Here is a 92,546-nt window from a genome sequence, read left to right as displayed (position 1 = left end):
TGTGGCCGAGCGAATCCGACAGCGCGAAGATCTCCTCCGCCGACATGTCGTCGCGCTTGTTCAGGCTGGTCCAGTAGAAACAGTGTTCGCACTTCATGTTGCAAATACTGTTGATGAACAGGACCAGGAACGGCGGCGACGGGAGATCGCGATAGGAGTAGCTCGTCAGTCGCGCGTGTCTCGCCAGTCGGGAAATCGGGTTCATGCCGCGTCTCGGGAAGTGGGGGGAGGAGCCGACGGGGGAGATTCGCCTCGGCAACTCGTGATTGGCCTACCCGTGCAATCCATGTGCCTTGGGTCCCCTTTCTTGACGGCAGAAAGCGGCCGGAGTCACTCGTCGACGACGCGCCCCAACTCCTCGCCGCTGCGAACGGGCCCCGCCAGGTACCCCATCGCCTCGCCTGCAGACCAGGCGTAGAGAAAGGCGAGGGTGAGCGGGAGGGCCCGCAGAAACGCCCCCCGATCCTCACCGGCGGCCGCACGGCCAATGCGGGTGAGGAGGAGGAGGGGGAGAAAGGGGGTCATGGCGACCAGCGGGAGGCGCGAGCGCCGAGGGTTCTCGGTGAGGCGCGCCCGGGCGTAGTCCCAGCCGTGGTCGTAGCGATTCCGAATGAAGTCGGCGAAGCGGTAGGCGTGATCGTGGATGACGCGCGCCTCCGGGGCAAAGGCGAGCGTTCGCCCCTCCGCGGCAAGGCGATCGTGAACCACGTTCTCCCACGCTCCCTGACTGCACCACACGGCAATGCGCGGGACGTCGCGCCGGCGATAGGCCAGGTTGGCCATGGTGAGCAGGGGAACGGCCGCCGCGATGGCGGGGCGCGCGTAGCTGTAGAAGCCGTAGTCGGAGAGGTAGGCCGCCCAGGCCACCGCGCCGCTCCCCGCCCGGTTCTGCATTCCCCCGCCAACGATGTCGACGCCGCTTCCCAGTGGGGCGAATAGCTGTTGGAGCCAGCGCTCACCCGCCACCAGGTGGTCCTCGGTGATCGCGACCGGATCGCCGAGTGCCGCCGCGAGCCCAAGCCCGCGCAGCCGCGGAATCCCCGCCCCTGGTTGTGCCCAGACGACTGTTGCCTGCGGCAACCGTTCACGCACCACTCGCTCCTCGTCCGCGGGGGCCGAGCGCGCGATCACGAGCTGGGCGCCGGTGCGGGAAAGTTCTGGCTCGAGCGCGGCCACGGCACGCCACAGGCGCTCGAGGGGCCCCGCCGACGCGACGACGACGGAGGGGCGCACGGTGCGATCGAGTCCTTCCGATGGAGTGAGGCTCACGAGGGGGGCGGAGGGTCGGGCGCGCCGTGCCTTCGGGCGGAGGTGGAAGGTAGTCGTACGGCATCGCTTGGCGCTTAACTTGCCTGCCGACGCACGTGAGCACGAGCGTTGCCGGGCGCCCTCGCGAAGGGCAATGCCGTTGTTCGAGTTGCACCACGGCCTCCTCCCCGACCCCACGCGCCCCCGCGATGCCCCCTGCCGACCCGTCGATCGACCACATCGCGTTCTCCACTCCATCCGACGGCGCGAGGGGGGGCCCGGTGCGAGGAGGGGGCGATGCCATCGACGTGTTGTCGCTGTCCGTGGCTGGCGGGATCGTGGCGGGGGTGCTGGACGTCCTGTCGCTCGAGGCGCGTCGCCTGTGGGTCGAGCCCATCGTCTTCATCGGGCACCACACACCATGGACGGCGCCGTTGGCCACGGTCGCATTGTTCGTCCCGGTGGCGATCGGCATCCTGGTGCTCTCCCGCCTCATCCGTCAGCCGCAACTCGCCTGGGCCGCGACGCTGTGGTCGTGCACCTTTCTCGGCACGTTCGGGGCGCTGTACACCTTTCCGCAGATCCAGCGCCTGGCGGCGCTGATCCTCAGCGCCGGCATCGCGACGGTGGTGACGCGCCGCTGGAGCCATCCCGGCAACGCTGGGCGCCGCGGCATTCGACGCGCAGCGCTTGCCACGAGCGGGCTGCTGGTGATCGCTGGCGCGCTCTTCGTCTGGCGCGACGTGCGGCGCGAGCAACGGTCGGTGGGCGACACGGCACCGGAAGGGGCGCCTAACGTGCTGCTCCTCGTCCTCGACACGGTGCGCGCGATCTCGATGAGCCTGTACGGATACGAGCGCGAGACCACACCCCAACTCGCGGCATGGGGCAAGCGCGGCGTGGTCTTCGAGCAGGCGTACTCCACGGCGCCCTGGACGCTGCCGAGCCACGCCTCGATGATGACCGGTCGCTGGATGCACGAACTGTCGACCGACTGGATGGTCCCGCTGGATGCCCGCGACGCGACGCTGGCGGAAGTGCTGTCGCGCGCCGGCTATCGCACGGGGGGATTCGTGGCCAACACCGACTACACGTCGGCAGAGGTCGGGCTCGATCGCGGGTTCGGGCACTTCGAGGACTACACGCTCAATGCCTCGCAGCTCTTGCGCAGTTCGTCGCTGTGGCGCGCCCTCGCGCGCATCGAGGTCCTGCGGCGCGTGATCGGGAACCACGACAACCTCGGGCGACGCACGGCCCCGGACATCACGCACGCCTTTCGCGCCTGGGCCGCGCGCGACACCACGCGTCCATACTTCGCCTTCCTCAACTACTACGACGCGCACCGGCCGTACTTCCCGCCAGGTGCATGGGCGGCGAAGTTCCAGACGCCGGGCACCCCGCTCAACACGCGCTATCGCAAGGAGAACGGACAGGTCCCGAACCCGACGCCGGCGCAGGTCCAGGGCGCGATCGATGCCTACGACGGCGCGATCGCATACCTCGACGACCAGCTGGGGGCGCTGCTTCGCGAACTCGAATCGAGCGGGGAGCTGCGCCGGACCATCGTCGTCATCACCGCCGACCACGGCGAGGAGTTCTTCGAGCACAGGCTCTGGGACCATGGCAACTCGCTGTACGCACCGAGTGTGCACGTCCCGCTGATCGTGCTCGCTCCGGGGCGCGTCCCCGAAGGGGTGCGCGTGCCATCGCCGGTCTCGGCGCGCTCGATCCCGGCGACCATCATGGACCTCCTCCCCTTCCGCCCGGCGACGACCTTTCCCGGTCGCTCGCTCCAGGCGGTGTGGCGTGACTCCACGGTGCAGGATTCCATCTTCCTCGGCGTCCGTGAGGTGCAACGGCAACCCGAGCGATACCCGGTCTCGGTGGGCAACCTGGGTGGCGTGGTGGCCGGCACGGCGCAGTACATCCGCAACTTCGGCAACGACGCCGAGGAACTGTACGACGGGGCACGCGACCCGTGGCAGCATGAGGACCTATCGAGACGGTCGGAGTGGGCGGAGGCGCGGTTGCGCCTGCGCGCGCTCAGCGACTCGATCTTTCCCGCCAGGCGCCGGTGAGCCGGCACGCACTCTCACGCGGAAGCGACCGTGCCTGACGTGACGCCAACGCCCCAGGGGCACGACGCGCACCAGTCGGTGTCGCGGTCGTTCCTGTCACTGGGGGCAGGCGAGGCAGCGGCGCGCCTGTTCGCCTTTGCGGTGACGGCATACGCCACACGTGTGCTCGGGGCCGAGGGGTTCGGCGTGGTGGCGTTCGCGACCGCGGCGGTGCTGTACCTGTCGCGCATCGTCGACGCCGGGATCGACTTCGGCCTCGGCGTGCACGAAGTCGCCGCCAACCCGGAGCGACTCCCCGTCACGGTCCCGTCGATCCTCACGCTTCGGCTGTCGCTCGCCATTGCCTGCATCGGGTTGTTTGGGATGGGTGCATGGGCCGTGCTTCCGTCGCCCGAGGGCGGGATGGTGGCGCTCTACAGCCTGACGCTCATTCCGCTCGCCCTCGGGACGCGCTGGGTGCTGATCGGGTACCAGCGCGCGGCCCCGGTTGCCGTCGTTCGGGCGGCGGGCGAACTGCTGGCGCTCGTCATCGTCCTGCTCACGGTGCATGGCGTGGCCGACGCGCACCGGATGCCGCTGGCGCAGCTGGCGGGCGACACGTTGGCATGCGTCGGCTTCGCGTGGCTCCTGCGCACCGTCGGCCTTCGCTTCGGGATGGGGTGGGCAGGCTCGGAGGTGCGCCGGCTCCTGCGACGGGCGTTGCCGCTGGTGGGGAGCACGGTGCTGGGGCTGGTGGTGTTCAACGTCGACGTCTTCTTCATCCGACTGTATCACAACGCCGAGCTGGTGGGGCTGTACGCGGCGGCCTATACGGCGATCAGCTTCATCCTCAACCTTGGCGTCACGTACTCCATGAGCCTCCTCCCCTCGCTGACGCGGCTGGCGTCGGCGCCGGAGCGGGAGCGGGCGCTGTACCTCGCATCATACGGGAAGGTCTTCGCCCTGGCGCTCCCCATTGCGGCTGGCGGCTCGGCGCTGGCGCGGCCGCTGATGGTCACCATGTTCGGCGCACCGTTCGCCTCGGCGGGACCGGTCCTCGCCGTGCTCCTGGGCTCGATGGTGGTTTCCGTCGTGCGCGATGTCTCGGTTGTCGCGTTGATGGCGCGCCGGCGCGAGGACCTCTTGCTGCACACTGTTTGGGTGTCGGCCGCCGCGAGCGTCGTCCTCAACATCCTGCTCGTCCCCTCGCTGGGGATGATGGGGGCCGCGCTGGCCACGGTCCTCACCGAGGGGGTGCGCGGCGTGCTCGCCGTGACCTTCGCTCGCCGGCTCGGTTTCCCGCTGCCGCCCATGGTGCGCGCCTGGCGACCGGTGGTGGCGTCGCTGGCAATGGTCGCCGTGCTCAGCGTGCTGCCGACGTCATCGCCATGGCTCGCCGTCCCCGCGGGAGGAGCTGCCTACGCGCTCGCGCTCGCCCTCGTCGGAGGGCTGCGCGTGGGACGCGGTCACGGCGTGCAGCTGGTGGTATGACGCTGGGGTGGCGTTCGCGCCGGTTGAGGCATGACGTCGCGGCGGGCGCGAGTGTAGCGCCGTGCGAGGGCGGTCAGCGGAATGCAATCCGGTTGTAGACCAGGCCAATGACGCGCCCCAGCGCATAGCCCAGCACGAAGGCGTACACGAAACCGATCAGCGACCCGACGTAGGAGACGCTGTAGCCCGGGAAGAACACCGAGAGCAGGCTGAGGTGCTGTCCCGGGTTCTGCCCGCCGCGCACCACGAGAAAGAGCGTGGCGAAGAACAACCCGCCGCCAAGGACGAGCCCGAAGGCGATCCCCCACGCACGCGCATTCAGGGCAATGACCGAGCGCTGGACGTCCTGCTCCGGAGTGGTAGCCGTTGTCGGCACAGTGGATTGGGCTGGGGAGGACGAGAAGAGCCTAGATGTGGTCCAGGAACTCGCGCGTCTGGTCGAGCTCCGCGCGCGTGCGGATCGAGAACGCCGTCACCGCCAGCGCCATGTTGCGGCAGAAGGCGACAAACCATCCGGAGACGAATCCGACGAGGAAGCCCCACGCGCCGCCAATCAGCGCCCCCGTCCAGCTCACCTCATAGCCGGAGAAGTAGGTCGCCATGAGCTCGAGCGGAAAGTCCTGCGCGCGCGGGACCACGAGCACGTACACGGTGACCAGCATCATCCCGAGTGCCCCCGCGACACCGGTCGCGACACCGAATGCTGCCTTGTGCAGCGGCGCAAAGGCGAGCTCCAACGCCGGAAGGAGTCGCTCCTCCGCGGTGGTGCGCGCCGACTGCGCGGCCACGACTTGCAGGTGTGTCTTCCGCTCGCCGCTGTTGATCGGCATGGGCTCCTCGCGAGTCCTGACTATTACTCGGCGTCTCGTGTCCACGAGCTGTTACGATGCCTGGTTGGAACAGGGGGCCAGCGCTGGACACCGATCTCGGCGTATGCCTGGACGGTGGGGTTCGGAAGCGGCGGCCCCACCATCTGGTGCAGGAAGAGGCCGACCACGAACGAGATCCCGTTCAAAATGTAGTACAGGAGGTGCATCGGGATCACGCGCAGGGCGAAGATCGGACCGCGCGAGCGCAGGAAGAAGCCGAACAGGTCGTGGTTGATGATCAGGACCGCGAGCGGGCCAAGCAGTGCAATCCCCGCGATGAGCGCCGAGCGCTCCCACGCCGCCAGCAGCAGCCCCAGCAGGCCTAACCAGATGAGGGCGGTGGAGACCTTCTCCGTCCAGCGAAGGCTCAGGGCCCCGGTCGAGAGCACCGTCTTCTGGTGCGCCAGCAGCCGCGCCCACGGTATACCGCGGTCGCGCAGATCCGTTCGCACGACGCCGCCGAACGTCCAATGCTTGAGGTGGGTGACCTGGATCGTCGGCTCGAGCAGGATGCGCAGCCCCAGGCGGCGAATGCGGCCACCCAGCTCGATGTCCTCGATCTGCGGGCGAGCGAAATGCCACTCATCGTACATCCCAGCCTCGTCGAACACCGAACGGCGCACCGCGCCCGCCCCCGCCCAGAACGTCTCCGCGTCGCCGGCATTGCGCTGGTGCACGTAGTGGTGCAACAGATTCCGGTATTGCGAGACGAATCCCTCGGCCGCGGGCACCAGGTCGTACGACCCGAAGACGGCGCCAACGTCGGGCGCAGCATGCAGCACTTCGACAAGGCGGCGCACGGTATCGGGGTGCACCACCACGTCGGAGTCGAAGAACATCACGATCTCGCCGCGCGAGACCTCGAAGCCGCGGTTGCGCGCGTACGCCGGCCCGTGCGGACGCCCCGGGATCTTGACGACGGTGTCCGCATAACGAGCCGCCACGCTCGGCGTGTCGTCACCGCTGGCATCGTCGACGACGATCAGCTCCCACTGTTCCCGGGGATAGTCGCTCGCCGTCAGCGCGTCGAGGACACGCGGCAGGAGGTGCGAGGCGCGGTGCGCCGGCATGACGACGGAGACGAAGGGCTGGTGGCCACTCATGCGGCCCTCCCTGCACCCTGCACCAGTCGGCGCACGCGACGCGCCTGCGCACGCAACCACAAGCGCCCGCGAAAGGCAGCCGTCCCCCAGGCCTCGAGCTGCCCGGGGTCGCGGAAGTAATACATGTCGAGTCTCGGAAGGAGCGCGCGATCGTCGTGCGGGTGGAGCGCGCGCAATTCAGTCGTGCAGGCAAGCGCAAAGACGTCGCGCACCACCGAGGCGGAGGTGTCATCCACCGCGCCGTACGGATAGGCGAATGTGGTGGGGCGCTTTCCGGTTTCGGCGGCGATGCGCTCCACGCACCCGGCCACCTCATCCTCCAGCGCCGCCCCACGCGCGCGCGTCAGGTCACGATGCCGGCGCGTATGCGCGCCGAGCGTGACTCCGTTGCGAGCCACCCGTGCGAGGGTGGACCAGGACATGAGCGGGAGTGTCGGGATCCCGGGCGCATCGCTCCCGCCCCACGCATTTGTCCCCCCGGCGTGCTCCGAGACGACGAACACCGTCGATGGGAGCCCGTGCTCGGCGAGCAAAGCCGCCCCTTCGGTCGCGAAGTTCTCGAAGCCGTCATCGAACGAGATGGCCACCGCGTCATCGCTGTCGTCGGTCGCCACGAGTTGTTCCAGCGGGAGTACGCGCACCGCACCAGAGGCCAGCCACCGCACGTGCGCGCGAAAGGCCGCGGGGCTCACCGAGATCGGGGAGCCACTCGGGTCGATCGAGTGATACGTGAGGATGGCGCGCATCAGGTCAGGATGGTCAGGATGCCCCGACGCCCGGGCGAGCCGGCGTGTACGCCGAAAGGCGCGCGCGCTGGTCGGCAACGACGTCACGGATGATCACTTCAAGAGACGTGCTCGGACGAAAGCCGGTCACGCGCTCCAGCTTTGTGACGTCGGGCACGCGCCGCATCATGTCCTCGAAGCCGGCGGCGTACGCCTCGCCATAGGGAACGAGCCGGATCTCGGAGCGGGAACCGGCCGCGTCGCGCACCTGCTCGGCCAGGGCGCGGATCGAGATCTCCTGCGTGGCTCCGACGTTGAAGACCTCGCCGATGGCAGAAGGCGAGGCGATGAGGCGTAGCAGCGCCTCCACCGCGTCGTTCACATGGCCAAAGCAGCGCGACTGATCGCCGGAGCCGTACACCGTGATGGGTTCATTACGCAGCGCCTGGGCGGCGAAGCTGGGGAGCACCATTCCGTACTGCCCTGTCTGGCGCGGCCCCACCGTGTTGAAGAAGCGCGTCACGATGACGGGGACGCCCTTCTCGCGCAGGTAGGCCAGTGCGAGCCATTCGTCGAGCGCCTTGGAACAGGCATAGGCCCAGCGCGAATGCGTCGTGGGGCCGAGTTGCAGGTCCTGGTCTTCGCGGAAGGGGAACGAGGTCGACTTGCCATAGACCTCCGACGTGGAGGCGACGACGACGAGCTTCCGCTTTCGCGACGCCGCTCCCAGGACCACCTCGGTGGCGCGCACGTTGGTCTCGATCGTGTGCACCGGCTTCTCGACGATCAGCTTGACGCCGACGGCGGCCGCCAGGTGCACGGTGATGTCGGCGCCGTCGACGAGTTCGGCGACGAGCGGGACATCGAGCGCTGAGCCGATGCGATAGGCAAAGCCGGGACGCGCGATGAGGTGCTCGATGTTGTCCATGCTGCCGGTGGACAGGTCGTCCAGCACCTGCACCCGGTCGCCGCGATCGAGGAGGCGTTCCGCGAGATGGGAACCGATGAACCCGCACCCACCGGTGATGAGGACCTTCACACGACCTCCAGCTGTGCTAACGCGTCCAGGACGCGGCGGTTGGTCCGGCGCGCGGCCGCGCGCCGGACGATGTCGAGATACTGCGGAATCACCACGCGCTCCGACCAGTGCTCGGCGTAGGCGCGATAGCCGGCGCGCGAGCGTTGCGCGCGATACGACGCGTCCTGCTGCAGGCGGCGCATGGCGCCCAGCAACTCGTCCTGCGACTCGAACAGCTCGCCCCCTCCCGAGCGCTCGACGATCTCCGGGAATGGCCCCAGGCGGCGGGCGATGACCGGCGTCCCCTGGCGGAACGACTCGATGAGGACGATGCCGAACGTCTCGAAGCAGAGCGACGGGACGACGAGGGCGAGCGCGTGTTGATAGTACTGGCGCAGTGCCTCGGGCGCGACCCGCCCGAGGAACTTCACGTTAGGCATCCCGTCCGCGAGCTCGCGCAGCGTCGCCATGTAGTTCCCGTCGCCGGCAATGAGCAGGTCGGCGTCGGGAAAGCGACGGAAGACGGGGATCACGTCCTGCAATCCCTTGATGATCTCGAGCCGCCCGACAAAGAAGAAGTACGGCCGGTCGTGCGGCGCCGCCCCCGCCGGGCGCGGGGCCTCCTCCTGTTCGGGATCGGGGAGAAAGTACGGCAGGACCTCCATCTCGCGCGCGAAGCCGAACTCGGCATGCTTGCGCCGCGAGAACTCGCTCATCGCGATGATGGCGTCGACGCGCTCCAACTCTCGTTCGAGGTAGCCGGTGCCGCGCCAGAACTGCGGCGGGCGGCCATAGGCCAGCGTGCACCGCACGCACTCGCGCCCCGTGCACAGCTCGCGATTGTGGCGCCAGAGGACGTGCATGGGACAAACGAGCCAATGCTCATGCGCCATGTACAGCGTCACGGCATCGCCCCCGTATTGCAGCACGCCGGGGCCGCCAAGCAGCGAGATGTTGTGGAAGTTCACGACGTCGAACCGCCCGTCGCCCACGATGCGCGCGAGCCGCCCGCCATTCACCACCGGGCGCCCCAGCTGCTGCGTGAGCACCGCCGACAGCAAGGGGACGGACGACTTGAGCCGGATGACCTCGACCCCTTCGTCGTCGTCGCGCAGCGGCGCGACGGGCTCCGGCGTGGCGCGCAGCAGGTTGTAGGCGTCGGCGTCGTGCACCACGGTCACATGATGCCCACGCTTCACGAGTCCGCGCGACAGGCGCTGGATCCCGATCCCGTCCCCTCCGAAGTTGTAGGGCGGGTAGAACGTGGTGAGCATGAGGAATCGAAGCGCGCTCACGCGGCCGCCTCCTCCAGGGCGCCGAGTGCGGCACGCGCCCCCGACTCCCAGGTCAGGCGCCGCGTCTGCGCCAGCGCCGCCGCCCCTAACGAGTCGCGCAGGGCGCGGTCGGTGGCCAGGCGTCGCATCGCGACGGTGAGCGCCGCCAGGTCGCCCGGCGCGACAAAGATCCCTCCCCCCGCCAGCAGCTCGGGGAGCGGACTCTCCGTAGTGGCAATGACGGGGGCGCCGCACGCCGCCGCCTCGACGGCCGGCAGCCCGAACCCCTCGCACTCCGACGGGAGGAGCGCCGCGATGGCCCCGGCGTGCAGCTGCCGGAGGCGCTCATCGGGGACGAAGCCGGTCCAGTGCACCAGCGCCTCCGTCCCGCACTCGGCCACGATCCCCCGCAACCTCCCGGACTCGCCATGAAAGACGTCGCCCGTGAGCGTCCCCACCAGCAGGAGGTGCGGCGGATGCTCGAGCTCGCGCGCCAGCGCGGCATGCGCGCGCAGAATGAGGTCGAGCCGCTTGTGCGGGTTGAAGCCCCCCACGTAGGTGAACCACCCCGACTCGTCAGGCACCCCTGCCTCGCGCGCCGCGGCACGGCTCTCGTCAGGCGCAACGGGGTGATACGCCCCCGCCGGCGCCTCCACCGCCACGCGCAGGCGCGACGGCGCGATCCCGAGGACGCGCTCGAGGTCGCGGCGGGCGTAGTCCGACACCGTGAGGACCAGCCGGCTCTGGGCGATGGCCAGCTTCACCTTGAGCTTCCAGAACAGGCGCGCGCGCGCCGTGGGGAGCGTGAGGTGCGGGAATCGCTCGGCGATGGCGTCGTGGATCGTCACCACGGCGCGCAGGCCCGGCGGGAGCGGGAAGTAGGTGTAGACCGAGGGGGAGAAGAACACGTCGGGCCGCGCCGCGCGCACCGCGCGCGTGAGCCGCAGCATGTCGGCCACGCTGCGCGCACCATCGGCCGCCGCGGCCAGCGTCGGCGACGCATCGAGCGCGACTTCCACGCGCTCCACGTTCGGCGCGTCGAGCGGGAAGGCGTCGAACGCCCGCCGGTCGCCCACACAAACGAATCGATGCTGCGGCGCCAGTGTGACCATGGCTTGCATCAGCTCGCGCGCGAACCGTCCGTACCCGCGCGCGTTGGCCCAGCACGTGGCATCGACCCCGATCCGCACCTCGCGTTCACGCGACGCCGGCGCGAGGCATCGGCGCCGACGCGGGAGGTGCCCCCTTCGAGACATCGGGCTCGAGCTTCTGCTCCTCGTGGTACTCGTAGTCCGTGTTGACCGCCCACACATCGTGCTGCGCACCGCGCATGTTGGCAATCGCCATCATCGCCGTGAGCATCGAGTGATCGGCGTTGTTGTACTTGTGCATGCCATTGCGCCCGACGGTGTGCAGGTTGGGGATGGCGTCGATGTACGTGCGCACCGTCTTGAGGTGATCGGCATAGACCGAGTCGTAGACGGGATACGCCTTCTGCTGCCGCACCACGCAGCCGTCGAAGATCTTCGACGGGTCGGCGAGCCCGAGCTGTCCCAGCTCCTGGCGCGCAAGGTCGATGAGATCCTCGTCCTTCGAGGTCCAGAGCCCGTCGCCCTCGAAGCAGAAGTACTCGAGCCCGAGGCAGGTCGTCCCCGGGCGCGGCACCATCGCCTTGCTCCAGTTGTTGAAGTTCTGGATGCGGCCGACCTTGACCCCCGGTGTATGGATGTAGATCCAGTTGTCCGGGAACAGGTCCTCCTGGTCCACCATCACCGCGACGGTGAGGAAATCGCGATAGTTGAGGCCATCGCCCCCGTGCATGATGTCGGCGGGCGGCCGCGGGTCGAACGAGCGCACGAGGTGCTTGATGGGCATCGTGCTGATGAAGTGCTGCGCCTCGATGCGGCGCTCCCCCACCGGCGACTGGGCGCGAATGGCGACCACCTCGCCGTCCTTCATCTCGAGCGCCGTCACCTCGTGCTTCATCAGGACCTGCCCGCCCATCTCCTCGATGCGCTGGGCTGCGGTCTCCCACATCTGCCCCGGGCCAAAGCGCGGGTACTGGAACTCGTTGATGAGCGTCTTGATCGATTCACCGCGACGCTGGAGCGAAGCCGCGTTGAGGATCGCCTTGGCCAGCGACAGCCCCTGGATACGCTGTGCCGCCCACTCCGCGCGAATCTCGTGACAGGGAATGCCCCAGACTTTCTCTGTGTAGGTCTTGAAGAAGATCTCGAACAACCGCTTCCCGAAGCGGTTGGTGACCCACTGTTCCAGGTTCTCCTCGACGGGATAGGGCTGGAAATGCCACTTCACGTAGCTGGCCACGCAGCGAACCGTCTCCCAGATCCCAAGGCCGAACAACGCATTCTTCGCCTTGAGCGGATAGTCGAAGTACTTGCCGATGTAGTGAATGCGCGAGAGGCGCGGCACGGAGATGAACTCCGATCCCAGGATCTCCTTCCAGAGCTCCTCGACCGGCGCAATCTTCGTGAAGAACCGGTGTCCCCCGATGTCGAAGCGATAGCCGTTGTAGCGCGCCGTGCGCGAGATGCCGCCGACGATGTCATCCGACTCCAGCACCGTTACCGCGACGCCATCCTTCGCCAGCAGGTACGCGGCCGTGAGCCCGGCCGGGCCGCCGCCAATGACGACGACACGATCCCCGTGCTTAAGCTGCGCTACGCGACGTGGTGTACTGTCTGCTGTCCCGCTCAAGCTATCGCACCTTTGAGAGAGAGTCCCCTGCCCCGGCCAGCGTCCCGACCGCTTCTCCCGCCGCCCAAGCGACGACGAAGTACGTGAGGAGTGGCAACGACTTCACGAGCTGCCCGACGTGTCGCCCCTTCCGTAGCACTCCGGACACGATGCGCCAGAGCAGCACGGGTGGCAGGGCGAATGCCGACGCTGCAAGTACAACCCTCCTTGCAAGGGTCGCGCCTTCATCCCGGATTCCCGCGTACGAGCGGGAGTACAGATACCGCTGCGACGCGTACGACCCAACCGTGAAGTGCATTTTGTGCTTCACCACGATCTCCGGACGCAGCGTGAGCGGGATGCCGTCCCGCCGCATCGCTTCATGCAGGCGATTCTCCCACCCCCCCGACGCCACGACCGACCGATAGCGCTCGAGCAACGCTCGAGGGTAGACGATGTTGTTTCCCGGGAGCCACCGCGAGGGACCCGCGGGAAGCGGAGGCATACAGGCGCTGTACTCGCAGAGGAATGCCGCCCAGTCGACCAGCGTCGAGGTGGCGCCGTTCTCCAACCCCCCCCCCACCACAGGTGTCAGCTCTCCCTGCGCTTCGAGGAGCGCACGGGCCCACCCCGGGAAGACGATGACGTGGTCCTCGATGACGGCCACCGACGGCGCAGTTGCCTCGCCGAACGCAAGCGCTCGCATCTGGGGAATGGAGGTCGTGCCGGGAACGTCCAGGACGCGAGTGTGCGGGAAGGCACGCAAGACAGCGTCGCGAACCGGGGCTCCCAGTCGATTGACGAGCAGGATCTCGAGGACGACCTGCGAACGCTCGCGCTCGAGGGCTTCGAGCGATTCGAGGATGATCTCGATCTCGTTGACAGCGGGGACGACGACCGACAGCTCGGCCGCGGGCACCTACATCTCGCGAACGTGCGCCAGGAGTGCGTCGGCGGCAGTCGTGGACATCGGTCGGTCGCGGCGCGCCGCCGCGGGGACGGCAGGGCGTCCGGTCCGCGAGCGCTTGCGTTCCGCGGAATCGTCTGCTCGAACAGGGGCCGGCGTCGCATCGCGATCAAGCATCGGTGCGTCGTCGCTCGTCACCACCACGCGCTCGAAGGGACGGAGCCACGACGAATCACCCACCTCTCCGTCGATCTTCACCGCAACGATGTCGCCCGAGGCTCGGCTGATCCCAAGTTCACGCCGCTCCGAGAGCGTCGAGCTGGCGTCCACATCGATGAAGTGAACCCCGGGATAGGCCGCATCGAGCGTGCGTTTCTGGTCGGGACAGTCCACGCGAACCACGAGGATCTCGGCGGAAAGGCGGCGGCACGGCGATGCAATGCACGTCAGGGCGCGCTCCAGCGCCGAGGCATCTCCGTCGGACAGAAGCACCACGGAGAGTGATGCACCGGGCACGCGGCGACTGCCCGACTCGACTCGCTCCATTCCGGCCCCTTCGGCGACGCGTTCCACAGATGGACTCCATCCAGCGAGGGTGCTCGCATTGAGGGGAGCGAGCGAATCCCGTCGTACCTGGCCGATCAGGAAGCGATCAGCTGCCTGTTTGCTGGTGCAAGGGTGCTGCCGGAGCAGCCTCGTGGGAACCGGCGCGGGAGTGAACCAACCAACCCATTGTGATACAACACCTTAGAAGATCTCGACGCGTCGCGGAGGCCCGTTGATTCGGGAACCGATCCGCCCGCCGATGTGGAGGTATCGCCACAAGCCTTTGCATCATGTTGGACCTCTGCCACGCGGCGGCGAGAAATGCCGGCCCCATCCGTGCCGTCAGGCGAGCAGCTCGGCGATCCGCACGGCGTTCGCCATGAGCGAGAAGGTGATGTTCTTGGCCGGCAACCAGGGGAAGCCCGCCCCATCCACGACGTGCAATCCGGGGAGCCCTCGCACCTCGCCATCGGGGCGGCAGGTATGCTCCTGCTCCAGATGGGTCATGGGAATCGTCCCCGCGTAATGCACGCTCGACCCGCGCTCGAGCACCTGCACCATGCCGCGGGGGGCGATGCAGCCAAGAGCGCCGAGCGCTCGCCGCGTGGTAGCGATGGCGCGCTCGGTCGCCGGGAGGTCGCTCGAATCGTCGCCGTACTCCAGCACGAGTTGCGGAGGGGCGGCGTCGCGCTGCTGGATGCGCGCCCGATTCACGTCACGCCTCGTATCCGCCAGCCAGATGTTCGCCACCCCGAGCGCTGCGCGCATGCGCTGGAAGACGCGACGCGACGTTGCGAGGTCGAACGGGAGCGGCGCGACAATGGGGTGCACCGCGGCCGCCTTGAGCGCCGTCACCTGGCCGTGCACGTCGTGCCGCCAGTCGCCCGTGTCGATCGCCATGGCGAGCATGTGGAACTGGTAGGAATCCAGCTCCACCTTGGCCCCCAGGCGCGCGAGGTTGACGAACGGGACCATCACGTGACGGTTGTCCATCAACCCGGCGAGTGACGGGTCGGTCTCGCCGCGAGCAAGGCGAGTTTCCAGGTAGATGAGCGACGTGGCCAGCGCACCGGCGGCGAGGATGACACGGTCGGCGCGCACCTCGAACTCGCTGCCGCCACCCAGCGGCATGGCGACGACGCCTGCGGCGCGACCGTCGGCCGCAACGAGGACGCGCCGCACCTGCACGCCGGGCCGGTACACAAAGCGCGCATGTTGCTGGAGGTCGGCGAGCGTGAGGCTGGGGCGGTACAGCGCCCCCCGCGGGCACCCCCACAGGCATCGCCCTAACTCTCCGCAGGCGCGTCGCGACCCGTGATCGCGCGACAGCACGGCCACGCGCGAGCGCCCGAGGTGGACGCCGAGCGCGTTGACACGCTCGCGACGCTGCGCATAACGAGCGGCGATCCAGGCCGAGTGTGCGTCGGGCTCGAGCGGTGGCAGGTACGGTGCCGTGAGTGGCGAGAAACGCTGGAGGTCGTCGGGGGCGGCGGTCACGCCGATGCGTCGCGCAACGGTGGCGTAGTGCGGCCGCATGTCGCCCGCACGGAACGGGAAGTCCACGAATTCCTCGTCCCGCAGTTCATACGAACCACCGGTCCACGCCTCGGCCAGTCCACCGCGTGCGTACGACAGCATGGGGTGGAATCCCCGCTCGACCACGCCCTCGCCGGCCGGGCGACGAAAGACGTATTCCTTGCTTGGGGGGAAACCGTACGGCTTGGCATGCGCTGAGGGATACACCACCGCCTCGCCACGTGGGCCGAGGAAGTACGCGCCGTCGTCGTCCAACGCGTCCTTGAGCGCCATGAACGCCGAGTCGGGGTGCGGAGGCTCCGGGCGCTCGAATCCCACGTCGAGCAGCGTGACATCGTGACCGCGCTCGAGCATCGTCTGCGCGAAGTGCACACCGGTGGCGCCGGAACCAACCACCAGGAATTCAGCCATGGCCGGTCGACGCGCGCGCTCCGCGCAGCGAGAGGAGGAAGTGCACGGGGAGGAGCACGACGACGGCGGCGACCGTGCACGCCACCCAGCGCACCCCTAACGCCACGAGGGCGAGCCACGACGCCGTGGCCGAGGCATGACGCGCGGTGTCGTAACGTGCGTGCGTCGCGGGCATGGACTCGAGCACCGCGAGCGCCAGCACGAGCTTGCGCCGCAACAGGCCGAACGGGCGCACGCGCCGCGCGTAGCAGTCGGACAGCGTACAGGCAACCGTTCCACTGCGCCCCCACTGGAACAACCACGCGTCGAGCCCATCGCTTGCGCCTGGCGGGAGCGACTGGTGCGCCCGCACGTATGCAGCGGCCAGCCGTTCATCGACCGACACGGTGCCGAGGTAGCGCGCAAAGACGGAGAACTCGTGCGCCAGCGCCGCCGGATCGGCGCGCTCGGCGGCGCCTGACGAGTGGCCGGCGAGAGGCGGCGCACCGGCTTCCGCCACGAGCATTGCATCGACGCCGCGTGGCGCGGGAAGCAAGCGGGCTACCAGCGGGTTGGGCACCGCCGCCGAATCGTTCACGAACGACGCCAGCTGTCCGGCCGTGATCGGGAGCGCGGTTCCGACAACTCGCTCGGCGGCGCCAAGCATCGCTCGAAGGAGGGCGAGCGGAACGCCCACGGGGCTTCGGGGCTTTAGGCCAGACGCGGCTCGCACGCGTGCGAGCAGCGCGCGCATCGTCAGGCGCTCTCCGCCGCCAACTTCCATCGGCGTCGTGCCGGAGGGATCGTCGCCGGCGAGGGCGACCAGGAAGGCAGCGAGGTCGTCGACGTGGATGGGCTGGACGAGCACCTCGCCGCTTCCCAGCACGATGGGGGCACCGCCGTTCGCCAGCCCGGTGAGCGCCGCCTGGATCGGCGACCCATCGCCGAAGATCATCGTGGGGCGAACGATCGAGCAGGGGACGCCGCTCGAAGCAACGATCGATTCGGCTTCGAGCTTGGCGTGCGCGTAGTGGTACCACCGCTGGTCGCGAAACGAGGCCGCGATCGACGAGACGAAGATGAGGTGAGCTGCCCCGCCGGCGCGCGCCGCGTCGACGACTCGGCGCGTCCCCTCGACGTTGACCGCTCGCATGGCCTCGGGGGTGGCCTTGCCGGTGGCGGCCGCCAGGTGCAGGACGACGCTCCCCGCCGTGACGACGTCGTCGGGAAGCGGGGAAGCCGCGAGGTCGCAGTCAACGGCAGTCCAGCCAGGACGCCACTGCGGTCCGCGCGCCAGCGCCGTGGCGCGACGGGCCACGACCCGCACCGATGGTGCGCCGCGCTGCGCCAGGAGGTGCAACACGCGTTGACCGAGAAAGCCGGTCGCCCCCGTGAGGACGACCGGCGGAAAGGAGCCAGCCTTCATGGCCAGACCAGGAGTGAGGACTGCCGTGAGGCGCTGCGGCTCAGGGGCGCTTGAGCGCCCGCGCGGGAGCGGCGCTCGGCGACAGCAGGTCGCGCCAGAGCTTGAGGCGAATGCGGAAGACGCCCTTGATGTCGTCCCACGCAGTCTTCACGATCTTCACGCGGCTGTCGTCGTCCTCGATCCATTCCACCGGGATGTCAGCGATCTGGTATCCCTTCTTCTCCGCCAGCACCAGGAGCTCGGTGTCGAAGAACCAGGCTTGATCATGCACCTGCGGGATCAGGTCGGCCATCGCGGCGCGCGAAATGGCCTTGAAGCCGCACTGCGCATCCGAGAACGAGGTCCAGAGGACTGCCTTGATGAAGAGGTTGTACGAGCGTGAGATGAACTCGCGCTTGACCGAGCGAGTGGTGCGCGACTGCGGAAGGAGGCGCGAGCCGGTAGCCAGGTCGAAGCCGTCGACGACAATCGAGTGCACCATCTTGGGGAGTGCAGCCAACTCGGTCGAGAGGTCGACGTCGGTATAGCACATCACGTCCGCGTCGCTCTGGCTCCAGGCCTGGCGCAGCGCGCGCCCGCGGCCGCGTTGCGGGAGTTGGAGGAAGCGTACGTCGTCGTACTGCGCCGCGAGTTCCTTCGCGACCCGGTCGGTTCCGTCGGTGGAGCCGTTGTCGACGACGATCACCCGCCAGCGACAGGGGAGCGCCTTGGAGAGGAACTGCCGCACGGTCGCAACGCTCTTCCCGAGAACGTGGGCCTCGTTCAACACTGGAATCACGACATCGACCATGATCCTCGGGTCCCAGCCGCTGACCTCCTCAATCTGGTAGACCGCCATCAGTCCGATCTCCTTGTGGTGCGTTCCGACGCTGTCTCGTGCGAGCGTACCGCGGTCGCCAGAACCATGCGTGTCGTGGTTGACCACCCCGGAAGAGCAAATGCCCGGCCAAGGTAGGGAAGCCGTCACGATCGACGGGTGGCGAACGGATGCATGGCGAAATCCGGGCCGCCCTGTCGCCGGGGGCGGGAACGGCCGGGGCAGGTGGGGCGGGAGGGGGCGGCGAGCCACACATCCTATTGATGCGCCAGGCGCGCGCTGACTCGCACTTCGCGCGGCGCCGCGCGATCCGGAGCAAGTGATCGGCGAGCCGTCGGGCGCCGTTCGATGTCGCGGGCGCGCCACACACAGATTGTTTACGGCAACTTCCACCGGGCCGTCCCTGAACGCATCGGGCGACTCCCTCGACGGTGAGGCGCATTCGGGAACGTGAGACCCACCATTTCCGGCACCGGCCTTGCTGACATCGGTACCCACCGAAATCCAACAATGGAAAGTCGAAGGCGCCAGGCGCTGGCGCGTAGCTCCAGTCGCTCTTTCTGCTCCCCCCGTTTCCACCGCTCCCCCTGCCCCGAAATGTCCTGCTCACCCCTCGCGACACCGATGCCTCGCCGCACCTCGTCGAGCGCCTCGGGGCGCCAACTCATTGGACGGCGGTGCACCCACCGCCATGCGAGCAAGGGAGCATGAGCGCACCGTCCCCCAGGACCTCGACGCCGGAGCAAGGCACATCGCGCTGGCAGGCAACGGACGGCCGCGGCACGAGCGTACACCACCTGCGCACCACCTGCCGAGCCTGCACGCAGGCAACGCTGCACCGCGTCCTGCAACTCGGGAATCAGCCGCTCGCCAACGCCTTCCTGCGCTCGAGCGACGACGCGCGGCATGAGAGCCGGTTCCCGCTCGAGCTGTACTTCTGCACGACGTGCTCGCTGGTCCAGCTGGCCGACGTGATCGACCCCGAGGTCCTGTTTGGCGAGTACATCTACGTCACGGGGACGTCGTCGACCATGGCGTTGCACAATCAGGAGTATGCGCGCACCGTGCGCGACCGCCTGACGCTGGGACCCGGCGACCTGGTGGTGGAGGTCGCGAGCAACGACGGGTCGCTGCTGGGGTGCTTCAAGGAGTTTGGCGGGCGCATCCTCGGCGTCGAGCCGGCGCGCAACATCGCCGCCCTGGCGGCGTCGCGGGGGATTCCGACGGTGAACCGCTTCTTCGACGAGGGAGCGGGCCACGAGTTGCGATCGACGCATGGCGCCGCGCGCGCCGTGATTGGCAACAACGTGCTGGCGCACGTGGACGACACGCAGGGCTTCCTGCGCGGGGCGGCAGCGCTCATCGCCGACGACGGCGCGGTCATCGTCGAGGTGCCGTACGCGCGCGAGATGCTGCTCAACTGCGAGTACGACACGATCTACCACGAGCACCTGTGCTACTTCTCCGTCACCGCGCTGGCCCACCTGGCGCAGCGCGTGGGGCTGGCGGTGGACGACGTGCAGGAGCGTGAGGTGCACGGCGGGACGATTCGGGTGTGGATGCGCAAGCAGCCGGCGCACGGCGCGCGCGCGCGCGAGATGATGGCGACCGAGGCGGCGAACGGACTGTCGACGCTGGCAGCGTGGGAGGAGTTTGCCCGTCGCGCCGCGGAGCATCGCCGCTCGTTGCGCCTGATGCTGGAGGAGCTGCACGGTCGCGGCAAGGTGGTGGCCGGGTACGGCGCGCCGGCGAAGGGAAACACGATGCTGAACTACTGCGGCATCGACCCGACGCTCGTCCCGTACACCGTCGACCGCAACCCGCTCAAGGTGGGGACGTACACGCCGGGAATGCATATTCCGGTGCTGGACGTGAAGACGCTCCTCGATCGCGCCCCCGACTTCGTCCTGATCCTCGCCTGGAACTTCGCCGACGAGATCATGGAGCAGCAGCAGGCGTATCGCGACCGCGGCGGGCGCTTCATCATCCCCATTCCCTCTCCCCGGATCGCCTAGCCCCATGCGCGTCGTGATTCTGGCCGGTGGCAAGGGGACGCGGCTGTCCGAGGAGACGACGGCGCGTCCCAAGCCGATGGTGGAGATCGGGGGGCGCCCGATCCTCTGGCACCTGATGCACTACTTCGCCGCAGCAGGACACAAGGACTTCCTGGTGGCGTGCGGCTACAAGGGCGAGTTCATCAAGCAGTACTTCCGCGACTTCGCGCTGCGCGAGAGCGACTTCTTCGTCGACCTCTCGAACGGGTCCGTCGACGTCGTGAACGGATCGCGCCTGGACTGGAAGGTCGGGTTGGTCGACACGGGGCTGGAGACGATGACCGGCGGGCGACTCAAGCGCCTGCACCGTTTCCTGGACGGCGAGCGCTTCTTCTGCACATACGGCGACGGTTTGTCCAACGTCGACGTGCGCCAGCTCCTGGCCTTTCACCAGTCGCATGGCAAACTGGCAACAGTGACGGCGGTGCGTCCGCCGGCGCGCTTTGGCGGGCTCTCGCTCGACGGCGACCGGGTGCATGCCTTCACGGAGAAGCCGCAGGCCGAGGGCGGGTGGATCAACGGCGGCTTCTTTGTCCTCGAGCCGAGGGTCCTGGACTACCTGGTGGACGACGAGACGGTGCTCGAACGCGAACCGCTGGAGCGGCTCGCCGAGGACGGTCAGCTCATGGCGTTCAAGCACGGGGGCTTCTTCCAGCCGATGGATACCGTGCGGGAGCGCGACCTGCTGGAATCACTGTGGGCGAGCGGACAGGCGCCCTGGAAGAACTGGACATGACTTTCTGGAACGAGCGCCGTGTGCTGGTGACCGGAGCCACGGGGTTGCTGGGCTCGCACCTGGTGAGCGAGCTGCTGCGTCGCAGGGCGTCGGTGGTGTGCCTGGTGCGCGACTGGGTGGCCGACAGCGAGGCGGTGACGTCAGGAACGCTCGGCAAGTGCCGCGTGGTGCGCGGCGAGCTCGAGGACTACGAGACGGTGTTGCGCGCCCTCAACGAGTACGAGGTCGATTCCGTCTTTCACCTCGGGGCGCAGACGATCGTTGGAACGGCGTCGCGCTCGCCGCTGTCCACGTTCGAGGCGAACATCAAGGGGACGTGGGTCCTGCTCGAGGCGGCGCGGCAGCTGGCGGGGCGCGTGCAGCGCATCGTGGTGGCGTCGAGCGACAAGGCGTACGGCGAGCACCCCACCCTGCCCTACACCGAGGATGCGCCGCTCATCGGGCGCTTCCCGTACGACGTCTCCAAGTCGTGCGCCGACCTCATCACGCTGTCGTACTTCCACTCGTACCGCCTTCCCGTGGCGGTGACGCGGTGCGGCAACCTGTACGGCGGCGGTGACCTCAACTGGAACCGCCTGGTGCCCGGGACGATCCGCGCCGCGCTCAAGGGCGAGTCGCCGGTGATTCGCAGCGACGGGACGTTCGTGCGCGACTACTTCTTCGTGCGCGACGCGGTGGAGGCGTACCTGCAGCTGGCCGAGCGCGTCCCGGAGGAGGGTTTCATCGGCGAGGCCTTCAACTTCGGGACGGAGACGCCGCTCTCGGTCACGCAGATGGCGGGGGAGATCCTGCGCGTGATGGGGCGCGAGGACTTGCCGCTGACGATCCTGAACCAGGCCACCAACGAGATCTCGCGCCAGTACCTGGACTGCGCCAAGGCGCGCGCGCGCATGCAGTGGGCGCCGCACTGGACGCTGGACGCGGCGCTGCGCGAGACGGTCGCCTGGTACGGCGACTACGTCGAGCGTCGCGAGTCGTGACGCTCACCCCGGCGCCGCGGCGACTGTCGGCCGGCTGGTGGGTGCTCGCAGCCGCAACGCTCCTCGCGCTCGTCTCCCCGACGACACTGGCCGGCCTGGCGCCGGAACCAACCCCCCAGCAGCTGCAACTCGGCGCCTGGGTGCTCAAGGGAGCGCTGCTGCTGTTCGGCGTGGGAGCGGTCGTGCTCGACCGACTGTGCGCGCGCGACGGCGAACGCCACCCGCAAACCGCGCGCGACGAGGCGCCATGGCCACGTGCGGAGCGACTGGCACTCGGCGGGCTCCTCATCGTGGCGCTCGCGCTGCGCCTGGTGCGACTCGATGGCGGCCTCTGGATCGACGAGATCTCGACGCTGCTCACGTATGTCCGCCGCCCGATGGTGGAGACGTTCGTGGTGTACGACTCGCAGAACCAGCACCCGCTGTACACCCTCCTGGCCCAAATGTCGATTGCGGTGTTCGGCGACTCGCCGAGCGCGTTGCGGCTGCCGGCCGTGCTGCTGGGGGTGGCGAGCGTTGCCGCCTTGTATGTGCTGGCCCGGCGCGTGGCGTCGCGCGCGGAGGCTTTCCTGGGGGCCGCGCTCCTCGCCGCCTCGATGCACCATGTCTGGTTCTCGCAGAACGCGCGCGGCTACACCGGGCTGCTCGCCCTCTCGCTCGTCGCCACGCTCGCGCTGTGGCGACTGGTGCGCCGCGAGGGGAGCGTGCGACGCTGGGCGTGGGTGTACGCCATCAGCATGGGACTGGCCACGTGGGTCCACCTTACCGGGGCGCTGATCGCCCTGGGGCACGCCGTCATCCTCCTCGGCGCGCTCGCGGCGCCGAGGATGCTGGGACTGGAACGCGGCGCCGCGACGCGCGACGTGGTGGTCCCCGCCCTGGGGGCGATCGCGCTTGCCGGGCTCTGCTCCATCCTGCTGTACGCCCCCGTCCTGCCGCAGCTCCCGGACGTGATCCTCCATGCCGCGCCGACCGTTCCCGTGGCGCCAGGGCGTGCTCCCGCGTCCATCGCATGGAAGAATCCGCTCTGGTTCGTGACCGAGATGGTGGCGCGACTCGCGGCCGGGATCCCGGGGGGTGTGGTGGCGGTCGTACTCGCCGCGGGCGTTCTGGCTGCCGGGGTTTGGTCGTACCTGCGGGACCAGCGGTTGCTGCTGGCCCTGATCGTCATGCCGATGGTCACGACGATCGGGGTGATGATGGCCACGCGGCACAACCTGTGGCCACGCTTCTTCTTCTTTGCCGCCGGCTTTGCCGTGATGCTGGGCATGCGTGGCGGCTTTGCATTGGTGGAGTGGATCGGTGCGAAGGTGTGGCGATGGGACGCGCCCACGGCCCGCCGGATGGCGGCCGTGGGGGCGTCGCTCGTGGTGGTGGCCAGCGCGCTCACCGTGCCACGCGCGTGGGGGCCCAAGCAGGATTTCGTTGCGGCCGCCAACTTCCTGCGCTCGTCGCGGGGGGAGCGGGACGCGGTCGTCACGTTAGGCGTGACGGATGAACCGATCCGCAAGTACCTCGGCGTCGCCGCCGATTCGCTGGACCGGCTGGACGAATTGCAGCAAGTGGAGGCCGCGCACGCGCGCACCTGGGTGGTCGTCACCTTCCCGGTGCTGTTCGAGGCGCGCCAACCCGACGTGGCCGACTGGCTGCGCGGCCGCTATGACACGGCGGCCGTCTTTTCGGGGAGTGTGGGCGGTGGAGACATCGTCGTTCTCGTGCGGAACAAGTCACGTGCCTGATCACGCCTTGCAGGAAACCACCAGTCCCACGCATCGGCCGCCGTCGCCGAGCCCCACCGCGACGGTCGGGGCACACGGATCCGTGGTCGAGATCGTCGACACCTCGTTCCCCGCCGCCGCGCGCCAGGTCTCGGTCGTGATCCCGGCGTACAACGAGGGGCCGCACGTCGCGCAGCAGATACGCGACGTCGACGAGGTGATGAAGGACACCGGGTGGACCTACGAGATCATCGTCGTCGACGACGGCTCGAAGGACGACACGTCGCAGAACGCGGCCACGACGTCGGCGCGCGTGCTGCGCCGGGTGCGCAACCAGGGGTACGGCGCGGCGCTCAAGCTCGGGATCCGTCACGCGCAGTACGACTGGATCCTCATCACCGACGCCGATGGGACGTATCCGGTCGCGGCGATCCCGGGGATCCTGGCGCGCGCCGAGGCCAACGACATGGTGGTCGGCGCACGGGTGGGTGCCGAGGTGAGCATTCCGTGGGAGCGCCGTCCGGCCAAGTGGTTCCTCAAGAAGCTGGCGAGCTACCTGGCAGAGCGCGACCTGGTCGACATCAACTCGGGATTGCGCCTCATGCGCAAGAAGCTGGTGGAGAAGTACGAGTTCCTCCTTCCGCAGGGCTTCTCGTTCACGACGACCATCACGCTCTCGTGTGCCTGCAACGGGCACGCGATGGAGTATGTCCCGATCGACTACGCGGCGCGGCTCGGCAACTCGAAAATCAGGGCGCGCCATGCGTACGACTTCACGCTGCTGATCGTGCGCACGATCGTCTACTTCAACCCGCTCAAGGTCTTCCTGCCCGTGGGGGCGGCGATGTTCGTGGCGGGGCTGGGCAAGCTGGCCTACGACATCTACAAGGACAATCTCTCGGAGAGCGCGGTCCTCGCGTTCCTGGGGGCAATGCTGGTCTGGGCGGTGGGGCTCCTCGCGGACCAGAACCAGCGCATGTCGCAGAAGCGATGACGGGGCGGACCAAGGCCATCGTCAGCGTCGGGCTCCTCGCGCTTCTCTTCTGGATCCTGCCGTGGTCACAGCTCGAGGAGGCGTTTCGTCGCCTCTCGCTGCGCACCTGGCTGGGGCTCCTGGCCGGCTTCGTGGGAGGGCACCTGCTTGGCGTGGTGAAGTGGCGCACGGTGGTGAACGCCGGACGGGCGCGCCTGGGCTTCCGCGACGCGATCATGTGCTACGGTGCGGGGCTGTTCACCAACCTGTGCCTGCCCACGATCGTTGGCGGCGACATCTTGCGCCTGACGATGGCGTCCCGCATCACGCGCAACCCGGCGGCCGTGACGTTAGGCGGGGTGACCGATCGCCTCTCCGACATCCTGGCGCTGGGGATCCTCCTCGCGCTGGGGCTCCTCCTGTCGACCGACCAGCTCCCGGGGCTGTGGGGGCAGGTGATTACCGTCGTGGTCGTCGTGGGTGCGGTCCTCGCGATGGCCGGGCTCCCCTTTGTCCTGCAGCGCCCGCTCGCGCGATGGCCGAAGAAGTTCCGCCGCCCCATCGGGCGCCTGCTCGTGGCGCTACGACACTCATGGAAGACGCCGTCGGCGCTGGCCACGGCGCTCGCGCTGTCGCTCGTCATCCAGGGAGGCTTCGTCCTGCTCAACGTGGCGCTCGGGCGCTCCATCGGGATCGGGGTCGACCTCTCGGTCTGGCTCATCGCCTGGCCGGCGGCCAAGGTGGCGGGACTCCTCCCCATCTCGCTGGGGGGGCTGGCGGTGCGAGAGGCATCGCTCGGTGCCCTGCTGCTCCCCTTTGGGGTCCCGATGGCGACTGGAGTGGCCGCCTCGCTCATCTGGCAAACGGTGCTCATTGGCGGCGGGCTGATTGGCGGGGCCACGTGGGTGATGCTGCGCCCGTCCAATGGCGGTTCCGACTCGGTGGCCGCGAACGCAGAGATCTCTCCCACCAATGCCTGACACTCGCCCGGTGACCGCCCCGCGCGTCCTGATCCTCGGCGCCGGCCCCGCCGGGCTGGGGGCGGCGCTACAGCTGCAACGCCAGGGGCGAGGCTCGGCGACCGTGCTGGAGCAGCATGCCGTTCCCGGGGGGAACGCGGGGAGCTTCGACTTTGGCGGCCAGCGCCTCGACTTCGGGTCGCACCGCCTGCACCCGGCGAGCGACCCCGACATCCTCGCCGACATCAAGGCGCTGGTGGGTGAGGACCTGCTGGTGCGCCCGCGGCACGGGCGCATCCGCCTGCGCGGGCGGTGGATCCACTTCCCGCTCAAGCCCGCCGACCTCCTGCTCCGCCTCGACAAGGGCTTCGCGATCTCGTCCAGCGTCGACATGGCGCGCAAGGCTTTGCACCTGACGGGAGCGCCAGCCGACCACTTTGCCGGCGTGCTCTGGAACTCGTTAGGCCCGACGATCTGTCGCGACTTCTATTTCCCGTATGCGCGCAAGATCTGGGGGCTCGATCCCGAGCAACTGTCGTCCGTGCAGGCGCGCCGCCGCGTGAAGGCCTCGTCGTTCGGCGGGTTGATGCGGAAGGTCTTCGGGGCGCTCCCCGGACTCAGGCAACCCATGACGGGGAAGTTCTACTATCCGCGCCAGGGGTTCGGGCAGATCTGCGAGGCCTACGCAACCGCTGCCGCCGCGAGCGGGGCATCGGTCCGCTACCAGCACCGTGTGGAGCAGGTGATCCCGCCCGCCACCGAGCGCGCCCCCTGGACGGTGCTCGCCCGCGACGACCGCGGGACCGAGCAGCTGCAAGCCGACTACCTCTGGTCGACCATCCCGATCACGGCGGTGGCGCGGGCGTACCAGGGGGAGATCCCCGCGTCGGTCCCGGCGGCCGCCGCGTCGATCCGGTACCGGGCGATGATCCTGGTCTACCTGCAGCTCGACGTGGAGCAGTTCACGGAGTACGACGCGCACTACCTCCCCGAGTCGGCGGTGCGCATCACGCGACTCTCGGAACCGAAGAACTACCGCGATGCCGTGCCGCCCACGGGGAGGACGGTGCTGTGCGCCGAGTTGCCGTGCGAGGCAGACGACGACGTGTGGCAGATGGACGATGCGTCGTTAGGCGAGCTGGTGGCCGCCGACCTCGGGACGGTCGGGCTGCCGCTGGCGCGGCCGCCGATCGCCGTCTTCACCCGCCGCCTGCGCCAGGCCTACCCGATCTACCTCACCGGATACGAGACGCACTTTGGCGCACTCGACCGCTGGGCCGACTCGCTCCCTCGCTTCCTCACCTTCGGGCGCCAGGGACTCTTTGCACACGACAACACGCATCACGCCCTGCGCATGGGCTATGCGGCCGCCGAGTGCCTGCGCCCCGACGGATTCGATACGGTAGCCTGGCGCGCCTGGCGCAGGGAGTTCGAGACGCATGTCGTCGAGGACTGACGCGACGGCCGGCGCCGAGTCGCGCGCCGTCCCGTTGCGCGGCCGTCCATCGCGCGGCCGCCCGTCGCGCGCGCTGCAGTGGCGCGTCTTCTTCACCTGCTGGGTCCTCTTCTCGCTGCACTTCGCCACCGACTTCGTCCGCGAGCACTTCCTCGTCACCAGCATGGTCGACGACCGCTCCTTCGACCTGGGGAAGTACTACGGGATGCACCCGGACATCTTCAGGAACCCGCCCGAGGCGCCGCACGGCGGGGTCCACCATGGCGCGAACCCCGGCATCTCGATGATCGCCGCGGTGCCGTACCTCCTGCTCAAGCCGGTGGTGGACCGCGTGGTCGAGCGTGACCTCGCCAGGCGCAAGGCGAGCGGCGCCGACACCGCCGCCTACCGCGACCCCCGCCAGATGCGCATCGCGTTCTACCAGCGCGCGCGCGCACTCGGCGTCGACCTGCGCTTCGGTCTCATCGGGCTCATCACGCAGGTCCTGTGCATGGCACCGCTCTCGGCGTTTAGTGTCGTGATAGTCCTGCGACTCCTGCTGGGGATGGGGATCCGCGAACGATCGGCGACGTGGCTCTCGCTCGCCTACGCCTTCTGCACCCCCGTCCTCTTTCGCACCGCGTACCTGAACCAGAACCTGGCGATCGGGATCTTCGCCCTCCTGGGCTTCGCGGTGCTGTGGGATCCGCTCCGGCGCGCGACGAGTCGTTGGGGGTGGAACGCCCGCCTCTTCGGTGCCGGGCTCATGGGCGGGACGTGCTTCCTCAACGACTACAGCGGCGCGCTGGCCACCGGGCTGCTCGGCGTGTACGCACTCTGGCTGGCGTGGGACGATCGTGGCGCGCGCGCGGTGATCCCCGCCGGCGCGGTGTACACGCTCGGCGCGCTGGGGCCCATCCTGGTGCTCTGGTACTACCAGTGGGCCGCGTTCGGGAACTTCATCCTCCCGCCGCAGAACTGGATGGCCCCCGTCACGTGGATCGAGGTGGGCTACAAGGGGGTCGGCGGACCGCAGCCCGACCTCCTCTGGATGCTCCTCGCCGAGCCGCGCTACGGACTGTTCACCTCTGCGCCGCTCCTGCTCCTCGCGCTGGCGTGGCCGTACTATCACGCCAGGCGCGCCACACTCCTGCCACTGCGCGAGGCGCTCGTCTGCCTTGCCATGTCGCTGGCCTTCGTCGTCTTCTTCAGCGCGGTGCAGTACACGCGCCTGCAGTGGGTGACGGGGATCCGCTACCTGATGCCGGTGATCCCCTTCCTCTTTCTCCTCACGGCCGACGTGCTGCGCCTGGTGCCGCGCGCCGTTTCGGCAGTGGCGCTCCTTGCCGGCTTCGCCGTCGACTGGGCGCTGGCCATGACGCGGAGCCAGGCGGGGGTCGTGCAGGCTATCGAGAGCGTGCTGCGCGACGGCGTGTCGCTCCCGGTGGTGACCACGCTGTCCAAGATGACGACGCAGTACCTCCCGTGGGGGGACGGTCGTCTTACCGCCACCCCCCTGTTTGTCCTGGCGGCGCTGCTGGTGGCGGCCATCTGGCTCGTCCCCCTGCCCCGCAGGGCTCGCGGAGCGGAGGCGGCGCAGCCGGCCTGACGACAGGCGGCGGCATCGGTCTTGCTTGTCGACGGGGCGGCACGCCTAACGCCTCGCCCCGTTTCTCAGAGTATTCCTTGCGCACTGTCATGGCGACAACCGCACCAGGCGCCCCGCGCGGCGACGGAGTGAAGGCGGGGGCGTTGCACCAGACGATGAACCGGTACGAGGTCAAATACCTCGTGGCGACGAAGGACGTCCCGGGGCTGATGGCGGACCTGGCGCCATACACGCGCCCCGACCCGCATTCGCCGGAGTGGGGGTACTCCATCAGCTCGGTGTACTGGGATACCCCCGACCTGGCGCTGTTCTGGGAGAAGATCGAGGGAGTGAAGTTCCGCCGGAAGCTGCGCTTTCGCCGGTATGGCAACGCCCCGGACGTCTTTCTCGAGATCAAGGGTCGTGAGGACCGCACGCTGCACAAGCGGCGCATCCAGTGGCCGGTGGAACGGGTGCAGGCGGTGTTTGGCGAGGGCGATGTGCGCGTGGACTGGTCGCAGGTGCAAGGCGACGAGGTGGCGACCGAGGTGGCGCTGATGGTCCAGCGACTGCGCCTCGAGCCTCGGATGGCGATCCGCTATCGCCGGCGCGCCCTGTTTGGCCGTTTCGACCCCGAGCTGCGCATCACGTTCGACGGTCGCATCCTCTACCATCCCCGCGACTTCTCGCTCGTGCGCCCCTTCGAGGAAGGGCGGTCGGTGATCGACCCGCGCGTGACCGTCCTCGAGATCAAGTACGACCATCGCGCCCCCATCTGGCTCACCAAGGCAATCTGCGAGCGCGGACTGCAGGTGGTGCGCATGTCCAAGTACTGCACGGCCGTCGACAAGCACTACTTTGGCGGCGCGAATACCTGACGCAGCCCAGACCCCACATCCGGAGAACGACAGTGGACGAGTTCCTTCGCCAGGGCGCCCCATCGGGCAACACCTTCGGCCTCATCGAAGTCTTCGTGGCGCTCGGCCTGAGCTTCGTGCTCTGCCTGATGCTGGCGTATTTCTATCGCCAGTCGCACCGCGGCCTCTCCTACTCGGTGTCGCTCGTGCACGCCATGGTGCTGCTGGGCGTCACCGTGTCGGTGATCATGCTGATCATCGGGAGCAACATCGCGCGGGCGTTCACGCTGGTAGGGGCGCTCTCGATCATCCGCTTCCGCAACCCCGTCAAGGATTCGCGAGACGTCGCCTTCATCTTCATGGCGATGGCAATCGGCATGGCGGTGGGGACCGGTTTCTACACGACGGCGGTGGTCTACACCTTCTTTGCCTGCGGCGCGGCCTACGCCATGGCGCGCTTCGGCATCGGGAGCTCGACGCGTCGCGAGCAGCTGCTCAAGGTCCACGTGCCGGCGTCGCTCGACTACGCCAACGCCTTCAGCGAGCTGTTCTACCGATCGCTGCGCGAGTACTCGCTGCTGAGCGTGGAGACGCTGCGCGACGGGAGCCTGGTTGAGCTGGTGTACTCGGTCGAGTTCAAGCCGGGAACGGCGGACGCGGCCTTCGTGGATGAGCTGCGCCGGCTCACCAACGGCGCTCAGGTCGCCCTCCTGACTGGGCGGGAGAACATCGACGTCTGATGACGGTGCGGAGCGAGCCGGTCCAGGCGCCAACGCTGGTCGCCGCCTTCCGCCGCCACGAGCGGCGGCTCGCGGCGTTGTGGCTGGCGGGCACGGCGCTGCTCTGCCTCATCACGCTGGTGCGGCCGGCGCGCCAGGCCGTGCTCACGCTGCTGGGGCGCGCCGTCGATCGCTACGAATGGCGATGGAACGAGCGGCTGGGCGACGGGGTGGCGCTCTACCAGCGCGGTGACTTCGCGGGGGCCGCGGCGTATCTCGAGCGACTCGACGGCATCTACCCGGCGCGCTCCAATCGCTTTGCCCGCGACCGGGAACGCGAGTACCTGCTGCGCATTCTCGCCCTGAGCCACGAGAAGGCGGGAAAGAGCGGCGCCGCGATGCGCACGTGGGAGCGGCTGGTCGCCTTCGACTCGCTGAACTTCCAGAACCACGTGGGTTACGCCCAGGCTGCGCAGCGGCTGCTGAGCGGTTGGGCCATGGCCGAGGAGGCGAAGGACGGCTACGCCGCCGCCCTGCGCAAGTTCCCGGCGCACCTGCCATCGGTGCGCGGCTATATGTCGTACTACATGGACCGCGGCGAGTTCGAGCCCGTGGTGACGGCGTGGGAGGCGTACCTTGGCAGCTACTTCCCGCAGCGCGTGACGGTCGCGTTAGGCGATTCCAGCGTCACCGTCCTTGTGCCCACCGACGGGGAGGCGCACGACGTGGAGTTCGCCTTCACGCAGCCGGCCCCGGCTGGCGAGCTGCACGTTCGCACCGGGGGGTTCGCGGTAGCGCTCGACTCGGCGGCGGTGGTCACGGCCTTGCGCGCCGGCGACGCCGCGGGGCGTGCGCGGGTGCCCCTCGACCTGTCCACGCTTCGCGCCGCTGACATGGCGCGCGACACCATCGCCTGGCTTCCCAAGGACACCACGTCGGCGCTGGTCGTTCCCGTGCCCGGCGTGGGTGCGCCGATTGCGCGCGTGCAGCTGCGCCTGCGGTTGTTCAAGCCCGCCGACCAGGGGACGTGGGCCATGGTGCGCAAGAGCTACCGCAACCTGCTGCGGTGGGACGCGCTGGCGCATGCGCGCCTGCTGACCGCGACCTTTGTCGACGCCGCCGACGCCGACCGGCTCTATGCGCAGGTTCGCTGGCTTCCACCCGGCGTCAGGGGAGACGCGCCATGACGACGCCGCGCACCAGCGCCGGTGCTCCCGCTGCGGCCGTCACGGAGCGCGGCAGACCAAACGTGCTGCAGCGCCTCTGGGCCGGGCTGCGCTTCCGCGATGCCCTCCTCGTCTCGATGCTCCCGCTGGCGGCGCTGACGTTCCTGTACGGGGCGGCGGCGCGCGACTACGCGCATGCGCGGGAGTACGACGACTACTTCTCGAAGGCGCGGTCGATCCAGTCGCTGTTCAGCGCGCGCGTCGACGGCGTGCGCTCGCTCCCGCGCGGGTTGCAGCTGCGGGAGTCGCTGTCCCCCGAGGACACGGCGCCGGGCATCGTCCAGCTCAGCCTTCCCGCGGTGCGCTGGGACTCGATGGAGATCGATCGCGAGAACGAGTGGGGCGCCTGGCTCGACGCCGACCTCAAGTACGGCAAGTCGGCCATCAAGGTGCGGGTGCGCAAGCGCGGCGACAACAGCGTGCACTGGCTCACCGAGAAGCGGTCCATGACGGTGCGCACGCCGCGCGACGACTTCTTCAAGCGCTTTCGCCAGTTTGGCTTGTCGGGGAAGGATGTCGTCCCCTCGTTCCTCGCCAACCGCATGTCGCAGGAGTACGGGCTCCTGGCGCCGTCCACCGACATCGTCGCCGTGTACCTGAACAACCGCTTCTACGGCACGTTCCGGTTCGTCGAGGTCGTGGACGAGTCGTTCCTGCGCCCCTTCGACCGCATGCCCGGGAACATCTTCCGCGGCGACGCGGCGGAGCGCGGTTCCTACTACAAGGGGCAGAACCGCAACCTGTTCGAGAACCTCGTCCCGTGGGATCGCGCGTCGGCCAACGACCGCGTGACCTCGGCGGGGACGGGTCAGCTCCGCCTCCTGCTGCAGGACATTGCCGGGACGACATTTGCCGACCATGAGCGCCTGATGCGGCGTGTGTACCGCGGCGAGTTCGCGCGCCTGCTCTCCTACCTGTTGCTTGCCGGCGACCCGTACCACGACGACGCGGTCCACAACCAGCTCATCTACGAGGACCCGTCCACACAGCTGCTGCATCCCATTCCGTGGGATACGCGGCTCATGGACCTGGCTGTCCCGCAGCAGCCGGTGAACCCGTGGTACCAGGCGATGATGCGCGACCCGTTCGTGGTCGACTCGGCGGTGGCCGACCTTGCCTCGCGCCTCAAGGACGACGCCTTCCTCGCGCGGCTCGACTCCATCGTGCGCGGCGTCGAGCATCGCTACGCGAATTACCTGGCCTACGATCGCCTGCGAGGCGCCCTGATTCCCGACGTGGGGACGGGCGACGAGGCGATGGCATTGATCCGCCGGAATGCGCGGCTGCTTCGCCAGCGGCTGTCGGACGACACCGTGGCCATCAACGCCACGCCGGCCGCGGGGGTGACGATCGTCGACCTGGAAACGCGCGGCTGGGTTGGTGCGGAGCTGCAGGGCTTCACGACCACCGCGGCGCCCGCGGGGGCGGTCACCGTACGGCTGGATCGCAACCTCAACGGCGTGCTCGACGAGGCGGACCCCGCGGTGGCCACGTCGGTGACGCGCGACGCGGGCGGTGCCGCGCAGTTGCAACTGGCGACACCGGTCGTGCTCTACTCGGGATGGGACGCGACCGGCCCCGAGATCCGTCGCGGGCACGTCCCGTACCGCCTGTTCGTCACGGGGCTGCCGTCAGCCACAACGCTCGCCCCGCGCCTCACCAACCGTGTCACGGGGGCGCCGGCGGCTGGCGTGTCGTGGGAGGCGGGGGGCGCGGTGCGTGAGGGGACCGGGTGGCACCCGTGGCGCTTCGCCGAGTCGCGCGGATCGGTCCATCGCCTCGCTGGCGACGTGCGCCTCGAGCAGACGCTCGTGATCGCCGCCAAGGACACGCTGGTGATCGAACCCGGCACGACCATCCGCCTCGCGCCCGACCAGTCGCTCGTCTCCTATGGTCGCGTGCTCGCGCTGGGCACCCGTGAGCGCCCGATCCGCGTCCTGCCGCTCACCGAGGGCGTGCCGTGGGGGACCTTCTCCATCCAGGGGCATGGCGCGGACAGCAGCATCTTCCAGTTTGTCGAGGTGGCGCAGGGGGGCGGCGCGATCGTCAACCGCGTGGAGTACATCGGCATGTTCAACATCCACCGCGCCGACGGCGTGGTGGTGGAGCACTCGATCTTCCGCGACAACCTGCGGAGCGACGACACCTTCCACGCCCTGCACACGCGCTTCTACCTGCGCCACTCCTCCGTCATCCGCGGCAACTCCGACGCGATCGACCTCGACATCGCCAGCGGTGAGCTCATCGACAACACGATCGTCGACGCCGGTGGTGACGGCATCGACCTCATGACATCGACGCCGCGCATCATCGGCAACCGCGTCAGCGGCTCGGGCGACAAGGGGATTTCCATTGGCGAGGCGAGCACGCCATTCGTCTTCAACAACGACATCTTCAAGTGCAACATCGGGATCGAGGTGAAGGACCGCTCCGACCCGATCCTGCTGCACAACCGCGTGGTGGACAACAAGACGGGGTTGCGCGAGCGCCGGAAGAACTGGCGTTACGGCGGCGGAGGCTGGGCGACGGTGGCACAAACGATCTTCAGCGGTAACCGGACGCCGCGCGTGCGCGACGAGTTCTCGCGCCTCACGCTTGCCGGCGTGGCGGGGCTCGACTCGGCGGGGTCGGCGGTGGTGGTAGAGCCCTCGGACCTTGCGTGGCTGTACCGCATGGAGGGGATCGCCGTGCCGCCAGGCGCAAGCCCGGGGCTGGTGGCTGGGTGGCGCGAGGTGGCGCCCACCTCACCCGTCGACGTCCAGAGCTTCACCGACGACTTTGCCGACGTATCGGGTGGATGGGTGGCGAGCGGCGGGATGACACGCCTCGAGAAGCGTCGCGACGCGCTGGTGCTCGAAGTCTCGCGACATGCGGGACGCGCCGCCCGCGCCGTGAGATGGTCGCTGCCGGCGGGCGGCTCGCTGGTGCTCGAGTTGGCGGGGCGCGACGCCGGATCGTCGCGCGCCATCGTGCACGGCGATGGGGCGACCGCGGACGTGCAGCGCGACTTTACGCTCGGAAGCGATCCCGCCACCGCGCACTTCGTGACCGTCGCACTCCCGCCGGGCACCTACCGTGGTGTGGCGCTCGACCTCGCGCCCGTCCCGGGGCTCACGGAGGTCGATCCGAACTCGGGGCTCACCATCCCGCGCGGCGCGCGCCTCAACCTGCGCGGCTACCGCGTGATCCCGGCCTCGCCCACCACGCCACCGCGCCCGACTCCACGGCCGTCCAGATAGATGTCTGCACCACCGCACATGCCCGCAGCGCGCGCGCCTCGAACGAGTGGGGGCGCGCGGCGTCGCCTGGCGACGGGCGCATTGCTGCTGACGATGTCGATTGGCGTGGCCGCCGCGGCGGCAATCGCCCAGTCGCCGCCAGGATCACAGGTGACGGCGTCGTCACAGCCGACGGCGTCGTCGCAACCGACGGCGTCATCACTGCCCACGCTTCCCCTGTCGTCGGCGTTCGGCGAGCGCCCCTCAGGGCTCACGGGAGGCCCGCCGGCTCCACCGCGGATCGCCGCGGGGGCGCCGTACTCGTTCGTCGTCATCGGGCACCTGCGCGGCGACGCCACGGGCCCCAACTCCAAGTTGCCGGAAGTGGTGCAGGCCATCCGCCAGCTGCGCCCGGACTTCCTGGTCCTCACGGGCGATGTCGTGTGGGGCGAGACCGACAAGCGCGTTGCCGGGTACGCCACCGTGCGACGCGAGTGGGAATATGTCGACTCGGCGCTCGCCACGCTGGGCGTCCCGGTGTACCGCGCCCCCGGCAACCACGACATCAACGACATCCCGACGCGCGACATCTATCGCGAGCGGTACGGCATCCTTCCGCAGTCGGTTGCCATCGGTGACTCGCGATTGATCCTCCTCGCCAGCCCCTGGATCCCGGCCGACGGCGACACACGCAAGAATCCGTTTGTCCGCCCTCCCGATCTCGAGCCGGCGCAGAAGGACTGGCTCGCAACCGAACTCGTCAAGCCGGGCTTTGCACACACGTTCGTCATCATGCACCACCTGTTCTGGTGGCAGGATGAGGATGGACCGTGGTGGCGTGACGTGCACCCGCTGCTGGCGAAGGGGCATGTCGACGCGCTCTTCTCGGGTGACTACGGGCCGATGAAGTTCTCGCACCTCACGCGTGACGGCGTGCGCTACTTCCAGACCTCGCTGGAGGACTCGGTCACGAAGGAGATCCAGCACGGGATGATGTCGAGCCGCCTGCTCTCCTCGCAGTTCGACAACTTCCTGCAGGTGCGCGTCGACGGCCCATCGGTCGACGTGAAGGTCCACACCATCGCCGAGTCGTCGACCGCGCAGTTCACGCCGCAGACGTGGAAGTTCATCAACGCGCCGCCGACGCCACTGCCGCTGGGGCGATGGCTACTCACCGTCGTCGGGCGCAAGAGGCTGGCAGCGGTTGGCGCGCTGCTCGTCGCCTGCTTCGTCGCCGGATTCGTCGTCGGGCGGCGGGGTCGCCGCGCGCGTTAGGCGGGCCTGGCGCGCGTCGCGCGTTACGCGAACGGTGCGGCGGCGCGCAACGCGGCCACCGCGCGCCGCACTCCCGCGTCGAGCGATGGATCGGGATGCCACCCGGTGAGCCGTTGCAGCCGGGCGATCGACACGGCGTCGTGCGCCATCTCCTCGGGGCGCGTGGGAATCGCGCCGAACGCCAGGCGTGCGCGCGCGATGCCCAGCGCGTCGGCCGCCGCCTCGGCGAATTCGCGGACCGTGTGAAGCCGTCCCGTGCAGAGATTGACCGGCTCGCCGGGCTCCGGGTGCGCGTCCGCCAGCCGCAACAACCCTTCCACCACGTCGGCCACGTAGGTGAAGTCGCGCCGCTGCGTCCCCGCCGAGAGAGGAATCGGCGCATCGCCGGCCCCAAGGTCGACGATCGACGGGAGGAGGCGCCCCGCATGTTCCCCCGCCCCGTAGACGGTGAAAAGGCGCGCCGTCACCGCCCGGCTCGCGCGCCGAAGGGCAACGGCGCGCACCCCCTCGGTCCCCGCCAGCTTCGTGATGCCGTAGCGTGTGGTCGCCATCGGCACGGTGTCCTCGCGCAGGTCGCCGTGCGCGGTCCCGTACTCGAGCGCGGAACCAGCGTGCACGAGGCACGCGCCCCACGAGCCCGCGAGTTCGGCGAGCGCAACGGGAAAGTCGCGATTGATCGCCATCGCCAGCCCCTCGTCCCGCTCGGCGCGGTCCACGCCGTAGCCGACGAGGTTGAAGATCGTGTCTCCCCCAAACGCCAGCAGATGGCGTTCCATCGAGTCAATGGTGCGCGCGTCTCCAGCCGCAACGCTCACCGTCGGTGCGACGGCGCGCTCGCCCGGCGCCTCGGGAGAGAGAACGGCGCCCGGCCACTGGCGTCTCAGCGCCTCGAGGTCTCGCGCAACGAGCAGCAGCGCATCACCTCGCGACGCCAGAGCGCGCGCCACCCATCCGCCAATGAAGCCCGTTGCGCCGATGACGACGCTCCGGCGCCGCCTTCCCGCCAGCAGTGCTTCCGTGTGAGTCTCGTTGGGCATGAGGGCGGTCGCGGATCGACGCGTAGGGCGATTGGGGGTGCGCGCAGGGGAAGAGAGGCGAGCGCGAGCACGCATTGTCTTCCGGGACGAGCGCCCGCGCCAGCCCCATCGGCTTCCTTCTTGCTCCCCGCCCATCGGCCAACCGTCGCCACGACCGCTCCCAAGTCGCCGCCAGGCACCCTCGCCTACATGGACGCCCCGATCGACCGTCTCCACTTCTTTAGCCCATCGCCTTGCGGCGACGCGGTGACCACGTGAGGCGATCACTCCCTGCCACGTCGGCGCTTCTGTTCGCGCTGGCGCTCCCCGCGCTGCTGGGAACGGATGTCGTCGAGAGCGCCGCCGCGCTCTGGCGCCTGGGGGGCTCCGCGCACCCCTACTGGATTCCCGGCGAAGCCCTTCGGCTGTACCTGCTCTTCCCGGTTGTCGCGGTGAGCGCCTGCGTCCTCTTCCTCACGCCGGGGCTCCTCACCGTCCAGGCGTTGCGCGCGGCCAACAATGTCGGCGACTGGGTGTTGCGCGGCATTGCGGTGTCGATCGTCCTCGTGAGCGTGGCCGCCACCGCGGTGCAGTCGATCCTTGGCGCCACGTTGCAGGGGCGAGGATTTGCACTGGTCGTCGTCGCCCTCTCGGCGGTCGTCTTCGTCGTTGCACTCGCGGCGGGGCGGCGCGACGCCGAGATGCCGTGGGACTCCGGCGACAAGGCCGTGGCCCTTTCGCTGCTCGTCATGCCGGCGGCCCTGGTGGCAGTCCTGGCCCCCAAGTTCCTGTGGGAGAGCCTGAACGGCGACGGCGCGCACTCGTTCGAAGCCGCGCGCCGGATGCTGTATTCCGCCTCGCCGTTCTTCTCGCCGGCCGCGGGAGGGATGTCGACGTATCCGGGGCTCAAGACCTTTCTCCCCTCGTACCCGATCTCGTGGTTCGTCCGCCTCTTTGGTGAGACGGAGGGGGGGGCTCGTCTCCCCTTCATCCTCATGCTGGGGGCGACGTATGCCGGGCTGGCGGCGCTTCTCAAGCGCCCCCCCGATGCCCCGAAGGCGGACCGCTGGCTCCTCTGGGGCGGCCTGGCCGCCTACACGACCGTGATGGCCTTCGACGCATCCTACGAGGCCTATCACGCCGACATCGCCCTCCCCGGCGTCGCCGTGACGCTCACCGTCGCGATGGGGCTCGGCCTCATCGGGGCGACGATTCGGGGTGAGGGGAGGTGGATGGCCTTCTTCGTCGCGCTCCTGTACGCGACCTCGCCCGCCGGGCTCCTCTTCGCCGGCTTCTGGCTCGTGGCGATGCTGCTCGCCCTCCGCCCGCTGCGCATTCGCGAGGGGGCGATCATCGTCGCCTCGCTCCTGGCGTGCATCGCGGCGGAGAAGGTCGTTCCGGGGCTGATGTCGGCGCTTGGTGCGGCGCCACCGGGGACCGAGCACGCCACCGGCTCGCTCGCCAAACGGTTGCTCGCCCTGCAGTGGCGCGAGGTGAAGCGCGTCGCGTACGTCGTCCTTCCCAGCGGCATCGTCCCCGCCGTGATGCTGCTGGCCTGGTGGAGACAGAACCAGTTGGCGCGTGCCCTCTCCCTCCTGTCGGCGGCCGTCTTCGTTTTCTTCTACACGCAGCAGCGATTCGCCGTGCACTTCTTCGCGCCGGCGATGATCCTCCCGCTGGCGGTGTGCTGGCGCGCAGCGCCCCGGTCGTGGTGGTTCAGGGGAGCGATCGTCGCCGGCGCGCTGATCGCCATCGTCGCCTCCCTTCCGCCGACGACCACCCCCTGGCTTGGGACGCGGGAGGTGGGGATGGCGCTGGAGGACCGAACCGGGGGGTATCGCGCCGGCGATCCGCTCGTCTTCAAGCGCAGTGAGTTGCTCGTGGCGCTCTTTCCGCCGCCGGCCAACCCGGCGGTCCCGGAAAAGTCGTACGGCGGCTCACCCCTTGCGTGGAACTACTATGCGAACCACCGGGACAGCACGGTCGCCCCGGCGTACGTGCTCCTGCGCCCCGGCGATCCGCCCCCTGCTGGCGGGTTCCTTGCCAAGGAGAATGAGGCCGGGGCGCTGTACGTGCTGGACTCAGTCGCCCTCGGGCGGCATCGGGGCATTCGTCCCGGCGCGGGCGGTATAGCCCGCGTGTATCGCCTTCCCAAATCCACGCTGTTCGGTCGATGACTGAGTTCAATTCGGATCGCGATCCCTACGAGGGGAGCACGGCGACCAGGCGGGAAACCGTCACCGAGCTGTACGACAACTACTTCAGCACGCGCTTCGGCTTCGATGCGCGGCGCGACCTGGTGTGGCGCGAGGTCGTGCGGTGGCTGCAGAACCGGTACATCCCCCCCGATTCGCGCGTGCTCGACCTGGGCGCCGGCTACTGCAATTTTGTCAACAATGTCAGCGCGCGCGAGAAACACGCGGTGGACGTGTTCACGCGCTTTCCGAGCTTCGCCGCGCCGGACGTGCACACGCACGTCTCGTCGGTGACGAGCATGGAGTTCTTCGAGGACTCCATGTTCGATGTCGCCTTCGCCTCGAACCTGTTCGAGCACCTCAATCGCCCCGACCTGCTGATGCTGCTGCGCGAGATGCGGCGCATTCTCAAGCCGGACGGGCTGCTGATCCTGATGCAGCCGAACTTCAAGTACTGCTCGGCGACGTACTTCGACGACTACACGCACATCCAGATCTTCACCGACGCATCGCTGTACGACTTCCTCGAGGCCTACGGCTTCGCCATTCGCGATGCCTTCCCGAAGTTCATGCCGGTGAACATGAAGTCGACGCTGCGCCTCAACCTGCCCATGCTCCCGCTCATCGTGCGCACGTACCTCTCCATGCCCTTCAAGCCATTCGCGGGGCAGATGCTCATGGTGGCGCGCAACACCAAGACGAACGACGAGTAATCGCTAGCGTTGCTGCGAGTGCCGCCCGCCACGATGCGGCGGCATCGCCTGCACGCGCCGCCGCAGCAGTGCCGCCGCCGTGTCGCTCCCCGCGCGCGCCGTGAGGTTGTGCGCTTCCGCGGTGTCGGCGCGGAAGTCATAGAGCTCCTCGACGCCGTCGCCATTTCGGATGTAGTGCAACGAGTCGCCCGTGGCACCGCGCAGGTCGCCGCGCTCGAGCGGCCCCTCGCCGTTGAGGAGGCGATCGCCCTCCTGCCGCACCTCCGAGAGGATAGGGCTTGGGCGTGCCCCCTGTCCGTTCCACAATCCGTCGAGCGAGACGCCGGGGATCGTTGCGCCTGACGACTGGCCGGCGAGGGCCAGCACGGTGGCGGGGAGGTCGCGCAGCGACACGGGAGTGTCGACGACCGTCTCCGCCGGTACGCCGCGCGGATAGCGAATCACGAGCGGGACGTGCAGGAGCGGGAGATACAGCGAGTTGCCGTGTCCCTTGAGCCCGTGTTCCCCGAACTGCTCGCCATGGTCGGAGGTGATCACCACGACGGTACGGTCGAGCACCCCACGCGCAGCGAGCTCGCGCGCCAGTCGGCCGACCTCCCGATCGATCCACGCGATCGCCCCCTGGTACCGGACGTACGGCTCCGATGGGTCGCCGAACTGCTGCGCGATGTCCGCGGGCGGATCGTATGGCTCGTGCGCATCGTAGAAGTTGAGGAATGCCATGAAGCGCCGAGCACCAACGTCCCGCTGCCACCGCAGGAACTCGTCCACCACCATGGGGGCGGTCTTGCGATCGCTGTAGAACGACGGATGCAGCGGGACGTCGAGCGACGCCAGGGCCCGCCAGCGCGCACCCCAACTATGCGCTGCCGCGAGCCGAGTGGCGATGCCCGTCTGCAGCAACGCCGTACTCAGCAGGATCTGCTTGAACGAGACGCGGTAGTCGTCGTACCGGCCGAAGCCGCGACCGAGCCCCATTTCCCAGCCAGTGTAGAAGTGGTTCGCGACAAAGCCGGCGGTCGCGTAGCCCTTCGAGGAGAACGCCTCGGCGAGCGTTGGTGTCGAGTCGTCCAGCGGGACGAGCCACGCCGCACTCAACTCGGCCACGTCGCGACCGGTGAGCAGCGTGGCGTGCGATGGGAGCGTCCATGGCGCCGTGGCGAAGGCATGCCGGAACAACACGCCTTCCTGCGCCAGTCGGGTCAACTCCGGCGTCGTTGCCGCGCGCGCGCCGTACGCGCTCAACGAACGGGCGCGCACTGTGTCGAGGATGATGTAGAGGACGTTGGGTGACTCGTCGCTCGCGCGCTCGGCGCCGGCGACCGCGCGCGCATCGCGCGATGCACGCCGCGCGCGCAGCGCCAGGGCGCCACCGAGGAGGAGGAAGGCGACCGCGGCGGTCGCCCAGCTTAGCGCGCGCCGTCCGCCACGCGAACTCTCCGCACCGGCCCACTGCGCCAGGCGAAACGCGACGCCGACGGCGAGGGCGAGTGAGGCCAGCCAGTGAATGCGCCCGAAGAGCAACCCGACGGAAAACGCCGCGAGCGCCGCAAAGGCGAAGGTGACGACTCGCGCGGGGATCCAGTTCGGGCGAACGAGGGCCACCAGAGCGAGCGGAACGGCAAGCGCCGCGAACACGATGAAGTAGCCAATCGGCGCCATCCAGATGACGTCGCGACTGGACCAGATGAATTGTCCGAGCACGGCGTGCTTGGCGCCGAGGATCGCAGCGTGAAGTCCCCCGGCCCACGTCGCGGCGATGGCGGCGACGACGAACGGGCGGGAGGAGGCGCGAAACCGTTCACTCATTGGCGCTCGCCGGCGGGGGCGTCGCCAGGCGGATCAGCGCTTCGAGGAGAACTTGCTGGCCACGAGCTTCACGGCCCCGACCACGCGACGCCAGAACATGAGGAAGAAGCCGGCAATCGCCGCGAGAACCGAGGCGATCGGCATCAGGGAGTCGGGTCCGATGTACACGCTGGCTGGTCCTCGGAGTTGCGGGGAGGGCGCTCCGCCCGTCGGGAGAAGCGGCGTGCGGGCGCACAGGCACGGAGACGCCGTGCAAGGGACGACCCAGACGCCGACTTGGTCAGGCAACGCTATTGCAAGATCGGGGCACCGGCCCGCAAGGCCCGGGATGTATGTTGACAAGGTGGTCACGTCCAACAGGCGCCGTTGGCTCTCGCGCCTCCCTATCGCATGCAGGAAGTCATTCCTTACACCTACGCAAGGTCGTCATGAGCAGAGGAGTCACCGTCTGGTTTACAGGTCTCTCGGGGTCTGGAAAGACCACAGTCGCACGCCGCGTTCACGAGCTGTTGCAGGAGCGCCACATCCTGTCGGAACGCCTCGACGGAGACGTCGTGCGTCAGACTCTCTGCCGTGATCTCGGCTTCTCCAAGGAGGATCGCGACAAGAACATCGAGCGCGTGACCTTCGTGTCGAAGGTCCTCACACGCAACGGCGTGGTTGTCCTCTCGTGCTTCATTTCGCCCTACGCGCGCATGCGCGACAACGCGCGCACCGAGATTGGCGACTTCTGTGAAGTGTACGTCCGCACGCCACTCGAAGTCCTCGTCGAGCGCGACGTGAAGGGGATGTACAAGAAGGCGATGGCCGGGGAGATCCAGGGTTTCACGGGGGTCAACGATCCCTACGAGGAGCCCACCAACCCTGAACTCACCCTCGACACCGACAAGGAATCGATCGAGGAGAGCGCGCTCAAGGTCATGCGCATGCTCGAGGCGAAGGGCTATCTCGGTGGCGGCGTTGCGGCTGACCGTGCCGAGGCGGCCAGGCTCGTCGAGCGGGGAAAGCGCGTTCCCGGCCCCATTGCACCTCACGGCGGCATCCTCGTCGACCGCGAGCTCAAGGGGGAGAAGCGGCTGCAGGCCATCGAGCATGCCAGGGAGCTCAAGCACTTCGACCTCGACGATCGCGAGGCCAGCGACCTGGAGATGATCGGCGTCGGCGCGCTGTCGCCGCTCGTGGGCTTCATGCGCAAGGCCGACTACGTCACCGTCGTCGACTCGATGCGCCTGTCGGACGGCCTCGTCTGGGCGCTCCCGGTGACCAAGGCCGTCACGAAGGAACAGGCGGCCACGATCGCCATCGGAGAGGAGATCGCCCTGCGCGATCCCAATGGGCAGTTGATGGGGATCATGCAGGTCACCGACATCTACGAGTACGACAAGGCGCGCGAGGCGCAGCAGTGCTTTGGCACCACCGAGACGGCGCATCCCGGCGTGGCGCGCCTCATGGCGCAGGGAGAGGTCCTGCTGGGCGGCCCGGTGCAGGTGATCAACCGCCCGGTGCACGAGCTGTTCAACGAATACCGCCTCACGCCGCTCGAGACGCGCCAGCGCTTCGACGAATTGGGATGGAAGACGGTGGTCGGCTTCCAGACGCGCAACCCCGTGCACCGCGCGCACGAGTACCTGCAGAAGGTCGCGATGGAGATCGTCGACGGCCTGCTCCTGCATCCGCTCGTTGGGGCCACCAAGTCGGACGACGTCCCGGCCCATGTGCGCATGAAGACCTACGAGGAGATCCTCGCGCACTACTACCCGAAGAACCGCGCGATGCTCTCGGTCTTCCCGGCGGCGATGCGCTACGCCGGCCCGCGCGAGGCGGTGTGGCACGCCATTGCCCGCAAGAACTACGGCTGCACGCACTTCATCGTCGGGCGCGACCACGCCGGCGTGGGGAACTACTACGGCTCCTACGACGCGCAGCTCCTGATCGACAAGTTCCCGGCCCACGAACTCGGCATCACGCCGTTCAAGTTCGAGCACACCTTCTACTGCGCCACCTGCGGCAACATGGCGTCCACGCGCACCTGCCCGCACGACAAGACGCACCACGTCATCCTCTCCGGGACCAAGGTGCGTGAGATGCTCACCGCCGGCGAGCTTCCACCCCCGGAGTTCACCCGCCCCGAGCTGGCGCGCATCCTCATCGAGGCGTACAAGTCCCCGGCGTGAGCGGCGCCATGCACGACCGGTACGCCGACCTGCAACTGCACTCCACCGCTTCCGACGGCTCCGATGCGCCGTCGGAAGTGGTGCGGCGGGCCCACGCCATGGGCTTTGCCGCGATCGCCCTCACCGACCACGACACCCTGGGCGGAATCGCCGAGGGATTGGCGGCGGCTCAGGCGTTAGGCATCGAGCTCATTCCGGCCTGCGAGATCTCCACGCTCGATGGCAACGAGCGACAGGTCGACATGCTCGCCTTCGGCATCGCTCCCGGGGCCACCGACTTCTCCCACTTGCTGCACTCGCTGCGCGACGGGCGCTTTGCGCGGGCGTGGGGGATGGTTCGGAAGCTCAACGAATGCGGCTACGCCGTCTCCTTCGACCGCGTGGTCGAGATCGCGGGGGGGACCGAGAACATCGGGCGTCCGCACGTGGCGCGCGCCATGGTGGAGGCGGGGATCGTCCCGGACGTGAAGTCGGCCTTCACCCCTGAGCTCATCCTCGACGGCGGGCGCTGCTACGTCCAGCGCGTCAAGGTCTCGCCCCAGGAGGCCATCGCCGCGATCCACGCCGCGGGAGGCGTGGCTGTCGCCGCGCACCCGGGGCGCACCAGGCTCTCCGACGCGGAGATCGCCCAGTTCGTCGCCTGGGGGCTCGACGGGATCGAGGTCCACTATCCGCAGCACGACAGCGCGCAGACCGCCCACTTCGCTGCGCTCGCCCTGCGACATCGGCTCCTCGTGACCGGCGGCTCGGACGATCACGGCGATGTGAACGAAGGGCGGCTGATGGGGCGCATCAAGCTCCCCTATTCGCACGTCGAGGCGCTCAAGGTGGCCATTGCGCGGCGCGGCGCAGCGCTCGCCAGCTAACGCGCCATGACAGCGCACCCGCCGGACCACCAACGCCCCGCCGCCTCGGGCGGAGCGCTCCCACCCCGCCCGGCCGCCTTCCGCTGGCCGGAGGAGCGCCAACTCCCCGCAGAGCCACCGCCGCCGCCGCCGAGCCGTTCGTGGGAGGAGATCGGGCAGCGCGCGATTCTGGTCATCGGCATCGCCGTCTCGCTGTGGATCTACCTCGCCCCGCTCCCCGCCGGTCTCACTCCCCAGGGGAAAACGGGGTGCGCCATCTTTCTCCTCTGCACGACGCTCTGGGTCACCAACGCCGTCCCCTTCGGCGTGACGGGGCTGCTCTCCATCGCACTCCTCGCCATCACGGGGGCGATGAAGACGAGCGAGGCATTCGCCGCCTTCGGCAACTCCGCCGTCTTCTTCCTCATCGGGGTCTTCATTATCGGCGGGGCGATGGTGGACAGTGGGCTCAGCAAGCGCAGCGCCCTCCTCTTCCTGCGCTACTTCGAGCGGTCGCCCTACGCCTTTGCCACGGGAATGATGCTCGCCGCGGCGTTCGGCACCATGTGGATGCCTAACCAGGCAACGTCGGCGATGCTCTTCCCCATCGCCGTCGAGGTGGCGCAGGCGTTGCGCCTGCGACCGCTGCACAGCAACTACGCCAAGACGCTCTTCCTGTCGTTAGGGTGGGGGGCAATGGTCGGCTCCAACGCCTCGTTCCTCGGGAGCACGCGTGCCGCGCTCGCCCTGGGGATGCTGCGCGAGTCGTACGGGCGCACCATCTCCTTCGGCGAATGGGTGGCCGCCGCCATCCCCATGATCGTGCTTGGCGTGGCCGTCGTCCCGTTCATTCTGCGATGGACATTTCCACGGGAGGAGGTCTCGTTCACCTCGGCGCGCGTGATGCTCGAGGCGCAGGTGCGGCAGCTTGGCCCCATGCAGGCTCGCCAGTGGAAAGTGGCGACCATCGCGACGCTCACCATCGCGGCGTGGATCCTGGTTGGCGACCGCTTCGACCTTGCGGTCATTGCCCTTCTTGGCGCCGCCGCGCTCTTTGCCACGCGGGCCATCGAGTGGGAGGAGGCGGAGCGCCGGATCTACTGGAACATCGTCCTCATGTACGGCGGTGCCATCGCCCTCGGCGCCGTCATCGACAGGACCGGCGCCGCGCGCTGGATCGTCGAGCGCATGGTGGGCGACCAATCGTTCCCTCCCCTGCTCGCCGTGGGAGCGGTCCTGGTCGGTTCGCTCATCCTCTCCGAGTTCATGAGCAACGCCGCGGCCGTGGCGGTCATGCTCCCCCTGGCCTTCTCGCTCGGCAAGACGCTGGGAGCGTCGCCCGTGGCCCTCACCCTCGCCACTTCCATCGGTGCCGGGCTGGACTTCGCGCTCCCCTTCTCGTCGGCGCCCAACACCATCGTCTTCGCCAGCGGCTATCTTCGCATGATGGACGTCGTGAAGGCGGGGGCAATCATGACCGTCGCCTCCATCGCGATCGTTCTCCTCGTGGCCTGGCTCTGGTGGCCCATCCTCGGATTGGTGTGACGCGCACATGACCGCGAACTACGGCGCCGTGGTCTGGTTCACCGGGCTCCCCTCATCGGGGAAGTCGACCATTGCGCACGCCGTGTATCGCCAGCTCCTGGAGCGCGGCTTCGCCACGGAGCTGCTCGACGGGTCGGAGGTGCGCGAGTCGCTGTCCCGCGGGCTCGGCTTTTCCAGGGCGGATCGCGAGGAGAACGTGCGCCGCATTGGCTATGTGGCCAAGCTCCTGTCGCGCAACGGCGTCATCGCCATCTGCGCCGCGGTATCACCCTATCGCGCCACGCGCGACGAGGTGCGGCAGAACACGACGAACTTCATCGAGGTGTACGTGGAGTGCCCCGTCGAAGTCGCCGAAGCGCGCGACATCGACGGGATGTACGCGAAGGCGCGGCGCGGAGAGATCGAGGAATTCACCGGGATCAACGCGCCGTATGAAGCGCCCCTCGAACCCGAAGTGCACATCCACGCCGACCGTGAATCGGTGGACGACGCCGCGTGGAAGGTGCTGAGCACGCTGGAGCTGATCGGGATCATCCCCCGCGATTCCGACCGGCCGGCGCCGAGCAAGGAAGAGGAGCTGCTCAAGCGACTGTCGGCGCAGGGCTATTTCTGAGGAAGCAGTTCTGACACGAGGGCGCCGGCGCATTCACGTGGCGCGCCCGCTTTCCTTGACTAGGCCGCGTAGTGGGCGCGATACCACGCCACGAAGCGCCCCACCCCCTCGTCGAGCGAGGTCTGCGGGGCAAAGCCCAGGTCGCGCGCCAGGTCCGAGCTGTCGGCCCAGGTGGCCGGGACGTCGCCGGGCTGCATCGGGAGCATCTCCAGCCGGGCCGTCACCCCCGAGTGCTTCTCCAGCAGCCTAATCATGTCGAGCAGGCGGACGGGCAATTGGTTACCGATGTTGTAGAGCCGGTACGGCGCAGCCGAGGTCGCGGGGTCGGGATTGGCCCCGTCCCAGTGCGGGTTAGGAGTGGCCGGGTGGTCGATCGCGCGAACGAAGCCCTCGACGATGTCGCCCACATAGGTGAAGTCGCGCTGCATCTCCCCGTGGTTGAAGACCGGGATCGTCTCGCCGGCCAGCATCGCCTTGAGGAAGATGAAGAGCGCCATGTCCGGCCGGCCATAGGGCCCGTACACGGTGAAGAAGCGCAGCCCGGTGCACGGAATGCCGAACAGCGACGCGTAGGAGTGCGCCATGAGTTCGTCGGCGCGCTTGGTAGCGGCGTAGATGGTCAGCGGATGGTCGGCGCCCTTGTGGACCGAGAAGGGCATGGCGGTGCTGGCCCCGTACACGGAGCTGGTGGAGGCGTACACCAGGTGCGGGATGGCGTGATGCCGGCACCCCTCCAGGATGTTGAGGAACCCCTGTACGTTGCTCTTCACGTAGGCGTGTGGGTTCTGGAGCGAGTACCGCACGCCGGCCTGGGCCGCCAGGTGCGCGACGGCGTCGAAGCGGGCTCCGTCGAATAGGGCTCGCATCCCGTCGTCGTCGGCCAGGTCGAGCAGCCGGAAGTCGAAGTCGGGCTCCTTCCGCAGCACGGCCAGCCGGGCGTGCTTGAGGGCCGGGTCGTAGTACTCGTTGAGGTTGTCGAGGCCAATGACCCGGTCGCCGCGTGCGAGGAGCCGCTGGGCGAGGTGGAACCCGATGAAGCCGGCGGCGCCGGTTACGAGGATGGTTTTCACGTCGATTTGTCTTGGTCCCGGCGTATCCGACTCCCTGGCGCGCAGGGTGAAGACAAGATGACCGATCAGCGGGGTGCGGTGTACTCCCCAGTCGCGAGAAGGGTGCCGCACCGCTGCGTGCGCGTAACTTGCATGGGCGAAGGGGTTGCACGTCGAGGACGCCAACCGTCCTCAGACAGGACCCAAAACGCGGTTCAGGGAGTTGGAACGTCGTCATGAGACCACAGGCAGAGGGCGGCTGGAGATCGGCGCGCTGGCGCGGCGGCAACGCGGCGCCGGCGCTGGGTGACGCCCTCCCCCCCCTCCCTCCGATTACCTCACCGCCTGAGCCGTCTCCCGTGCCGCCGGCGGCGGGGACGTGGCGCGGACGGTGGCGCTCGCGCCAAGGCGAGGCGACCCCCGCGCAGGCTGGGGGAACGGCCGGCTGGTTCGGGGCCTTTCCGCGCATCGAGGACGCCTTCAAGTGGCCGTGGCAGGGCGTTGACTGGTCGCTCGGCTACGTCGCGTTCCTCCTCTACATCTTCGTCGTCACGTCGTACCTCGTGAACCTGGGGCAGGTGGCCATCGTCGCCGCCGTCATCGGGGTCACCTTCAGCAAGACGGAGAAGTGGAAGTTCCCGCTTCCGATGGTCCTGATGGCGCTCTTCCTCGTCATCGTCGCCATCGGCTTCCGGGCGTCGCCATTCGGCCAGAAGGATTGGAAGCCGTTCGAGGACATGGTGAAGGTGTTTGTCATCACCCTCGTGTCGCTGGCCGTGCTCACGAACCGGGCGCGCATCCGCTTCTACCTCTTCTACTATCTCGCGCTGTACGCGCTCTTCCCGGTGCGCGGCGGGATCTTCAACTGGTTTGTGTATCGCGCCGCCACGCAGGGGCGCGTTGCGTGGAACCACGCCTTCGAGAACCCCAACGACATGGCGGCGCTCCTCATGCTCCCGCTGGGGCTGTGCGTGGCGCTCGTCTACACCGAGCGGCTCAAGCTCATTCGCAACGCCGCCCTCATCGGCATCGCGGCGATTCCGATGATCATCTTCATGACGCAGTCGCGCGGGGCAATCGTGGCGATTGGCGCCACGGTGCTCGTGTACTTCCTGGTACAGGGGAAGGGGCGCGCCAAGACGATCTTCAGCCTGCTCGCCGTGGCGGTCGTGGTCGGCGTCTTCGCACCCAGCGGCGTGTGGGAGCGACTGGGCAGCCTCAAGGCGGCAACGGAAGCCGGCGACCTGACCGAAGCCAACGACTCGCGCTCAGCCGAGCAGCGGTTCGAGATCTGGAAGGTCGCGTGGCAGGTGCACGAGGAGTGGCCGATCATTGGTGTGGGGTGGGGTTCGTATCCCTACGCCCACGCCTTCTACTCGCGACGTCAGGCCTTCAAGCGAATTGCCGGCGGCGCGCGCGACGCGCACAACACGTATCTCACGGTCCTGGGCGAAACGGGGTATCTCGGCTTCTTCCTGTGGACTGCGATGATCGGCGCGGTGGTCGTGCCGGGCATCGCGGCAATGCGACGCGTGCGGAGTTACTCCGAGGAATACGCCAACCAACTCAAGATGCTCCTTCTGGCGCTGCTCTGCTTTGGGTTGGCCGGGATGTTCGGGACGTTCGCGCACGTGACGTTCACCTACACGCACCTTGCCCTGATCCTCGCGGCCGCGCAGGTGGCGACGAAGGAGGTCGACGACTACGAGCAGGGGCGCGCGGGGCCGCGCATTCGCGCGGCGCGGGCGTAGCGCGTGCCTGATTCCGGTCAGCATTCGAGGGGCATGACGGGACGAGAGCTGGTGAGTCGAGGCGTGATCGCGGCGCTCGATACCGTCCGGTCCTTGCGCCCCTCGATGCGAGAGGGCGAGCGCCACTTTGCCGACGGGCTGCAGTTTCGCCGTCGCACGCTGTCGTGGAGCGACGAGCAGAAGCACGCGTGGCAGCTGCAACGCCTGCGTGACATCGTCCGACGCGCGGCCGAGGACTCGGCGTTCTACCGGGCCCGACTCTCGGCGGCGGGGCTCGATCCGCGCGCCGATTTCTCCTTTCGCGACTTCGCCCGACTCCCGGCACTCGACCGTGACGACGTCGCCGCGAACATCAACGCGATGGTCTCGCCGCGCGTCGCGCCGTCTCTTCGGCGCCGCGACAGTACGGGAGGGTCGACGGGCGTTCCGCTCGCATACTTCAGCGGCCCGCGCGAGCGCGGCTGGCGGCTGAGCGGAATCGAGCACTTCATGGAGCGATTGGGTGTCCCGCGTTGGGTGAGCACCGCCTTCCTGTGGGGACATCACATCGACGCGCGGGAGCGCACCCAGTGGCGCGAACAGCTGCGCGAAGTACTGACGGCGCAGACCTGGTACGACTGCTTCCGTCTCTCGCCCGACCTCCTGCTGAGGTATCACGCCTCGATGGAGCGCCAGGCGCCCACGTGCCTGGTGGCCTACGCCAGCGCGCTCGATGCATTGGCGAGCACGCTCCTCGCCAACGGGCTCACGGCGCACTACCCAACCCGGCGCATCGTCACCGGTGCCGAGAAGCTGTGGCCGCAGCAGCGTGCGCGCGTGGAGCAAGCGTTCTCCGCCCCGGTGCACGAGCGATACGGCAGCCGCGAGATCGGGTTGATCGGGATGCAACTCGACCCGCGCGTCTCCCTCGCCTTCGACATCGACTGGGCCAATGTGCTGGTGGAACCTGCCGATGACGGTGACGACGCCGAGATCCTCGTGACCAAGCTCCAGGCGGATGCCATGCCGATGCTGCGTTACCGCATCGGCGACGTGGCGCGCTTTGCAGCTGGCGAAGGGCGGGACGGGGGCGCGTTGCGGCTGGTGCACATCCTCGGGCGCAAGGTGGACCGCCTGTACCATCCCGACGGTCGCTGGCTCGACGGGCACGGCGCCGTCCATCTCATGAAGGATTTCCCATTGCGCGAGTTCCAGATTCGCCAGGATGCCGACTACGGCGTGGAGATCCAGGTCGTGCCGGCCGAGGGATATGGTGCGGCGCACGGCGAGCGCATCGTGGCGGTGCTGCGGCAGAACCTCCCGGGGCTCTCCATGCACGTTACCACCGTCGACGCCATCGCGCGCACTTCGGCCAGCAAGTGGCGTCCCGTCCTGTCGCACGCGCCGGAGTCCAACCGCGCGCAGCAGGACAAGCAGCTTGCGCCCGAGCACGTGGCATGACCACGGGGCGACCGCTGGTGGCGCTGGGGCGCTCGGCACACCGGGACGCCACCGGTGAGCGGCCAACGTATGACATCCGTGAGGTGCAACGCGCCGTGCGCGGCGTGGCCGCCCGGCTGGGATGGAGCGGTTCGGCCGACGCACCGGCCTTTGCCCGCGTCCTCCCCGCAGGAGCACGCGTCGTGGTGAAGCCCAACCTCGTCCTGCACACGAATCGCGGCGACGGCGGCATCGAACCGCTGCTGACGCACACGGCGATGATCCGGGTCGTCGTCGAGGAGCTCCTCGCCAGCGGCGCCGGCGCCGTCGTTCTTGGCGACGCGCCGATCCAGGAGTGCGATTTCAATGCGCTCCTCGAGGTGACGGGGCTGGGCGAGTGGGCGGCGACGCTCGCGGCTCGCGAGCCTCGCTTCAGCGGTCCTCGCGACTACCGCCGCACGCACGCGTCGTTTGTGGACGGCGTTCGTGTGGAGCGCGAAGGGGTGCTCTCGGTTGATCGATTCGTGCTCTACGACCTGGGGAGCGAATCCCTGCTCGAACCCATCTCTCGCCCGGGGATCTTTCGCGTCACGCAGTATCCCCCCGGCGAGATGGAGCGGACGCACGGGCCGGGGCGGCACCAGTATCTCGTGGCGCGCGACATCATCGAGGCCGATGTCGTCGTCAACCTCCCCAAGCTCAAGACGCACAAGAAGGCCGGCGTCACCTGCGCGCTCAAGAACCTCATCGGGATCAACGGGAACAAGGAGTATCTCCCCCACCATCGCGTCGGTGGTGCGTCCGATGGGGGCGACTGCTATCCCGGAAGCGACGCGGTGAAGCGCGCGCTGGAGTATGTCTACGACCAGGCGAACACGACGCGCTCGCTGGGCGTTCGGCGCGCGTTGTCGCTCCCCACGCGCGTCCTGGAGCGCGTGCTGCACGAGCGTGGTGACGAGCTGGGTATCGAGGGGTCCTGGTCCGGCAACGACACCATCTGGCGCACCTGCCTCGACCTGAATCGCGTGCTCCTGTACGGTCGTCCCGACGGTACGGTGGCCAACGATCCGCAGCGGCGCGTGCTGCACCTCGTCGACGCCATCACCGCCGGGCACGCCAATGGACCGTTGCGCCCGGAGCCGCTGCCGATGGGATTGGTGATCGGCGGCGACAACGCCGCGGCGGTCGACCTCGTGGCCGCGCGCCTGCTCGGCTACGATCCCGCGCGCATCCCGATCGCTGCGCACGCGTTCGACCGCTTCCACTGGCCCCTGACCGGCTTTGCCGCCGACGAGGTCGAGGTGCTGGACGAGTCCGGCGAGTCGGTCGCCGCGCTCGAGTTGCCAGCCCGGACGGCGGGCGTCGAGACGATGCGCTACCCCGTTGGCTGGCTCGACGCCGTCGCGCCGGCACCGTCCACTCGTTAGGGGGCGCGGCAGGCGCGCCGTCGCCGCGAGGTGCGGCCACCACTGAAGAGCGGGCGAGGACCTGGGGTCCCCGCCCGCTTTTCAGTGGCTGGATCGCCGAGCTACGGGATCACCACCCCTTGCGTGGCGGCATTGATCGCCGCCATGTCGGCGCCGATCCCCGTGGACTGGGCCGCCGAGAGCGACGAGACGAACTGGGCATTCGGGTAGTTCTTCTGCGCCGCACCGATCAGCACCGACTTCTGGAACACCACGGTGCCTCTGAAGGCCGCAAGGTTCGGCGTCTCACCCGAGCCGTACCACGACGAGAAGAGCCCGTAAGTTCCCAGCGTCATGACATTGTTCTGGAAGGCGAAGTTGGTCGCCGCCGATTGCGTGGCAATGTTGAGGTAGTGTGACAGCGCACCGGGAGCGGTCATCGTGTTGCTGCGGATCGTGACGTCGTGCGCATCGTTCATGATGGCGATCATGCGCCCGGCACCCGTGTACGCCCCCGTATTGATGTTCTCGAAGTAGTTGTTCTCGATCAGCAGCCGGCTCAGCAGCCCACCGATCGTGTTGGAGCCGTCCTTCCCGGTGATGCCGACGCCGGCGCCGGCATTGCGAACGATGTTGTTGCGGATGGTGATGTCGTTCGAGATGCACCAGGTGCACCCGCCGCTCTGGTTGGCAACCTTCAGGACGAAGGCGTACCCGGTCTGGGCATCGGTCCAGGAGCCCTCGAAGACGTTCCCCTCGATCAGGACGCGCTGCGACGCCTTGGTCTCGAAGATGTTCTTCTTCGTCCACACGCCCTTCCAGCTGGCGGGCGTGTAGATGTAGTTGCGCCGGATCTCGATGTCGCTGGAGATCGCGCCCGGAACCTTGGGGTCGGCGCCGCCGAACATCACGTTCTCGCCGGCACCGGCCAGCGTGTTGTTCACGATCTTGTAGGGACCCGTCCCGTTCCATCCAACGATCGCCTGCGAGTCGAAGCCCTTCCCGTGGCACTCGACCAGGTAGCTGTCCATCACCGCGACTCGCGCCGCGTGCAGCTCGAGGCAACGCTGGATGCTCTGGTTCGGTTGTGCGTGGATGTAGACACGGTCGAGGACGAAGTCGCTCGGGACGAGCGAGAGCGAGTTCTGCGCCGACGTGGCCAGGCCGATGGCGACGATGCTCCCCGCCGCCGACGTCACCGTGGGCGCCAGGCTGAACTCCACGCCGCTGATCCACCACCCGCCCGTGTTCACGCCGGCAGTGAGCGCCGTCATCGTGTTGGGCGAGAAGATCTTGGGCATCAGCGACGCCTGCTGCGACGTGACTCGCGTCCCCTGCGGCGGGAGCGCCGACTGTTGGCTGGAACGGACGATGATCCACCCGTTCGCTGCGGTCGAGCCGGTCTTGACCGGCAGCGTGAAGTTGCCGGTGAAGGTGGCGCCCGCGTCGATCACGATCTCGTCGCCGCGTTGCGCCTGGTTCAGGATCGACTGCAGGTTGTCACCCGCGTGCACCGCCCACTGCTTCCCGGTCACCTTCGGGTACACCGGGTTCAGGATGGTCGGGAGCGCCGGGAGGGTGACGGGCGTGGACGCCGGCGGGGTGTTTGCCGGCGGTGCAGTCACCGTCAGCGTCGCGTTGCCGCTCACCCCGCCAACCGTCGCCGACAGCTTCGACGTTCCAGCTGCAACGGCGGTCGCCGTGTTCGTCCCCGTGTTGCTGGCGGCCAGCGAGGCCACCGACGTGGCGCTGGAGCTCCAGCTCACGCTCTTCCCGGTCAGCACATTCCCCGCGGAATCCCTGGCTACCGCGGTCACCTGCGCGCTGGTGCCGACCACAATGCTCGGCGACGCCAATGTCACGGTCACTGTCTTCACGGTGGCAGCCGGGGCGGTCGCCGACAGCGTCGCGCTCCCGGTCTTGCCGCCGCTCGACGCCGAGATGACGGCGCTCCCCACACCCACCACACTCACGTAGCCACTCTGGGACACCGTGGCGACCGCCGTGTTGGACGAGCTCCAGGCCACCGTGCCGGAGAACGGCGCGCCGCTGGAGTCGGTCAACACAGCGGTTGCCTGCGTCGCGCCACCGACTACGAGCGCCGACTGCGCGAGCGTGACCGTCACCACCGCCACGGTCGGCGGTACCGTCGGCACCGTGCGAATGGTGAAGGTGAGCGACTTGCTGGCCGAACCGCTCGTCGCGCTGATGTTCGCACTCCCGGCGCCAACCCCGCGCACCAACCCGGAGGCGGAGACCGTCGCCACCTGTGCATTGGATGACGCATAGGCGATGGTGCGCCCCGTCAGGACATTCTGCGCGGCATCGAGGAGCGTGACGCTGAGCGTGGTGGAGTCACCAACGAAGAGCGTCGTGCTCGGGGCCGTGAGTGCAACGGTCGCGACCGGCGCCGCCTGCGGCGCGGAAACCGCCACGCTCGCCAGCCCGCTCACCCCGTCGGCGGTGGCGGTGATCGCCGCCGATCCGGCGGACACTGCCGATACCGTGCCGTCGACATCGACCGTCGCGATGCTCGGCGCAGAGCTCACGTAGGTCACCGGGACGGCGAGCAGGTTTCCTTCGGCGTCGTAGACGCGCGCCACGGCACTCGTCACCTGACCGACGCTCAGCGCGCTCGAGTTCAGCGTGAGCGTGACCTTGGCGACCTCCGGCGGCTGCGGCGTGCTGACGGTGACGGTCGACTTCGCGGTCTTCCCCTCGATGTTCGCTGTCACGGTCGCGGTCCCGGCCTTGACGCCGCTGACGCTCCCGGTGGCAGACACCGTGACCGTCGCCGACGACGCGGTCCAGCTCACCGGACGGTTGTCCAGGACGTTGCCGCTCGCGTCGTACGCGGTGGCAACCAACTGCACCACGTCGCCTTCCTCGATGGCGAGTGTTTCGGGCGAAACGTGCACCGATGCCACCGGGACGCCCTGAACCGTCACGGCGGAGGTGGCGCTCAGGGCACCGCTGGTGGCGCGAATCGACGTCGTGCCGGTGACCTTCGCGGTCACGGTGCCGTCAGTCGCAACGGAGGCGATCGACGCGGCGGCCGACGACCAGGTGACCGGGGCGCCGCTGAGCTTGAAGTCGAACTGGTCGCGGACGTCGGCCGTCAGGCGCGACGTGGTGCCGACCGTGAGCGTCGCCGTCGGCGGCGTCACGGTGACGGTCGTTGCGACGGGGACGGCAGTCGTCAGCGTCACGGTCGACGTCTTGCCGTCGCAGATGACGGCGATGTTGGTCTTCCCGGAGGCGAGCGCGGTGATCACGCCGGCGCTGTTGATCGTCGCGACCGAGGGATTGCTCGACTGCCACGCGACCACCTTTCCGGTGAGCAGGTTGCCTTCGGCGTCGAGCGGCTGCGCCACCGCCTGCATCGTGCGCCCAGTGCCCAGCGAATCGTTGGGAAGGGCGATCGTGACGGAGCTGGCGCCGGCCGAGTAGACGTTCACGGCGGCCGTGGCCGACTTTCCCCCGGCGGTGGCCGTAATGATTGCGCCGCCGACGGCGATGGCCCTGACGGCGCCGCTCTTCTCGACGACGGCGACCGAGGCGTTCGAGGACGTCCAGGTGATGGCACGCCCGGTGATGGAGCGCCCACGGCTGTCGCGGAGGTCGGCGGCAAGCGTGGCGTTGGTTCCGACCGCCAACGAGAGATTGCTGGGAACGATGGTGATGGACGAGACGGTCGCCGACCTGACCTGGACGGCGGCGGTTGCCGTCCGGCTGTTGACCGTCGCCATCACGGCGAGCGTTCCCGATTCACGCGTGGCAACGGTTCCGGCGCCAATCAACTCGGCCGCCGAGGAATCGGAGAGCGCCCAAGTGATGTCCTGGACGCGCGTGGCGGTCCCGGCCTGGTCGACGATCGTCGCCTCGAAGGTGATGGTGTCACCCAACGTGGCGTCGACCGCCCCAGGCGAGAGCTGCAGCGCCAGTTGCGCGCCGTAGACCGTGAGGCGTGCCGTGTCGGCGGCGGCGCCCGCGGTGACGACAACTTGCGCGTCGCCGGCCGCGATCGCCGTGACGGTCCCGTTGGAGACCGTGGCGATGGCGGGAGAGAGCGACGTCCAGGTGACGGGGACGTTGCGCGCGACGCCGGCGCCATTCGTGACACTCACCGAGAGGGACCGGGATGTCCCGACCGGGATCGAGTCGATCCGCGGCGACACTTCCACCACGATGCGATCGACCGGCGGTGCCGGGGGCGTGGAAACGCCGCCAGCATCGGAACCCGAGCATGCGGCGGCGAGGATTGTGGTGCTGACCAGCGTGACGAGCCTAACGAAAGAACTGCCGCGTTCCATGGGTCCTCCAACTTCGTGATCGTTCGGCAGCCCGACTGGCATGGCGCGTTTAGGTGCGCTGTAGCCTCGTGGCTTTGCGTCGCCGGCTTTCACCGGGTATGCCCTTCTCGCGGCCCCGACCATCGGTGGCCCACGTGACTGCGGATGCCGGTTGCGGTCCGCCCGTCACCATATGGACGAGGCATGCGCACGACCGGTAACACGTAAGTCATTGCTAGATATGAAGTTAACACAAGTTCAGTTGGCGACGTGCGTCACAGTGGGAGCGTGTGATGCGCGCCAAAGCGAGCGCGGCGGGGCGCACGTGCCGTTGCAGATTGCGAGGGCGCCGCGCCGAGTGTGCGGCATGTCACGTCGGGCGCGTGCGGAACTTCCGGACCTCTTGCGGCGCCGTCGGGCAACACGCCGTCGGGCGAGACGCCATCGGCCGTGGCCTCAGCGGGCGAGGCGCGCCCGGCGACCAGCAGGAGGACAGGGGCGAGGTTGCCGCGGGCGCCTAACGCGTCGCGGGGGGCGTCCGAACGGACGCCCCCCGCGACATCACCGACGCCAGCGCGTCGGTCCCCTGCATTGCAGCTGTTACGGGATGATCACACCCTGCGTGGACGACGCGACCGCCGAGGGGGAGACGCCATTGCCCGAGGCAAGCGCCGTTGACAGCGAGCCCCAGAACTTCCCGTTCGGGTATCCGCTCTTCGTCGCGCCGATCATGTCGATGTTCTGGAAGATCTTCGTCCCCTGGAAGGTCGACATCGATCCCTGGCCGATGCCGTACCAGGACGAGAAGAAGCCGTACTTCCCGTAGGTCACGATGTTGTCCTGGAACGCGAAGTTGGTCGCGGCCAGTTGCGTCCCGCTGTTCAGGTACTGCATCAGCATCCCCGACGAGATAAGCGTGTTACGTCGCACGGTGACGTTCTGCACATTGTTCATGATGCTGATGAGCCGTGCCTCGCCGAGGTACTGCCCGACGTTGATGTCCTCCATGTAGTTCTGCTCGATAAGCAGGCGATTGAGGAGACCACCGATCGCGTTCGACCCGTCCTTGCCCGTGATACCAAAGCCCGCGCCCGCGTTGCGGATGATGTTCCGGCGAATGGTGATGTCGCCGGAGAAGCACCACGTGCACTTCCCGGACTGGTTGGCGACTTTGAGAATGAAGGCGAAACCCGTCTGGGCATCCTGCCACGACCCGTCGAAGACGTTGTCCTCGATCAGGATCCGCTGGCCGTTCTTCACCTCGAAGAGGTTCTTCTTCGAGAACTTCCCCTTCCAGCTGATCGGCGTGTAGATGTAGTTGCGGCGGATCTCGATGTCGCTGGGGATGAGGTTCTTGATGGCCGGATCGGCGCCGCCGAACATGATGTTCTCACCCGCGCCGGCCAGCGTGTTGTTCACGATGCGATACGGGCCTGGGCCGTTCCAGCCGCCGATGGCCTGCGAATCGAACCCCTTCACGTGGCAGTCCTGCACGTAGCTGTCCTGGATTGCCGTGCGCGCCGAGTTGAGCGCGACGCACCGCACGAGCTGCCCCTGCGGCGTCCCGTGAATGTACGAGCGATCGATGACGAGATCGGTGGGGACGCTGGCCAACGAGTTCTGCGCCGAGGAGCCGTCGCCCAGAAGGAGCAGGCCGTAGTGGATGTACGTCAGCGCGGGGTCGACGGTCATCTCGATCCCGCTGATCCACCACCCGCTTGCCCCAGCGGCCGTCTGCAGGACCGGGGCGACGGTCTTCGTGTACAGGCGCGGCATTAGCGGCGCGTTGGCCGGCGTCACCCGCGTCCCGGTCGAGGGAAGGCCGCCCGACTTGTCGGAGCGCACCAGGACCCAGCCGTTGGCCGCCGTTCCCGACTTGGCCGGGAGCACGAAGTTCCCGGTGAAGGTCGCGCCCGCGGCGAGCACGACTTCGTCACCACGCTGCGCTTGATTGAGCGCAAACTGCAGGTTGCCGCCGTTGGCGACAAACCAGGTCTTTCCGGTGACCGTGGGATACGTCGGCTGATAGAGCGCGGGCGGCGCGGGCGCCGCGATCGGCCCCGATGGAAGGCTCGGCGGCGGCGCCGCGGCGACGACGGAGATCGCGTACGTGCCCGAGGCGCTTCCCGACGTGACGGTGACGACCGTTTTACCGACGCCGGTCCCGGACACCAGCCCGCTCGACGTCACCGCGGCGATGGCCGGCGTGGCGGAGGACCACGACATGCGTGCGCCGGGAACGACGGCACCGGTGGAGTCGCGCGGGACGGCGGTGAGCTGGGTGCTCGCAGCCAGCGAGATGGAGGAGGTGGTCCCCGTGATGGTGACACTCGCCACTGGCGTGATGGAGGCCACGACGGAGACGGGGACGGTGTCGGCAAGCGTGCTGTAGGCGGCGATGATCTTCGCCGACCCGACTGCCTTGGCCAACACCATCCCCTTGCTGCTGACCGAGGCGATGGACGGCGCGGTCGACTTCCAAGTGACGGGGAATGAGGTGGTAACACCGCCGACTGACATCGACATCGACGCCAGGCTGCTGATCGACGTGACGTTGACGGAGTCGTTCAGCAGGACAGTCTGCGTCGCCGACAGGGTAACGATCCTGCTCACGTCGGGCGACAGCGCCCGGGTGCCCAGGGTTTGGTCATGCTCCGAGCAGGCAGCAACGATCAGGAGCGCGAACAGTGGTGTGCCGGCACTGAGCCGCCAATTCCGGTGCTTCATGGGTCCTCTCGAGAAGGAATGGAGTGTTCGGCGGCTCGACTGGCGTGGTACGCGCGCGCGTACAGTAGCCTCGTGGCTTTGCGTCACCGTCTTTCGACGGTTTTGCCTTTGTCGCGTCCAGCGCCGAGGACGGCGTGAAGCGATCCTGCCGATGTCGTGATAGGTGAGGTCGCGGGGCGGCGGACATTTCGTCCGCCCCAGCGGGCAACGTGTGAGACGCGAATCACGATGCCGGAAAGCGGGCGGAAGCTATTCAGGGGGGAATCCGTGCTGTTATGACCGAAGTCCCGCTCGCGATGTGACCTAACACACAACGACTGTACAGAACCGTTCCGGCGACGCTGGGGTCGCGGGTGTCAGCATTCGCGACACAGACGTCCGGACGTGCCTAACGGTCACGAATGATCGTCAGCGCGGCGCTGAAGTGTGCGCCACGTCACGCAACGGGCAGGCACGGCTGCGGGCAATGGCGCCGGCCCTGCGGGAGGTGTGGCCACCGTTGACCGCGAGGCGCGGCGTCCCGGTCCGCGATCCTAACGAGACGAGGCACCGCGCTCCACGGAGCCGGTGCCTCGCTCGACGCACGCATGCGCCGTTAGGCGTCTGCAGGCGCCGTTAGGCGTTCGCAGGCGCCGTTAGGCGCCGAAACATGCCGTTAGGCGCCGGGTTGCGACCGACGAACGTGCTGCGCTACGGGACGACGACGTTCAGCGTCGCTGCGTCGACGCGCCCCTTGTCGGCGCCACCGCCAAGCAGCATCGCCGCCGACAGGCTGGGCGCGAATCGTGCGCGCGGATAGCCGCTGCGCTGCGAGCCGATGAGGACATTGCCGGCAAACGATACGTTGCCGTTGAAGCCCTGCAACGACGCCTCGCCACTCCCGTACTTCGACGAGAACAAGCCGTACGTCCCGTACGACACGATGTTCTGGTCATAGGTGAAGTTGGTCGCCGCGGGAATGGTCGCCAGGTCCAGGAACTGCGCCAGGTTGCCCGGCGCCACCATCGTGTTGCGGCGGATGATCACGTCCTGCGCGTTGTTCATGATGTCGACAAAGCGTCCGACACCGGTATACACCCCCACGTTCACGCTGTCGACATAGTTGTTCTCGATCAACAGGCGACTGAGCAGCTGGCCAATGGGGTTCGCCCCGTCCTTCCCCGTGATCCCGAAGGCGCCCCCCACATTCCGGATGAGGTTGTCGCGGATCGTGATATCGTTGGAGATGCACCAGGTGCAACCGCCATTCTGGTTGGCCACCTTGAGGATGAAGGCGTAGCCAACCTGCGCGTCGGTCCACGACCCTTCGAGGACGTTGCCCTCGATCAGCACGCGCTGCGATGCCTTGGACTCGAAGATGTTCTTCTTCGTCCACACCCCCTTCCAGCTGGGAGGCGTGTAGATGTAGTTGCGGCGGATGATGATGTCGCTGGAGATGACGCCAGGGACCTTCGGGTCGGCACCGCCGAACATGATGTTCTCGCCCGCGCCGGCCAGCGTGTTGTTCTCGATGCGGTACGGCCCGGGTCCGTTCCATCCAACGATGGCCTGCGAGTCGAATCCCTTGCCGTGGCAGTCCATCAGGTATGAATCGAGCACGGCGGCGCGCGCGCTGTGCAGCTCCACGCAGCGTTGCACATTCTGCGTCGGCTGCGGATGCACGTACACGCGATCGAGCACCAGGTCCGACGGGACGAGGCTCATCGCGTTCTGCGCCGCACCGGCACTCCCCAGTCCCACGATGCTCGCGACGACCGAGGTCGCGGGGTTGGTGCTGAACTCGATGCCCGCAATCCAGTAGCCGCTCGCCGAGAGTGCCGTGACAATGGCCGGCTGGTTGTTGGGTGTGCTGATGCGGGGCATCAGCGACGCATGCGCCGCGGTGACACGCGTGCCCTGCGGCGGCAACTGCGCCAGCTTGCTCGATCGAATCAGGACCCAACCAGTGGCAGCAGTTCCCGCCTTGGCAGGGAGCGTGAAGTTACCGCTAAATGTCGCGCCGGCGTCGATGACGATCTCATCGCCACGCTGTGCCGAGGCGAGGATGGCCTGGAGGTTGTCGCCCGCGTGCACCGCGATGCTCCGCCCGGTCACCTGCGGAAAGACGATCGGGAAGGAATCGGGAAGCGCGGGAACGACCAGCGGCGGCGGCGGCCCCGGAATGGTCGTCGTGTCGATGACGCTCAGGTTCCCGACGCCGCGCACGCCATCGATGGTCGCCGCGATCTGCGCCGTGCCCGCCCCGACGGCCGTCACCAGCCCGGCAGACGATACGCTCGCCACGCCCGTGCCCGAGACGAGCGACCAGGCGATGGGGCGCACCGAGAGGGGAACGCCGGCCGAGTCGAGCGGCGTGGCGCTCGCCTGCATGTTCTCGCCGATGCGCAGGGTGGACTTCGGGATCGAGACGGCGACGGAGGCGACCACAGCGGTGACCGGCGGAAGCGCACTCACCGAGAAATCGACCTCTCCACGCACCGTCCCAAGCGTCGCCACCAACTGCGCGCTGCCGGGAGCGATCGCGGTGACGAGCCCGGACTGCGAGACTGTGGCCACGGTGGGGCTCCCCTCCACCGACCAGGTGACGGGGCGCGCGGCGAGCGGCGTGCCGATGGAGTCGAAGAGCGCCACCGACGCGCGGGTCGTGTCCCCGACCCTGAGGTTCTGGCGCGCCATCGCGACGACGATCAGGGCTGCCGTGGGGAGCGCACGCACGACGACGTCGCGATCGCCCGGGACGCCATCGATGGTGGCGATAACGCGCGTGATCCCCGGGCCAACGGTCGTGACGCGCCCACTGTCGTCGATGGTCAGAATCGCCGGGTTCCCCGACGTCCACGCGGCCGTCTTGCCGCTGATGGGAAAGCCCGACGCGTCGAGCGGTTGCGCCGTCGCGCGCGCCCGTCCGCCCACGGTCATGACGGTGGAATCGATGTCGACGATGACCTGCTTCACGGTGGGCGCAGGCACGACACTCTGCGACGGAGCCGGAGGCGCATCCGAGCACGCCGCGACGGCGCTCAACACGACGCCGATGAGCGCTACACGCGCAGTGCGGGAGCTGTGCAGCATGAGATGAGGCGGAATGAGACTGATGCTCCTGTCGATCAGCATGGCGCGACGGATCGATGGCACTCGCGAACGCGGTGGATGACACCCGGCGCAGCCGCGCGCCTGACAGGATACGGCGCGAAACCGTCACATGATACACGCATAGGGTCGAAAACCGCCACGACGCCTTCGAATGACGCGGTCTCGCCACTAATCGTGTGGTGGCGAAGCTACACCGATCGTTCCGGGCGGCGGTGTGCGACAGCCGCAGCGAACTGTGCCGTGCATCACACCAAACGCCGCGGGAACGACGCACGAGTGCGAATGAACGACGTTCAGTTCAGTCGGCGCCCGCCCTGCGACAGAAAGTCAGCGTAGAGCCGCTCCAGCGTCGCCATCACTCGTTTGGAGTGGAAGACGTTTCGCGCACGTGCGGCGCCCGCGCTCCCGAGTCGCGCGCGCTCGGCGGCGTTGGCGAGGGCGAAACGGAGCCGATCGGCGAGCGCCTCGACATCGCCGGACGGGACGAGATATCCCGTGTCGCCGTCCACCACGACATCGGGGATGCCGCCCACGCGCGTGGCGACCACGGGGCGTCCGGCCGCCATCGCTTCCACCACCGAATTCGGGAAGCCTTCGTGCCGCGAGCAGAGGACGCTCACGTCAAAGAGCCAGTGCATGGTGGGGCTCTGGGGACGGCGCCCGGCAAAGCTCACCCGGTCGGCCACGCCGAGTCCGGACGCGAGCCGTGCCAACGCCGCTCGCTCCGGCCCATCACCGACAAGGACAAGGCGGGCGTGCGGGCGCTCCGTCACCACGCGCTGGAACGCCCGCAGCAGCGTGTCGTGGTCCTTCACGGCGAAGAGGTTGGCAACAATGCCGATCGTCTCGTCGTCAGGTGCAATTCGCAGGTCGCGCCGCCACTCGGTGAGCACCGCCGCGTCTGGTGCTGCGAACGCGTAGTCCTCCACGAAGTTGGGCACGACGACGATGTGCGAGGGGTCGATCCCTTCGCGCGCCACCAGCGCCCCCACCGCCTCGGCATTGGCCAGCACGCGATGCGCCAGTCGATAGGTCCAGCGATTGAGGATGAGGTACACCTTCCGGTTGGAGGCGTACCACCATCGCCGCGACGCGATCACCATCGGGACGCCGGCAATGCGCGCGCAGATGACGGCGAAGATGTTGGAGTAGATATCGTGCGCGTGGAGGACGTCCACGCGTTCGCGCCGCAGGTAGCGCACGAGCGCGCGTCCGCTGCGCAGCGCCTGCAGGGAGAAGAATCCGTTGAGGGGAAACACCTCGATGGGGATGCCGGCCTCGCGCACGCGCGCAGCCAGCGCCCCGCGGTCCGAGAGCGCCACGAACGACACGTCGAAGCGCGAGCGATCGATCTGCTCCACGGTTCGCACCGCGTTGAGTTCCGTCCCACCGGTATCGAACGAATCGAGACAGTAGACGATGCGGATCCGCGACGCGTCGCGGGGAGGCGCCATGGCCACCTACCAGCAGATCCCCTCGTAGCTGCTGCCGTCGGACACCTTCGGACCAAAGACCCGTACCAGGTCGACCACCCGCTGCCCGGGGCGAAGCGTGGGCTCGATCGCCTTGAACTCCTTCGATCCGTTCCCGATGACGATGACGTCCGCGTCGGCGAGCACCTCGTCGACCGACGCGCGCATCAGCTCCCAGATGTGGGGGACTTCCTGCTCCACGTAGTCGCGGTTGGAACCGATGATGTTGGCGCTGCGCACTTCCTTGTCGTAGATCGTCACCTCGAAGCCGCGCCCCAGCAGCTTCTCGATGAGGGTGACCATCGGCGACTCGCGCAGGTCATCGGTCCCCGACTTGAAGGCGAGGCCCAGCACGCCGACGCGCTTGCGCCCGGTGGCCGCCACCAATTCGAAGGCACGCATGATTTGCAGCTGGTTGCTGGCGAGCGTCCCGCTCAGCACCGGCGTCTCGATGTCGAGGGTGCGAGCGCGGTATGCCAGGCCGCGCAGGTCCTTGGGCAGGCACGACCCGCCGAACGCGAATCCCGGCTTGAGGTAGGCCGGCGACACGTTGAGCTTCGTGTCCAGGCAGAACAGGCGCATCACCTCGTGACTGTCCACGCCTAACGCCTTGGCCACGTTCCCGATCTCGTTGGCGAACGACACCTTGAGCCCGTGGTAGCAGTTGCAGGCGTACTTGAGCATCTCGGCCACGCCGGTCGCGACGGCATGGAACGGCGCGTCGATGCCGGCGTAGATCGCCTGCACCGCCTCGACGGTCCGTGGGTCCTCGCTCCCGACCACGGTGAACGGCGGATCGTAGAAATCCTCGATCGACGTCCCCTCTCGCAGGAACTCGGGATTCATCCCGATCCCGAAATCGACGTTGGCCTTGAGTCCCGAGTACCGCTCCAGCGCCGGGATCGCGACGCCGTGCGTGCTGCCGGGAAGGACGGTGCTGCGGATGATGATGGTATGGCGCGTCGTCTTCTCCTTCAACGCCGCCCCGATCTGCTCGCAGACGCGCTCGACGTAGCCGAGTTCGAGCGCGCCATTCGGCTTGCTCGGCGTCCCCACGCAGACGAGCGAGATGTCGGTGGCCAGCACCGCCTCGCGCACGTCGACCGTGGCGCGCATGCGGCCGGACGCGCGCATCTCGGCCACCAGGTCGCCGATCCCGTGCTCGACGATCGTCGCGATCCCGTTGTTGATCATGTCGACCTTGGACGGGTTCACGTCCACGCCGACCACCTGGTGCCCTTCCTTGGCAAAGCAGGCCGCAGAGACGCAGCCGACGTAGCCCAAGCCGAAAACACTGATGCGTGATGTCATGATATGCGTGCGGTAAGTGCCCGTTAGGCGGCGCGCCCGGCAGACTGGCCGGCCGGGCGTCGTTGTTGCACCTGCTCGACCGTGGCGCGGCAGGCGTCGGCGAACTGCGCGGTCACGCGCTGCCAGCCAAACTCCTCTCGTACCTGCCGTGCCGCGGCCTTCCCCAGGCGATCGCCCTCGCCGGGGTCCTGCAGCAGCTGGATGACAGCGGTCGCGAATGACGCGGCATCATCGGCGATGCGGATGTCACGACCATCGACGACCGGAAGCCCCTCGGCCCCGATCGTGGTCGAGACGATGGGGCGCTCCATCCCCATCGCCTCGAAGATCTTGAGGCGCGTCCCACCACCTACCCGGAGCGGGACGACGATGACGGCGGCCCGCTCGAGGAAGGGACGGATGTCGGGAACGGTGCCCGTCACCTCGATGGCGGGGGCGGCCGACGCGAGGGCCTTCACTCCCGGTGACGGGTTTCGACCAACGATGGAAAGCGTGGCATCGCCCACCTGCTGCCTGACGAGCGGCAGGACGTCGCGCACGAACCACGCGACGCCGTCCTCATTCGGCATCCAGTCCATGCTCCCGGTAAAGGCGATGTTGTGCGGCAGGCGCACCACCGCGCCGCTGGGCTGGAAGAAGTCGGTGTCGACGCCCGTGGGCACGCTGCTCACCGACGTCACGCCGTACTGCTCGCGGAAGGCATCGCGATCCGCGTCGGAGACCGCGATCACATGATCGAAGCGATGACACTCGTGACGCTCGAAGGCGCGCATGCGACGCCACTGCTCGCGCATGTAGGCCTTCTTGACCGGGTGCACCGCCACCGCGGTATGTCGCTCCCAGATGGCCGCCTCCACGTTGTGCTGGAAGAGGAGCGTCGGGACGCCGAGGTCGTTCGGGACGTTGAGCGACGGAGTCAGGAAGTCGCAGATGACGAGGTCGATCGCGCGCTCGCGCACGGCGCGACGAATCGCCTCGCGCATCGCTGCGGATCGGTACCTGGCCACGGCGTACGGGAGCGTGGAGAAGACGTTGCGCGCGAGGTCGGCGAAGAACGCCCCGCTCCCCTTGCTCGGCGCCGTGAAGGGGATGCGGATCAGGTCGTGACAGTACTCCTCCGAGCGCGCCTCGGCGTCCGGCGCGGCGGTACCGTCGTCGAGGCAGAGGTACGTGACGCGGTGCTGCGCCTTGAGGTGCTTGAGCGTCTGGTACGTCCGGATCTTCCCGCCCTTGTCGACGGGATGAAGGAGTTCGGTCTTGAGCCAGAGAATGTGCATGTCGTCTCGCGCGGTCCTCGCGACCGCTCAGGGCGCAACCGAAATCGCCTCGACGCTCTCGCCGTCGAGGAAGATGCGCTGCCAGATCTCCAGATTGACGAGCGCCCAGAGGCGTTGGTCATGCTTCTGCTCGCCGCGCAAGTGGTGGTCGGCGATGGCGGAGATGGCGTTCATGTCGAAGAGCCCGCGCGCCGCCGCGCGTGGCGATAGCACGAACTCGTCGACCAGGTGTCGCCAGGCGCCGGCGAACCAGGCTCCAACTGGGACCGGGAAGCCCATCTTCCTGCGACTCAGGATTTCCGGTGGGAGATGCGGTCGCATGGCCTCGCGCAGGATGTGCTTCGTCGTCACGCCACGAAGCTTCATGCGCAACGGGAGTGCGGCCGCGAATTCGACCAGCGGGTGATCGAGGAACGGGACGCGGCTCTCGATCGACGCCGCCATGCTCATCTGGTCCTGCTTCATCAACAGTTCGTGCAGGTACGTCTTGGTGTCGGCATAGAGCAGCTTGTTGAGCAGCGATCTCGCGTCGGAGTGCTCAAGCGCCGCGTGATGTGCGGCATACGGATCGATGCCGATGCAGCGCTCGCGCATCGCGGGGGAGAGCACCTCTGCCTGACGCGCGCGGCCGAAGACGGCGAAGTTGTCGAAGTAGATCGTATCCAGGTCGCTGGGGAGGTACAGGAAGGTCCGCTCCAGCTTCCGGCGCAACCCCGTCGATCCCGGCAGCGCATCGATCCCCGACTTCACCGCGGCGCGCATCGCCCGCGGCGCGAGGTGTTCGTAGCGCGCGCCGAGCTTGGAGTTGTAGACCGTCATGCGATACCGATTGTAGCCGGCGAGCGTTTCGTCGCTCCCTTCGCCCGTGAGGACGACCTTCACGCGCTCGGCGGCGAGGCGCGAGACGAAGTTGAGGGCGATGCTCGACGGATGCGCGATCGGCTCGTCCTCGTGCCACACGAGCTTGGGGAGCGCTCCCCAGAAGCTCTCCGGGCTCACGACGATCTCGTGATGATCGGTTGCGTAGCGGCGCGCGACCATGCGCGCATACTTCAGTTCGTTTGCCTCGCGTTCGGCAAAGGCGACCGAGAAGGTCTTGATGGGCTCATCGACCAGTTGCGACATCATCGCCGTGATGGCCGCCGAGTCGATGCCACCGGAGAGGAACATCCCGAGGGGGACGTCGGCCATCAGGCGCATCTGCACCGCATCGCGAAAGCGCTCACGATACTCGTCCACGAGCGAGGCGTCGTCTCGCTCGTCGAGCATTCCCTCGGCGAAGTGCAGGTCCCAGTACTGGGCAATGCTGATCGCGCCATCCTTCCAGGTGAGCGAGTGCCCCGCGGGGAGCCGGCGGATCCCGGCGAACATCGTCTCGTTGCCCGACGGGGCGAAGTTTGCCAGGTAGTCGGGGAAGGCATCGGCATTGAGCGCTGGCCGGATCATCGCGGAGGCGAGGATCGCCTTGATCTCCGAGGCAAAGACGAGCGTCCCATCCTCGAGGTGCGCGTAGTACACCGGCTTCACGCCCAGGCGGTCGCGGACGAGGTAGAGCTCGCGCTCCTGCCGGTCCCAGATGGCGATGGCGAACATTCCGCGGAGCTCGGTCGGCAGCGCCTTGCCCAGGCGTTCGTACAGGTGCAAGACCGTCTCGGTGTCGCAGTGCGTGTGGTACCGGACGCCCTGCGCTTGCAGCTGCGGCATCAGCACCGGGTGATTGTAGACTTCGCCGTTGTAGACGATGGTGAAGCGGCCATCGTCGGAGGCCATCGGCTGTGCCCCGTGCGTGACGTCGACGATCGACAGGCGGCGATGTCCGAGCGCGACGCCGGGCTCCACGAAGTAGCCGCTCCCGTCGGGGCCGCGGTGCACGATGGAGTGGCACATGCGCTCCACCGTGTCGCGATCCGCGGCGCGCGTGCCCCGAGGTCCGGTGACGATCCCGCAAATCCCGCACATGATCGACGTCCTCTTCTCGTTAGGGTTTCGCGCCGGGGCCGGGCCCCTCGCGGACGTCTGATCGGTCCACGCGCCACCCTCCGCGCTCCCGAATGGCGCTCACCACCCCCCCTGCCGGCTCGGCAAGCTGCGTCCCATCCAGTTCGAGGCGCGTGCCACCGATCGCCAGGAGCGATTCCACCATGCCATCAGACGCGCGGCGCCTCACCCACGCCACGCGGGCGTCAGTCTGGACCCCCTCGGCGTTGCCGCTGGCGCCAAACGACACCGTGTCGCGCACCTCGTCGCCGTGCAGGCGCACGGTCTCGCGGAGGCCGCTGGCCGTCGCCTCTCGTTCGTGGCTCACGCGCCACTCGCGCCCGATGCCCCGGATGAGGGCAAAGATGACCGCGGTGGCCGGTGGCGCCGTCCGGAAGGCGAATCGCGCGCGTCGCGCCCGCTCCCGCGCCCCGTATCGGCGTGACGCGACGCCGTCGTCGAGGCGCCACGTTCCCTCCGCGCCTAACGCGCGCACGCTCAGGAAGAGCCGCCCGTCGTCCAGCACACGCAGCGTGTCGCCCTCCGCCTCGAGGTCGAGCCCGGGGGCGCACTGAAAGGTGGCCACCGCATCGTGCACCCCATCGCCCTCGATGACGTCGCGCACCAGCCACCAGCCGCGGCGCGCCGCCAGCACCAAACGCCGATGGCGCGCCGGCGATGGCAGGCGATCGTAGCCGTCGTGATGCCCCTCGAAGAGCGTACCGGCCGGCGTCGAGTGCCACGCATCCAGCACACCGTGCGTCATGGCATCCCAGCGAAACGGGCCGGCCGGGACCGAGGACGAGACGCCGTCGAGCGAGACGGTGTTGTGCACCAGCGACGAGCGCATGAGGTCGCGCTCGGCGCTCGACGTGGTGTAGCTGACGGTCCCCGCATCGACAAACACGGGAGTGCTCCCGATGGCGAGATCGAGCGCCAGCGAATCGGCGTGGGCGTGCCCGCCATTGTCCGCACCCAAAGGTCCGCAATCGAGCGTGAGCACCGCCGCGTCTTCCTCCCACCCATCGCGCATCGTGAACAGGCCGCCGTCGCGCTGGTCGCGGGCGGTCGATGCGCCGCCGGCCAGGAGGGTGCCGGACCCCGCCCCCTCCTGCTGCAGGCGATCCAGGCGGGCCATGCCATCCCGGCCGAGCATCCACACCACCTCGTCGCTGGCCGCACCGCCAATCTGAGCCAGCGCCGCGTCGCCCAGGAGGGCGGCGACGGTGGCGATTGACGCGCGCACGTCGTCGCCCGGGCGACCATCGAGGAAGAGGAGGCGCCCCCCGTCCTCATCGCCAAAGAGCGGGATGGTCCCGTCGGCGCGCGCCACCCACGCGGTGGACGTGGCCAGGCGGTGCAGCGCCTCGTCCACGCAACGCACGTCGCCCAGCCCGTGCGCGCTCCCCAGCAGGCGCGCGTGCAGGTAGATGTCGAGCGTGTATCGCTGGTAGTACGTCGCCTGTTCGTAATACGTCCCGTCGGGGCGCACGTGCCGTTGCAGCTGCGCGAGCAGGATGTCCCATCCGCGGTCACGCCAGCGCGGCGCGCCCTCGAACATGGGCAGCTGCGTGCCGAGGTACAGGAGGGCAAGCGCCTCGCCCGTGAGGTGCGTGTTGGGGCTGAAGTACGTGGAGAGGTAGCGCTCGAGGTGGCGCGCGCTCACCTCGAGGAACTTGAGCAGCCGCAGCACGAGCCCATCGCCAAACACGGGAGAGCCAGCGAGGAAGCGCAGCGCCCAGAGCCAGGCAATCGATCGGTAGGCGACCTCGAGGCTGCTGGCCCAGTTGATGCCGCGCTTGGGCGGGTTGGCGTCCATCCAGCTCTCGAGGAGCCGTGCCGCGCGCACGGCGTACGACTCGCGCCGCGTGAGGGCATATGCCTGCCCGAGCGTCACGAGGAACTGGTGGCGGCTCAGTTCCCACACGAGCTTGTGATCGCCGGCTACGCGGGGGTCGAGGTACGCGATGGTGCTCCAGTGCGCGTCGGGGGCGCGCACATCGCGCAACGGGTCGCGCGACCAGTCGATCGGGTCGGCGATCTCCAGCGTCTCGTGCCCTAACAATTCGAAGCGCCCCGCGACGATATCGTCGGCGGTGCGCGCCAGCTCGGTCACGCGCTCAGGCCAGCGGCTGCGCACCGTGGCCAGGGTCGACGCCAAGTCGTCGATTCCCGGAGCCAGGCGCGGATGCGCACCCTCCCGCACCGCGCGCACCACGAAGGCCAGGTCGTGCCCGCGCCACTCGGGGCGCAGCGCCGAGCGCAGGCGCGCGTCCGACGGCTCGCCGGCGTCGCGCAATCCCGCACGCTCGGCGAGCGCGGCGAGGCGCTGCGCGAGGCGCTCTCGCACCTCGTCCAGGGAGCGCCCCCTGAGCTTGCCCAGCTTCTGGGTGATCGACATCTCAGGCCACCAGCGTGCGCACGCCCGAGGCGTCGCCCACACCGCGCCCGGCGGCGCGCGCATCGGTCTCGCAGTACAGGTGCACCCACGCGTCACGCACCGCCGGCCAGACGTAACGCTCGAGACACTCGCCGCGCGCCCGGTCGGCGATCGCGAGCGCGAGCGCCGGCTCGCGGAGGAGCCGCAGCGCCTGTTCCGCCAGCTGCACATCGTCGCCCGCGGGCACCATCATCCCCGTCCGCTCATGCCGCACGATGTACGGGATGCCGCCGGCATCGGTCGTCACGACCGGGAGCCCCGCCGCATACGCCTCGATGACCGAACTGGGCATGTTGTCGATGTCCGGTGAGTTGAAGTAGACATCGGCGTCGTCGTACAGCGCGGGCATCCGCTCGGGGGCCACGCGACCGGTGAATGTGACGTGACGCAGCCCCAGCTCGGCGACGAGCCGCTCCAGCGCGGCGCGTTCACGACCATCCCCCGCCACGATCAGCTCGGCGTCCGGATGAACGCGTTGCACCCGTGCAAACGCGCGGATGGTGCATGCAACGTTGTAGAGCGACTCGAGGTTGCGGTTGCTGAGGAATCGAGGACGCAGTGACTCGCGCCGGCGATACGGGATGCGCTCCACGTCCACGAAGTTGAAGATCGCGGTCGCGTCCAGCCCGTGGCGACGGAAAACGTCGACGAGGTAGCCGGACGGGACGGCGATCACGTCGGCGAGACGCGCCAGCGGGATTGCCGTGCGCCAGCGCGCCAGGTGATCGTCGGCCTCGCCGCTGTGGTAGTTGAGCACGACCGTCTTCCCGAACAGGCGCCCGGCCAGCATGGCGGGAACGGGGGCCAGGAGGAACGACCAGTACGACGCCGAGAAGGCGTGCACCACGTCGACCCGCGGCACGCGGCGCAGGAGCGACGCCACGTAGGCGATCGACGTCGCGAAGGTGCGCACGTACTTCACCCGTTGCAGCAGGCGGAAGGGCCCCGCCAGGCGCGGATTGACCGGGAGGAACGACACCTCGATCTCGTCGGTCTCCCCAAATCGTGACAGCAGGCGAGCGAGCACCACCGACTGACCGCCGAGAATCTCGAGCGATGGCCCCACGAGGCAGACGCGCAGCGGGCGCCGGCCGCGCTCGCCGGCGCTCGCCGGGCGCACCACCGACGGACGCGCGAGGTCTGCGCCCGGCGCTTCGGGGGTCACGTGATCGGCGGGGGGCGGTGTCATCGCTGACATGCAGGGTAACCTAACGACTCCACACGTCCCAATGCCCCCGCAGACCGTTCACGGTCGCACGCACCACGGCCACCTGCATCGCAAAGGCCATGGACGCCGCCCGGCGAATGCGCGGAACGGCCGCGGTCGCCAGCGTGGCGAGCGCCAGCATGATGAGGAGCAGCATCGTCCCCACCCATGGTGTCGTGATCCCCGCACCCGAGGCGAGCCACGCCGCCGCCGACACTCCGCCCACGAGCAGGAGGTAGGGCGTCGCCAGGCGCAGCAGCTTGTGGAAGAGGAACTGCAACCAGATCGGATTCCGCCACGGGAGCATTACCGCGGGGAGCCAGACGCACAGCTGCACGACCCCGGTCAGCGTGCGGGCCTTGCGCTTGAACTCCTGCGCCGGCGGAAAGCGGCGGTCGTCGTACGCGGTCGCCGTCGGCTCGAACCCCACGCGGAAGCCGCGCAGCACGAGGAGCATCGGGACGTAGACATCGTCGAGAATCAGCCCGGCCGGCAGCGGGTGCCAGCACTCGCGGCGCATTGCGTACACGGCACCCGTTACCCCGACGGTCGAGTGAAGCCGCGCCTCCTGCAAGCGAAGCCACTTCTCGAACAGCCAGTAACGCTCGGCGAGGTTGGCTGGCGCGCCGTCACGCCCGATCTGGAGCGACCCCGACACGGCCCCGAAGCGAGAGTCGCCGAGCGCCGCCACCAGGCGCGGAATGGTACTGCGCTCGAACCGTTGCGCCGTATCGCTGAAGACCAGGATCTCCCCGTTCGCCTGGCGGACGGCGGCATTCAACGAAAGCGCCTTTCCACCGGGGGCGTCCCCGCGTACAACGCGCACGCGAGGGTCGATCTCCCCAAGAGAGGCGCTGGAGGCCGTCCCTCCGGCATCGAGGGCGACGACAACTTCCAGGAGCGCCGGCGGATAATCGGTCGTCAGGGCATCCTCGACGCGGGCTCGAATCACCTCCGGGGAATCGACCGACGCGATGACCACCGTGACCCGACGCCCATTCGATACCCCGGTCCCAGGGTCGCCGGCACCTGCCGCCCGGGGAGATCGCTTCACGACGAGCGACGCCAGCAACGCCACCACGACCGGATACCCGATCCAGATGGCGACGACGGCAAGGAGGCTGGCGATGGCTACGATCAGCACGGGTGAAAAGTGCTCAAGTCCGTTCCCGGTGGGAGGATGCAGGATTAGCCTTCCTACCTTCCGCAAATCGGGCGCCGTAGCGCCGGCCTCCGTGCTTTCTGTGGATGCGGCGGCGTGAGAGGATTCGGGAATTGGAGTCGAGGTCGGTGTTGCAGGGGCCCCACATGGTGTGGGAGGTGGGGGGCCTCCCTCGCCGAGTCGCTGTTGTGCGCAGCCGCGACACCCCCCGCGCAACTTCTCCGCGGGCCTCGCGACGACGGCGAGTCGCCAATCGTCATATTCGCGGCGCTTGCGCGCTGGTGCGTGGCTTGCTCGTCACTGCGCCGAGTCGTCCGATTCCTTCGTCGCTTTCGGCACCTTCATGCCTGCACCCTTCCGCGCGCTCGTCACCGGCGGCGCCGGCTTCATAGGCTCCAATCTCACGGATCGTTTGGTCGACCGCGGCCACGCCGTGCGAGTGATCGACAACCTCTCGACCGGTTTCCGGCACAACCTCGCGCATCGAGAGGGGACCGTGGATTTCGTCCATGGTGACCTCCGCAACCCGCGCGACTGCGAGCGAGCAGTCGAGGGGATCGAGGTGATCTTCCATGTCGCGGCGCTCCCCTCGGTTCCGCGCTCGCTCGCCGATCCCGTCGGGTGCCACGAGAACAACGTCACGGCGACGCTCAACATCCTGGAGGCCGCGCGCGCGGCCGGCGCGCGGCGCGTGGTGTATTCGGCGTCATCGTCGGCGTATGGCGACACACCGACGCTCCCCAAGGTCGAGACGATGGAGCCGCTCCCCCGGTCGCCATACGCGGCGGCCAAGCTCGCGGGAGAGATGTACACGCTCTCGTGGGCGCGCGCGGGACTGCTCGAGGGGGTCGCGCTTCGCTACTTCAACGTCTTCGGCCCGCGCCAGGACCCCAATGGCCCGTACGCCGCGGTTGTCCCTGCCCTCTTCCGCGCGGCGGTACACGGCGTTCCGATGCGGCTGTTTGGCGACGGCCGCCAGACGCGCGACTTCACCTTCGTGGAGAACGTCGTCGCGGCGAATCTTCTCGCCGCCACGCAGCCCGCGGAGCGCGTCAACGGCTGGATGGTGAACGTGGGCGCCGGGACCAGGACCTCACTGCTCGATCTCGTGAAGGTCGTTGGAGAGGTGACGGGAAAGTCCATCCCGATCGATCACCTTCCCCCTCGCGCCGGTGACGTGCGGGACTCGCTCGCGGCGCTCGAACGTGCGCGCGAGGTGCTCGGCTACGAACCCCCGGTGCAGTTGCACGAGGGGATCGCGCGGCTGTGGGCCTGGTACCGGGAGAATCCTGCGCAGCTGTCGGGATAGGTCAGGGAGGTGCGATCGGCGCGCCTCCCCGATTGACGCCGCAGGTCAGCGCTCAGTGCGATGCAGGCCTCCACGCACGCTCCATCGACTTGACGATTCGCTCGCCAGCGCGGCCGTCCCACCCTTCCGGCGCCCTGGCACCGACAGCGACGCGCCCCATCGCGAGCGCCGCCCGGGCAGACGACAGGACCCCATCGGTCGTGAGCGGCCATGGCGCCATCCTGTTGGTCCCCTCGGTGACCGTCACCGGGCGTTCGGTCGACTCGCGCAGGGTGACGCACGGGACGCCGAGCACCGTGCTCTCCTCCTGGATCCCGCCGGAATCGGTGAGCATTACCGCCGCATCGGCCTGGAGCCCCAGCATCTCGGTGTAGCCCAGGGGATCCATGACCTGGAGGGGAGCCAGGAGCGGTTCGAGCCCGAAGGCCCGCACGCGCTCTCTCGTGCGCGGATGAAGCGGGAGGAGGATCGGCAGTTCGCGCGACAGCTCGCCGAAGGCGGTGAGGATCACCGAGAGCTGCCGTTGATCGTCCACATTGGACGGACGATGCAGCGTCGACACGGCGTACCGGCCGGGGGTGACGCCAAGCTTCGCCGGGAGGTCGAGCGCCTTGGCATGCGGGAGCATCCGGAGGAGCGAGTCGATCATCACGTTGCCCACGAAGACCACGCGCGCCGGGTCGATTCCTTCGCGCGCCAGGTTGGGCTCCGCGTCGTGGGAGGGGGTGAGGAGGAGGTCGCTCAACCGATCGGTCACGACGCGGTTGACCTCCTCGGGCATGGCCCAGTCGTTGCTCCGGAGTCCAGCCTCCACGTGGGCCACCCGGCAGCCGATGGCGGGGCGAAGCTTCGCGGCAACGAGGGCGCAGGCGAGGGTCGAGTTCACGTCACCGACGACGACGATCCAGTCGGGGCGCGTTTCCTCGAGGACGGGCTCGAAGGCCTCCATGACGCGGGCGGTCTGGCGGGCGTGCGAGCCGGAGCCGACGCCGAGGTGGCGATCGGGGATGGGGAGGCCCAGGTCACGAAAGAACGCATCGGACATCGAGGCGTCGTAGTGCTGGCCGGTGTGGACAAAGATGCGCTGGTGTCCCGCCAATTCGAGTGCGTTGAGAATTGGCGCGACCTTCATGAAGTTGGGACGAGCACCTGCAACGACGAGGACTTTCATAGGCTGTGCGTAACCGATTGGTAGTACCGGGACTGAACGTAGCCGTTGCACCGTGGTGGTGCACCGCCCGGAGCCGTGTCGCCTGACGTTGCGCGCACGCATGACAGGGACGGATAGCTCCCCCGCCGCGGCACAGCGGGCGTCGGCGCCGAATGGCGATGGGCACGCGCACCTGGACCGCTCGCTGACACATGGCGTGGCGTGGATGGGATCGGTGAAGTGGCTCAGCCAATTGTTGGCGTGGGCGAGCACCTTCATCGTGGCGCGCTTGCTGACGCCGGCGGACTACGGGCTGGTGGGACTGGCCACGATGTATCTCGGGATCGTGACGCTCCTGAGCGAGTTCGGGATAGGGACGACGGTCGTGACCCTGCGCGATCTGTCGCAGGATGAACTGGCGCAGATCAACACGCTGTCGCTCCTGTTTGGCGCGGCGGGCTTCGTGGTGTCGTGCCTGGCCGCGCCATTGCTCGCCGCCTTCTTCGACGCGCCGGGACTCACCTGGGTGGTGGTCGCAATGGCGGGGATCTTTCTCATCACGGGCGTGCGCGTGGTCCCGCAGGCGATCCTGCAGCGCGACATGCGCTTTCGTGACCTGGCCATCAACGATGGCCTGCAGTCGGTGATCCTCGCGGTCGGGGCAGTGGTGTTCGCGTCGATGGGGTTCCGCTACTGGACGCTGGTACTGAGTTCCCTCCTGGGCGCGCTGCTCTCCACGATTGGGGTGTTGCGGCTGGTGCGCGTGCCGTTTCAGTGGCCGCGGTGGCGGGCGCTGTCGCCCGCGCTGCGCTTCAGCCAGCACACCATCGTGGGACGTCTGGCGTGGTATGTGTACCAGAACGCCGACTTCTTCGTGGCCGGCAAGCTGCTCACCAAGGACGCGCTGGGGGCGTACCGGTTCGGGTGGGACGTGGCGCATACGCCGGTCGAGAAGCTTACATCCCTGGTGGGCGGGGTGACGCCGGCCATCCTCTCGGCGGCGCAGCACGATCGCTCGGCGCTCAAGCGCTACATCCTGCGTATCTCCGAGGCGTTGGCGCTCCTGACCTTCCCGGCAACGATCGGCATTGCCCTGGTGGCCGGCGACCTGGTGCCGCTGGCGCTGGGGGACCGTTGGGTATCGATGGTCGCGCCGTTGCAGCTGCTGGGGGTCGCGGCCGGCATGCGTTCGGTGGCGCCCATCCTGCCGCAGGTCCTGGTCGTGACGGGGGAGAACCGGCAGATGATGCGCATCAACGTCGTCGGGGCGATCGTGATGCCGGTTGCCTTCGTGATCGGCGCCAAGTGGGGGACGACGGGGATCGCGATCGGCTGGCTCACGGCGTACCCGCTCTTCGTGCTCCTCCCGTTGGCCGTCCTCACGTTCCGTCAGGTGCACATGTCGTTCGGCGAGTATCTCCACGCGCTGCGGGCACCGCTCTCCGGCGTGGTGGTGATGTCCGCCGCCGTATGGAGCGCGCGCTTCCTGCAGCCGGACGACTTCGCGCGGCCGTGGGCGCTGGCGACCGACATTGCGGTTGGCGCGGTTGCCTACGGTGCCACGCTCCTTCTCCTGCATCGCGAGCGCATGCTCGCCATCGTGTCGCGCATTCGCGGGGCGATGTCGTGATCCGTCCCACCCGTTCGCGTCGCCCGTCCTCGTGACCTCCCCTTCCTCTCGCTCGCGTTCCTCGCTCACCGCTCCGTTCCACATCGCGACCGGGAGCACGCGCGAACCGGCTGCGGCCACGCGACGCCTGCTCCTCGTGAGCTACGCCTTTCCGCCCGACTCGAGCATCGGTGCGTTGCGATGGGAGAAGCTGGTGGGCTACGCCGCCAGGCGCGGGTGGCAGGTCGACGTGATCATGATGGACCCCGATGCCGCCGACCTGCGCGACGATTCGCGCTTGGCGGGGCTCCCCGCGGGCACCAGGCTGTGGGGGGTCGCTCGCCATCTCCCGTCCATCCGCGTGGCGGAGCGGTGGCTGCTGCAGCGACTCAAACGATTCCGTGCGCCTGCTCCGCCGGGCGTGCACGTCTCGGCGACCGCCGCGCCAGCGTGGACCGGGCCCATCGTCGAGCCCGGGGTCAAGGGGCGGCTGCGCGCCGCGCGGCGTGGCTACCTGGCGCGCATGCACTACCTCGAGTGGTCCAACTGGGCGCGCGATGCCGCCGCGCTCGGCGTCGCACTGCATAACGAGCGTTCCTACGACCTGGTGGCCAGCTCGGGCCCCCCGCAAATGGCGCACGACGCCGCCCGCCGCATTGCGGCGCGCACGGGGATCCCGTTCGTGATGGACCTTCGCGACCAGTTCTTCTACGAGGACACGCAACCACCCGAGTTGCGCAGCTACACGTGGCGCAACCTCACGCGGCGCTACGAGACGCGCTGCGTCGACGCGGCGGCGCTGGTGGTGATGAACACGGCGGCCATGGAGGTCATCATGCATCATCGCTACCCGCACCACGCGGGGAAGATCATGACGGCGATGAACGGCGCCGACCCGGACGTACACAGCGCGCATCCCCCGGTGGCGCCATTCACCATCACGCACGCCGGGAGCCTCTACAACGGTCGCGACCCGCGCCCGCTTTTCCGCGGTTGTCGCCGCGCCCTGGACCTGCTGCCGGACGTTGGTCCCGATCGCTTTCGCGTCTGCTTCCTGGGAGGCGACGTATATGAGGGGACTCCCGTGGCCGAGATCGCCGCGCAGGAGGGAGTCGCGCCCTATGTCATCGCCGAGAAGTTCCGCCCGCGTGCGGAGGCCATTCGCCTGCAGGAGGAGTCGGCGGTACTGGTCGTGCTCCCGCAGTTCCAGGAGGAGTGCATCCCGGGAAAAGTCTTCGAGTACGTGCAGCTCTCCTCGTGGGTCCTCGCGCTCACCGACCCGGGGACGGCGATCGACCTCACCCTTCGGGACACCGAGGCCGACGTCGTCCCACCGAGCGACGCCGACGAGGTCGGCCGCCGCATCGCCGCGCGCTTCCGCGCGTTCGAGGGCGGGGTGCGTCCGTCGCCGGTGAATGTGGACGGCCGGTTCGACCGCGAGGCGCAGGCGCGTATCCTGTTCGACGCGATCGACGATCGCGTCCTGTCCCCCCGGAGCCGTTAGGCGTCGGCGCTCGGCGAGGGTTCGTGCGCTGGCAGCTCCGGCGTCGACGCCGCGACGCCCTGATGTCGCGCCTGACGACGCTCGCGCACCCGGCGGGCCATCGCGCTGGTCCAGTCGGCGATGCGCGCGCGGAGCGGGTGCGGCGCCAAGGCCCATTCCTCGCCCAGCGAGACTTCATCCTTGGAGAAGCCGCGCTTGAAGTGCGAGATCCCGCCTAACGCGTCGCCGCTTCCGGGCTCGCCCGGGGTCACGCCGCCCAGGTCGAACCAGGTACCGCCCGTCCGCTTTCCCCAGAGGACGATGTCCCAGATGGCCGGATAGAGGATGGGGAGCGAGACGCCGGGGATGCGCGCCGACGCACCAGTGCTGTACTCGACGCGATCGCCGTGATGCATCCCCCAGGCGTAGCCGACCAGGTCGTCGGGCTCGCGCCCGGCGCCGCGAAAGACGGCGGCGACGCGCGAGCGCTCGGGGCGGTCGCGACAGAGCGCGAAGATCGCCCCCCAATCCTTGTCCTGCGGGGCCGCACCAGTGCGCGCGAGCGCATCGACCAGCAGGGCGTTCATCCGGCTTCCATAGCGTTCGTCGCGCGGCTCGCCGAGGGCGACCGTCTCGAGCCCCTGCTTGGCGGCGAGCCGGATGTTCTGTCGCCCGCGACGGCTCAGCGCCGCGAACATCTCCTCCTCCGTCGGGCGCAAGTCGATCGACAGCGTGCGCTCCGACACCCGTTCCGACGGAATGCGCCGGTAGCCGGCCTCGTGGAGGAAGCCGGAGATGGTTCGGCGCGCCGCGTCGTCGCTCGTCTCGACCTCGACCACCACACGCAGGATGCGGGGATGCTGCCTGGCGAAGTCAGACACCGCCAGCAGCAACGCACGCCCGTCGGCACCGGCGTACCCGCTCCCCACCCCCTCGACGCGGGCCACACGATGCAGCGGCAGGGCGCGCGTGGCGGTGAGCGAGATGCCCAGCAGCGACCTGACGGCGCCGGTCTCGTCGCGGGCGATCGCCACGTGGTCGGCCGGCGTACCGAGGTGTCGCGCCCACGCCTGGCGCGACGGGAGCGGGAGCGGAAACGACGCGGCGTCGAGTGCACGCTCCGCCGGGAGCACGGCCGGGTCGGTCGCGCGCACCACGTCGCAGCGAAACGAGCCTTGATTGCGGCTGGCGGTCGCCGCCGGCGGCCGGTCACTCATGCCGCAACGGCTCGCAGCGAGGGGTGAGCCACTGTCCCAGCAGGCGCATACGCGCGTGCGTCCCGACGCGCACCATCCCGACCTTGGTCATGTTCTTTCGCGGTGCCTCGTTCCAGTCCTCGTGCCAGGCCCACAGTTCGCGCGCCCCGCGCTCCAGCGCCACGCGCGCGGTCTCGCCCATCAACGCCCGGTTGACGTGTCGCCCGCGAAAGCGCGGGACGGTGTACGCCGAATAGAAGATGGCATCGTCGCGCGTGAGGGTGAGCGACGTGCCGGTCTCGGACAGCGGCCACTCCGCCGCCCCGACCCACACCATGTTCCATCCCGCCACGGCGCCGTCGAGCCACGCGAGGAGGACCGAAACCCCGGCGCGATCCTCGACCAGGTACGGCCGCAGCGCCCGCAGCACGTCGTCAGCTGCACCGGTGAACTCTCGCGCCTCCTCCAGCGACAACAGCGAGAAGCGACACGTCTCGACGTACGCACGCGTTGTCGCGTCGGCGAGGACGGCCTCCAAGGGAACCCGGTAGAAGACCAGTTCCTTCCGGCGATAGATGGCGTCGGCCACTCGCTCGACGGCAAGACGGAAAACGCGCCCGGGACCGTGCCGGCGAAGGGCGTTCCCGATGCGCGACATGGTGCCGGACGCTGACGCGCCGTTCAACGCCTGACGCGCCGCTTGAGGTCGATCACGCTCAGCGCACCAGCGCGATTGAGCGTGTGCGGACCGCTGATGCCACGCTCCTCCCCACCGGCCAAGTACTGCTCCTCCACTTCCGCATAGTCGGTCGGGGTGAGCGTGACGATGCGACGCAGCGAGATGGCCCCGCCGTACGTGCGGGAGCAATCCTGCGCCGGCCGGAGGAGCGCACCGTCACGCCGAAAGAGACGCCCCGCCGGACGCGCATATCGCACATCGGAGACGACCGGGCTCCTGGGATGCGGCGTCCACGGTCCCAGCGGCGAGTCGGCGTAATACAGGAGGAGGTCGGTCCACGGCTGCCGCTGCGGACGCGCCTCACAGGCAAACATCCACCATCGCCCATCGATCGCCTCGATCGTCGCATCCATGAGCATCGGCCCCTCGATCAACGTGCGATCGAAGACCCACTCGTACGGCGCACGCACGGCGCGATACAGCTCGAGACGCCCCTCGAGAGCCGTTTCGGGGAGAAGATAGGTCGTCCCTTCGTACGTGAAGATGTAGGGATATGACAGGTGATACGGCTTCTTCAGGATCGTGGTCGCTGTCCCCACCGGACCATCTGCGCCCAGCTCCAGGACGGCCAGCGTCCCCACCCCCTCGGCGAAGATGAGTTCCTCGATGAGGAGGTACTCCTTGCCGCCGACGCAGAGCGGAAAGGGATCGGCCCAGAAACGATCGGCAGGGGGAGCGATGACGTTGTAGCGTGCAAGGTCGATCTCCGGTGCCAACGCCACCTCGGCCGCGGACGGCGCAGCCGTCGTAGCGCCAGCGCTCCGATGATAGGCCAGGTACCACTGGTCGCGCGTCTGGCGCGCACCCGAGACGTAGCGCAGGTAGCGCATTCCGAGCCCAGCGAGCGACGGCGCGAGTGGTGGAAGCGCAGGAGCCGCCTTCCCGCCCGCATTCGGCGGGGGGTACACCGCGACCGGATTGGCCTGTTCCCCGCGCGTTGCCGCCGCCGTGCGCTCGTGAAGGATCGCGCGCGCCAGTCGCTGCAGGAGACCAACCGCCTGAAGCGCCGCGATGGCGCGCGTACGCCCCGCCGAAAAGACGTGCGTGTTGGTCATCGACTCGATTGCCTGCGCCGTCTGTTGGCCGTCGGGGGCGATCAGTTCGAGGCGCACGTTGATCACCGACTCGCCGGTCACGACCTCGCGGAATCCCACGTCCGGACTGGCAGTCCCGCGGATGCCGCCCAGCGCGAAGACCGCAGCGCCTTCCCGCGCGTAGCGGGCACACGCGCCCGGCGCCACCGCGTCTGACAGGACGAGGATGACATCGGCCGACGCAGCACTCATCGCGTCACCTATCGTTGCCGGCGGCGTGATGGTGGTTACCTGCACAGGACCGGCGACTGGCTTCAGCGACGCGGTGTCGAAGGGCTCGGAGGGCGGGCGGAAGCGCGTGCGATCGAAGACGTCGTAGGCACGCCGAAGGAACGGGCGGTTGTCCCGTCCCTTCCCGCCCCCCGCGACCATGCCGACGGCGACGATCGTCACCACCCCAGCCACCACCGCTTCCTCGATCCCCTGCACCACCCATCGCGGCTGCTCCCATGAATCCGCAACCAGCGCGAGGCGAATGGTCGAATCGGGAGCCCGTTCGTTCACCCCCAAGCTCGAGACTCCGGCGGCGCTCACTGGGTCGCGCCGGTTCGGGCTCGGTACGTCGGACGAGAACGTGATGACGGGGAGCGGTGGCGAACGGAGATCAGGCGGTCGTCGGGTGAGAGAAAGGGTGACAAGCGAGGTGTGATGCGTCGTTGTCGTGCCGTCGAACGGGCAGAGTCGTGGCGTGAATGATCGCGTGGCGCCCAGTCATTTGCCAGCCGAGCAAGTCGGTAACCGGGGTGTGTTTGCACTGTCCGTGCCGCTGAAGATTCCATTGCGCGTGTCACCCGCGCATGTTGCGATGCCCCCGCCGGACGATTGGTGACGGTTGTCACATCCGACCGGTACGGGGCGTGCAGATCGACCTGATCGCTTCTTTTTCACCCCGTCGCAGCCCCGTTCCCGCCGCCGTCATGCCCATTGCCATCGAGCGTCGTCCCCAGGGCGGCGTCTGCACGACTCGCCGGCCGTCGCTATCGTCGCGACGACCGAGTGGCGCGCGGGGATGCGCGTGAGCGGACCGACATTGGCGATGCCGCGAGAGCGCGGGGCCAGCTTTCTGTACGACGCCTCGATGGCGAGGGCACTGGCGCTGACGATCGTCGTCTCCCACGCGGTGCTTGCCTGGTACCTGCGCTCCCCTGGTATCGTGTTTGGCGAGGACGATGCGACGTATCTACTCCTCGCCCGCGAGTTGCGCCACTTCTCGTATCGCGAGGTGCAGGACATCGCGGCGCCGATCCACGCGCGCTTCCCGCCCCTCTATCCATTGCTGCTGGCGGTGGTCGGGTGGCCGGTGGGCGACCGTCTCGACGTCCTCTACGCCCTGATGGCCTGTTGCTCGGCCGCGACGTTGCTGCTGTTCCACGATGCCGCGCGGCGCGCCGTTGGTGAACAGGTCGCGCTCGCCGCGCTCGTGGTGACGGCGTTCAATCCGGGGATGCTCTGGATTGGCGGGAACCTCATGGCCGAGGCACCCTTCACCCTGCTGGTGACGCTCGCGCTCTGGGCGCTGGTGCGCGAGGATGAGTCGCCGCGCTACGCGCTCCTGGCGGGGATTGCGGTCTACCTCGCGGCGCTGACCCGGACGGCGGGAGTCGTCTTCATCCCGGCGCTCTTTGCCTATTGGGTCGCGCGAGGGCGCTATCGACGCGCCGTCTGGTTTGGCAGCGTCGCGCTCGTCACCGTCGGCGGATGGCTGGCGTGGACGTTTGCCGCGCCAGACCCTGGAAGCCGCCGCCTCTACATTGCCGACATCGGTGCGCGCGGGCGCGACGCGGGGCGGTCGTTCCTTCTGGAGATGCTCGGGCGCATGCCCGGACGCGCGCGGCTGTACCTCCTGCGCATGCTCCCCGACGCCCTGGCGCTGGCAGTCGTCCCGGGAACGCGCGTGGACAACGTGGCGTGGCTGGTCGCGACGCTCGGCTTCGGTGCCGCGGGTGTTGGCGTCCTGCGCCGGCGCTGGCCCGCCCTCGTCGCCTTCCTCGCCGCGTACGCGGCGCTCCTGCTCGTGTGGCGCCACGCCACGCCGCGCTTCCTGACGCCGGTGACGGCGCTGCTGTTCACGTTGCTGCTGGCGGGGTGCGCATGGTGCGGCGAGCGATGGCTTCCGTCGGTCCGCCGCTGGGTGGTCCCGGCCATCGCCGCGTTGCTGCTGGCGGGAGCGCTGGCGCGCGATGCGCGGGCCGTCGCCGCGATGCGCGCGTGTGACCGCTCACACCCGGTCGACGCTCCCACGTGCCTGTCGCCCGACGAACGGGAGTCGATGCGCCTCGCCGCCTGGGTGCGCGATTCAACTCCGCCCACGGCGCGCCTCTTCACGTCAAAGGAGCGTGCGTTCTATTGGCATACGGGGCGTCGCACCATCAACGAGGACCGCGCCCTGCGCGAGCACCCCGACTCGCTGGCGGCGTATCTGCGCGCGCGCGAGGTCGCGTACGCGATCGTGGCCCCGGTGGGCGTCTGGCAATGGCTGCACAACGACCTGCTGGCGCGCGCCTGTCGCGACTTCGACGTCGTGCACTCGGTCTCGGACCGGGCGATGGTATTGCACCTGCGCGCCCCCGGTGAGGGCGACGACGGGGGAGCGAGCTGCCGCGCGCTCGCCCCCAACCGCGTGGCAAACCCCAGGCGCCCGTGACGAGCTTCGCGTGACTCGCCTGGCGCGCTCGCTCCCCGCACTGGTGGTCCTGGGCGGCATCGCCATGGCGACGCTGTCGCCGGGGACGATTGCCGAGGCCTCGACTCCCATGTTCTGCCTGGTGTGCGGGAGCCTGGGAACGGTCGACGTGATCCTGAACGTCGCGCTCTTTCTCCCCCTGGGCTGGGCGCTGGCGTTTGCGGGGATGTCGTGGCGACAGGCGATTGTCACCTGCTTGGCGACGTCGCTGGCGATCGAGAGCTTGCAGTTCGCGGTGATCGCCGGCCGCGATGCGACGATCTCCGACCTGCTCACCAACACGCTCGGCGGGGCGATCGGGGCGTGGACCATGGCGCACTGGCGTCCCCTGGTCGCGTCGGAACGCCGTCAGGCGCAATGCGCGTCGATGGGCTTCGCGGCCGCTGCGCTGCTGATCATGGCGGCCACCGCCTGGCTCCTGCGTCCCGCGCTCCCGCGCATGCTGCTGTGGGGGCAGTGGACGCCGCAGCACCAGCAGTTCGAGCCGTACTCCGGTCACCTCGCCACGTTCGCCGTGAACCGCATCCCCATTCCGTACGGCCTCATCGCCATCCCCGACTCGGTGCGCACCGCTTATCTCCGTTATGAGGCCGTGCCACGCATCGAGTTCCTGAGTGGGCATGCACCGCAGCGCACCTCGGCTATAGCGCGCATCGGTGGCGAGCGCTGGGAGCTGTTTCTCCTGGGGGCGAGCGGCGAGCGCTTCGTCTTTCGCGCCAGCTTGCGCACGCGATACCTGCGCCTGCGTACCCCCTCGGCCGCCGTTGCCGGTGCGCTGGGCGGCGCCGGAGAGAACGTGACGGCGGAGGCGCAGCTGCAACGCGACGGGTGGCGTATGCGCGTCTCGAGGCCCTCGGGGACGGTGGAGCGACTGGTGCCGTTCTCGGTCGCGCTCGGCTGGTCGATGCTCCTGCCGTTCGAGCATCCCATGGAAGCGCACGACGTGTGGTGGTCGGCGGTGTGGCTTGGCGCGCTGGTCTTTCCGTGCGCCCTCTGGGGGGCGCTGGCGCGACTGGGGCCGACAACGACAGGCAGCCGCGGCCGCACCCTCTCGTTTCTCCCCGTCGCGAGTGTGGCCGCCGGGCTGGCCGTGATCCCGTGGGCCGCGCACTTTGCCCCAGCATCACCGATCGAGTGGGGAGGAGTGCTGCTGGGTGCAGCGCTGGCCACGTGGCTCGCGCCCTGGCTGAAGCGCCGGGCGTTGCAGCCGTCACTGCAGGCGGAGGATGGCACATGAGCGGAGCGCGCGCCATGGGAACCGAGACATCCCCGAGCGACGGTCTCGCCGGCGACGGCCTCGCCGGTGAAGTCTCGCGTACCGTGGCAGCGGCGCGCGCCGCCCAGCCCGCATGGCAGGCGTTAGGCACCGATGCGCGGGCAGCCATCGTCGAGCGCTTTCGCCAACGACTGTTCGAGCGTCGACAAGAGGTGGCTGCGCTCATCTCCCGCGAGAACGGGAAGCCGGTTCCCGAAGCGACAATGGCCGAGGTCGCGACGTCGCTCGACCTGGCGCGCTTCTACGCGCGCCTGGCGCCGAGCCATCTGGCTCCCCGCCACCTCACCTCATCGACGCTCGCGCTGTGGCGCAAGCGCATCACGATCTCGCACGTTCCCTACGGCGTGGTGGCCGTCATTGCGCCGTGGAACTACCCGTTCATGCTCCCGGCGGGGGTCGTCATCCCGGCGCTGGTGGCGGGCAACGCGGTCATCCTCAAGCCGTCCGAGCTGACGCCTGCGTGCGCGGTGCTGCTGGGCGAGCTGCTGCACGAAGCCGGCGTCCCGCCAGGCGCAATGCAGGTGCTCCCCGGTGACGGCGCGGTGGGGGCGGCCCTCGTGTCGGCGGACGTCGACAAGGTCTTCTTCACGGGCTCGGTGGCCACCGGACGCCGCGTCGCCGTGGCATGCGCTGAGCGCTTCATTCCCTGCGCGCTCGAACTGGGCGGGAGCGATCCGGCCATCGTGTGCGACGACGCCGACGTGGAGCACGCGGCGAGCGGGCTCACGTGGGGGCGCTTTGCCAACGCCGGGCAAACGTGCGTGGCGCCAAAGCGGGTCTTCGTCGCCGCGTCGATCCACGACCGCTTCGTCGCAGCGCTGCAGCAGCGAGTTGGCGCCCTGCTGCCGAGGAGCGCCGGCGGCGGGACGTACGACGTGGGGGCGCTCATCCAGCACTCGCAGGAGTCGGTGCTGGCATCGCAGCGCGACGACGCCACGGCGCGCGGGGCGCGGGCGTGGCGCGCCTGGGGCGAGGGTCGCCCCGGGCACCAGGCCTCTGGCGGCGTCTTTCCGCCCACGCTCCTGCTCGATGTTCCGCCAGCTGCACGAGCGCTGCACGAGGAAACGTTCGGCCCCCTCCTCCCCATCGTCGCGGTGCGCGACGACGAGGAAGCAATCGCGTTGGCAAATGCGTCGCCATTCGGGTTGAGCGCGAGCGTGTGGAGCCGCAACCGCGGCCGCGCGCAGCGCATCGCGTCGCGGTTGCAGGCGGGGACGGTGGTGATCAACGACGTGACGTTGATTGCGGGAGTGGCCGAGGTGCCGCACGGCGGCATGAAGGCGAGCGGCTCCGGGCGGGCGCACGGCGTGTTGGGGCTGGAGGAGTGCGTGCGCACGCAGACCGTGGTAGATGACCTGTTCACCGGGTGGCGGCAGCCGTGGTGGTTTGGCTACGGCGACGACACCGCGGCGCGCGGCGACGCCTACCTGCGCCTGGCGCACGGTCGGTCGATCCTGCAGCGACTCTCCGGGGTAGCACGAGTCCTCAAGCTGATCTTCAAACCCGAGCGTCCCGTCTGACTCGGCCACCTCCGTGGCATTCGGTGCAGCCGCTCCTGACCGTGCGCGTGCGTCGACGGCGCGCTTGATGCCCCCGCTGCGATCCGCGAGAATTCATCGTGCCTTCGTTTCTCCTTGCCCTCGACGCAGTCCGCCGCATCCTCAGCCTCGCCCTCTTTGGCGCCGGGGCGGCGCTCGCGCTCGTGTGCCTGATCGACTGGCTGGTCCGCACGCGACGTCTCAACCCGTTCGGAAAGGTTGCCCGCTTCTTTCGCGAGAGCGTGGAGCCGCTGATGGCGCCGGTGGAGCGCCAGATCGTCCGGGCGGGGGGGCTGCCGAGCAACGCGCCGTGGTGGTCGCTGGCGATCGTCGTCTTGGGCGGGATCGTCTTCCTGTCGCTGTTCGACTTCGTGCGCGAGCAGGCGGGGGCGTTCTACTTCGCCTCCCAGACGGGGTCGCGCGGGATCCTGCGCATGCTGATCCAGTGGACGTTCGCGGTGCTGCGACTGGCGCTCATCGTGCGCGTGGTCTGCTCCTGGGTGCGCGTGTCGCCGTACTCCCCGTGGGTTCGGTGGGCCTTCACGCTGTCCGAGCCAATCCTGCGCCCGTTGCGTCAGGTGGTGCCAACGCTGGGCATGGTGGACATCACACCGATCATCGCCTATCTGCTGCTGGGGCTCCTGGAACGGGTCCTGGTAGGGCTCACGTGACCCATGCCGCCAAGGCGGCGGGCGCCGGCAAGGTGAGCGCGGTCACGGTGGAAGAGCGTGCGGGGGCGGTACGCTTCCCCGTGCGCGTGCAGCCACGCGCCTCGCGAACGGAGCTCGCGGGCGTCCAGCAAGGAGCGCTCAAGGTGCGACTGCAGGCGCCGCCCGTCGAAGGGGCGGCCAATGAGGCCCTCGTGAAGTTTCTGGCCGACGTGCTCGACGTCCCGCGCCGCATGATCCGAATCGTTGCCGGCGACGCCTCGCGATCCAAGGTTGTCGAGGTCGCGGGGCTATCGCCGTCGGCGGTCGAGCGCTTGGTGGAGGGGCGCTGAGCGATGCTCTTCCTCATCGGGAGCGACGACGCACTGCTCGAGGGGCTGGCGCAACTCCTGGCCGGCGCCGGGCACAAGGTGCAGGTCACGCACTCGGTGGCCGAGGCGGAGGAACTGGCGCAGACGGTCCCGCCGCTCCTGGTCGTGATCGATCGCGACTCGGTGGCGCCTGACGGTGGCGAAGCGGCGGCGCGGATCCCGCTGGCCTCGGGGGGAGCCTTCGTCCTCTACCGCACGACGAGCGACCAGACGGCGAACCTCGCACTCGCCCACGGGATCGCGCGCCAGACCCTGGCCGATCTCGCGCTTCCGTTGGAACGCCAACGACTGGCGGCGCTCGCGCAGTACGTGCGCGCGCGGGCGCGGGAGAGCGGTCGCGTGCGATTCGACACCCCGCCCGAGCGGCGCGCCCCGAAGCTGCCGTAGGGGATCGCGCGCCGTCGAGGCGCCGCGCGCCGTTGAGGCGCCGCGCGCCGTTGAGACGCCGCGCGTCGAGAGGGCGCGCTTGTCGGCGGCGCCCCCATTCGCTATTCCTCCATACGCAGGGCGTTGAGCGACTCCTGGCCGCGTCCTGTGACAATTGCATGATCGTGGCGATTTCCCGGCAAATTGCGGCCACGTAAAACAACTCGCTAAAGCGCCCGCCCGGCGCCCTTCAGCCCTGGGCTCTTTTTTTTTCGAGGATCGCCTTGTCCGACGACGCCCGCTCCACGCCGAACATCGCCAACGCCTTTCACCTCCCCGTTCGCTCCGGCTACCTGGACGCGCTGGCGCGCGGGGTGCTCGTGTATGACGGCGCGATGGGGACCAACATCCAGCGCTATCACCTGACCGCGGAAGACTACGGCGGAAAGTCGCTCGAGGGGTGCAACGACCACCTGGTGCTGACGCGCCCCGATGTGATCCAGGCGATCCACGAGTCGTTCCTCGCGGTGGGGAGCGATGTGGTGGAGACGTGCACCTTCCAGTCGACGCCGCGCCGCCTGGAGGAGTGGGGGTTGGGGGACAAGGTGCGCGAGATCAACGTGGCGGCGGCCCGCCTGGCGCGAGCGGCGTGCGATGCGTACGCCACCAGCGAGCGTCCGCGCTTCGTCGCCGCGTCGATCGGGCCCACCGGGATGCTCCCGTCGAGCAGCGACCCGGCGCTCTCCAACGTGACGTTCGAGGCGTTGAGCAACGACTTCTACTGGCAGGCGAAGTACCTCGTGGAAGGTGGGGTGGACGTCCTGCTGGTGGAGACGTCGCAGGACATCCTCGAGGTGAAGGCGGCGCTGGCCGGCTTCGCGCGCCTGTTCCGCGAACTCGGCTGGCGCCTCCCGGTGCAGGCGCAGGTCACGCTCGACACCAGCGGGCGCATGCTGCTGGGGACCGACATTGCCAGCGCGATGACGACGCTGGAGTCGTTAGGCGTGGACGTGATCGGGCTCAACTGCTCCACAGGGCCCGAGCACATGCGCGAGCCGGTGCGTTATCTGTCGCAGCACGCGACGCGCCCGGTCTCGGTGGTTCCAAACGCCGGATTGCCGCTGAACACCGGGACGGGAGACGCGGTATACCCGCTGGAGCCGGCGGCGATGGCGGCGATGCTGGGGGAGTTCGTGCGCGACTTCGGGGTGCGGATCGTGGGAGGGTGCTGCGGGACGACGCCGGAGCACCTCAAGGCGATCAACGACGCGGTGGACGCGCTGGGGGTGCGAGCGCCGTTCGCGACGACAGCCTCCGGCGCCACCGGCTCGCCGCGCGCTCATCACCACGTCCCGCGCGCCTCCTCCGCCATGCGCGCGATCACCCTGCACCAGTCGCCCCCCCCGCTCCTCGTGGGCGAACGGGTGAACGCCCAGGGGTCACGCAAGGTCAAGCGCTTGCTCCTGGCGGATGATTACGAGGGGATCGTGGAGGTCGCGCGCGAACAGGCCGAGTCGGGGGCCCACGTCCTCGACGTCTGCGTTGCCCTCACCGAGCGGGCGGATGAGGCGGCGCAGATGGCGACCGTGGCGAAGCTCCTGTCGATGTCGGTCGAGACGCCGCTCATGATCGACTCGACCGAGGCGGGCGTCATCAAGGCGGCGCTCGAGCACGTTCCGGGGCGGGCGATCATCAACTCGATCAACATGGAGAACGGTCGCGCCCGCATCGACGCGATCGTCCCCATGGCCATCACGCACGGCGCCGCCCTCGTGGCCCTCACGATCGACCCGGTCGGGATGGCGCGCACGCGGGAGCGGAAGCTCGAGGTGGCGCGCGCGATCCACGACATCGTCGTGGGCGAGTACGGCATGCAGCCGTCGGACCTCGTCTTCGACGCCCTCACCTTCACCCTTGCTACCGGCGACGTCGAGTGGATCGACTCGGCGCACGAGACCATCGAGGGCATCCGCCTCATCAAGCGCGAATTGCCGGGCGTGCTCACGATCCTCGGCGTCTCCAACGTGAGCTTCGGGCTGGCCCCTGGGGCGCGCGCCGTCCTGAACTCGGTCTTCCTGCACCATTGCGTGCAGGCCGGGCTCGATGCCGCCATCGTCAACCCGGCGCACGTCACGCCCTACGCGGAGATCTCGGCGGCGGAACGCGCGCTCGCCGACGACCTCGTGTTCAACAAGCGCCCGGATGCGCTGCAACGATTCATCGAACACTTCGACAAGGGGACGGGAGACGAGGGACGGGAGACGGGAGTGGCGCTGCGCGCCGACCCAACCGAGGGAATGACGCCGGAAGCGCGGGTGCACTGGATGGTCGTGCACCGCAAGAAGGAGGGGATCGAGGAGGCGCTGGATGCGGCGGGGGTGCGCGAGCGGCCGGTGCAGGTGCTCAACGAGGTGTTGCTCCCGGCGATGAAGGAGGTGGGCGACAAGTTCGGCGCGGGAGAACTCATCCTTCCCTTCGTGCTGCAATCGGCCGAGGTGATGAAGAAGGCGGTGAAGCACCTCGAGTCGTTCCTCGAGAAGCAGGAGGGCTACACCAAGGGGCGCGTGGTGCTGGCGACGGTGTACGGCGACGTGCACGACATCGGCAAGTCGCTCGTCAACACGATCCTCTCCAACAACGGGTATACCGTGTACGACCTGGGGAAGCAGGTCCCGGTCAACACGATCATCGAGAAGGCGCTCGAGGTGAAGGCCGATGCCATCGGGTTGTCGGCGCTCCTGGTGAGCACGTCGAAGCAGATGCCGATGTGCGTGCAGGAGCTGGATCGCCGCGGTGTGCAGCTGCCGGTGCTCATCGGGGGGGCGGCGATCAACCGGCGTTTCGGGCGGCGCGCGCTCTTCGTCGATGGGGAGCGCCCCTTCGATGCCGGCGTCTTCTATTGCAAGGACGCGTTCGAGGGGTTGGAGACGATGGACCGGCTCCAGGACCCGGCGCAGCGCGCGGGATTCGTCGCCAAGCAGCTGGCGGACGCACGCGCCGACGTCTTCCTGCACAGCGGCGTGGGGAAGGACGTTGCCCGCGGCGATGCGGGCGGGGAGCGATCGAGCGTCTCCGCGGATCATGCCATTCCCGAGGCCCCCTTCCTTGGCACGCGCCTGTTGCGCGACATCCCGTTAGGCGAGGTGCTCGACCTCCTCGATCTCGACGAGCTGTACCGCCTGCAATGGGGGGCGCGCGGCTCGGGCGAGGCGTACGAGCACACCGTGCGCACGGAGTTCGAGCCGGTGCTCGCTCGCCTCAAGGGCGAGGCCGAGCGCGATGGCTGGCTCGTCCCGCAGGCCGCCTACGGGTATTTCCCCGTACAGTCCAGCGGCAACGAGGTGATCGTGTACGACCCCGACGCGTGGGAGGCCGACGGCGGATCGTTGCGTGAGGTGGCGCGCTTCCACTTCCCGCGGCAGGAAGGGCGCGACCGGTTGTGCCTGGCGGACTACTTCCGCTCGGTCGAGTCGGGCGACGTGGACGTGATCGCCTTGCAGGTGGTCACCGTCGGCGACGCCGCCACGCGCCGGTTCGAGGAGCTGCAGGCGAAGGGCGAGTACACCGAGGCGTTCTATTCCCATGGGCTTTCGGTGGAGGCGGCAGAAGCGACGGCCGAGTGGCTTCACCGCCGCATACGCGCCGAGCTGGGCGTCCCCGCGGGCCGCGGGAAGCGCTACTCGTGGGGATACGGCGCCTGCCCCGACCTGGACGACCACGACGTGGTCT

The 92,546-nt window shown here is 68.7% G+C and carries 66 protein-coding genes and 3 riboswitches (1 of these 69 running past the window's edge); of the genes, 34 read left to right on the top strand and 32 right to left on the bottom strand.

All coding sequences use genetic code 11. The features are described 5' to 3' along the window. Nucleotides 1–205, bottom strand: a 205-nt coding sequence (locus IT359_03035; GenBank protein MCC6927946.1) for a hypothetical protein, incomplete at its 3' end; no start/stop codon positions are given. A gap of 125 nt (nt 206–330) precedes the next feature. Then, nucleotides 331–1,269, bottom strand: coding sequence for a hypothetical protein (locus IT359_03030; GenBank protein ID MCC6927945.1), 939 nt, complete (start codon nt 1,267–1,269; stop codon nt 331–333). Nucleotides 1,270–1,457: 188 nt separating this feature from the next. Here IT359_03030 and IT359_03025 point away from each other — a divergent pair, with 188 nt between their 5' ends. Both IT359_03025 and IT359_03020 read left to right on the top strand, forming a co-directional pair. Beyond that, nucleotides 1,458–3,326, top strand: coding sequence for a sulfatase-like hydrolase/transferase (locus tag IT359_03025; protein ID MCC6927944.1), 1,869 nt, complete (start codon nt 1,458–1,460; stop codon nt 3,324–3,326). Between the two features lie 30 nt (nt 3,327–3,356). Then, a complete protein-coding gene (locus IT359_03020) occupies nt 3,357–4,796 on the top strand; it encodes an oligosaccharide flippase family protein (GenBank protein MCC6927943.1) in 1,440 nt (479 codons plus the stop codon). Nucleotides 4,797–4,869: 73 nt separating this feature from the next. Here the strand turns inward: IT359_03020 and IT359_03015 are convergent, their stop codons facing one another. From IT359_03015 to IT359_02955, 13 genes are all read right to left on the bottom strand, one after another. After that, nucleotides 4,870–5,172: a hypothetical protein gene (locus IT359_03015; protein MCC6927942.1), complete on the bottom strand. Its 303-nt coding sequence runs from the start codon at nt 5,170–5,172 to the stop codon at nt 4,870–4,872. Nucleotides 5,173–5,203: 31 nt separating this feature from the next. After that, nucleotides 5,204–5,626, bottom strand: a complete 423-nt coding sequence (locus IT359_03010) for a hypothetical protein (GenBank protein ID MCC6927941.1) — start codon at nt 5,624–5,626, stop codon at nt 5,204–5,206. 23 nt (nt 5,627–5,649) lie between these two features. Further along, on the bottom strand, nt 5,650–6,768 hold the full coding sequence (locus IT359_03005) for a glycosyltransferase (GenBank protein ID MCC6927940.1): 1,119 nt from the start codon (nt 6,766–6,768) through the stop codon (nt 5,650–5,652). Continuing rightward, nucleotides 6,765–7,514, bottom strand: a complete 750-nt coding sequence (locus IT359_03000) for a polysaccharide deacetylase family protein (protein ID MCC6927939.1) — start codon at nt 7,512–7,514, stop codon at nt 6,765–6,767. Before IT359_03000 ends, IT359_03005 begins: the two co-directional genes overlap by 4 nt. A 13-nt stretch (nt 7,515–7,527) precedes the next feature. After that, nucleotides 7,528–8,532: a GDP-mannose 4,6-dehydratase gene (locus IT359_02995; protein MCC6927938.1), complete on the bottom strand. Its 1,005-nt coding sequence runs from the start codon at nt 8,530–8,532 to the stop codon at nt 7,528–7,530. Then, nucleotides 8,529–9,806: a glycosyltransferase family 4 protein gene (locus IT359_02990; protein MCC6927937.1), complete on the bottom strand. Its 1,278-nt coding sequence runs from the start codon at nt 9,804–9,806 to the stop codon at nt 8,529–8,531. The genes IT359_02995 and IT359_02990 overlap by 4 nt, the downstream gene beginning before the upstream one ends. Beyond that, nucleotides 9,803–10,906, bottom strand: coding sequence for a glycosyltransferase family 4 protein (locus tag IT359_02985; GenBank protein MCC6927936.1), 1,104 nt, complete (start codon nt 10,904–10,906; stop codon nt 9,803–9,805). Before IT359_02985 ends, IT359_02990 begins: the two co-directional genes overlap by 4 nt. 76 nt (nt 10,907–10,982) lie before the next feature. Further along, nucleotides 10,983–12,503, bottom strand: a complete 1,521-nt coding sequence (locus IT359_02980) for an NAD(P)/FAD-dependent oxidoreductase (protein MCC6927935.1) — start codon at nt 12,501–12,503, stop codon at nt 10,983–10,985. 1 nt (nt 12,504) lies between these two features. After that, nucleotides 12,505–13,401 (bottom strand): hypothetical protein, encoded by an 897-nt coding sequence (locus IT359_02975; GenBank protein ID MCC6927934.1) that lies wholly within the window; start codon nt 13,399–13,401, stop codon nt 12,505–12,507. Next, nucleotides 13,402–13,881 carry a hypothetical protein gene (locus IT359_02970; protein ID MCC6927933.1) on the bottom strand — a complete coding sequence of 160 codons (480 nt, stop codon included), beginning with the start codon at nt 13,879–13,881 and terminating at the stop codon, nt 13,402–13,404. It lies immediately after the preceding gene. Between the two features lie 396 nt (nt 13,882–14,277). Next, nucleotides 14,278–15,882 (bottom strand): GMC family oxidoreductase, encoded by a 1,605-nt coding sequence (locus IT359_02965; protein ID MCC6927932.1) that lies wholly within the window; start codon nt 15,880–15,882, stop codon nt 14,278–14,280. Continuing rightward, nucleotides 15,875–17,287 carry an NAD(P)H-binding protein gene (locus IT359_02960; protein MCC6927931.1) on the bottom strand — a complete coding sequence of 471 codons (1,413 nt, stop codon included), beginning with the start codon at nt 17,285–17,287 and terminating at the stop codon, nt 15,875–15,877. The genes IT359_02965 and IT359_02960 overlap by 8 nt, the downstream gene beginning before the upstream one ends. A 40-nt stretch (nt 17,288–17,327) precedes the next feature. Beyond that, nucleotides 17,328–18,125 (bottom strand): glycosyltransferase family 2 protein, encoded by a 798-nt coding sequence (locus IT359_02955; GenBank protein MCC6927930.1) that lies wholly within the window; start codon nt 18,123–18,125, stop codon nt 17,328–17,330. Between the two features lie 686 nt (nt 18,126–18,811). Here IT359_02955 and IT359_02950 point away from each other — a divergent pair. The 13 genes from IT359_02950 (at nt 18,812) to IT359_02890 (ending at nt 35,842) form a co-directional block, all read left to right on the top strand. Continuing rightward, on the top strand, nt 18,812–20,119 hold the full coding sequence (locus IT359_02950) for a class I SAM-dependent methyltransferase (protein ID MCC6927929.1): 1,308 nt from the start codon (nt 18,812–18,814) through the stop codon (nt 20,117–20,119). Nucleotides 20,120–20,123: 4 nt separating this feature from the next. Then, the gene (gene rfbF / locus IT359_02945; protein ID MCC6927928.1) at nt 20,124–20,894 is read left to right on the top strand and encodes a glucose-1-phosphate cytidylyltransferase; all 771 of its coding nucleotides are present in this window, start codon (nt 20,124–20,126) and stop codon (nt 20,892–20,894) included. Continuing rightward, nucleotides 20,891–21,874 carry a GDP-mannose 4,6-dehydratase gene (locus IT359_02940; GenBank protein ID MCC6927927.1) on the top strand — a complete coding sequence of 328 codons (984 nt, stop codon included), beginning with the start codon at nt 20,891–20,893 and terminating at the stop codon, nt 21,872–21,874. Before rfbF ends, IT359_02940 begins: the two co-directional genes overlap by 4 nt. Further along, entirely contained in the window at nt 21,871–23,613 is a 1,743-nt protein-coding gene (locus tag IT359_02935) for a glycosyltransferase family 39 protein (protein MCC6927926.1), read from the top strand. The genes IT359_02940 and IT359_02935 overlap by 4 nt, the downstream gene beginning before the upstream one ends. Next, nucleotides 23,606–24,586, top strand: coding sequence for a glycosyltransferase family 2 protein (locus IT359_02930; protein ID MCC6927925.1), 981 nt, complete (start codon nt 23,606–23,608; stop codon nt 24,584–24,586). The genes IT359_02935 and IT359_02930 overlap by 8 nt, the downstream gene beginning before the upstream one ends. Then, nucleotides 24,583–25,545 (top strand): flippase-like domain-containing protein, encoded by a 963-nt coding sequence (locus IT359_02925; GenBank protein ID MCC6927924.1) that lies wholly within the window; start codon nt 24,583–24,585, stop codon nt 25,543–25,545. The genes IT359_02930 and IT359_02925 overlap by 4 nt, the downstream gene beginning before the upstream one ends. Continuing rightward, nucleotides 25,538–26,980, top strand: a complete 1,443-nt coding sequence (locus tag IT359_02920; GenBank protein MCC6927923.1) for an FAD-dependent oxidoreductase — start codon at nt 25,538–25,540, stop codon at nt 26,978–26,980. Before IT359_02925 ends, IT359_02920 begins: the two co-directional genes overlap by 8 nt. Further along, nucleotides 26,964–28,568: a hypothetical protein gene (locus IT359_02915; protein MCC6927922.1), complete on the top strand. Its 1,605-nt coding sequence runs from the start codon at nt 26,964–26,966 to the stop codon at nt 28,566–28,568. Before IT359_02920 ends, IT359_02915 begins: the two co-directional genes overlap by 17 nt. Before the next feature lie 89 nt (nt 28,569–28,657). Then, nucleotides 28,658–29,425, top strand: a complete 768-nt coding sequence (locus IT359_02910; protein MCC6927921.1) for a polyphosphate polymerase domain-containing protein — start codon at nt 28,658–28,660, stop codon at nt 29,423–29,425. A gap of 32 nt (nt 29,426–29,457) precedes the next feature. Further along, entirely contained in the window at nt 29,458–30,144 is a 687-nt protein-coding gene (locus IT359_02905) for a DUF4956 domain-containing protein (GenBank protein ID MCC6927920.1), read from the top strand. Next, entirely contained in the window at nt 30,144–31,310 is a 1,167-nt protein-coding gene (locus IT359_02900; GenBank protein ID MCC6927919.1) for a hypothetical protein, read from the top strand. The genes IT359_02905 and IT359_02900 overlap by 1 nt, the downstream gene beginning before the upstream one ends. After that, nucleotides 31,307–34,588, top strand: coding sequence for a right-handed parallel beta-helix repeat-containing protein (locus IT359_02895; protein MCC6927918.1), 3,282 nt, complete (start codon nt 31,307–31,309; stop codon nt 34,586–34,588). Before IT359_02900 ends, IT359_02895 begins: the two co-directional genes overlap by 4 nt. An 18-nt stretch (nt 34,589–34,606) precedes the next feature. Then, nucleotides 34,607–35,842 (top strand): metallophosphoesterase, encoded by a 1,236-nt coding sequence (locus tag IT359_02890; GenBank protein MCC6927917.1) that lies wholly within the window; start codon nt 34,607–34,609, stop codon nt 35,840–35,842. A gap of 23 nt (nt 35,843–35,865) precedes the next feature. On the opposite strand, the gene IT359_02885 is transcribed toward IT359_02890, so the two are convergent. Continuing rightward, entirely contained in the window at nt 35,866–36,879 is a 1,014-nt protein-coding gene (locus IT359_02885) for an NAD(P)-dependent oxidoreductase (protein MCC6927916.1), read from the bottom strand. 254 nt (nt 36,880–37,133) lie between these two features. Here IT359_02885 and IT359_02880 point away from each other — a divergent pair, with 254 nt between their 5' ends. Together IT359_02880 and IT359_02875 are read left to right on the top strand one after the other, a co-directional pair. Beyond that, nucleotides 37,134–39,035 (top strand): hypothetical protein, encoded by a 1,902-nt coding sequence (locus tag IT359_02880; protein MCC6927915.1) that lies wholly within the window; start codon nt 37,134–37,136, stop codon nt 39,033–39,035. Beyond that, nucleotides 39,032–39,766: a class I SAM-dependent methyltransferase gene (locus tag IT359_02875; GenBank protein ID MCC6927914.1), complete on the top strand. Its 735-nt coding sequence runs from the start codon at nt 39,032–39,034 to the stop codon at nt 39,764–39,766. Before IT359_02880 ends, IT359_02875 begins: the two co-directional genes overlap by 4 nt. Nucleotides 39,767–39,769: 3 nt before the next feature. Here IT359_02875 and IT359_02870 read toward each other — a convergent pair whose 3' ends face one another. Next, nucleotides 39,770–41,575 carry a sulfatase gene (locus IT359_02870; protein ID MCC6927913.1) on the bottom strand — a complete coding sequence of 602 codons (1,806 nt, stop codon included), beginning with the start codon at nt 41,573–41,575 and terminating at the stop codon, nt 39,770–39,772. A 428-nt stretch (nt 41,576–42,003) separates the two neighbouring features. On the opposite strand from IT359_02870, the gene sat reads away from it, so the two are divergent. The 4 genes from sat to cysC are packed head-to-tail and all read left to right on the top strand — an operon-like array spanning nt 42,004 to nt 46,752. Then, the gene (gene sat / locus IT359_02865; GenBank protein ID MCC6927912.1) at nt 42,004–43,749 is read left to right on the top strand and encodes a sulfate adenylyltransferase; all 1,746 of its coding nucleotides are present in this window, start codon (nt 42,004–42,006) and stop codon (nt 43,747–43,749) included. A gap of 8 nt (nt 43,750–43,757) precedes the next feature. Next, a complete protein-coding gene (locus IT359_02860) occupies nt 43,758–44,615 on the top strand; it encodes a PHP domain-containing protein (GenBank protein ID MCC6927911.1) in 858 nt (285 codons plus the stop codon). A 6-nt stretch (nt 44,616–44,621) separates the two neighbouring features. After that, nucleotides 44,622–46,139 (top strand): DASS family sodium-coupled anion symporter, encoded by a 1,518-nt coding sequence (locus IT359_02855; protein ID MCC6927910.1) that lies wholly within the window; start codon nt 44,622–44,624, stop codon nt 46,137–46,139. Nucleotides 46,140–46,146: 7 nt separating this feature from the next. Next, nucleotides 46,147–46,752 (top strand): adenylyl-sulfate kinase, encoded by a 606-nt coding sequence (gene cysC / locus IT359_02850; GenBank protein MCC6927909.1) that lies wholly within the window; start codon nt 46,147–46,149, stop codon nt 46,750–46,752. Between the two features lie 59 nt (nt 46,753–46,811). Here the strand turns inward: cysC and IT359_02845 are convergent, their stop codons facing one another. Continuing rightward, complete coding sequence (locus tag IT359_02845; protein MCC6927908.1) at nt 46,812–47,828, bottom strand: NAD-dependent epimerase; 1,017 nt, start codon at nt 47,826–47,828, stop codon at nt 46,812–46,814. A 209-nt stretch (nt 47,829–48,037) separates the two neighbouring features. On the opposite strand from IT359_02845, the gene IT359_02840 reads away from it, so the two are divergent. From IT359_02840 to IT359_02830, 3 genes are read left to right on the top strand one after another with little or no spacing between them, the layout of a single operon-like run. Further along, nucleotides 48,038–49,552 carry an O-antigen ligase family protein gene (locus tag IT359_02840; GenBank protein MCC6927907.1) on the top strand — a complete coding sequence of 505 codons (1,515 nt, stop codon included), beginning with the start codon at nt 48,038–48,040 and terminating at the stop codon, nt 49,550–49,552. 33 nt (nt 49,553–49,585) lie between these two features. After that, the gene (locus IT359_02835; protein ID MCC6927906.1) at nt 49,586–50,992 is read left to right on the top strand and encodes a phenylacetate--CoA ligase family protein; all 1,407 of its coding nucleotides are present in this window, start codon (nt 49,586–49,588) and stop codon (nt 50,990–50,992) included. Next, the gene (locus tag IT359_02830; protein ID MCC6927905.1) at nt 50,989–52,398 is read left to right on the top strand and encodes a DUF362 domain-containing protein; all 1,410 of its coding nucleotides are present in this window, start codon (nt 50,989–50,991) and stop codon (nt 52,396–52,398) included. Before IT359_02835 ends, IT359_02830 begins: the two co-directional genes overlap by 4 nt. Nucleotides 52,399–52,499: 101 nt before the next feature. On the opposite strand, the gene IT359_02825 is transcribed toward IT359_02830, so the two are convergent. From IT359_02825 to IT359_02780, 10 genes are all read right to left on the bottom strand, one after another. Continuing rightward, nucleotides 52,500–56,690 carry an Ig-like domain-containing protein gene (locus tag IT359_02825; GenBank protein MCC6927904.1) on the bottom strand — a complete coding sequence of 1,397 codons (4,191 nt, stop codon included), beginning with the start codon at nt 56,688–56,690 and terminating at the stop codon, nt 52,500–52,502. 22 nt (nt 56,691–56,712) lie between these two features. Beyond that, a riboswitch (cyclic di-GMP riboswitch) is annotated at nt 56,713–56,803 on the bottom strand. 466 nt (nt 56,804–57,269) lie between these two features. Continuing rightward, on the bottom strand, nt 57,270–59,396 hold the full coding sequence (locus IT359_02820) for an Ig-like domain-containing protein (protein ID MCC6927903.1): 2,127 nt from the start codon (nt 59,394–59,396) through the stop codon (nt 57,270–57,272). A gap of 26 nt (nt 59,397–59,422) precedes the next feature. Further along, nucleotides 59,423–59,513, bottom strand: a riboswitch (cyclic di-GMP riboswitch). Nucleotides 59,514–60,086: 573 nt separating this feature from the next. After that, the gene (locus tag IT359_02815; GenBank protein ID MCC6927902.1) at nt 60,087–62,366 is read right to left on the bottom strand and encodes an Ig-like domain-containing protein; all 2,280 of its coding nucleotides are present in this window, start codon (nt 62,364–62,366) and stop codon (nt 60,087–60,089) included. A 416-nt stretch (nt 62,367–62,782) separates the two neighbouring features. Next, on the bottom strand, nt 62,783–63,943 hold the full coding sequence (locus IT359_02810) for a glycosyltransferase (protein ID MCC6927901.1): 1,161 nt from the start codon (nt 63,941–63,943) through the stop codon (nt 62,783–62,785). 6 nt (nt 63,944–63,949) lie between these two features. Beyond that, nucleotides 63,950–65,272 carry a UDP-glucose/GDP-mannose dehydrogenase family protein gene (locus IT359_02805; protein MCC6927900.1) on the bottom strand — a complete coding sequence of 441 codons (1,323 nt, stop codon included), beginning with the start codon at nt 65,270–65,272 and terminating at the stop codon, nt 63,950–63,952. Nucleotides 65,273–65,295: 23 nt separating this feature from the next. Beyond that, nucleotides 65,296–66,549: a glycosyltransferase gene (locus tag IT359_02800; protein ID MCC6927899.1), complete on the bottom strand. Its 1,254-nt coding sequence runs from the start codon at nt 66,547–66,549 to the stop codon at nt 65,296–65,298. A 27-nt stretch (nt 66,550–66,576) separates the two neighbouring features. Then, a complete protein-coding gene (gene asnB, locus IT359_02795; protein MCC6927898.1) occupies nt 66,577–68,508 on the bottom strand; it encodes an asparagine synthase (glutamine-hydrolyzing) in 1,932 nt (643 codons plus the stop codon). Nucleotides 68,509–68,527: 19 nt separating this feature from the next. Next, nucleotides 68,528–70,927, bottom strand: coding sequence for an alginate lyase family protein (locus tag IT359_02790; protein MCC6927897.1), 2,400 nt, complete (start codon nt 70,925–70,927; stop codon nt 68,528–68,530). A gap of 1 nt (nt 70,928) precedes the next feature. Continuing rightward, nucleotides 70,929–72,164 carry a glycosyltransferase family 4 protein gene (locus IT359_02785; protein ID MCC6927896.1) on the bottom strand — a complete coding sequence of 412 codons (1,236 nt, stop codon included), beginning with the start codon at nt 72,162–72,164 and terminating at the stop codon, nt 70,929–70,931. A gap of 10 nt (nt 72,165–72,174) precedes the next feature. Further along, nucleotides 72,175–73,317, bottom strand: coding sequence for a glycosyltransferase (locus IT359_02780; protein MCC6927895.1), 1,143 nt, complete (start codon nt 73,315–73,317; stop codon nt 72,175–72,177). Nucleotides 73,318–73,678: 361 nt separating this feature from the next. On the opposite strand from IT359_02780, the gene IT359_02775 reads away from it, so the two are divergent. Beyond that, on the top strand, nt 73,679–74,644 hold the full coding sequence (locus IT359_02775; GenBank protein ID MCC6927894.1) for an SDR family oxidoreductase: 966 nt from the start codon (nt 73,679–73,681) through the stop codon (nt 74,642–74,644). Nucleotides 74,645–74,696: 52 nt separating this feature from the next. Here the strand turns inward: IT359_02775 and wecB are convergent, their stop codons facing one another. Next, nucleotides 74,697–75,815, bottom strand: coding sequence for a UDP-N-acetylglucosamine 2-epimerase (non-hydrolyzing) (gene wecB, locus IT359_02770; protein ID MCC6927893.1), 1,119 nt, complete (start codon nt 75,813–75,815; stop codon nt 74,697–74,699). A gap of 100 nt (nt 75,816–75,915) precedes the next feature. On the opposite strand from wecB, the gene IT359_02765 reads away from it, so the two are divergent. Next, nucleotides 75,916–77,424, top strand: a complete 1,509-nt coding sequence (locus IT359_02765; GenBank protein ID MCC6927892.1) for a lipopolysaccharide biosynthesis protein — start codon at nt 75,916–75,918, stop codon at nt 77,422–77,424. A 31-nt stretch (nt 77,425–77,455) separates the two neighbouring features. Next, nucleotides 77,456–78,907: a hypothetical protein gene (locus tag IT359_02760; protein ID MCC6927891.1), complete on the top strand. Its 1,452-nt coding sequence runs from the start codon at nt 77,456–77,458 to the stop codon at nt 78,905–78,907. Here the strand turns inward: IT359_02760 and IT359_02755 are convergent. The 3 genes from IT359_02755 to IT359_02745 are packed head-to-tail and all read right to left on the bottom strand — an operon-like array spanning nt 78,904 to nt 82,449. After that, the gene (locus IT359_02755) at nt 78,904–80,103 is read right to left on the bottom strand and encodes a hypothetical protein (protein ID MCC6927890.1); all 1,200 of its coding nucleotides are present in this window, start codon (nt 80,101–80,103) and stop codon (nt 78,904–78,906) included. The two genes, IT359_02760 and IT359_02755, sit on opposite strands and share 4 nt — an antisense overlap. Beyond that, nucleotides 80,096–80,740 (bottom strand): GNAT family N-acetyltransferase, encoded by a 645-nt coding sequence (locus IT359_02750; GenBank protein MCC6927889.1) that lies wholly within the window; start codon nt 80,738–80,740, stop codon nt 80,096–80,098. Before IT359_02750 ends, IT359_02755 begins: the two co-directional genes overlap by 8 nt. Nucleotides 80,741–80,763: 23 nt before the next feature. After that, nucleotides 80,764–82,449 carry a hypothetical protein gene (locus IT359_02745; protein ID MCC6927888.1) on the bottom strand — a complete coding sequence of 562 codons (1,686 nt, stop codon included), beginning with the start codon at nt 82,447–82,449 and terminating at the stop codon, nt 80,764–80,766. 481 nt (nt 82,450–82,930) lie between these two features. Here IT359_02745 and IT359_02740 point away from each other — a divergent pair, with 481 nt between their 5' ends. The 7 genes from IT359_02740 to metH all read left to right on the top strand — a co-directional run. Continuing rightward, a complete protein-coding gene (locus tag IT359_02740; GenBank protein ID MCC6927887.1) occupies nt 82,931–84,559 on the top strand; it encodes a glycosyltransferase family 39 protein in 1,629 nt (542 codons plus the stop codon). 10 nt (nt 84,560–84,569) lie between these two features. After that, a complete protein-coding gene (locus tag IT359_02735) occupies nt 84,570–85,835 on the top strand; it encodes a VanZ family protein (GenBank protein ID MCC6927886.1) in 1,266 nt (421 codons plus the stop codon). A 14-nt stretch (nt 85,836–85,849) separates the two neighbouring features. Next, nucleotides 85,850–87,394, top strand: coding sequence for an aldehyde dehydrogenase family protein (locus tag IT359_02730; protein MCC6927885.1), 1,545 nt, complete (start codon nt 85,850–85,852; stop codon nt 87,392–87,394). Nucleotides 87,395–87,492: 98 nt separating this feature from the next. Then, nucleotides 87,493–88,083, top strand: coding sequence for a YggT family protein (locus IT359_02725; protein ID MCC6927884.1), 591 nt, complete (start codon nt 87,493–87,495; stop codon nt 88,081–88,083). Next, nucleotides 88,080–88,412 carry a DUF167 domain-containing protein gene (locus tag IT359_02720; GenBank protein ID MCC6927883.1) on the top strand — a complete coding sequence of 111 codons (333 nt, stop codon included), beginning with the start codon at nt 88,080–88,082 and terminating at the stop codon, nt 88,410–88,412. Before IT359_02725 ends, IT359_02720 begins: the two co-directional genes overlap by 4 nt. Nucleotides 88,413–88,415: 3 nt before the next feature. Continuing rightward, complete coding sequence (locus tag IT359_02715; GenBank protein ID MCC6927882.1) at nt 88,416–88,838, top strand: hypothetical protein; 423 nt, start codon at nt 88,416–88,418, stop codon at nt 88,836–88,838. Between the two features lie 154 nt (nt 88,839–88,992). After that, a riboswitch (SAM riboswitch) is annotated at nt 88,993–89,069 on the top strand. Between the two features lie 32 nt (nt 89,070–89,101). Further along, on the top strand, nt 89,102–92,546 hold the 5' portion of the coding sequence (gene metH, locus IT359_02710) for a methionine synthase (GenBank protein ID MCC6927881.1). It continues 131 nt past the right edge of the window; only the first 3,445 of its 3,576 coding nucleotides appear in the window; its start codon is at nt 89,102–89,104; its stop codon lies beyond the right edge, outside the window.

The sequence above is a fragment of the Gemmatimonadaceae bacterium genome, from assembly GCA_020852815.1.
Lineage (GTDB): Bacteria > Gemmatimonadota > Gemmatimonadetes > Gemmatimonadales > Gemmatimonadaceae > SCN-70-22.
This window is presented reverse-complemented; position numbering and strand designations above follow the sequence as displayed.

Excerpts from the sequence above, each read along its gene's own strand:
- IT359_03025 (MCC6927944.1), top strand. The coding sequence starts at position 1,458 with ATGCCCCCTGCCGACCCGTCGATCGACCACATCGCGTTCTCCACTCCA.
- IT359_03010 (MCC6927941.1), bottom strand. The coding sequence starts at position 5,626 with ATGCCGATCAACAGCGGCGAGCGGAAGACACACCTGCAAGTCGTGGCC.
- IT359_03005 (MCC6927940.1), bottom strand. The coding sequence starts at position 6,768 with ATGAGTGGCCACCAGCCCTTCGTCTCCGTCGTCATGCCGGCGCACCGC.
- IT359_03000 (MCC6927939.1), bottom strand. The coding sequence starts at position 7,514 with ATGCGCGCCATCCTCACGTATCACTCGATCGACCCGAGTGGCTCCCCG.
- IT359_02985 (MCC6927936.1), bottom strand. The coding sequence starts at position 10,906 with ATGCAAGCCATGGTCACACTGGCGCCGCAGCATCGATTCGTTTGTGTG.
- IT359_02965 (MCC6927932.1), bottom strand. The coding sequence starts at position 15,882 with ATGGCTGAATTCCTGGTGGTTGGTTCCGGCGCCACCGGTGTGCACTTC.
- IT359_02960 (MCC6927931.1), bottom strand. The coding sequence starts at position 17,287 with ATGAAGGCTGGCTCCTTTCCGCCGGTCGTCCTCACGGGGGCGACCGGC.
- IT359_02955 (MCC6927930.1), bottom strand. The coding sequence starts at position 18,125 with ATGGCGGTCTACCAGATTGAGGAGGTCAGCGGCTGGGACCCGAGGATC.
- IT359_02950 (MCC6927929.1), top strand. The coding sequence starts at position 18,812 with ATGAGCGCACCGTCCCCCAGGACCTCGACGCCGGAGCAAGGCACATCG.
- rfbF (MCC6927928.1), top strand. The coding sequence starts at position 20,124 with ATGCGCGTCGTGATTCTGGCCGGTGGCAAGGGGACGCGGCTGTCCGAG.
- IT359_02940 (MCC6927927.1), top strand. The coding sequence starts at position 20,891 with ATGACTTTCTGGAACGAGCGCCGTGTGCTGGTGACCGGAGCCACGGGG.
- IT359_02925 (MCC6927924.1), top strand. The coding sequence starts at position 24,583 with ATGACGGGGCGGACCAAGGCCATCGTCAGCGTCGGGCTCCTCGCGCTT.
- IT359_02920 (MCC6927923.1), top strand. The coding sequence starts at position 25,538 with ATGCCTGACACTCGCCCGGTGACCGCCCCGCGCGTCCTGATCCTCGGC.
- IT359_02915 (MCC6927922.1), top strand. The coding sequence starts at position 26,964 with ATGTCGTCGAGGACTGACGCGACGGCCGGCGCCGAGTCGCGCGCCGTC.
- IT359_02910 (MCC6927921.1), top strand. The coding sequence starts at position 28,658 with ATGGCGACAACCGCACCAGGCGCCCCGCGCGGCGACGGAGTGAAGGCG.
- IT359_02900 (MCC6927919.1), top strand. The coding sequence starts at position 30,144 with ATGACGGTGCGGAGCGAGCCGGTCCAGGCGCCAACGCTGGTCGCCGCC.
- IT359_02895 (MCC6927918.1), top strand. The coding sequence starts at position 31,307 with ATGACGACGCCGCGCACCAGCGCCGGTGCTCCCGCTGCGGCCGTCACG.
- IT359_02890 (MCC6927917.1), top strand. The coding sequence starts at position 34,607 with ATGCCCGCAGCGCGCGCGCCTCGAACGAGTGGGGGCGCGCGGCGTCGC.
- IT359_02885 (MCC6927916.1), bottom strand. The coding sequence starts at position 36,879 with ATGCCCAACGAGACTCACACGGAAGCACTGCTGGCGGGAAGGCGGCGC.
- IT359_02875 (MCC6927914.1), top strand. The coding sequence starts at position 39,032 with ATGACTGAGTTCAATTCGGATCGCGATCCCTACGAGGGGAGCACGGCG.
- IT359_02870 (MCC6927913.1), bottom strand. The coding sequence starts at position 41,575 with ATGAGTGAACGGTTTCGCGCCTCCTCCCGCCCGTTCGTCGTCGCCGCC.
- sat (MCC6927912.1), top strand. The coding sequence starts at position 42,004 with ATGAGCAGAGGAGTCACCGTCTGGTTTACAGGTCTCTCGGGGTCTGGA.
- IT359_02860 (MCC6927911.1), top strand. The coding sequence starts at position 43,758 with ATGCACGACCGGTACGCCGACCTGCAACTGCACTCCACCGCTTCCGAC.
- IT359_02855 (MCC6927910.1), top strand. The coding sequence starts at position 44,622 with ATGACAGCGCACCCGCCGGACCACCAACGCCCCGCCGCCTCGGGCGGA.
- cysC (MCC6927909.1), top strand. The coding sequence starts at position 46,147 with ATGACCGCGAACTACGGCGCCGTGGTCTGGTTCACCGGGCTCCCCTCA.
- IT359_02840 (MCC6927907.1), top strand. The coding sequence starts at position 48,038 with ATGAGACCACAGGCAGAGGGCGGCTGGAGATCGGCGCGCTGGCGCGGC.
- IT359_02835 (MCC6927906.1), top strand. The coding sequence starts at position 49,586 with ATGACGGGACGAGAGCTGGTGAGTCGAGGCGTGATCGCGGCGCTCGAT.
- IT359_02830 (MCC6927905.1), top strand. The coding sequence starts at position 50,989 with ATGACCACGGGGCGACCGCTGGTGGCGCTGGGGCGCTCGGCACACCGG.
- IT359_02825 (MCC6927904.1), bottom strand. The coding sequence starts at position 56,690 with ATGGAACGCGGCAGTTCTTTCGTTAGGCTCGTCACGCTGGTCAGCACC.
- IT359_02820 (MCC6927903.1), bottom strand. The coding sequence starts at position 59,396 with ATGAAGCACCGGAATTGGCGGCTCAGTGCCGGCACACCACTGTTCGCG.
- IT359_02810 (MCC6927901.1), bottom strand. The coding sequence starts at position 63,943 with ATGGCGCCTCCCCGCGACGCGTCGCGGATCCGCATCGTCTACTGTCTC.
- IT359_02805 (MCC6927900.1), bottom strand. The coding sequence starts at position 65,272 with ATGACATCACGCATCAGTGTTTTCGGCTTGGGCTACGTCGGCTGCGTC.
- IT359_02800 (MCC6927899.1), bottom strand. The coding sequence starts at position 66,549 with ATGCACATTCTCTGGCTCAAGACCGAACTCCTTCATCCCGTCGACAAG.
- asnB (MCC6927898.1), bottom strand. The coding sequence starts at position 68,508 with ATGTGCGGGATTTGCGGGATCGTCACCGGACCTCGGGGCACGCGCGCC.
- IT359_02790 (MCC6927897.1), bottom strand. The coding sequence starts at position 70,927 with ATGTCGATCACCCAGAAGCTGGGCAAGCTCAGGGGGCGCTCCCTGGAC.
- IT359_02785 (MCC6927896.1), bottom strand. The coding sequence starts at position 72,164 with ATGTCAGCGATGACACCGCCCCCCGCCGATCACGTGACCCCCGAAGCG.
- IT359_02775 (MCC6927894.1), top strand. The coding sequence starts at position 73,679 with ATGCCTGCACCCTTCCGCGCGCTCGTCACCGGCGGCGCCGGCTTCATA.
- wecB (MCC6927893.1), bottom strand. The coding sequence starts at position 75,815 with ATGAAAGTCCTCGTCGTTGCAGGTGCTCGTCCCAACTTCATGAAGGTC.
- IT359_02765 (MCC6927892.1), top strand. The coding sequence starts at position 75,916 with ATGACAGGGACGGATAGCTCCCCCGCCGCGGCACAGCGGGCGTCGGCG.
- IT359_02755 (MCC6927890.1), bottom strand. The coding sequence starts at position 80,103 with ATGAGTGACCGGCCGCCGGCGGCGACCGCCAGCCGCAATCAAGGCTCG.
- IT359_02750 (MCC6927889.1), bottom strand. The coding sequence starts at position 80,740 with ATGTCGCGCATCGGGAACGCCCTTCGCCGGCACGGTCCCGGGCGCGTT.
- IT359_02730 (MCC6927885.1), top strand. The coding sequence starts at position 85,850 with ATGGGAACCGAGACATCCCCGAGCGACGGTCTCGCCGGCGACGGCCTC.
- IT359_02715 (MCC6927882.1), top strand. The coding sequence starts at position 88,416 with ATGCTCTTCCTCATCGGGAGCGACGACGCACTGCTCGAGGGGCTGGCG.